We start from the raw sequence: 115,343 nt of genomic DNA, 5'->3' as shown, positions 1-115,343 counted from the left end.
AGGCAAATCCTACCATTGCTAACGTACAAAACGGTGTGGCTGCTTTCAAAGCATCCGGAGCCGACTTCATCATCGCATTGGGCGGAGGTTCTTCTATTGACACAGCCAAAGGTATTGGTATCGTTGTGAATAACCCCGATTTTGCCGATGTAAAGTCGCTGGAGGGTGTTGCCGACACAAAACACAAAGCTGTTCCTACTTTTGCTTTGCCTACCACCGCCGGAACTGCTGCCGAGGTAACCATCAACTACGTAATTATTGATGAGGAAGCTAAGAAGAAAATGGTATGTGTTGATCCCAACGACATTCCCGCTGTAGCCATTGTTGACCCTGAATTGATGTACTCTATGCCGAAGGGGCTGACTGCTGCAACGGGTATGGATGCCTTGACTCATGCCATTGAAAGTTACATCACACCGGGCGCGTGGGTAATGAGTGACATGTTTGAGATTAAAGCCATTGAAATGATTGCTGCCAATTTGAAGGCTGCTGTTGACAATGGTAAAGATACGGCTGCCCGTGAAGCCATGGCACAAGCACAGTACATTGCAGGTATGGGATTCTCTAATGTAGGTTTGGGCATTGTGCACTCTATGGCGCATCCTTTGGGAGCGTTCTATGACACGCCGCACGGCGTGGCCAATGCATTGCTGTTACCTTACGTGATGGAATACAATGCCGAATCACCAGCTGCTCCCAAATACAAAGAGATAGCTAAGGCAATGGGTGTGAATGTTGACGGTATGAGTACTGAAGAAGGTGTGAAAGCTGCTGTTGATGCAGTGAAAGCTCTTTCTATAAGCATTAACATTCCGCAGAAGCTTAGCGAAATCGGCGTGAAAGAAGAAGACATCCCTGCTTTGGCAGTAGCTGCTTTCAACGATGTTTGCACAGGAGGTAACCCTCGTTCTACTTCAGTAGAAGACATTGAGGCTCTGTATCGCAAAGCGTTCTAAAACAACCGAAATCAAGCCATAAAAAAGGCCGGGGCAAATCGCTTCCGGCCTTTTTCATAAATTATATTCTCTCTTTTATTTGATGCGTTTGTAACCATAAACGGCACGGTCGCCCAATTCTTCCTCAATACGGAGCAATTGGTTGTACTTAGCCATACGGTCAGAACGGCTCAAAGAACCAGTCTTAATCTGTCCGCTATTGGTTGCTACTGCAATGTCAGCAATTGTTGCATCTTCTGTTTCGCCTGAGCGGTGAGAAGTAACAGTGGTGTATCCGTGACGGTGAGCCATTTCAATGGCATTCAGCGTTTCTGTCAGCGAACCAATTTGGTTAACCTTGATCAGGATGGAGTTACCACAACCCTTTTCGATACCCTTTGACAGGAAGTCAACGTTGGTTACGAACAGGTCGTCACCTACCAATTGACAGCGTCCGCCAATACGGTCGGTCAGCTTCTTCCAACCTTCCCAGTCGTTCTCACTCATACCATCTTCAATAGAATCGATGGGGAATTCGTTAATCAGATGTTCCAGGAAGTCAACCTGCTCATCAGCAGTTCTTTTCACTCCTTTGGCACCTTCAAACTTGGTGTAGTCATACACGCCGTCTTTGAAGAACTCAGAAGAAGCACAGTCAAGCCCGATGGTGATGTCCTTTTTAGGCTCATATCCGGCTGCCTTGATAGCTGCCAATATAGAGTTTAATGCATCCTCGGTACCTTCCAAAGTAGGAGCGAAGCCACCTTCGTCACCTACGGCAGTGCTCAGTCCGCGATCTTTCAATACTTTTTTCAATGCGTGGAACACTTCGGCACCCATACGCAAACCTTCTTTGAAAGATTTGGCACCTACGGGACGAATCATGAATTCCTGGAAAGCGATAGGAGCGTCACTGTGTGAACCACCGTTAATGATGTTCATCATCGGCACAGGCATTACGTATGTGTTAACACCACCGATGTATCTGTAAAGGGGCAGGTCCAGATAAGCGGCAGCAGCCTTAGCTACAGCCAGAGACACACCTAAAATGGCGTTGGCGCCCAGTTTTGATTTAGTAGGAGTACCGTCAAGTGAAAGCATCAGATGGTCGATACCTCTTTGGTCGAGTGCAGAAACACCCACCAAGTGCGGACCAATGATGTTATTGATGTTATCAACCGCTTTCTGTACGCCTTTGCCGCCATAACGAGCCTTGTCGCCATCGCGTAATTCCAGTGCTTCGTGTTCACCGGTTGAGGCTCCCGATGGAACGGATGCTCTTCCTACGATACCTGATTCCAACAATACATCCACCTCAACTGTGGGGTTACCTCTTGAATCGAGGATTTCTCTTCCTGTAATTTTTTCTATTTTCATAATTCAAACTATGATTGATTTGATTTCTTTTTATGTTGCAAAGATACTTTTTTGCAGGGTGTGCGCCTCTACCCACAAATGGGTATTCATTGCTGCACCATTACCACTTTTTAGGTAGCTTCGTATCTAAAAACAATTTCGAATACAAAATGTTTGTTTTGCAACATTTTTTTGCCTGTATTTTTTGCCGAGTGAGAACCTGCAACGGGTGTTGGAGCACTTCACGAAAAAACACCCGGAAACTGTCACGACTCGTGCTACAAATTGCCCCGAGCAATTTGAAATCTGCCACGAGCAATGGAGCCAATTGCCCCGAGCAGTTGGGTGGATTGCCCCGAGCAATTTAGTGCCTTGCAAGCAAGCTAATACTCCCAGCAGTGCTTCCTTTCATCCCACACCGAAGTCACGGCCGGACGGGGTGGTGCTCCCTCGGGAATGGGCAATCCGCAGTACGTTCGCTGTCCGTCGACTCTCCCCCGAATGTATGGCCTGAAGTTCCAGCCACGAACGCTCCCCCAACGCTTCGTTCAGCCAACCCTCCCAAGAAGAAGATTTGCTGCCGCTGCTGCTTTCTTTTTCAGAAGCGGTAGCTTCTTTTTCTTTTCTCTTAATTTCTTCTATCCTTTTCTCTTCTATTCTCTTCTCTTCTAGAGATGCCTTTGCAACACGCTCATTATCAACTAGTTGCAAAGGCGTATTTTCGACCTTTTTTGCACTGTTTTTTTTGTTTGTTTCTGTTTTTTGTGCAGCAGAAAATGACGAATTTGTGTTGCTGTTTTGTGCTTTTTTGCGGGCAGCTTTTTCCGCTTTGGCATCGCGCGCCTTTCTTTTATTTTCCAACGGTTTCATTCGTTGCTGCAAGCCCTGAGAGGTGAAGCGTCCGTCATCCGTCAGCACAAATAAGCCGTAATTACAAACTAATTCTTCCACCCATTGGGTGAACTTGCCCAATTGTTTGGCTAATGATGGTAACAAAGACAAGGGCATGCAGTAATCGCTCTGCTCGCGAAGATATTCCAACAGTACCCAGTAGGCTCCGTAGCCTTCCAAACCTTTGTCGGCAGTGAGGGAAAGCATCTTGGCATTGTTGCGCGCGCAGCAGTCGTGAAGAAGATATTGACTATTTTTCATATCAGAAGGATTTAATGATTTTTACTGTCGCAAAGAAAAGAACTTAAATTGAGATAGGTGCCGGACAAAAGTCCGGCACCTATACTTTTTTGAGAGGATTCTCAATTTTCATGAAAGATGAGTGATTTTGATTTGTTTAGTATAGCCTATTCAGAGTTAAAACTTTGTTACTTGTATCCTCTCCGCTTATTTTTAATTAGAGATTATAATAATCAACTCAATCTTCTTTATAAAAGATATAAATTGTTTATTTGTCTATATTTAATAATGATAAATATTTTTTTGAGATGGTTTTGTTCAGAAAAAGAGCTATTATTGAAACCATTAATGATGAACTCAAGAACATTGCACAAATAGAACATTCAAGGCATAGGTCATTTCATGATTTTGTGGTGAATCTCTTGAGCGGAATTGCAGCATATTGCTTCTTTCCCAAGAAACTGTCTATCAACCTAGAGAAGGTCGTTGATAGACAACTTACTTTATTTTTTAAATCATCGAATCTACGTCGCTTGTTAAAATACTTCGCGCATTCTTGCAAATCCACTCTAAAAAAGTGAATCTGCAAGAAAACGATTGGGTGAGTACCGAAGGTTACCAATCACGAAAACCAATAAATATTTGGCAGGTAAAAGGATTCTTTTTATTTTTGCATCCGATTTCGGCAATGGATTCTGCCTTTAACCGCCCTTCGTGGGGCTGATGACTCCTACTTGGAACTTTTGTGTGTACAGAGGTTCGTTTGTTGTTATGCAGTTAACGTAAAAAACAAAAAGTAGAAGAGTTGATTATATGAAGCCGAAAACAATGCATCTGATTGCCTATTTATTCCTTTCCCGTTTTATTTATCATTCCGTCTGGCATTTCCCATAAGACCTTCTTTCTTGGGTGTGTGAATGAATGATTTTAATTTGTTTAAAAATAAAAGAACAACAATATGTTAACGAGTTTAGCTTTTATATTTCTTCTGGGATTGTCATTGGGATATGTTTTTATGAAATTGAAACTGCCGGCACTGATTGGCATGTTACTCACCGGAATAGCACTGGGGCCTTACGTGCTGAATCTGCTGGAGCCCTCGCTACTCTCTGTTTCGGTTGACCTGCGCCAGCTTGCATTGGTTATCATACTCACCCGGGCCGGTTTGGCTCTGGATATCAAGGACTTGATGAAAGTAGGGCGTCCGGCCTTGCTGATGTGTTTTGTACCCGCTTGTTTTGAAATTGCAGGCATGATGCTCATTGCCCCTCCGTTGCTCGGTATTTCTTTGCTCGATGCAGCCATTATGGGAACCGTTGTTGCTGCTGTTTCGCCGGCTATCATCGTTCCTAAAATGCTTCATCTGATGGACCAGAAGTACGGCACGTCAAAGAGCATTCCGCAGCTTATTATGGCAGGAGGATCGGTAGACGATGTGTTTGTTATCGTGATGTTTACGGCCTTTACAGGGTTGGCGTTGGGCGGCAACATATCGGCTGTGAGCTTTTTGCAGATACCGGTTTCCATCTTGTCGGGCCTCGTGCTGGGCGTGCTGCTGGGCTGGCTGCTCACTCGTTACTTCAAGCGTTACCACATGAGAGACTCCGTGAAGGTGCTCATCATACTCAGTGTGTCATTTCTGCTGGTGGCTCTCGAAAGAGTACTTAAAGGGATTCTGCCCGTATCGGGATTGTTGGCTGTAATGGCATTAGGAGCTACTCTTTTGAAAAACTACGAGGTACTGGCTTTGCGCTTATCGGCCAAATTCTCTAAGTTGTGGGTAGGAGCGGAGATCTTGTTGTTTGTGCTGGTGGGAGCTACGGTTGATATAAAATATGCGGTAGGAGCCGGACTGTCGGCCGTTGTCGTTATTCTCTTCTCGTTGCTTTTCAGAATGGCGGGAGTGTTTGTTTGCATGATTAAAACACAGCTAACGCTCAAGGAACGCGTGTTCTGCATGATTGCCTACCTGCCCAAAGCAACCGTGCAAGCGGCTATCGGTTCGCTGCCGCTGGCCATGGGGTTGCCTTGCGGTAAAATTGTGCTCACGGTGGCTGTGCTGGCTATCCTGATAACCGCTCCGCTAGGTGCATTCGGTATCGATATGACTTACAAACGCTTGCTTGAAAAAGAAACCAATTAACCAAGGCTGATACTCTCCGCAAACGTTTTCAGAAAAAGGAACTACCTTTTGAAGCCACACGCAACAAGAGTAGATACATACTTGTTATCTTTGTAATATAATTACCAATTCAATTTGTATTATGAAGAATATCAAAAGATTATCTGCCCGTGTGGCTGTGGGTTTATTCTCTCTGCTTGTGAGCATGGGAGCCGCAGCTCAGAGCATAACATCTCCCAATGGCCTGCTGAAACTGACGTTCTCGTTGACTGCCAACGGTGAGCCGGTGTATGAACTGACCTACAAAGATAAGGTTGCCGTGAAGCCTTCCCGCTTGGGACTGGAACTGAAAAAGGATGCCGGTTTGATGAACGGTTTCACCCTGCTCGACTCAAAAACATCTGCTTTTGATGAAACATGGAAACCTGTTTGGGGAGAAGAAAAAGAAATTCGTAACCACTACAACGAACTGGCGGTTACGTTGAATCAGGAGGCACAGAAAAGACACATGGTGTTGCGCTTCCGTCTTTTTAATGAGGGACTTGGGTTCCGTTATGAGTTCCCCGCTCAGCAAAACCTCAACTATTTTGTGATCAAGGAAGAGCATACTCAGTTTGCCATGACAGGTGATCATACCGCATGGTGGATTCCGGGCGATTATGATACGCAGGAATATGATTATACCGAATCAAAACTGACCGAGATACGTGGCCTGATGCAAAAGGCGATAACCGACAATGCTTCTCAGGCGCAGTTCTCGCTGACGGGCGTGCAAACGGCTTTGATGATGAAGAGTGCCGACGGATTGTATATTAATTTGCACGAAGCGGCTTTGATTGATTATTCATGCATGAACCTGAATCTGGATGATAAGAATCTGATTTTTGAGTCATGGCTTACTCCCGATGCCAAAGGTGATAAGGGTTATATGCAAACACCTTGTCAGTCGCCTTGGCGCACGGTAATGGTGAGTGACGATGCGCGTGATATTTTGGCATCCCGAATAACACTGAACCTCAACGAACCTTGCAAACTGGAAGATACTTCGTGGATTAAACCCGTTAAATACATCGGTGTTTGGTGGGAAATGATTACCGGAAAAAGCTCTTGGGCTTATACCGACGAATTGCCTTCGGTGAAGCTGGGCGAAACAGATTATACTAAAACAAAACCCAACGGTCGCCATGCGGCTAACAATACCAATGTGAAACGTTACATTGATTTTGCTGCGGAGCACGGATTCTCTCAAGTGCTTGTTGAAGGATGGAACCAAGGATGGGAAGATTGGTTTGGTCATTCCAAAGATTATGTGTTCGACTTTGTGACTCCTTATCCTGATTTCGATGTGAAGATGTTACAATCTTATGCTAAGAGCAAGGGCGTGCGATTGATGATGCATCACGAAACATCTTCTTCGGTACGTAACTACGAGCGCCACATGGATAAAGCATATCAGTTCATGGTTGACAACGGATACAATGCAGTTAAGAGCGGTTATGTGGGCGACATCATTCCCCGCGGTGAGCATCATTACGGACAGTGGATCAACAATCACTACCTGTATGCCATTAAGAAGGCTGCCGATTACAAGATTGTGGTCAATGCACACGAGGCAGTTCGTCCTACAGGTATTTGCCGCACATACCCCAACCTGATTGGAAACGAATCGGCTCGCGGTACCGAATACGAGGCATTTGGAGGTAACAAACCTTTCCATACTACCTTGTTGCCATTTACGCGTCTCATTGGCGGCCCAATGGATTATACACCCGGTATTTTCGATACGAAACTTTCTTTCCTGGGTGAAGGCGAACATAGTTTTGTACACACTACTTTGGCTAAGCAATTGGCGCTGTACGTTACCATGTACAGTCCGTTGCAAATGGCAGCCGACCTGCCCGAAAGCTACGAACGTCACCTCGATGCGTTCCAGTTTATCAAAGACGTAGCCATCGACTGGGATGAAAGTAAGTACCTGGAGGCAGAACCGGGAGATTATCTGACCATAGCCCGCAAAGCGAAAGATAGTTCCAGCTGGTTTGTTGGCGGCATTACCGATGAGAATCCCCGCACGGCGGTGGTGAACCTCAACTTCCTGGAACCAGGCAAACAATATGTAGCTACGCTCTATGCCGACGGTAAAGATGCTCATTACATTGACAACCCGGCTTCTTACCAGATTAAGAAGGGCTTGGTAACCAGTAAAACACGGATTTCAGTAAAAGAAGCTGCCAGCGGCGGATTTGCTCTGAGCTTGGTTGAAGCAACTGCTGCCGATAAAAAAGCAGTGAAAAAGTGGAAGTAAAGAATGCGTTTCTGATAAAAGAATCATTTTTATACAATAAGAGCGGTGAATTTCTTTGGGAGTTCACCGCTCTTATTTTACCTTTACGGACAATAAACTACTTCTATAAATATAATTAAAGTATATAATATGATGAATCTGACAGAACGTTTCTTGAAATATGTGAGTTTTGATACGCAATCTGATGAACTTACACGGCTGACTCCCAGTACTCCGGGACAAATGGTTTTTGCCAAATACCTCAAAGAGGAGCTTGAATCGCTGGGACTGCAAGAGGTGGAACTGGATGAAAATGGCTATTTGTTTGCCACTTTACCTGCCAATACGGATAAAGAAGTTCCTACTATCGGCTTTATATCACACATGGACACTAGCCCCGATATGTCGGGCAAGAACGTGTCTCCGCGCATTGTGCAAAACTATGACGGTAGTGATATTGTGCTTTGTGCCGAAGAAAATATTGTGTTGTCGCCTGCACAGTTTCCCGAACTGCTAAACCATAAAGGTGAGGATTTGATTGTAACTGATGGCAAAACATTGCTCGGAGCAGATGACAAGGCTGGCATAGCCGAAATTGTATCGGCAATGGTTTACCTGATGGAGCATCCTGAAATTAAGCACGGAAAGATTCGTGTTGGCTTTAACCCCGATGAAGAGATTGGTGAAGGGGCTCACAAATTTGATGTGGAGAAGTTTGGCTGCGAATGGGGTTACACCATGGATGGCGGCGAACTGGGCGAGTTGGAATTTGAAAACTTCAATGCGGCCGGTGCCAAGGTTATTTTCAAAGGACGCAACGTGCATCCCGGTTATGCAAAGAACAAAATGATTAATTCCATGCGCATAGCCAGTCAGTTTATTAACATGTTGCCACGTCACGAAACGCCTGAGCATACCGAAAAATACGAAGGATTTTATCACTTGAACGGCATGCAGGGTGATGTGGAGCAAACTACACTGAATTATATTATCCGTGACCATGACCGCGATAAGTTTGAAAACCGAAAGAAGGAGATACAGCATTTGGTAAACAAAATCAATGCGGAATTTGGCGAGGGAACGGCTACGCTCGAAATGCGTGACCAGTATTATAACATGCGCGAGAAGATTGAACCTGTGATGCACATCATTGATGTGGCTTTTGCTGCTATGGAAGCAGTAGGCGTGAAGCCTAATGTGAAACCCATTCGCGGAGGTACCGACGGTGCTCAGCTTTCATTCAAAGGGTTACCTTGTCCCAATATTTTTGCCGGTGGAATCAACTTCCACGGTCGTTACGAATTTGTACCTATTCAGAACATGGAAAAGGCTATGAAGGTAATCGTTAAGATTGCCGAAATGGTGGCTTCCGATAAATAAACCTATAGCTATGAAACACACTCCATTTACAGAAAAACATGTGGCTCTCGGTGCTAAAATGCACGAGTTTGCCGGTTACAACATGCCCATTGAATATTCGGGTATTATTGATGAACACCTAACGGTTTGCCAAGCTGTGGGCGTGTTCGATGTGTCGCACATGGGTGAATTTTGGGTAAAAGGTCCCAAGGCATTGGACTTTTTGCAGAAAGTGACATCCAATAATGTGGCGGCTTTAACACCCGGAAAGATTCAATATACTTGCTTCCCAAACGAACAAGGGGGGATTGTTGACGATTTGTTGGTTTATCAGTATGAGCCTCAAAAGTATCTGCTGGTGGTCAATGCAGCGAACATTGAGAAGGACTGGAAATGGTGTGTGGATCATAATACGGAAGGGGCTGTACTCGAAAATGCATCCCACCACATGGCGCAGTTGGCTGTGCAGGGTCCGCAGGCATTGGCTACTTTGCAGAAACTCACCCGGATGGATCTCTCTGCTATTCATTACTACACATTTGTTGTGGGTGAAATGGCAGGCGTGAAGGAGGTTATTGTATCGAATACCGGCTATACGGGTGCCGGTGGTTTTGAACTCTATTTCTATCCCGAGCATGCAGATGCTATATGGAATGCTGTTTTTGAAGCGGGGCAGGAGTTTGGAATCAAGCCCGTGGGACTGGGTGCCCGCGATACACTTCGTTTGGAGATGGGTTTCTGTTTGTACGGCAATGACATTGATGATACGACTTCTCCTATTGAAGCAGGATTGGGTTGGATTACCAAGTTTGTGGAAGGTAAAAACTTCATCAATCGTGCCATGCTCGAGAAACAAAAGCAGGAGGGGGTTAGCCGTAAGTTAATTGGTTTTGAAATGATTGACCGGGGCATTCCTCGCCAGGGATACGAACTGTATGCTGCTGCGGGCGATAAAATAGGGGTTGTCACCTCGGGTACCATGTCGCCTCTCAGCAAGCTGGGCATAGGAATGGGCTACGTGCAAACCGAACTGGCCTTGCCGGGCACTGAACTTTATGTGGATGTGCGCGGCAGAAAATTAAAAGCGAAGGTGGTGAAACTGCCTTTCCGAAAATAAGATTATACGCAAATGTCACATTTACCTACCTTGATAGCCGACCTGGCACTGATTTTAATATCGGCCGGCATCATGACTTTGTTATTTAAAAAATTAAAGCAACCGTTGGTGTTGGGGTATGTAATGGCTGGATTCTTGTCTAGCCCGCATATCTCTTTTACTCCTTCGGTGATGGACACGGCCAATATTCAGACGTGGGCCGACATCGGCGTTATCTTTTTATTATTTGCTTTGGGACTGGAGTTCAGTTTCAAAAAAATAGTCAAGGTGGGAGGTACAGCGGTTATTGCTGCCTGTACGGTGATTTTTTGCATGATATTGCTGGGCATTGGCGTGGGCATGGCATTTGGTTGGAAACGAATGGACTGTCTCTTCCTAGGAGGAATGATTGCCATGTCGTCAACCACCATTATCTACAAGGCTTTTGAAGATATGGGACTGGGAAAGAAGAAGTTTGCCGGTCTGGTGCTGGGCATCTTGATTCTGGAAGATATCTTGGCCATTGTGTTGATGGTAATGCTTTCAACCATGGCGCTGAAAAACAATTTCGAAGGGGTCGAAATGTTCGGTAGCATTGGCAAGTTGCTCTTCTTCCTGATTCTATGGTTTATTGTGGGCATCTATCTCATCCCTCAGTTTCTGAAACGGTTGCGCAAACTCATGAACCAGGAAACCTTGCTGATTGTTTCCTTGGGCTTGTGTTTTGGCATGGTGATGCTAGCGGCGCATACCGGTTTTTCGGCGGCATTCGGTGCTTTTATCATGGGATCTATTTTGGCCGAAACAGTGGAGGCTGAGTCTATCTCTCACCTAGTGAAACCGGTGAAGGATTTGTTTGGCGCTGTATTTTTCGTATCGGTGGGCATGATGGTTAACCCCGCTATGATTGTAGAATACGCTGTTCCTATTTGTGTGATTACCTTGGTGGTAATTGGCGGACAGGCCATCTTCGGCACCTTTGGCGTTGTGTTGGCCGGACAGCCATTGAAAACAGCCATGCAGTGCGGCTTCAGCTTGACTCAGATTGGTGAATTTGCTTTTATCATAGCTTCGCTGGGCGTTTCATTAGGGGTGACCAGTAACTTTCTTTATCCCATTGTGGTAGCTGTTTCGGTGATAACTACCTTTATGACTCCTTATATGATCAGGATAGCGGGTCCCGTTTCCGACCGACTGGAGCGAAACTTGCCCGGATCGTGGCGGCGTTTTCTGACTCGTTATTCACGAGGAACGGAAACAACGATGAACCACGAAAATCTATGGAGGAAGCTTCTTGCTGCTTTGCTGCGTATCATCGTGGTTTATTCCGTATTGAGTATTGCTGTAATTGCGCTTTCGTTCCGGTACGTCATGCCGTTTTTCTACCATAACTTGCCCGCTTTCTGGAGTTCACTGCTAGGAGCAGCTTTTATGATTCTTTGTATTTCGCCCTTCTTAAGAGCTATCGTGGTCAAAAAGAACCACTCCATAGAATTTACAACGCTGTGGAATGACAGTCACGTGAACCGGGGCCCGCTGGTTTCTACCATTGTGTTTCGTGTGGTACTGGCCATTTCGTTTGTCACGTTTATCATAGCCAATCTATTCGAAGCCTCCATCGGAATTGCGTTGGGCATAGCTGTGTTGGCTGTACTGGCCATGGTGTACTCTCGCCGGTTGAAACGACATTCTATCTTTTTGGAGCGCCGTTTCATTCAGAACCTTCGTTACCGGGATCTTCAGGCCGAATACATGGGCGAGAAGAAGCCTGCCTATGCCGGAAGGTTGTTGTCGCAAGACATTCACCTCACTGATTATGAGGTACCGGGTGAATCGGCGTGGGCAGGGCGTACGCTGAAAGAATTGAATCTGGGCAGAAAATATGATGTGCATGTGGTCTCCATTCTCAGAGGGATGAAGCGAATAAACATTCCGGGAGCCGAGGAACGTATCTTTCCCATGGACAAAATTCAGGTGATTGGAACGGACGAACAACTAAACCTGTTCTCTCGTGAGATGGAGAGTGTCTCTTCTTTAGACAATGGGGCGATAGAGAATAGTACCATGGTTTTAAAACAGTTTGTTGTTGATGCCGGCTCTATTTTCAGGCACCACAAACTTCGCGACCTGGGCATTCGTGAACAATATAGGTGTTTGATAGTAGGGGTTGAGAGAGATGGAAACTCGTTGATGTCGCCCGATGTGAATGCGCCTTTTGAAGAAGGTGATGTGGTGTGGGTAGTTGGTGAAAATGACAATGTGCACCAATTAGTTAACCAAAAGAATGAAAAAGTAGACAACAAATAGGCCGGAAATACGTACTTTTGCGTAAATAAATAAAAGTAAGTATCATGAAGAGTGACCCCAAAGAATGCTTGTATTGCCAGAACAACGATACATTGCATAGTTTGATGATTGAGATAGCTCAGCTCAGTGTATCTCGCGTTTTTTTGTTTAAGGAACAAACTTACCGTGGCCGTTGTTTGGTTGCGTATAAAGATCATGTGAACGATCTTTTTGAATTGAGCGATGAAGACCGGAATGCATTTATGGCCGATGTGGCACGCGTGACCCGCGCTATGGATAAAGCTTTTCATCCGGAAAAGATAAACTACGGAGCTTATTCCGATAAGTTATCTCACCTGCATTTTCATTTGGCTCCTAAATATGTTGACGGACCCGATTATGGAAGCACTTTTCAAATGAATCCCGGCAAAGTATACCTTTCTGAAGAAGAATATAAGCAGCTGATTGACGCTGTGAAGGCTCATTTATAATTACGTAGTTCGTATAAAAGAATATCCCCTTGATTCTGTTTGGTTCATTAATAAAGCCAATTGAATCAAGGGGATATTTTATGTCGGTATGTCCATGCTCACAACTGTGTGCAACGATTTGTTTACGGTGGTGTTACTCCTCAAAATCAAAGTCGAAATCAAAATCGTCCATGAATTCGGGGTCGGTAAAGTCTTCCAAGCTACGGCGGTCTTTTTTAGTGGGGCGACCGGTCCCTCGTGCTCTGTCTACAAATCCGCTCACTTTACTCATCTCAAGCAATTCGTATTGATCGGGAGTGGTAACGTTCTCCATCACTTCGGGTACAAGCTTGGCGCCCACCCGTTTTTCAATGGCCTGCAACACCTTGAATGAATAAATGATGGGTGGCTTTTTCACCTGAATCACATCATTGGGTTTTATCATTCTGGCTGCTTTAACCTGCGAACCGTTAATGGTTACTCTTCCTTTTTTACAAGCTTCTGCGGCGATGGTACGTGTTTTGAAGATACGTACAGCCCACATCCACTTATCAATTCTGGCTTCGGGCATATTATTTATTTTTTATTAAATTGATTCATGGTAATATCAATACCTGCCAAACAAAAGCTTTTGATGATTTCGCCGGCAGTTTTCAGGCGTTCGTCCATGGTCTTCCAATCTTCCTCTTCAAAGTGTCCCAGAACGAAATCAATTTGCCCCCCTCTGGGAAACTCATTGCCGATACCGAAACGCAGACGTGCATAATTCGTAGTGCCCAAAGTGGCTGCAATGTGTTTCAAACCGTTGTGCCCGGCATCGCTTCCTTTGCTTTTTAAACGAAGGGTACCAAAAGGCAAGGCCAGATCATCAACAATAATGAGCACATTCTCCAAAGGAATATTTTCCTTCTGCATCCAGTAGCGAACTGCATTACCGCTCAGGTTCATATAGGTGGAGGGCTTCAGTAGCAAAAGCTGCCTACCTTTAACGGAGACGGAGGTTGTAAATCCGTATCGCCCGTCAACAAATGATTTTCCGGCTTCTTTTGCGAATGCATCTACTACCATAAAGCCTATGTTGTGGCGTGTTTCATGGTATTCGGGACCAATGTTTCCGAGTCCTACAATTAAATATTTCATTGCTTATTATTTAAATGAAAAACGCAAATTATCGCAGATTGACACAACTTGATGCTGTATCCTCTGCGTTAATCTGCGCTTCTTTTTATCCCCGAAGGGAAAATATCTGATTACTTACCTGCAGCAGCCAAACCTCTTGCAGCACGTGTCAATTGAACAGCGCATACAACAGCTTCTTTTGCGTTCAGAAGAGTAAGTCCTTCATAAGAAAGTTCGCCAACTTTTACAGTTTTACCCAAACCGAGGTGAGCAACTTTTACAGTCAACTTCTCAGGGATTACATTGTATAAAGCTTTCACTTTCAACTTACGCATTTGCAGAGTTAATTTACCACCGGCTTTAACACCTTCAGCAAGACCTTCCAATTGAACAGGAACTTCCATAATGATAGGCTTTAATTCGTCAATCTGGAAGAAGTCGATATGAAGGATGGTATCTTTTACCGGATGGAATTGAACATCTTTCAAAATTGCTTTTACTTTCTTACCGTCGATATCCAAATCAACTACATAAATGTGAGGAGTGTAAATAAGATTACGAACCTCGTCATTTGTTACTGTAAAGTGAACATTGTCACCTGCTCCGTAAAGTACGCAAGGTACACAGTTGTTTTTACGAAGTGCTTTTAGAGCTCTGCTCTGCTCTGAAGAGTGTTCTGCAATGGTTCTTGCAGTACCTTTTACTTCAATTGATTTCATTTTTTAATTTTTTTGTGTTACTCTAAATTAAGTTTATTTGTTTGCTTAACTCACCATCACACGATGTGGTATATCACACGATGTTGCAAAAAGCGGTGCAAAAGTACGCTTTTCGTTTGATTTATCAAAGCAATCCGATGATTATTCGAAGTCTATATCAAACTTTATTTCCGTTCCAATCTCTGTTTTGCCTAGATTTTCTTCTAAATCAACCTCAAGCTTTTCCTTTTTGTCACTATCATCAAGTGCTAACGGTTGTTTCTTGTTGATGAAAGCAATTGCTTGTGTTAGTCCGGTCATGAATTTCTCAAAATCTTCTTTATATAAAAAGATTTTATGTTTTTCGAAACTAACCTGAGAATCATCTCCTTCGCTCATTACTATTTTCTTGCTCTCTGTGATTGCAAGAAACATTTCATCTTTTCGATTCTTCTTTACATCAAGGTAGTAAATGCGTTTACCTGCCTTAATGGATTTTGAAAAGACAATCTCCTTATCATTTAAATCCATCGCATTTTTCTTTTTAAAATCTTCCATAACGTTTGGGGTAATTTCTAAAGTCGGCCCAAAATTGATACTTTTTTTTAAACTGTCAAAAGAAAAAGGACATAGAATCAAATACTATGCAAAAAAATGTGATTTATTTGGGTTTACTCACCGAAAATAGCTACTTTTGCAATTCGTTAATAACAGTATTGATTAAAATTTATGATTAACAGAGTTCTTATTCGTCTTAAAATCATACAGCTAGTGTATGCGTACTATCAGAACGGCAGCAAAAATTTAGACTCAGCGGAGAAAGAATTGTTTTTTAGCCTTTCAAAGGCTTATGACTTGTATAATTACCTGCTGATGTTGATGGTTGCTTTGACGAACTACGCACAAAAGCGTGTTGATGCGGGAAAAGCTAAATTAGCACCGACTTCGGAAGATTTATCACCCAACATGAAGTTCATTGAAAACAAGTTTGTTGCTCAGCTTGAGGTTAATAAACAATTACTGGAGTTTATCTCCAACCAAAAGAAAACCTGGGATAACGATCAGGAATTCGTGAAAGAACTTTATGACAAGATCACTGCTTCTGATTTGTATAAGGAGTATATGGCTTCTTCCGATTCTTCTTATGAAGCCGATCGTGAGTTATGGAGAAAGTTATATAAATCTTTTGTTTTTAATAATGATTCGCTTGATCAGGTGTTGGAAGATCAAAGTTTGTATTGGAATGACGACAAGGAAATTGTTGATACATTCGTATTGAAAACAATCAAAAGATTTGAAGAAAGCAAAGGTGCTTCGCAACCTTTGCTGCCGGAATTTAAAGACGATGAGGACCAGGAGTTCGCGCGTCGCTTGTTCCGCAGAACGATATTGAACGGTGATTACTACCGCCACTTAATCAGTGATAATACCCGTAACTGGGATCTTGATCGTGTGGCTTTTATGGATGTGGTTATCATGCAGTGTGCTTTGGCTGAGATTTTGAGTTTCCCTAATATTCCTATTAGTGTTTCATTGAATGAGTATGTTGAAATAGCTAAGCTCTACAGTACAGCGAAGAGCGGAAGCTTTATTAATGGTACACTCGATGGAATAGTTAATCAATTGAAAAAGGAAGGTAAACTAACAAAATAATAATACCTTTGTAACTAGTAGATTAAAAACTAAAAAACGATTTTTATGACTTTATTGACTGTATTTCTGCAAGGAGCTCCTGCAGCAGGAGGAGGAAGTATGATGTGGATTATGCTGATTGCTATGTTTGCTATCATGTATTTCTTCATGATTCGTCCTCAGAACAAGAAACAAAAAGAGATTGCCAACTTCCGTAAATCACTCGAAGTAAATCAAAGAGTGGTTACTGCCGGTGGTATTTATGGCAAAATAAAAGAAGTAGGTGACGATTATGTGATTCTTGAAATTGCCGATAATGTGAAAGTCAGAATAGATAAGAATTCTGTTTTCGCGGCAGCGGCAGATACTGAGAAAAAATAAAGATTTTAATAAATAATGACCATGTTCAGATTACGGAACATAAAGTGTCTTTATTTGAAATCTATAAGAAGGATTAAGGGCTTTCTGCTTAGTGATAAGAGCAGAGAGTTCTTAATTTTTTTATTCTTTTACTTCATAGCTAGTGCGTTCTGGCTTTTACAAACACTAAACAACGATTACGAAACAGAATTCTCTATTCCTGTGCGCCTGAGAGGCGTGCCCGATAATGTGATGCTGACAACAGAACCGCCTGCTGAGATTAAAATCAAAGTAAAGGATAAGGGTACGGTACTGCTGAATTACATGCTGGGAAAAAGTTTTCTACCAATCACTTTGAACTTTCCGTTGAGTAAAACAACTAGTAGTCGCGTCAAGGTGAATTGGGCAGATATAGAGAAACAGGTAACCGGACAGTTAGGCGCTTCAACGCGTTTGCTTGCTGTGAATCCCGATACGCTGGAATATTACTTCTCCACAGGGAAATCCAAAAAGGTTCCGGTTAGGCTCATTGGTAAATTAACACCGGCCCGTCAGTATTATATTGCTGATACGCTCTTTTCTCCCGATTCGGTATTGGTTTATGCGCCTCCCTTTATTTTAGATACGTTGACGGCTGCTTATACGCAACGGCTTAATCTCACGGGTATGACCGATACCCTCATTCACCACATTTCTCTTTCAAAGGTAAAGGGGGCCAAGTTTGTTCCCGATCAGTTGAATATGGTATTACCCATAGACTTGTACACTGAGAAGACCGTTGAGGTTCCTGTCAGGGGCATTAATTTTCCGGCCGACAAGGTACTGAGAACTTTCCCTTCAAAAGTACAACTTACTTTTCAGGTAGGGGTTAGTCGCTTCAAGAGTATCAATGCCGATGATTTTGTGCTCAATGTGTCTTATGAGGAGTTGCTCCATTTGGGTGGGAAGGATAAATATGCAGTGAAGATAAAGAGTGTGCCTCGGGGTGCAAGTCATGTGCGCATTTATCCGCCTGCTGTTGACTTTTTAATAGAGCAAGCTACCGTATATGAGTATTAAAATTGGCATAACAGGTGGTATAGGGAGTGGAAAAAGTGTTGTTTCAAAGCTGCTCCAACTCATGGGAGTTCCCGTTTATATTGCAGATGTGGAGTCGAAACGACTTACGGAAACTGATCCGGATATACGTGCCGCATTAATATCCCTTTTGGGTGATGAGGTATACCAAGATGGCAAACTGAACAGGCCCTTGCTGGCTTCATACATTTTTGGGAATAAAGATAACCTGACTATGGTTAATGGAATCATTCACCCCCGCATAAAAGATGATTTTCGTCGTTGGGCGCAGTCACATTCTTCTTACCCCATTGTGGGTATTGAAGCTGCCATTCTGATTGAAGCCGGTTTTACGGAGGATGTTGACCAGGTGGTTCTTGTTTATGCTCCCCAAGAAATAAGGCTGCGGAGAGCCGTGAGCAGAGATGCTTGTGCGGCAGAGCAGATCCAACAAAGAATGCGTAACCAGATGCCCGACGAAGATAAAATGGCATTTGCTCATCACATCATTTATAATGACGACAAGCAGGCGTTGATTCCTCAACTTGGCGCATTAATAAAGACTTTGGCCTGATAGACGTTTCCTAATATATGTTTAAATCCTCCTTTTTTATGATGTTAAGGTTGCTCATCTCATTACTGAATATTACTTTTGCTTTCCAAACAGTTTAAAAATAAAAGTAAAATTTACTATGCTGAAAACCATTATGTCGATCTCAGGTAAACCGGGATTATATAAACTCATTTCAAAAGGCAAAAACATGCTGATAGTAGAATCGTTGTCGGCAGACAAAAAGCGTATTCCTGCTTATGGCCACGAGAAAATGATATCATTAGGTGATATTGCTATATTCGTTGAAGATGGTGAGGCACCTTTAAAGGACGTGTTGACTGCCATCAAAGAGAAAGAAAACGGCAACGTAGCATCTATTGATGTTAAGAAAGCAGATGATAAAGCTCTTAATGCTTATTTGGCTGAAGTATTACCCGATTTTGATCGTGATCGTGTGTATTCTAGAGATATCAAAAAATTGATTTCTTGGTATAACATACTTGTAACGAATGGTATTACTGAATTTAATGGAGCAGCGACTGAAGAAACAGCTGCTGAATAAACTAATTGATTTATCTATAAAAAAGCATGGAAATAGTTGATATATTTCCATGTTTTTTTGTGTCTGTATCTCCTTTTAATATGCTTTTATAAGGCAGTTTGACTCAATTTTAATATTTCTCCTATCAGCATAAATATTTCTCTTCATTTTTTTGTTTATTTTATCCTTTTCAATATCTTTGTTTTATCGTTTAGAGAGCCAATCATAGCTCCTGATACGAAAAATATAAGAAGTAAATTTCAAAGCGTTTTTGCATATTATCTGGTACTTGAAATCTGGACAATTTCACTATTCAGAGATAATAAATAAACGCTCCTGCTCAGCTGTATATCCAATATATAGTATAAGAGCGTGGGCTATTGTGTATTATTTGAATAGTGGGCAGGTCCAGAGCCTCAGGTACAATAATAACAATAGTTTCCACGCTTTCTTTATTTAATAGCCTGGCAAAGGAAACTACGGGCATTTTATAAACATGGAATTATTTGATAACAGAGAAGTTGCTGTAGATGTTAACCAGCATGATGGCATATTGCGTGTTTGCAATATCATGCCGGGTTCCATGGTGTTTTTATACACGCATCATGGGATAAAAATGGCTGAATGGGAATATGAGAGGGGTGACATCTGTTTTCAGTTGCCCGAAAAAGGGAATTATGTATTGGTTATCACTCATTTGGCTTGTAACATTGTAGTGAAACAAATTCTTTACGGAGTCTATTTATAACCTGAGCTTTTCAATGAAGAGAGGCTGTTTGTCACGCTTTGTCGTGTGCAAACAGCCTTGTTTCTTGAAAAGGCATCACTAAACCGCCTTTTTAGTTTCTGAATACCAAACTCTCACCGAATGAATCGACAATAATGGGTTTGTTTCTGTCAACATCCTGTGCCAACATCTTCTTAGACAGATCATTCAACAAATAACGCTGAATGGCTCTTTTAACCGGACGGGCACCAAACTCCGGATCGTATCCGGCCTTGGCAATAAACTCTATAGCCTCATTGGTCAATTCCAAATTTACACCATTGCCGGCAAGCATTTTTTGTACGCTTCCTATTTGCAGGAGTACAATCTGCCTGATCTCTTTCTCAGTCAGCGGCAAGAACATGATGGTTTCGTCAATACGGTTTAGAAACTCGGGTCGAATGGACTTCTTGAGCATGTTCATGACTTCTCGTTTAGTCTCTTCAACAATAGCCTCTTTGTTACCACTGTTTAACTTCTCCATCTGACTCTGAATGTAACTGCTACCCATGTTAGAGGTCATGATGATGATGGTATTTTTAAAGTTTACCACGCGGCCTTTGTTGTCTGTGAGGCGCCCGTCATCCAGTACTTGCAACAAGATGTTGAATACGTCAGGATGTGCCTTTTCAATCTCGTCGAACAAAACAACCGAGTAGGGTTTTCTTCGGATGGCTTCGGTAAGCTGTCCGCCTTCATCATACCCCACGTATCCAGGAGGAGCTCCAACCAAACGCGAAACACTGTGTTTCTCTTGGTACTCACTCATGTCGATACGCGTCATCATGGTTTCATCGTCAAACAAAAACTCGGCAAGCGCTTTGGCCAGCTCCGTTTTTCCCACACCCGTAGTTCCCAGGAAAATGAAAGAACCAATGGGGCGTTTCGGGTCTTGCAGTCCGGCCCGGCTGCGTCGCACAGCATCGGACACTGCTTCAATGGCCTCATCCTGTCCGATTACCCGTTGGTGTAACTCTTCTTCCAGATTCAGGAGCTTATCCTTTTCGCTCTGAAGCATTTTGCTCACCGGAATACCGGTCCACCGGGAAACCACATCGGCAATGTCTTCCGCGTCAACCTCTTCTTTAATCATGGCACTGTCACCCTGCATCTCGTGCAGTTTGCGCTGTGTGTCTTCAATCTCCTTGTTCAGCGCCTGAAGTTTACCGTATCTGATTTCAGCCACCTTGCCGTAATCACCTTCCCGTTCGGCCTTCTCGGCTTCGAATTTGAGATTCTCAATTTCAATTTTGTTTTGCTGAATTTGGTTCACCAGCTCTTTCTCACTTTGCCATTTGGCTTTGAACGAGTTTTCCTGCTCTTTTAGTTCGGCAATCTCTTTGTTGAGTTGTTGCAGTTTCACTTCATCTCTTTCACGTTTGATGGCTTCACGCTCAATTTCGAGCTGCTTAATCTTACGCGAAATTTCATCCAGCTCTTCAGGCACCGAGTCGACCTCCATTCGTAACTTGGCAGCCGCTTCATCCATCAGGTCGATGGCCTTGTCGGGCAAAAAACGATCGGTGATGTAACGATTGCTTAGTTCCACGGCAGCAATAATTGCATCATCTTTGATACGAACCTTGTGGTGATTTTCGTAACGCTCCTTCAGTCCACGCAGAATAGATACGGTGCTTAGTGTATCGGGCTCGTTAACCTGAACAATCTGAAAACGACGTTCCAATGCCTTATCCTTTTCGAAATATTTCTGGTATTCATCCAGTGTGGTTGCACCAATGGAGCGCAATTCACCTCGTGCCAAAGCCGGTTTGAGTATGTTGGCCGCATCCATAGCCCCTTCACCTTTTCCGGCTCCAACTAATGTGTGGATCTCGTCGATGAAGAGAATGATGTTCCCGTCGGACTTGATAACCTCGTTGATAACCGATTTCAGCCGCTCTTCGAACTCTCCTTTGTATTTGGCACCGGCAACGAGCGCTCCCATATCCAATGAGTAAACCTGTTTGTTTTTCAGGTTCTCGGGCACATCACCCCGTAGAATACGATGCGCCAATCCCTCAACGATGGCTGTTTTACCCGTACCCGGTTCACCTATTAATATGGGGTTGTTCTTGGTGCGTCGGCTTAATATTTGCAACACACGGCGAATCTCCTCGTCGCGCCCGATAACCGGGTCGAGTTTCCCGTTACGTGCTGCCTCGTTTAAGTTGACGGCATATTTCTCCAGACTCTGGTATGTATCTTCGCTGGATTGTGAAGTGACCTTTTCTCCTTTGCGAAGTTCATTGATGGCAGCCCGAAGTTCCTTCTCAATCATCCCGGCATCTTTCAAGATGGTAGAAACCGTGCTTTTGACAACGAGTAAAGCCAGCAATAGATGTTCCAGCGATACAAATTCGTCGCCCATTTCCTTAGAGTACTGAGTTGCCTTTTGAAAAACCTCATTGGTTTCACGGCTCAAATACGGTTCGCCACCCGATACCTTGGGCAGAGATTCCATCTGCTTGTCGACCACCAAAGCAACTTGCTGACCGTTCATTCCCAGCTTCTGAAAGATAAAGTTAGTTACGTTTTCGCCCACCTTCATCACGGCGTGCAATACATGAACAGGATCAATGGCCTGCTGGCCCCTGCTTTGAGCAAGATTCACAGCCTCTTGTACTGCCTCTTGCGATTTGATAGTAAAATTGTTAAAGTTCATATAGTTAGTTCTCCTTTCTTCTTGTTTAGTAATGAAATAACAACTGATAGGGTGCAAAAGTTTTGCCAACGGCGTTTTACTGACTATTTTTCAGTTAAGCATTGTCTTATGGAGACAAAAAGTCAGTTAAGGAACTGTTTACTTGTTTATTTTCTGACGTTTTGTTTCAATCAATGTTCCCTGAAACCGGACTGAAGGCAACTATCCGGATAAAGAAAGGAGAAGCTTTAGCGCTAGAAAGAACTTTTTCATTATCTTTATACCCTCAAATAAAATAATACATGAAAAAATTAAATTTTGCGCCCACTGTTATTGCGATTGATGCTGCTTATGTAAACCGTTTAACAGCTAGTTTAAAAGAGTTTTCTGAAAAAATAGATTTCAATGCCAAAGAGAAAGGAGATATAGTAAAGTATGTAAGGTGCATTTTGTTCGATGCTAAATTCCCTTATGTACCCAACAATCAGGTACAGGTGATTTTTACGTATGACAAAGACTCGGAGCTGCTGCCCGATTTGACGCCTTCGTCACTAAGTACTGAACTCAATGGAGTTGCCTGTTGTGATGCAGGCTATGAGTTTTTATTCTCCAGTGTTCCTACTGAAGATTTAATCTCTCCCGAAGGTCTGTTCCTCGATTTGCTGGATATACTCCTGGAGTCCAAAGATATCACACAATTAATTGTTGTCGGGGATAACGATGTGTATCCGGAATCGATACATCAAAAACTGGTAGACTATATCTTTGATATTAATTCAGAGAAGAAGGATATTGTAAGAATGCTTTCTAAATCGTCTGCTGTTGAGCTGCCCTACCGATGGGATAGCGCACTGTTACCTATTATGGCGACAATGGACAATACAGAACGTTATTAAAATACAGTTCGCCAATGTCTGATTTCCGTTTAAAAGTCTTTCAGCATGTAGCCAAGAACTTGAGCTTTACCAAGGCTTCACAAGAACTTTTTATCAGTCAGCCTGCCATTACCAAGCACATACAGGAATTGGAATCTACCTACCAGGTGCGCTTGTTCGACAGGCTAGGCAATAAAATTACACTGACCGAAGCCGGAAAACTATTGCTACAGCATAGCGAGCGCATACTGGATGACTACAAACGGTTGGCGTATGAAATGAATTTGCTTCATAACGCTTATACAGGCGAGCTACGATTGGGTGCCAGTACAACGATTGCCCAATATGTATTACCACCATTACTGGGGAGCTTCATCGAGAAGTTCCCCCAAGTAAAACTCTCCCTCTTTAACGGCAATTCACGAGATGTGGAAACGGCACTTCAGGAGCACCGAATTGATTTGGGACTCGTTGAGGGTATCGTTCGCCTGCCTCAATTGAAATACACTGATTTCCTAGATGATGAACTGGTGGCCATTGTAAATCCCGGTAGCAAACTGCGCATGGCCGATGAAATACTCCCACAAGATTTACCGAATATACCTTTGGTGCTTCGCGAACGAGGATCGGGTACACTCGATGTATTCGAGAAAGCCTTGCAACAACATGACCTGCGACTTTCTGCCTTAAACGTGTTGCTCTACTTGGGAAGCACGGAAAGTATCAAATTATTCCTGAGCAATTCTGACTGCATGGGCATTGTATCCGTGCGTTCGGTAAGCCGCGAGCTAATGGCGGGCATGTACCGCGTCATCGATATAAAAGGAATGCCTATGCAACGAACCTTTAGTTTTGCACAAATGCAAGGGCAGGAGGGAGGTTTGGCGCAAGTCTTCATGCAATATGCCTTACTTCATAATAAAAAGTTATAGATCATAAAAAGAAACGATTGGCGTAATTCGCAAAAGCACTCTACCTTTGCACCCATAAACATATAAATAATATAAGATATGGCAGCAATGACTGAATGCCTCAAGGCAAATAACAAATTCGTTTACGTATCACTTCTGGTTATTCAAACCTTGGTTTTACTGATTGATTTTATACCCGGTGCATCTCCTTATACGCATTGGTTAACACCGCCTGTAGCCTTGTTTCTGGGTTTGGCTTTCGCGTTGCTTTGCGGACAGGCGCATCCTAAGTTCAACAAGAAAACATCAAAATACTTACTTCAATATTCGGTGGTGGGACTGGGTTTCGGTATGAATCTGCATGCCGCTTTGGCTTCGGGCAAAGAAGGGATGGAATTTACGATTCTTTCTGTGGTGGGTACCATGCTGATTGGTTGGTTTATCGGTCGTAAAGTACTGAAAGTAGATAGAGATACATCTTACCTCATCAGCTCGGGAACAGCCATTTGCGGAGGTAGTGCCATTGCGGCTGTGGGACCTGTTTTGCGAGCGAAAGACAGTGAAATGTCTGTGGCACTAGGTACTATTTTCGTTCTGAATGCCATCGCTCTGTTTGTCTTTCCTGTCATCGGACATTGGCTGGGCATGAGTCAGCACGAGTTCGGCACGTGGGCAGCCATCGCCATTCATGATACCAGTTCGGTGGTAGGTGCCGGCGCTGCTTACGGAGAAGAAGCCTTGAAAGTAGCCACAACCATTAAGCTCACTCGCGCTTTGTGGATTATACCCTTGGCTTTTGTCACTTCGTTCCTCTTCAAAAGCAAAGGGCAAAAAGTAAGCATCCCTTGGTTTATATTCTTCTTCATTCTGGCTATGGTGGTGAATACCTATTTGCTTACCGGGGTACCTCAGGTAGGACAGACTATTAATTACATTGCCCGTAAGGGATTAACGATTACTCTTTTCTTTATAGGTGCTTCTCTGTCGCGTGATGTGTTGAAGTCGGTAGGTATAAAACCGCTTGTTCAGGGAGTACTCTTGTGGATGGTAATTAGTCTGGGCACACTGGCTTATATCTATTGGTTTTAAAGAGCGTTTCCTACATGGTTATTGCATCTATGTTTTAATCTTTAGACGTAGGCGTTCTTGCTTTTGTTACAGTACAAGCAAAAAAAAGTTCTGCTCAGAAAGTCCGGTTGTTTTCGGTTTCTGAGCAGAACTTCTATATAATAAGCAACGGTTGGTTATTTACCTTCCTGCATCTTTTCAAAGATGAGCTTTTCTAATTCCTCTGCCAATTCAGGATTATCGGAAACGCATTGCTTAGCAGCGTCACGACCTTGTCCCAGCTTGGTTTCGTTGTAGCTATACCACGAACCGCTCTTTTTGATAACACCTAGCTCAGCTCCCAAATCAATAATCTCGCCCGAACGAGAGATTCCTTCGCCAAACATAATGTCGAACTCCGCTTTGCGGAAAGGAGGTGCTACTTTGTTCTTCACCACCTTTACACGAGTTTGGTTACCAATTACATCTTCACCGTCTTTGAGTTGTGTCGATCTGCGGATATCCAGACGAACAGAAGCGTAGAACTTCAGTGCGTTACCACCCGTTGTTGTTTCGGGGTTACCGAACATCACTCCAATCTTTTCGCGCAACTGGTTGATAAAGATGCAGGTAGTGCGTGTTTTGCTGACGGCAGCCGTTAGCTTACGCAAAGCCTGAGACATCAGTCGGGCTTGCAATCCCACTTTGTTATCACCCATATCTCCTTCAATTTCAGCTTTCGGAGTCAGTGCTGCAACAGAGTCGATTACGATAATATCGATGGCCGATGAACGGATTAATTGCTCGGCAATTTCCAAAGCCTGTTCGCCGTTGTCGGGTTGAGAAATCCACAAATTGTCGATGTCAACACCCAGTTTGGCAGCATAAAAGCGGTCGAATGCATGTTCCGCATCGATGAACGCTGCTATACCACCGGCCTTTTGAGCTTCGGCAATGGCATGAATGGCGAGCGTTGTTTTTCCCGATGATTCCGGACCATATATTTCAATGATTCTTCCTCTGGGATAGCCTCCTACGCCTAGTGCGGCATTAAGAGCTATTGATCCTGTTGGGATTACTTCGACTTGTTCCACACTGTTATCGCCCATTTTCATGATAGAACCTTTACCGAAGTTCTTTTCTATCTTGTCCATGGCTGCCTGTAAGGCTTTTAATTTTTCGCTTGATGCCATTTTGTTCGTATCTGATTCAAAATTTAATTCGTCTTTCTTGGCCATATTATTCTTGGTTAGTAGTTTCTTGTATGCTACTTTATGTTCATTATCTGCTCGGCATGAGCCTTGGTGTTCACCTCTTTCGAATCGATGATTCGCTCAATAACCCCTTCCTCGTTGATAATGAAACTGGTTCTGAGTGTTCCCATGTAGGCTCTTCCATACATCTTCTTCTCAGCCCAAACGCCAAACTGTTCCACTAGTTTTTTATCCGTATCGGCAATTAGCGTAAAGGGTAACTCATTCTTATCAATGAATTTTTGATGAGACTTTTCGTCATCCACGCTTACCCCGATTACTTCGTAACCTGCTTTGCGCAATTCGGCATAGTTATCTCTTAAATTGCACGCCTGAGTGGTGCAGCCCGAAGTATTGTCTTTCGGGTAGAAGTAAAGCACCAGCTTTTTTCCTTTGTAATCGGCAAGGCGTATTTCTTCTCCTTTTTCGTTTATGCCCAGAACTTCCGGGGCTTTATCTCCTACTTTCATAACTTTTTTATTTTAGAGTTCAAGATCAGCATCGAATACCTCGTGCCAAGGTAAACCTTGTTTGTTGAGTTGTTCCATGAACGGATCCGGATTGAATTCTTCCACATTATTCACTCCGGGGCGGTTCCACAATCCTTTGAAGAACATCATGGCACCAATCATGGCAGGAACACCGGTTGTATAGCTTACGCCCTGCATGCCTGTTTCCTTGTAAGCAGCCTCATGGCTACAGTTGTTATACACATAATAAGTACGCTCTTTTCCGTCTTTGATTCCGCGAATGCGGCAACCGATAGAAGTTTCGCCTGTGTAGTTCTCACCCAAATCTTGTGGGTTAGGCAATACAGCCTTGAGGAACTGAATAGGAACAATCTTCTGTCCGTTATAATCAATTTCGTCGATACGAGCCATACCGATGTTCTGAATGACACGCAAGTGAGTTAAATACTCTTGTCCGAAAGTCATCCAGAAACGTGCACGCTTAATAGTGGGGAAGTTCTTCACCAAAGATTCTAATTCTTCGTGGTAAAGCAAGTATGATTCTTTAGGACCCACGTTAGGGTAAGTAATGGGTTGGTGAATTTCCAGAGAACCCGTTTCCACCCACTGACCGTTTTCGTAGTAACGACCCTTTTGCGTAATTTCGCGGATGTTGATTTCCGGATTGAAGTTAGTGGCAAAAGCCTTGTGGTGATCGCCCGCGTTACAGTCAACGATATCAAGGTAATGTATTTCATCAAAATGATGTTTTGCTGCATAAGCCGTGTAGATACCGCTCACACCCGGGTCGAAACCGCAGCCAAGGATAGCAGTCAGTCCGGCTTCCTTAAATCTTTCGTGGTAAGCCCATTGCCAGCTGTACTCAAAATGAGCTTCATCCTTTGGCTCATAGTTGGCTGTGTCCAGGTAATTGACACCGGCTTGCAAACAAGCCTCCATAATGGTAAGGTCCTGATAAGGAAGTGCCACATTAATAACCAGTTCAGGTTTGAAGTCATTGAACAGTGCAACCAGTTCTTCTACGTTGTCAGCATCTACCTGTGCTGTTTTGATAGCCGGATTACCGATGGCTTTAACAATAGCATCGCACTTTGAACGTGTGCGGCTGGCAATCATAATATCAGTGAAAGTGTCGGCATTTTGTGCCACTTTATGTGCCACTACGGTTCCTACACCCCCGGCACCAATAATAAGTACTTTACCCATTTTAATTATTTAGCTTTATATATTTAGTATCAATCTATAACAACGAACGAACAGGTTTGTTAGGTCGTCGTTTGAAATAAACAGAGCAAAGATAAAAAAATAAATCGGAACGCAATTATATATAGATCATCTTCTTTGTCATGCCTCCATCTATCACAATATTCTCTGCGTTAATAAAATTATTCTCGTGTTGGCAAAGAAAAAGGCAGGTACGGGCTATGTCTTCCGGTTTGCCTACCCGTTGTGACGGATGTTGCTCATGATCAGCGTCGGTTAATGTTTCGTAGTTATTGTTTTCTATCCACCCTGGAGCAATGGAATTGACGGTGATGCCATATTTACTCAGCGACAAAGCCAGAGCATGTGTTAGTGAATAAATTCCGCCTTTGGATGCGGCATAACCTTCACTGTGAGGCTCACTCATCAAATACCGGGTTGAGGCAATGTTGATGATACGCCCATAAGGATTAGCCTCTGTTTGTAGACTTCTGTGAACGGCCAGCAAACGAGAAGTAATGAATGCAGGGCGCAGGTTGGTTGCCAAAATCTTATCAAACTCCGCTACGGTAGTTTCTGTAATCGGAGAGAACTCACTGATACCGGCATTGTTAACGATTACGTCAATGTCGCCCCACTCATCGAATAAAACGCGCATGGTATGTTCCAGAGCTTCTTCATTCTTCACATCCGCCTCAAAAAAGCGGGCATTGGTTTGTTTGCTGAGTAGATTTCCTTTGACCACATCAACATCACAGAAAGCGACTTTTGCTCCGTCCATGCAAAATGCCTCTACAATTGCTTTGCCTATTCCGGATGCAGCTCCGGTAACAAATACACGTTTTTCCATCTGTTTATCCTTTATTTTTAATGATAATCCACACAATAACCGGGGCGCCAAACAAAGCGGTGACGGCATTAATTGGAAGAGTTCCCTGCGTACCCGGAAGTTGAGAAATAATATCACACAACAACATAACGGTGGCACCACACAATATCACAGCCGGAAAAATAATGCGATGATTGGATGTTTCCATCAATCCCCTGGCGATGTGTGGCATCGTAATACCTATAAATGCGATGGGACCCGTGAATGCGGTTGATGTGCCGGCAAGTAATGCCGTGGCAAGGATGACCAGAAAACGAAGTCGCATGACGGAAATTCCCAGTCCGGCAGCGTAATTCTTTCCCAATAGAAAGATATTTAATTGCTTCTGCAGCAAGAAAGCCATAAAAAGTCCGCCCATGATAGCGAACACCATTACCCACATCTGCTCCCAACCAACGGATGATAAGCTGCCGAAGGTCCATGTGATAAAAAGCTTTAGCATGTCGGGGTTGCTGATGCTTTGCATGATGCTGACAATGGCTCCGGCAAAGTTGCCGAACATCATACCGATGATGAGTAATGACACGGTTTGGGGAATCTTGACAGAGGCCACGATGATAAGCAGCAAAACAGCAGTGGCTCCTATTACGGCAGCCAGTACCTGTCCCCAACCCGAAACAAAGGCAAAAGGAAGTGCAGCAGTGCTTAAGGTAAGCAAGGCAACTCCCAAGCTGGCACCTGAAGTCACCCCGAGTACATCCGGTCCGGCCAGCGGGTTGTGAAACAGCGTTTGCATCATCACGCCCGCCACCGATAAGGCTGCACCGGTACATATAGCTGTTAATGCTTTGGGAATGCGGTGGTTGAGAATAATTTCACGGTAAATCTCATTCCCTTCATGTCCGGTCAATGTTCCCCATATTTCACTGAGCGGAATGTTAACACTGCCCAGAATGATATCTGCCAACAATGCCATTCCGAAAGCGACGAATAATAGTGTGAATCTGTACTTCATTAGCCAGTCGGTTATTTTAGTTTCTCCATGTAAACCGTTTCGTAGTCGGGAAGCAATTCGGGGTGCAAGATGCGAATCATGTCACTCAACAATAAATCGGGTCGGGCTACACCACTTTCCCAATAATCATTCCCCCCGTTTTTATTTTTCCGCTTATTAATATTGTATACCTGTTTGTTTTTGAATGCTTTGAATAGTTGGTATTTCTTGTCTATACTTCCTAATTCCTCTAAAGACGAAGCATCGGCACCTACCCAAACATCCGCTTGTCCGAAGTGTACCAGAGCTTCTTCAATGGTACTGCTTCGGCTGCCGCTTGCTGTTGTGTCATTGGCGTAAAAGTAACTTCCTCCCGCATCACGAAACAATTGAGCGTTGTAGCTTAGTCCGGTAGGCATAGACCAACTGCCCCTGTAATCTTGTCCCGATAAAATGCCGGGTTTGTTTTGAACCTTTGAAGCAGCTGCCTTGATTTCGTTGTATCTGGTTTCAACAGAATGAAAAATACTGTCGGCCAACTGTTCTTTGTCGAAGAAAGCTCCCATGAACTTGATCCATTCTGCCCTGCCTAACAACGTTTTCTCCTGCCACTCAATATTATAAATAATAGCAATGCCAGTCTGCTTCATACGTTTGCTGTTCTCATCATCGGCGTTATAAGCCGATGTCATAATAGCTTGCGGATGCAATAAGATGAGATTCTCTATGTCCAGATTGAACGCATCTCCCAAATCTTTTATCTTTCCTTCTGCCACCCCTTTTAAGATAGTAGGGTTATAGATATAGGCAGAACTAAACACCCCTTTTACTTTATCAAGCTCTCCCAATAACTCCATAAACCCTAAATGTGTTGCCGAGTTGATCATCAGCGATTGCAAAGGGATTTTTATTTTATGACCATTTTCAGGAACCCGAACCTTCTCGTCTTTAACCAAGTAATACGTATCGTATACCTCGTTGTTCTGCCACGGATTATATACGGTTACCGTTGTGTAATCAGTGTTGTGAACGATGCTGAAGCGTTTGGCGTATAACAAATCTACAGGTTTGCCTTCAGCTACCTCCGAGTTACGATTTTGCTTGGAATTGCCACAAGACAGGAGCAATAAGCACAGAGGCAGGTATAGTAAACAAAGCAATTTCTTCATTCGTTTTTTTATTTAAAATGATTCAGTACACAAAGATATTCATTTTATAAATACCACAGTCTTTAATGACGCATCTAAATGAACCAACTCTTCACGTCCGGCTCTCAAAATTCTGCCTTTCTGTCAGTTTTCTCTTCTTATAAGGACTAAAAACGACATTTTCTACTGTCAGAAACCGATGCCGGATTCTTGGCTTTACGTTTTGGCACAAGGTTTGTCCTTTCATTGACGTCTGCCGAGGTTTGACTCCGGTAGCATTCAAAACGAATAATAACAATTAAAAAATAGATAATCATGGGAAAAATTATTGGTATAGACTTAGGAACAACAAACTCCTGCGTCTCTGTATTCGAAGGAAACGAACCGGTTGTTATTTCAAATAGCGAAGGTAAACGTACAACTCCTTCTATTGTGGCATTTATTGATGGCGGCGAACGTAAAGTAGGTGATCCTGCTAAACGTCAGGCAATCACGAATCCTCAGAGAACAGTCTTTTCCATCAAACGTTTCATGGGAGAGAACTGGGATCAGGTTCAGAAGGAAACTGCACGTGTGCCTTATAAAGTAGTGAAGGGTGATAACAATACGCCGCGCGTTGACATCGACGGACGTCTTTATACTCCGCAAGAAATCTCTGCCATGATTCTTCAGAAAATGAAAAAGACAGCAGAAGATTACTTGGGACAAGAGGTTACTGAAGCTGTAATTACTGTGCCTGCTTATTTCAGCGACTCACAGCGTCAGGCTACCAAAGAAGCCGGACAAATTGCCGGACTTGAGGTAAAACGTATTGTGAACGAACCAACAGCTGCTGCCTTGGCTTACGGTCTTGACAAAGCTCATAAGGATATGAAGATTGCCGTATTCGACTTAGGTGGCGGTACTTTCGATATCTCAATCCTTGAGTTCGGTGGCGGTGTGTTTGAGGTACTTTCAACCAATGGTGATACTCACTTGGGTGGTGATGACTTCGACCAGGTTATCATTAACTGGTTGGTACAAGAATTTAAAAACGATGAAGGAGCAGACCTTACTCAGGATCCAATGGCTCTGCAACGTTTGAAGGAAGCTGCTGAAAAAGCAAAGATAGAACTTTCGTCATCTACTTCAACAGAAATCAACCTGCCATACATCATGCCGGTTGGCGGTGTACCTAAACACTTGGTTAAAACGCTGACTCGTGCTAAGTTTGAATCGTTGGCTCACGATTTGATTCAGGCTTGTTTGGAACCTTGTAAGAAGGCTATGAGCGATGCCGGACTTAGCAATTCAGACATTGATGAAGTGATCTTGGTAGGTGGATCTTCACGTATTCCTTCTATTCAGAAGCTAGTTGAAGATTTCTTCGGTAAGACTCCTTCCAAAGGTGTGAACCCCGATGAGGTGGTTGCTGTAGGTGCTGCCGTACAGGGTGCTGTTTTGACTGACGAAATTAAAGGTGTGGTATTGTTGGATGTAACTCCTCTTTCAATGGGTATTGAAACATTAGGTGGTGTAATGACCAAGCTGATTGATGCCAATACCACTATTCCTTGCAAGAAGAGTGAAACATTCTCGACAGCTGCCGACAACCAGACTGAGGTAACCATTCACGTGTTGCAAGGGGAACGCCCCATGGCTTCACAGAACAAATCAATCGGTCAGTTCAACCTGACAGGTATTGCTCCTGCGCGTCGTGGTATTCCTCAAGTTGAAGTTACTTTCGATATTGACGCAAACGGTATCTTGAAGGTTTCTGCAAAAGATAAAGCAACAGGCAAAGAGCAGGCTATTCGTATCGAAGCATCCAGTGGCTTAAGCAAGGAGGAAATTGATCGTATGAAAGCCGAAGCGGAAGCCAATGCAGAAGCTGACAAGAAAGAACGTGAAAAGATTGATAAGCTGAACCAGGCAGACAGCATGATTTTCCAAACTGAAAAGCAATTGGAAGAACTGGGTGATAAACTTTCTGCTGATAAGAAAGCTCCTATTGAAGCTGCACTTACCAAATTGAAAGATGCTCATAAAGCTCAGGATTTAGCAGCAATTGACACAGCTATGGCCGAGGTTAATACTGCTTTCCAAGCTGCAAGTGCTGAGATGTATGCACAAAGCGGGGCACAGCCCGGACCGGACATGAATGCCGGACAAGCTAATGCAGATGACAGCAAGAATGGTGATAATGTTCAAGATGCTGATTTTGAGGAGGTGAAGTAAAGAACGATTAGAGATAATCAATCATAGTAAAATGAGGGTGTGTTAATTAATATTGACACACCCCCTTTTTACAATATACAATCAAGTATATTGTAAATAACAGAAACATAGCATATTAGATTAATTCAATCATACAGGTTTAGAGCCATAGAGGTGTTTCTCATGGCAAAATTAAACCTTTTTTGGGCAAAGGTACTATTCCGATGTAGTAATTCATGTAGTCTGGTTTGGACTCTGGATTATTCCCAAAAAACGTATAACGATTAAACTTGTATGCTATGTTTACAATTAACATCAAAGGAAAAGAAAACCCAAAAACCCCGCAGTTAGTAAAACTGGAGGCAGTCTTCTTCAAGACTGGTTACGCAAGAGTCACAAAGGCATTAAACATTACTGGTCCTATTAAAGACTGGGATAGCCAGACTCAACAATTCAAGTCCAAGGGAGTAGAAGCTTCTGAGAAAAATCAGAAGCTAATTGAATTTAAAACCAAGTACCTTAAAGTTGCTGAGGATTGGGAAGCAGAATGCAAACAATGGGCTCCTGTTCAGTGGTCTCATAGCTTTGACAATATCGATAAAAAGCGTCAATCCACAAAAGTTATTTCTGTTTGCCAAATGTTCGATATCCTCAATGATAAGCTTTGTCATAGAGAACGAATCAAAAATGGCAATGTTCTTACCAGTGTTGGCACAGCTCGACGCTATAGATGTATGCGGCGTGTATTAGAAGAATTTACACTGCAAAAATACAATCGGGCTCTATCCTCCTACTATTTTGAAGATATAACAGAGGAATTTGCTGATGCTTTTTGCTTTTTCTTGCAAAAGCGAGGTGCAGAGAATGGGAATGAAGGTAACTTATATGGCAACATGAAAGTGCTGAGAGGAATTGTATACTATGCGAACAAAATGGGAGTTCCTGATGCGGATATGAGTATTTTCCAGCGTGTTCAGCCTAAAATGAAGCCAAAAAAGTTTGAGCCCAAAACAATCCCCTTAGACGTAATCCGAAAGATAGAGAATGTCGATAGAACCCTTTTCTCTCGTATAGAACAGTTCCACATTGATTTATTCCTTTTTAGTTTTTACACGGGCGGCATGGCTAACGTCGATGTTTGTTTTCTGACATGGGATTGTATTGATAAAGATGGAAGATTGACTTATGAGCGTACAAAATTCCCGAAAAAAGCATCTATTATTTTTCATCCCAAAGCGAGAGCTATTGCTGAAAAATATAAAAACAAGTGCTTTGGAAATTATGTCCTACCTATCTTCTCTTTCAGACATACAACCGAATCCAAAAAGAGAAGCCGGATGAATAAGATTCGAACAAAGGTTAATATTACTTTGCGGAAATTATCCGAAGTAATTAAGTACAATGATAAAATAACATGGTATTCAGCCAGAGGAACATTTATCACAACTATGATAGCAGACAATGTGCATCCGGCTATTGTAGCTGAGATGGCAGGGAATAGCCCACAAACAATATTTAAACACTACTTTAAAAATACGACTCAAAAAGCAATTGACAATCAGGTTATGAATACAATTTAATGAGGATCATTATCTTTGCCGCCAAATAGGTATAAACTAACAAATTAACAAAAAATGAAAGAATTAATCGAAAAGATCGAAGCTGCATATACGGCTTTCAAAACTGATGCTGCTGCTCAAGCAGAAAACGGAAACAAAGCTGCCGGAACTCGTGCTCGCAAAGCTTCTTTGGAAATCGAAAAGGCTATGAAAGAGTTTCGTAAAGCGTCATTGGAAGAGTCTAAGAAATAAGACTCTGAAAATCTCCGAAAACAAGAAAGGACATCACCACGATGTCATTTTCTTATTTCACCATCTTCCGTGCAACCCACAAAAAGACGACAAACAGCAAAAACGAAAACAACCCGATCACGATTACCGATAGCCACACCGGAACCCCCAATCCGAAACCGAGAGCAAAAACAACTCCTTCCAGAAACTCCAACGGATTGATGGAGCTCCACACGAAGCCATCACTCTGCGGCGCAATCAGGAAAGCCAGAGCACTATACAACAATATCAGCTTTGCGACTGATATTAGTGTTGTTTTCAGGTTATATTTCGTAATGTTATTCACTACTGCTTTTTAACGGCTAAGATAAATTCTTTAGCTGGTTTAAAAGCCGGAACACTATGTGCCGGAATAATTATAGTGGTATTTTTCGAGATATTACGGGCTGTCTTCTCAGCACGCTTCTTTATCTGAAAGGTGCCGAATCCTCTCAGGTAAACATTCTCTCCGGAGGCCATCGTTCCTTTCACACTCTCCATAAACGCTTCCACCACAGAAGCCACTTGAGTTTTATCCACTCCGGTCGTTTTAGCAATTTGGCTAACAATATCAGCTTTTGTCATTTTCTACAAATATTTTTTTGTTAAGAGCCACAAAGATAATGCTTTTTGGCTAAGATAATACTGATTTTCACCACTTATTGCAGTGCATGGGAAGCCGCACAAGTAGCGGAATATACATACATTTACACCTCTAACAACCTGCTAATTCGGATAGTAGCCCAAGTGTGCGAGTTCAGAGCAAATTGAGTAAAAAAAGTAGGTCATTTATCTCATCTATTGTCTTCCCAGTAGTTTTTTTAACGCAGAAAACCATTTGGAACTGTTAGTCAATGGTTCTCCGCCAAAACTCCTTATCCAACAATCTTCCGAAAAGAGCGACTTTCCAATCACGGTATCATTTTTAAGCGTAAAAATCAGCCGTCCTCGTTTGCTCTCAACAGTATTGATTTGTTCAAAGTTTACTGGAAATGGCTGATTGTTTCCGCTGAATATTACACCTTCACGTCCGTATTTCATATCGGGCACACGAGTATGCTCCTGCAAGAAACGCTTTACATCACAATCTATGGCAAAATATTCGGCCAGTTCGTCGTAGAGGTTCAGTACATTGATATTATTTTTTGTGGCCCTGTCAATAGTATAAAGTGTGCCGCTTCCATCTCCGTTGCTATAAGCTATCACTTCACAACAGTTATCTACCATAAAGTCATTCCGCTTCAAATATGATATTCTGCTATACTCCCGACTCCATATTACATGCCTTTCGTCGACAGCTTCACATAGTTGCTTATATCTTACTTTGTCCCGGTGATTAAATCTATCTTCCTGACCAACGAAAGGGATAATAGCATATAGTTTCACATCGGAGTGACTTCTCTTTAAATCAAGAACTGTCTCTGCTGCCAGCCTACAAAGCCGATGGCCATACCACTGAGAAAGGTATTTTTGCCTTCCTGATATAATTCTTCGAGGACATAATAAAGTTCAGTTCGAATGACATTCTCCAGATTGTTATCCGGGTGTCCGGTTGATGTTGTAAGTGTGCGATTTCCGGTAAAGGCAACCGTCTTTTCTTTGATAATTTCCATAAAATATTGGGTGCTTGGTTGAACATTGATTTTTGCTGAACCGCACCCTAAAAAAGAAGCACGGTACTCGACAAGTTCCTCCAACAGGTACGACCAAGCACCACGCAGCAAACAAGTCAAGCCCGTGCTATGTGAATATAGCATTGGCTATCCCTGTTTATCTTGCTGCTAAAATTGGTCGTTTTGTTGGAGCGGACAAACAGCTAAAAAGCTATTATATTATGTTTCTAAGTTTTCTGTTACATAGGCTATTTCTTTGATTGAAATACAAATTTAATCAAACTCCGCGAATAACAAGCAATTTGACGACTATTTATGTCAGCCACGGATTCTTATATGGGTCGTAATCGGTCTGGAACGTCGATAGTTGCCAATCCGTAACAGGTTTATTGTCTTCGGCCAGCTTGCGGGGGATCTGGGGATTGAGTCGAAGCTTTGACGCATCATTCAACCACTTCATTGACTCCTCGTGGTCTTTCAGCCTCACAGCACTCACATTGTTGGGCGCAATCAGTTTGGTCAGCTCATAGATAGCCAGCCGTACCATGTGCTTTTTGATATTGTAGTTACGAGGGTCATTCTGTGCAATGTTATGTCCTACGATAGGCATATCGGCGTTCACATCCAACCCCGGATAGAACACCCGTCCGTCATACACTACATATTCGTGCTCCTCCAGCTCATAATCATTATACGCAGGATCATAGTCGGCAATCGCACCCCAACAGAGCGAGTCAAACGGGTTGATATTATTATCGAACTCATCGAGCTTCATCAACGTATAAAATGCCCCGTTGAACGAGACTACTTCCCAGAGATTGTATTCAATCGGTAACCACTCGGTAGTAGCCGCCTCAAACCAACCCTCTACCATCGGAATACGAATATCTCCAAATTTATAGCCGTTCTCCTCCTTACAGATATATGCCACACCGTTATGCGCTACAATGTCTCCCACGTAGTAGGTGCCGAACTGAGAGTATCGGGCAGTGTTCCCGATATCGAAATTCAACTCTACGTGTTCTTCCCAATACGCTAATGTAGAAGGGACTTTATAACCACTGATTGAGCGTATCACCTCATAGATGCGTCCTTCCAGATAGATAAACGCACCTACCGGGAAAGTAATCCGGCGGTCGTGCTCGGCAATGTACTTGCCTTTGTTCAACTCCTGTTCAATCTCGTAGTTCTCACTGAGGTTTTCAATGATACTCATCTCTGCTGATTCTTCGGCTTGGGCAAAACGGTCGGCATTGCCCCGTGTCATTTGTGCCAGGGCTTCGGCGGTAATCACACCCAGATAATCAGCGTCGTTTAAAAATCGTCTGTACATATTCGTTTTTTTAGTAGTTAAATCCATCATATACGGCGGGAGTGGTCGCTATAATGCTTCCGCTGTTATCTCCGCTTTTAAATTTGTACCAGCTATCCCGCAAATAGTAGCAAAGCAAGTAGTCCAAGCAGTCCGATAAGTGACCGTATTTCTCATACTTCACACCCGTTTTAGGGTCAGTAACTTTTTGCTTACACTTTGTGCCGTCTTCGTTTTTAAGCTGGTAAATCAAATCCTCGGTCAGCTTCCGACATTTCAGGTCTATCTCAATCGCCCAACCGTTGTATCCGGTAAACAGCTCGTTCACAAACTCGCATCGGGTCACTTGGGGCGGTTGCTTTCTCATCAACTTCAACTTTGGTCTAAGAATACCCTTGCCAAACGTATCGAGTATTACGGTGTAGTTGTTGATGCCGTCTTCGGTAGTTGTCGAACGCTGTAAACCCGATGGGTCACCCGTTACATCTACGCCGCCGATATGTTTTTCCCGATAGAATTTCTGTTGAACTCGTCGAGAGAGTGCCGGAGTATTATTCTCCTTATCCTGTGGTTTGCCTAAGATTTCCTCTAACACATAGACCTTCTTGTTGTCATAATCAATCTGAGCTGCCAGTACCGACATCTGCGGAGCAACGTTAAAGTCCCACACCGTAATGAGTGGTTTTGTAGGGTCATATACACCTTCTTTCAACCCGGCGATAAGATGCTTGGCACCATCGAAGCGATTGTATATCGCCATATCGTTGGCTTCCACAAAGTCCCAGTTCCCATAGAGCAGACGCTCTTTAGTGGCTTGGTCTGAAATCTTATTCAGAGCCGCTTCATACGTCTGCCGGAAACCTACATCAGGATTGTCAAAGACACTGAAAGGCACATAATACTCACCCTCACGCAACTCCACCTTATCACCGTTATCATCCTGCACAAACCGTCCACGTACCCAGTTTGTAGTCGGGTTCGTAGTGAGCAACATTTTCGAGACCATAAACGTTTCGTGAGTACGCCAGCGCAAACGGGAGAACAGCACCTCAATAGCTTTTTGTCCAATTTCCGATACCTCATCCACGGCACAGATAGTTGCTTCCATCGACCCGAACCGTTCGAAATTCGGGTCTGAGGGCAAATCTGCCATCTCCAACATCAGTATTATCGAGTCGTTCCAGAACGTCAACGTTCCGGCAAGGTTGTTCACCCGATAATGCACATCTTCAATCAACCCCCATCGTTTAATAACCGCTCGTATCGTATTCCAGGTCGATTCTTTGAGCGATTTCAATGTCTTACGTGCCACAATCGCCCGTATCTCCGGAAAACGGATACAGCTACTTACTAACCATACTGAAGCCAAAAACGATTTCCCACCCTAACTAATTCACTATCAATCGCTACTTGATAATCGCTTTCGCCGCCTTGTATTTCTACAAGGATTAGACTATATCTTCATCCTTATTTCTAAGGAGTCTCCCGTTTCCAGTCGCTTGACCGTACTCCCCGTAGGGATAGTCGTTGAGCCTTCCGGTTATCCGGCTTGGTTGCTGATTGTCTTCGTCTCTCACGGTCAGAGTTCCCAGCAGTTAAAGAGATTTATTGTCAGTGCATTACTGCACAGGCCGGCAGTGGTGTCGTTTACCGGCTGCTCCACCACCCAAAATGAGTTGTGGAATATTAGCGTTACCACATTGGTAACAAAATGGCTTGTATTGAGGATTCTGGCTTACGTCATATCCGACTAATTGTTGTTTCACTGCACCTCCGCACTTCGGGCACTCCGGCTGTAGCAACTTCCAAAGTTCGTATTGTTTGGGGGATGGGGTAAAGTCGATATGCAGATGGTCGGGAGCTCTAAGTTTACGGAGCTTTCCCATTACACAATCTCAATGGTAATATCCTTCTCTTTGCTCAATATCGCATTCAGCCGGTCTGAGGTGGCACGTGATTCTGTAACCTTCCCCTTGATGGTGTTTTTACCCACGAGTATGCACCCGGCTGAATCTGCATTGGTGGTGCCGCTATGTATGAGTATGCCTAAGAAATGGGGAACATCGTGCAGGTATGGCAACACACGTTTGAACCGGGGACTGTGAGCCATCGTGATTTTGTATGTGCCGCAAGGAATGGCGGTACGGGCATACACTTTCTCTTTGCAGCGACAGCCGATGCCTTGAGGCGTATCGGGGCATAATAGAGGTAGTAAGCGTACAGTGTCTTCGAGGGTGTTACAGAAAAACACACCATCAATGTAGAGATCACCTATCGTATAGGTCTCTCCTTTGAATTTTCTTTTGAGTAATAGCTTCATTTTCGAATGTTTTTTGATTACATCCGAAGAATAGCTATACCATAGAATAGAAGTTTGATTGGCTGATATGAGGGCAAAAAAGACACCGGACAAGTGACGCTTTTTCTCGCTGTCCGGCATATAATTTAAGATTCTTGGCTAATACCGACTATTTTGTATCCACTTGCTTGTTGATTCGTTGTTCGACAACCTCTACATCCACAGTAAATTTTGGGGTGGCTGTGAAAACCACTTGTACTTTTGCAGGTATTACTTTCCGTCTTTTGGTTTTCGGATCTACCCAGGCCCTCTCTTTCTTGACCTTGAGATCGAAGGAACCAAATTCATTTATAGCAACCTTCTCCCCATTTTGCAAAGCAGCAAGAATCGACTGGCAGAGAGGAGCAAACATCGAGTTTATCTCCCACTTTGCATAATTGGTTTTTCTTGCTACCTCTGCTACAAGTTTTCTTTTGTCCATAATTCATATTTAATATTACTATAGTGCATAAACAGCCGAATACAAAGTGATAGTACGGATTAATCATTACATAAATCTTTTTTATTGCACAATGAAGAGCATAACAAAAATGAAACTCACGCCTACCATGCCAGCTCAATTTATTTGACTTATCAGACTATCTTCGATATCATATTGCAGCCAACCTGGTTATTTGCAAGAAAATCTATTATTTTATTACGATTAGCACTCCTTTTAGACCTATAAATGGGCTATTTGTCAGAATGTCATTTTCATCTGGATACGGATACCCCGGTCTTGTATACCTGGATGATTCTTGTAACTCAGACGCCAGGTATAATCCACTCGGATAAACTTGAAAATATTCTCAATACCAACGCCCATTTCCATATAAGGAACCTTTTTATCCATAATATAAGAACCTTCTGGAAATTGAAATAGCCCCTCATTACGTTCTGTCAAATAGGGATTATTCTTATTCGTCAGATTCCCGAATAGTCCCCGGAATGTAACTACTTCCCGCCATTTCAGTTTCTTAATCAAGGGGATACTGTTCAATATCAAGCCATTCATATTATACGTCAAGTCCCATGAAGCATACTCATCATTAATAAATTCCATCGCATTCATATTTGTATACGATTCCGACTGAATAAGGTAGGACAAGTTCGCATTAGGCAATATAAGCAAAGGATACGGTACCGTACTCCATACCTTACCCACTTTCCCAATGATATCGACAGCTCCATAAGCCGAGAGCCAAAACCGTTTCCTTATTCCAAATTCCGTTTTCTAATAGTTATAAGAACTGCCCAATACATCCTTGAAAGACATCGTATGGCTTAAGGTAAACACCGGGGCATCAAATGTAATCGGGAAACGGGAGTCACGAGTCTGGTAAAATTTCTCATTGGGTGCATAGCGAAGCTTTAATTCAAGTTCTGTCATATGGTAATCTTTCAGAGAAGTGACTTTCTGATCACGGTCGATGCGGTCGAAAACGGCATAACGAGTGGAATACTCCGTCAAGTTCCGTAAGGCAGCACCATAGGAAACCCCATTGTAATGCTCTCTGTAATAAGTTAATTCTGCTTTTCGCTGAAAGGTGGCGCGCGTATCTCTCTGCCGTTTTATAGCAACGAAGATATTATCTTTATTCGTATAAAGATAGTGTTGCCCTAACTGGTTCACATCGTACATATATTCCAGACGCAAAGAATGAACCGGAAATTCTGTTGGATAATTCTTTTTGTCGATAAATGAATATTCCACTGCCGCATCGTACTTTAATTTATGATCTCTTGTACCGTATGCCACATAACCATTCACGAATAGCCGCTTATTGAAAGCCGTAGTCGTAGTTCCACCCACACGAAAACGAGCGCCTTCAATTGAATTTCCGCTGATAATCGTATTCACCGGGCCTAACTCGAACTTGCTTTTAGCCGGATCGGAATTGCTTGGAACGTAGCCATTCACAAAAGCCGTAATCACTTGCTCGGCAGCATAAAAGACTGGGACCGTACGCAACCGCTCCATCAATTCACCCACTGATTTCGATTTTCGCTTCCCGGCTTCATCGGGGCGATGATCTTCCCAATACTCACTTGAACGCTTATAAGCCTCCGGAGGGATAATGATAGGAGCGCCCTCACTGAATACTGACATATTCACGGGGGCGTCGAATGCATGATTCGTATAGATGTTCAATCGTTGGGCATAGATGCCTTTCGATTTTTCAGTCACTTTGAAATCGACCTTGATGTCATCCTTGGTAAGAAGGCGAGTTCCATCCGGGGTACGGCAAAAGGTCTGCTCAATAGTCATTCCTCCTACAAAATTCAGATTAATCTTCTTCGGGACATTTAACTTAACCCGCTGTACGAAATAGGTTGAATCCAACGTGATAAACAAATGCCCGGTAAATCCGAATGATTCCGGTGTGAAGGGAGCAAAGCCCAAATCCACACACTTTTGTCCTGCCACCTCTAGCGTATCCAACATATAATACTTATAAAAATTAGGTCCCATTGCAGACAAAGGACTCACGAAACGATTCAGGAATAAGGGGATATCATTTTGGAAGATGTTTACTTCTTTAAATACTTCGTTCAGAAACTCTTGCATACCATCGGGAGACAATAATTCATCCACACCATCAGCCTTTGCCGCTTTCATCACACATTTTTCAGATTTAGGATCTTTTCTGTAATAGACGGACATTAGTTTCTCCCGTTCGGATACCGGCAGGATAGTCTTTCCGATTTCCAGCGTATCGATATAATCATTAAGAAAATCAAACTGACCGACTTTACCGTCTTTTTTCGATTTGGGTTTATAATCATTCATAGCAAACATGATTTTCTCATACTGGTCATAGCTATAGAATTCCTTATTCCTCGGGTCATTTTGCTCACGTTGCCGGATAACGTTTTTCACGAAGGCAACAGCAGGATTGTCTTTTTTTGTGTACCTCTCCCTGGTTGGCTTAACAACGACCTCCGACAGGCTGATGCTCGTTGGAACCAGTAATATCGACAAATTACCCGTTTTTCCCGGAATTAATTGTATTTCCTTCTCAGTATAGCCAATATAGGAAACCTTCAACGTACCTGCTTTAGAAGGGGCGGAAAAAGAAAATCGACCATCGTAATCAGTAGGGGCACCAATTGTTGTTCCTTTTAATATTAGTGACACCGAGGGCAATGGTTCTCCCGTGATAGAATCGGTCACTACTCCTTTAATTAAGATATCCTGACCTTTTGCCGGAATGGTAAATACCAACAATGACAATACTATTGCACTCTTGAGCCATTGGGTACGAACCGTTTTTGGAAACTCTATAAATATATGGGCTTCGAACGATGTTTTTTCAAAAAATCTTAATGTATTTTTTCCATAAATCATCATATGAAATATTTTTTTTAGTGCTAAATTGTACTTGCAATTAACTTTTAGATTTCAAAGGTAGAGCTCTTGCGCTAATTCATCAAGGTGGTTTTCCTAAAATGCGGTTTTTGCTTACTGAGGTGTAGATTAGAGATAATAAACAGAAATTAGCAGAATTCAGATAATAAAGTTATGTCATGAAATGTATATCGTATTGGTCTGTCACTAAAAAGCAAATAGGTACGCCTTGTTCCCATACTCCACGGATTATTTTTCAACATTTGCGCTTTTTTTATTTTCCCGTTTTTTTTCTACAATTCTTTCAATGCTGGTCATTTGTCTCTTTTTTCCTGAAGAGAAAAAAGCGTGAAACTCCATTTTTAATTTTATTCCAGTATTCTTTTCCCAACAAGGCAATTGTAATTATGAACAGGACTTCATTTGTGATAAGCAAAGTAGTAATAATAATCGCCTTATTCGGGAAATCTAAAAAAGGAAGTATAGGAGTTATCCCCCAACAACATACTACAAATGCCAAAAGAGCTAGACCGGTTTTCTTTTTGATATTCATTTTCTTTAGTTATAATTACAACACAAATTAATTGCATGTCAATGTACTGCCTGATCCTTTTATGAATTGGAATTTTTCCTGCTTACATTCAATAAAACCTCTGGCAGGCACCATTAAAATATATTTTTAGATGATAATCAAAACCTGTTGATTGACTTTCTGATTTCAAAATTAGAACTCTTGTGTGGATTCATCAAGGTAGTTGTTCTAAAGTGCAGTTTTTACCTACTGAAGTGTAGATGGCGGATAATAAATTGAATGAATATAGTCCGCTTCACTAACGCTTACTTCTGATAGTATATCCCAGACTCAGAAACAGAAACTTGGCTGAAGAGAGGTTGCTGGCATTTACACCGACAGTTCCATATAAGTTTTCTTTTAGATAACATTTAAGTCCTATGATTTGATAGAAACGCTTATCCTGCTGGTTATGGACAACATTATATCCTAAATTGGCAAACAGAGAAAAGCCTTCTGCTACCAATTCACCGTAAGCAGCCACACCAAGTGACAACCTCCGGTGAAATGGAGCTAATCTGACCGATTGTTGGTCACCATCTACTTCTATTTCCGCATGACTGCTTGCGTCGTATACCAAATGGGCTGATATTCCGTATTTATAATTATAATTGGGAACAATGCAAAAGTTATAGTTCAAACCCGTTACATCGAAATTGTAATTGAGTGGCCTCCTCACATCCGACTTTTCAGAGTGGATCATTATCTGCCGCAATGAAGCGGTAACAGAAATATCATGCTCAAAATGCTTTTTAAACAAAGGCGGTTTCTCGATTGACCAAGGCTGACGGTCGGCTTGCCGGAATTTGTATCGTAGAGAAAGGGTAGGCGAAAACATATTCAATCCATTATTAGGCTTCCGGGTCCCCCCATTGGAGTAATGCGACAGCATGACACCTGCCTGTAAGTCCAGGTGTGGGTTGATATTCCAGCGCAGATGAGGTTCAACGGCAATAAAAACCGCCCAACGGGCGCCAATAGCACCATTTTCCGGATTAAGTGCCGGATCGTAAGGCTTCCAATTGAAAGAATATCCCAAATTACCTTCATAGCCGATAGATAACTTCGGAGAAAGTCTTTTCAACTCAGCTCCATAAAAAAGATACAAAGTGATGGGAGTTCCAATATCTTTGTTCCGGGAGAAATCTGTAAGATGCAGTCCGACTCCCATATAAGGCATTCCATATACTCCATCTTGCCACCTTCTGCCGGTAGAGGCATAACCATATTGCAGACTGACAGCGTTGAACCAAGGAATACGTTTATTCCCCCTTACGATAGGTGTGGTAGGAAGAACTGTACCTCCGGCTGATTTTATCTGCATAAATGGAATGTAATTTCTTGTTGAATCTTGTTGAATCTCTGTCCCCATTGCATTGAGAGATAGACCGGCAGCAAATAAAACTGCAATTATCCTGTTAATTATTCGTTTCATAATTTCCTGAGATTATTCTCTGAATTTATCTTGATGGCAACAAACTTAGCGTATTTAAAGAAGGTGGAATGAGTCTGGTTCCCCAGATGATAATATAGGCAACTTATGTGTAAGATTTCTTATTTGAGTTGCTTGTTGTGCTTAAAGTTCAGGGAATAGAGTTCAGAACTCAGTTCATTTTAGCTATTAGCAATTCAGTTGGTAAAAATTGCAACTTAGGCACAGGTCTATTATGTGTCGGCAAGGATTACTATAACTTTGCGCCAGAGAAAGGTAAGATAATGTCAGTAATCACATAATTAAAAACTCCGGATATGAAGACAGGAAAATATCTCAAACATTTTAGCTTGGAACAGCCTAAATGTTTCTTGCTGATATATAAGGTTACAGAAGCTATTCTAATGCTCGGCATTGTCTTGCTTATATCACTTTGTTATAAATATATCTGTTCCATATTTCGATAGTACTACACAATAAACACATTCTAACAGATTGAAGTAACTATGAGAACCTTTAGTTTAATAATGAGATTTACCGAAGAGTTAGGAAGAATACTTGTTGAGGGGTGGCGCCGTTTTGTGAAAGCGGAAATGTACTTCTATCTTTTTCTGCTCATCCTGGTTATTCCGAATATCATCCTATGTTATACGGAACCCTTGTCACTAATGGCTAAAATATGTAACGTCCTACTGCCGTTTGGTGTTTATTACCTGGTAATGACATTGTCGAGGAATTATGGCAGGACGTTTTGGATACTGTTTCCTGTTCTGTTTTTCGGTGCATTTCAGATCGTACTGCTTTTTTTGTACGGGCAATCGGTTATTGCAGTAGACATGTTCCTGAACCTGATAACAACCAATTATGGCGAAGCGATGGAACTGCTGGATAATCTGATGCCGGCAATCACTCTCGTTGTACTACTCTATGTCCCTGCATTAATCTTTGCTACCATGTCCATCATCGGGAAACGGAAGCTGTCATCCGTATTCCTCTCCCGGGAACGACCTATAGCCATATTGGCTTTGATCATCGGCATATTCTCATTGGGGATATCTTATCTGGCAGATAAGAATTACAAGCCAATGACCGATTTATATCCGGTAAACGTATGTTATAACGTGTACCTTGCTTTTCAGCGGGATGCAAAAACATGCCGTTACTACCAGACATCCGACAGCTTCACGTATCAGGCAAAAGCCTCCCACCCATTAAAAGAGCGAGAAGTCTATGTGATGGTGGTTGGCGAAACTGCCCGTTCCCAAAATTGGGCATTAAATGGATACGACCGTCCCACTAATCCCGAACTAAGAAAAGTAAAGGGGCTGACTTCCTTTACACAGGCATTCACGGAGACTAACACGACGCACAAAAGCGTTCCGATGCTACTTTCACCAATAACAGCCTACAATTTTGATTCTATCTATTATCAAAAAGGTATCATCACCGCTTTCAAGGAAGCAGGATTCCGGACGGCTTTCTTCTCCAATCAACGCTATAATAATTCGCTTATCGACTTTTTGGGTAAAGAAGCGGACACTTGGAACTTCCTTAAAGAGCGTGCTATCAATGCCAACCATATCGTTTATGACGACGAGCTCCTTGAGCTCGTATCCAACGAGTTGAAGAGTCGTGACCGGAAGCAGTTTATCGTGCTTCATACATACGGTTCTCATTTCAACTACAAGGAGCGTTATCCCTCAGAAATGGCTTTCTTCAAACCTGATACCCCTATGGATGCAACTGCGAAAAATAGAAATTCGCTATTGAACGCATATGATAATACCATCCGCTATACGGACTATTTTTTAGCTCGGCTCATCCGGTTGTTGAACGAAGAAGATATGAATGCCGCACTGCTATACACTTCGGATCACGGCGAAGACATCTATGACGATGACAGACATCTCTTCCTGCATGCCTCTCCGATAGCCTCCAGCTATCAGTTGCACGTTCCGTTTCTGATATGGATGTCTGATAAATACCAACAGACCTATCCGGAATCGCTCAAAGCAGTTCAGGCAAACAAGGTAAAGCGTGTATCATCCAGTGCATCATTTTTTCAAACGATGCTGGAATTAGGTGGGATCAAAACACCTTATCTCAATGATTCATTGTCTGTAACTAGTCATCTTTATGCGGGAAGACCGGGAGTCTATCTGAATGATCACAACAAGGCATGTTTATTGAATGAGGAACAGAGTAACTGCAATAATACATCGAGATAGACTAATTAGTCAAGTAAATTGAATCAAAAAGTCAAATGAGTAGGCTTGATTATCGCTAACTTTGCAGCATCAATCAATTAGAAATGTGGTTACTGAGAAATGAAGATGGAAAAAATTATCAAAGTACCGACGACTTTAGTAGCCAAGCCCGTCTTGTACGGCACGCTCGAAATGGACGGCTGTACCGTCATCCAGCAGTGCATCGACAGTATGGCTCGCAGCGGGACGATGTTTATGCAGTCGCACGTGCTGATTCTGATGCTCGACGGGCAGATCACATTCAGACATGGAAAACAGTCCCATGTGGTTCGCAAGAACGAAATGATTTTGCTAAAAAAAGCGACCTCTGTGCAGTTCGAGATGATGGGAGACGCTGAAAACGGGGATATTTATGACGGGACGATGATCTGCATTCAGAATGAACTACTGAAAGAGTTTATCACAACTGCTAAGATCCAAACACCTCAAGTAAAGGATATTGTAAAAACAGCGGTACACCCGATGGATAGCCGACTGATATCTTTCGTGCAGTCACTCGCACCCTACTATAATGCCCCGGTAACAATAAACCCGGCGTTATTGAAACTGAAAGTCATGGAACTGCTTTTCAATGTGGCGGAATGCAGTGAGGATGCGTTCAGGCAGATGTTACAGTTGCTGAAGCCCGTAAAAGCCGATATTCGCCACGTAGTCGAACATAATTATACCAACCCTTTAATCTTACCGGAACTTGCTTATTTGTCCGGTCGCAGCCTGTCGGGATTCAAACGCGAATTTCAAGCCATCTACAATATGCCGCCTGCACAATGGCTCCTCGGCAAGCGGCTGGAGAGGGCAGCGGATATGCTGAAAAATACACCCATGAGCGTTACCGATATATGCTTCACACTGGGATTTGAGAGTCCTGCCCATTTCTCCCGTGCGTTTAAGAAACAGTACGGATATTCCCCCGCTCATTATAAATTAAATAATCAATAAAAAGCAACATGAAAAGAATTGTAGTAATTACCTCCAGCCCACACAAAGACGGCAACAGCAATAAGTTGGCCGAAGCATTCATTAAAGGGGCAACCTCAGCCGGACATCAGGTGTCGCGCTTCGACGCTTCGTCCAAAGAGATAAAACCCTGCATCGGTTGCAATAATTGTTTTTCAAAAGAGGATTGTGCCTGTATATCCAAGGATGACTTTAACGAAGCGGCAACCCTCATTATGCAATCGGATATGGTGGTGTTCGCGACGCCAGTCTATTGGTATACCTATCCTGCGAAAATGAAAGCTGTCATCGATAAGTTCTATTCATTCCTGATGACGGATCGACCGGAGACCAAAAACAAAGAGACGCTTCTGCTGGCAGCCGCCGGAGATCAAAATACAGCCGTGTTCGACCTGCTTTTACAGGAGTACAAAATGACGGTTTCAGCACTTCAATGGAGTGCCCAAGAACCGTTGTTGGTTCCAGGCGTATTGGCTGTAAACGATATTTTGAAACAGCCGGGTTATCTCTCGCAGGCTGAAAATCTGGGGGAAAGCATCTGAAACATCTCTTTTATTCTAACAGAAAAATACAGAACATCATGAAACAACTTTTTTTAATGTTGGTTACGGCTTTTGCTATCACGTCTTGCGGACAGCACGCACAAGAAAAAACGCTCGTCGTTTACTTCTCGCACACCAATAACACGGCTACTATTGCTGAATATATCCAATCTCTAACCGATGCCGATACTTTTCGTATAGAACCTGTTATGCCCTATCCCTCGGTATACGAACAGCACGAACCCATAGCAAAGAAAGAGAGGGACGAACAGGCAAGACCTGCATTGAAAGCCGAAGTAGAGAATCTGAACGAGTATGACGTCATCTTTATCGGATTCCCCATTTGGTGGGAAGACGCTCCGATGATCATCGCCACTTTTCTGGAGAACCACGACTTCACAGGCAAAACCGTTGTTCCGTTCTGCACGCATGGTGGTGGCGGCTCCGGACAGGCTTTCGACCAGGTGAAGAAATATGCCTCCTCAGCTAAATACCTTGAAGGATACCAAGTTAAAGGCAGCAGGGCTACTTCAGACAAACCGAACGTCGAACAATGGTTGAAGCGAATCGGAAGGGTGAAGAACTGAAAACACGCGAAGAACCTATCCTATCCCCTGACCCGATAATCAACAAAACAGAATGCTTTAATAACCTCATCAACAGGAATTATAGCGGAATAATTAATCCTATTCCGCTATTTTTATTTGTTTTCGGCAGTTTATTCCCATTATACGCAACTCATTCGGCAAATATGACTGTTTATCCTATAGCCTATATACCTCAATAATTACCTCTGTAATTTTGCGTCAGAATAAACTAATTATTATTTCTGATGAAAAAAGTCTTAATCTTATTATCCGTACTTATTCCGTTTGTCGGGAACGCACAGGAATATTCTCTGGAGCAATATCTTGAGAAAGTCGAACGAGAGAATATAAGTATCAAAAAAGCGCAGAACGAAACGCAGCAAAGTGCAGAGGATGTGAAAATGGCACGTTCCGAGTATTTGCCGCAGATAGGAGCCACGGCGGGTTATCGTAGGGATTTCAATAACAGCTATATGTTTATCAACGAGGGAGAGTCTGGGATGGAGGGGGTTCCCAACAAATTCCCTGTGAATTTCAAAAATACACTCAATGGTGCCGTCACTCTGGAGCAGTCTATCTATAATGCCCCTGCCCTTGCCAACCAAAAAATAGCCAAGTTGGCAAACGCCTACATGAAACTGTCTCAGGCAGATCAGACCAATCAGGTGGTTAAGCAAGGTACACTCCTGTTTTATCAGGCGCTCTATGCGAAAGAGTCGCTCACTATTTTTTTAGAAAATAGTGCATTGGCACAGAATCAATACCAACAAGTCTGCGAAATGTTTGCAAACGGACTTGTCAGCGAGTTTGCCATGAAGCAATCCGAACTCTACTATCAGCAGACATTGCCCGATATTGAGAATGCACGGAAAACTGTCGGTAATCTATTACGTGAACTTCGCTTGCTTGCCAACATGACGGAGGAGGAACCGTTCGAGATAAAAGGTGAGATTGCCTTGCCGGACGCCTCTCTTGAAGCAACCGGTCAAGAACGTTTCCCCGGCGGTACACTGAAAATGGAACAAAGCATCAAACGTATGGATTTAGCAAAGCAGGAGATCTCTTTATCCAAGGCGGCGTTTCTTCCTAAAGTCACTTTCAATCTGGGTTACTCGCTGGACGCTTATGACGATAAATTCCGGTTCAAAGACAGAAACGGAGTCGGCTATGGAACGATCAACTTGAGCATCCCCATTTTTTCAGGTGGATACAATCGCTCCAAAGTACGGAAATCGCATCTTGCCTACGAAAAGAGCAAGATGGAATATATGGAACTTGGCAACCAACTGGAAAAGGAGTATCAAAGCCTGTTGGCTGACAAAACCGTTGCCTCTACCCAAATCAACACCATTCGTAAGATGGTGGAGCTGGCGGACAAGGAAATACAGGCTTCGGAAGAGAAACTGCGTTTGGGATTGGTCTCAAATCTCGAACTTCGCGAAACGCGTATTTCCTATATACAGGCAAAGCTACAACTACTCAACGCTACTCTCGACTATCAGGCTGCAATTGTGAATATTAAAAACTTACTGAAATAAAAATTAGAACAAATTATATCATGAGAAAAATTGGAATGATAGGGGGAATAATTATTTCCTTGCTGGGATTGGTTGCCTGCGGTGGAAACCCGACACCACAGACTCCTGTAGAGAATTCAAAAGATGCGGCCGTAATTGTCAATACTGCCCGGATAGCGTATGATGATGGTAGTGAGGAGAAACTCTATCATGCGGATTTGCAGTATGCACGCTCCTTTAAGTTTGCACCACAAACAAATGGCATTGCTACAAAAGTGATGATTAGTCCCGGGCAAAAGGTGTCCGAAGGGCAAGCGCTTATCGCTTACCCGGTACAGAATTATCAGCTTCAAATGGAACAGCAACAGGCTGTTTATAAAGATATGCAGAGTAAATTAGAGAAACAGAAAACGCTCCTTGCCAAAGGTTTCGTAGCACGACAGGCGGTGGAAGACCTTGAACTGGAAGTGAAGAACAAAGCCAAAGAGATACGGATACTGGAAGAGCAATATGTTGTCAAAGCTCCGTTCTCGGGTACTATAACAGATGTATCGGTAACCGAAGGTGACCATGTGATGGCAGGGACACAACTTTTTGTTCTGTCTGAAACGGACAAACTGACCGCAGAGTTTTTTGTGTCAATGAAAGAGGCATTTCTAATTAAGGATGGCGACGGCGTGACACTTGAATTGGGTTCACTACCTGAATTAAAAGGCAGGGTGGCACAGAAAAGTACCATTATGGACGACACACGCAAGGCTTATCGAATCAGGGCAGAATTCAGCAATCAGCAAGCCATAGCTGCCGGAGGAGTGACCGCCAACATAAGGATGAAATTGGCGGGAAGCGGTAATTCCATTCGCATACCGCTGACCGCTATTGCTTCTGTCGGAGGGAAAGACCTGATCTACAAATGTGTTCAAGGATATGCTACCGCCACTCCCGTCCGCATAGTCCGTATTGTGGGACAACAGGCCATTATCGAAGCAGGCGTACAATCGGGAGATGAATATGTCACTGTGGGCGTAGAAAAAATATCCGACAAATCGGCTATCAGAGCCACGAACTCAAACTTATGAAAATAACGAAATTTGCAATAGAACGTCCCGTTACCACCACGATGCTTTTCATTGCATTGGCATTTTTCGGGGTAATGGCTTATGTAAACGTAGGTGTCAATATGATGCCGAAAGTGAACAGCCCTTCCATTATGGTCACTACCGTCCTGCCCGGCGCTACGCCTGAAGAGCTGGAAAAGAATGTGACCGAAAAAATAGAGAAAGAAATTTCCGGATTGAGCAATCTGAAACGGGTCATCTCCTACTCGATGGAGAATGTGTCGACCGTACAAGCCGAGTTCCGTTCCAGCAAGAACGAGAACGAAGCGATGAACGAGGTCAAGGAGAAAGTAGAGCTGGCTATGGCTGAGATGCCGCAGTCTATCGAGCGTCCTCTGATACAAAAAACAAATATCAGCGATGTTCCTGTACTGACGATCGTGATGAGTGGCAATAAGTCCGGCAAGGAGCTGTACGACCTTGCAGATCAGAAATTGAAGAATCTCTTCACTCGCATCAACGGTGTCACTAAAGTGAACATTATCGGTGGCGAGAAACGCGAGATCAAGATTCTGGCCGATATGCGGCGAGCCGCCGAATTAGGTTTAGACCTGACTCAAGTAGGAGCAGCCATTCAGGCTGCCAACACCAAACTGCCCGGCGGTACGTACGACTACGACGGAATGAACTTTTCTATCGAAACCGGCCAGGAAGCATCTTCCCCTCAAGCCATCAGCGAACTGATGATCTCGCACAAAGGTTATCCGTTGTCTGTCCGCGAGTTCGCTGTGGTGAGCGACAGTGTCAAGCGTCCCACCAATAAGTCGACTTTCCACGATCTGAAAAACGACCACTATTACAGCAGTGTTGTTACGCTCAATATTCTCAAAGAACCGAATGCCAATGAAGTAAAATTGGCGAGAGCCATAAAGGAGAAACTCCCTGAATTCGAGAACGAGCTGCCCGAGGGTGTAACGCTGAGTATTCCGTTCGATAATTCTGCATATACGGAAAGTGCCGTAGACGATGCTTTGGTGAATGTCATTCTCGGCATTATTCTGACAGGGGTCATCCTTTATCTCTTTATCGGGGACTATCGGACGGTGATTATCGTGAGCATATCCATTCCGATATCTCTCATCGCCAGCTTCATCGTGCTGAAGCAACTCAATGCTACGCTCAACATGATGACGCTGATGAGTTTTGCCGTCTCTATCGGTGCGCTGATATCCAATTCCATCGTGGTAATCGAAAACATCATCCGCCTGAAAAAAGAGGGGATGCCGATCAAACAAGCTGCAATAGATGGTACGTCGGAAGTTACGATGGCGGTGATTGCATCGACAGGAACCAACTTAGTGGTATTCCTACCGATGGCTATGATGACCTCCATGGTGGGTGTGTACTTTGTGGAATATGCGCTGACTATTTCTGTTGCGACCGTATTCTCTCTGCTCGTATCGTTCACGTTGACACCCATGCTTGCCAGCGTTTTGCTGAAAAAAGACCTGAAAGCCACTAAATTCAACGGTTTTCTGGATCGCTTCTTCGACAACCTCTCCGAACGGTATGGACGTTCGCTGGAAAAACTACTGGCCAAAAAACGCAGGGGTGTATTACTTTTTGTCTCCATGATGGGAATCTTCATCGCTTCATTCGGTCTGATGAAGTTCATCGACTTCAATTTCATGCCGAAAGAAGATATGAACCTGGTGTTTGTGGAAGTCGAGCTTCCGGCAGGCTCCTCGCTGGAAACTTCGGGCGAATATGCCAAAAAACTGGAGGCGATCATCATGCGGCATCCCGAAGTGTCGGCCATGCAAACAGTGATTGGCGAGAAAGGCATCATGCCCAAAGGACCAAACCTGCTCAAGATAATGGCACACTTATACCCAGTTAACGAACGAGAGAGAAGCAACATACAACTGGCCGAGACTTTGAAAGCTCAACTTGACAGCATTCCGTCAGTGAAAGCACTGGTGTCTGCCAGCGGTATCGAAGGCGGTCTGCCGATTGCTTTCCTGTTACAGTCGGAAAACACGGAAGAGCTCAAAGCAACAAGCGCCAAGGTAGAGGCTGCTTTGTTGGATATGGAAGGAATCTCCGGCTACGAAGCGAGCAACCGTAACGGTAACCGTTTGATTCGCATTATTCCAAGGCCGGAAATCGTTTCACGGCTCAATCTATCGGTATTCGATGTCGCAACAGCCATCAATAGTGCCATAAATGGGATCAAAGTGGGTGTTTACAAGGAGAATGGAAAGGAATACGACATCCGAATCAGCTATAATGAAAATGATATTAGCGACTTAGCGCGCATCAAGAATATTCCTGTTCTGGCTAATGGGCAGCATTATACGGTGGAACGGTTGGCTGACATCTCCTATGATATTTCGCAGGCGCAGATCTATCACGTCAACAAACTCCCGACGGTGGAATTTGGCATAATGCCTAAAGACAATGTTTCGGACATGGAGATGCAGGGCAAAATCAATCAGTTGATGGACAACCTTCAGGCACCGAAATCCGTGACCGTGAAATGGGCAGGTATGGCAGAGGATATGGATGAGTCGCTGCGCGATCTCTCATTTACGCTAATCCTGTCGATTATACTACTATATATGCTAATGGCTTCGTTGCTGGAAAACTTCTGGCATCCGTTTCTATTGCTTACCACCTTGCCGATGGCTATGATCGGGGTACTGGTACTTATCTTCCTAAGCGGAACATCAATGAATATGCTTTCGCTGATTGCCATTATCACTTTATTGGGATTGGCGGTGAATGATAGTATCCTGATATACGATTACAACCGGCAACTGCTTGCCCGGGGAGAGTCGTTACACCAGGCAACCATACAGTCGGCAAAGACAAAGTTGAAAACGGTTATCATGACCAGTGTGGCTATCGCTGTCGGTACACTTCCCAATGCGCTGGAATTCGGTGGAGGAGCCGGGGCTTCCTTCCGTACTCCGATGGCATTAGTAACTATCGGAGGTATCATTACCTCGACTATCCTGACACTATATGTAGTTCCTGCTTTGTTCTACATGGTGAAGAAGCGTACAAAATTACCTGGATTATAAAAGAAACCTTCCAAATGATGGGTACTGTTTTTTGATGAGTAGTAATTTAGTTCGTCAGGCACTTGCGCTTGACGGGCTTTTTTTAAGAGTATATTGTCTTTTTAACGACTCATTCAACCAGTTTATTTTGGTCAGGAGCAATTCAGTTATCAAGAATAACAGTTTGTCAGTCAACTTATGAGTGGTTGTGAATGGTTTCGTATCTTTGTGTCGAGAAAATAATAATACCTAAAAACAAAGTTTATGGATAATAATCAAATTAGCATCAATGCAGATATTGTTCTACAATTGATGAACAATACTCCCTCCGGTTTGACATATAATGAATTGAAAGAAAGGTGTCATTTATCAGATAAAGATTTAAGTATGGCCATAGGCTGGTTAGTACGTGAAAATAAAATCATGTATTTATCTGATCTGGATAATGATAGATTGTATCTGAATGTCTACTTTTACTTTTAAAAACAAAGTTATGGCACAAAAAAGTTATATGAACTGGCAGACAGCTTTCTGTCTTGCCGCCTTTATCACACTGATATTCGTGTTACCAGTATTTTCTCCCTTGTATCTCAAAATGATGGGAGGCGAGATGTTCGGCTTTGTAGACTCTGTACCCAAATATGTGTCTTTGCTCTACAGTACAGGGAGCTTCTTCCTCCTTACATTTTTGCTCTTCGTATTCGATTTTCAATTGTTGAAGGGGAGATATGCAGTAACGGAGCGGAACTGGTATTTTATGGGCGGAGTGCTCCTGATAACGCTGCTATTCAGCTTTTTACAGTTGCCGTTATATAACAGCCTGTTCACATCGGAGAATGTATGGTCTTTCTCTTCCTACATATTCGGATCAATCATTCTGATGAATGTATCGCTTGCTTTAATGGTGGTAGCCGTTTCGTACATTATTTATTTGTCCGAGAAGCGTCAGTTCCTGGCTCTTCAGTACGAATCCCTCAAAGTGGAGAATATGCAAATACGCTACCAGGCACTTAAGAATCAAGTCGACCCGCACTTTTTGTTCAATACAATGAGTATTTTTGATTCACTGGTGGATGAAGATAAGCAAAGAACACATGAATACATTCAGCGCTTTTCCTCCGTTTACCGTTACATTCTTCAGACCAAGGAAATTGTGACTCTGGATGAAGAACTCCATTTTACTGATGATTACTTCGGGCTACTGCAAGTCCGCTATGGCGAGTGTCTTCAGCTTAAAACAGAGATAAACTTTGCGCTCAAAAACTATTCTGTCGTTCCGCTCAGTTTGCAAATACTAATCGAGAATGCGGTGAAGCATAATATCATTTCCCGGCAGCATCCACTCTGCATCACAATCAAAACGACTAACGATCGCCAACTGATTGTGAGCAATAACTATCAACCCAAAACTATGCCAAGTGCAGGTGTAGGCATCGGTTTGGCAAACTTGTCGGAACGATATGCGTTAAAGTGGCAAAAAGATATTACTATCGAACAGACAGAAGATGTATTTGAAGTGACAATACCTTTAGTATTCGAATCTCCTAAAACCACATAAGCCATGAGAGTAATCATCATAGAAGACGAACAACTGACAGCCAAAAAGCTGGTTGGTTTGTTAAAAGAATTAACGCCTGATGCTGTTGTCATGGGCATATTGCAATCAGTTAGTGAAAGTATTGAATGGTTTGGGAATAACCTGATGCCCGATTTGATTTTCATGGACATACACTTGGCTGATAATCTTTCCTTCTCCATATTCGAAAGTGTGGAAATAACATGCCCTATTATCTTTACTACTGCTTATGACGAATATGCCTTAAAAGCATTTGAGGTGAATAGTATTGATTACCTGCTAAAACCCGTCAGTCGCACGTCCCTGCAACGGGCATTGGACAAACTGAAACGTTTTTCTGCTGTTTATCAACCGCAGGAGACTGCCGAACTGATCAAAAAGGTTGCCGATACGATACTACAGAGAACCACTTCCTATAAATCATCGCTGTTGGTATCTGTTCGAGACAAACTAATCCCCATCAAAGTTAGCAGTATCGCATATATTTATTTGGAAGATAAAAATGCTATTGCCATACAATATGACGGTACAAAAAGTCGCATCGGCGGTTTACTGGATGACTTGATGAAACAACTTGATCCTACGATGTTCTATCGGGCAAACCGGCAGTTCATAGTGTCAAAGGCAGCTATAACTGATATTACGACTTGGTTTAGCAACCGTATGATAGTCAATCTTAACGTATCTGTTCCAGAACGTATCATCGTGAGCAGAACCAATGTGCAGGAATTGAAAAAGTGGCTGACGGAATAATATTATTACCATAGAGTAATTTCATAATCAGACTCCAGTCTTGTGATAACTCTTATTCCCAGATTCATTGTTTTTACTTTTTGTTTACGTATATAAACAATGTAATGAGTTATTTGTATACGCAAATTACTGATGCAGGAAATAATCTTTCGTTCAATACACTAATTTTACATTATCAATCCAAAGAGTGTTCCCGGGCGAACCGATGAAAGGGCCTCCATGACTGGATGAAAACTGTAGCATCATGTGTGTCGGGATTTCATCGGCAGCAGCCCATCCTATTTCTTTTATCGGAACGCTTTCTCCTTTACTGTTCCTTGCATAATCTCCTGTTCTTAATCCCATGATTTCTGATACATAAGAAGAATGCCTGGTAATGTTACCGTAAAGGATTTCATACATGGCACCATTTATCCAATCATTCGAATTCTTATCATATTTCGCAACCATTGTTCCCACTCGCTTTGCCGTGATATTTCCATAAATATCCTCCGTACGTTTTTGCAGAAAAAAAACTACGATTGCGCAATCACGTCCTTCCACCTGTCCTTTTTTACTGAAACCGGTCAACCGGATGCGGTCTCCGGCATTAGACACTTTAACTTTGTAGTCATAGCATACAGCTCTGGGACGTTGAGTAAAGGGAATTCCACAATTTATATATTTCTCTGCATCTGAAGTCCCTGTAATCGGTTCCTGCATATCACCGAGGAAAAGGGAACCTGTTGCTAAAACTCTTATATTAACGAGGCCCAGTACCTTCACGCTTTCAATATGAGTTTCCAGGCGGGCACAATATCCCTTATCGCGTGTCTCTTTATAAACCGTTGTGTTTGTCTTTGTAATTCCCGCTACTTTCGCCATTACGTTGGAAGTTCCCCAAGGAGAGTCCCCCAGATTTTTGTATGGATTGTTGGTTTCAATATTTCGCGCTGGACCTATTTCATAAAGAAGCTTATATTTGCCTCCAATAATATTGGATTCATGAATCTTACGGGTTTCCCACTGATCCATATCTCCATATTTTATAGGTACAATTTTTTCTTGAGGCCAACTGTACAGTGGAATAATAATTATTGCAATAGCTGATAATCTATTCATATATTCCATTTTTATGCAGTTTGTTTTATATATCCTAACACTCGTTTAAAAGTAGAAGTAAATATTCAAATACAACCTTTCTTCACCATGAGTAGATGAGAATATTACTTTGTCTTCACCAATTAACAAACCTATTGCCAAATACAAGTCTTTGTCAGGTAATCCACTCTTTTCTTTCAACTCATTAAATGTGAGACCAGCAGTATTATTCATCAAGCGGGAAATAATACCCGCATTAATACGGATTTTATCGTTGTACATGGTTTGTAGTTTACTGTTTTATAAGTTTCTATTTGAAAACAAAGTTACATCAGTAAATGTAATTGCATATAGATTATGGAATAAGCTGCCTTTTAAGGCGAATAAACTGTAAATGGGAAAGATGAGCTGATAATTACAAAAGCAACTGTATAAAATAATAAAACGACAGAAAATAATCGTAGATGTATTTGCTTTAAGTAAGAATTTTATTGGAAAACAACTTCACAGAAAGCTTGATCTTATGGAACTATATATCAATAAATATATATTATCCATACATTTCGAGAAATCAACAAATAAACCGTCCGATTTCCTCAATCTGTTTCTCCGTTTTGACCTTCATCGTGTCGAGAGAAGCATTATCTTCTTTCAGCATCTCAATTTGACTATTGTTATTGGTAATCTGATTGGTTATATCCGCATGAACTGATTTTAACTTCTCAATGGCTGAAACAAATACCTTATTCGCTTCTTCGATTCTCGTTTGAAATGATTTCGTAAACATATTTTTTTATTTTTGAATGATGATGTATTCTGAGTATTTAATCTCCACGTGCGGATTGTCACTGGTAATGGTCTGATGAATCGCAACTACCTTTTTCCAAAACAGCCAACGGCGTTTATACTCTATCCATACCGCTTGTCTTAATGTGACAGGAAGATGAATTTTACCTATCAGGCTATCCTTTTCGATAATACCGGATAACTGGAGATAGGGTGTAATCATCGACACCGATTTGACTATCACAGGAACAGTGTCTCGAATGACAATAGAATCTCTCACGGATGCTTTTATATCGGCATTGACCTCTAATTGATGCTTGGCAGCCGCTTTTAGGTTTTTGATTTTGACCCCCATCTGCTTGATTTTAACTAAATCCTCAGCCCTGTATCGCTCCATCTCATCAACCGTAAGTCGAAGCGTTTTTACGTCCGTTGCCATCGTCGTGGAATCAATCCGCCACTCCTTCATCTCAGAAAGTAAAGCGTTGCTGTTCATCTGGTATCGATCTCTCTCTTTTTTGATAGAGACGATATGCCGTTGTTGTACCCATACTGCCATTCCCAGCCCTATAAAGGCTAACACACCTAATAACTTAATCTTGTTCATAGGCTGATTCTTGGGGGATAAACCATAAAAACTCTTCTTTATAGGTATCGGGGAATAATACCATATATCCTTTGGATTTACGTTCCGGTTCTGTTAAAGCCTCCAAAACAATACCGGCCTCACCAAGTAGCCCGTCTAATTTCAGCTCCGTCAGTTCCTGTGAAGGAATGACTGTTATTTGACTTCCTGTGGTAATCATATCTTTTGTTCATTATTCGTTATATAATAGGTTGAATTCTTCTTTTCTCCGCTTTTCAAGTTGACTTGAGACCTTGCCATTAATGAGTCGGAATGTGATATAGTCGTGATAAACGTCTCGATATCCCGCTTTGAGTTTTTGAGCCAAACGGCTTTTCAGGACTCTGCTCTCACCCATGTTGTAAGCCAATGTTGCCAGTAGCAGTGAATCTCTGCCAAATGCCCGAAATGTTTTACATCGGCGAAACAAGTCGGCACGAAGCAACGAATCGGCACTTTGTGCGTTCATATTAGCAAAGTGTTCTCCTGGTAATAGTTTATGCCCATAGCCGACATACGGGTGATGCTTTGAGGAGTGCAAGCCCTCGTATCGCTTGATGCACTCTACCGCAACATCAAAGGGCGATCCAGCCTGAGCGGAGAGAACCGATAAAGACGATACGAAGGCAAGCAACACTCTTCTCATCGCTGTTTGAGCAGTTCTTTTATATCTGCTCGCATCTCACGCAAGTCGGTCTGGATAGATACGAATTGCGTCATAGTGGCTTCGAATACCGCTTTATCCAGTTTGATAGCGTCGATTCGGTCGTACTGGTCAGCAATTTTGAGTTCGAGAGCCTTGCACTTGGTGGTCAGTTCCTGAATGTGAGCGGTGTTGTTTACATGCTGCACATACATCGTTACCGTGAACGAAATGACGACAATGAGCGAGCGGATGTTGTTAGAAACAAAGTCTTTGAATGATGTCATAATGATTATTGTATTAAAATTGAAAAAGCGTCTTTAACTGCCCTGATAAGCGCATCTGCCGCAGCCGAATCTTTGAATACTCCATAAATCACAAGGATTATGATTATTAAAACATATACTATCCTTTCGGCTGTTTTTTGACTAATCTTCGGTTTCACGAGGCGGTGTATTTTGAGGTACAATGACATTGAAAATAATATTGCTGTTTTCATTACCACCCTTACCCGTTTGGCTCTGGACGTTCTTAATGGGATAAATCTCCATCAAAGCTTTAGCGGCATTAACCGATACGGCACGAAGCGGTGCCGGAGAAAGCGGGACACCAAATTTGTCCACATACTCACCTTTAGCCGTTTCTGACATTACAGCCTTTAGCGTCTCAGAGACTTGCAGTTTCACGGCTGCCGCTTCAATATCTATATCCCTTTGGGCTATCAGTTCCTTGATGTAAGCGGTAATATGCTCTTTGGCAAACAGGCGGCGAGCAGCAAGGGCAATGTTTTTCTTATCCTCTCCAAACACCTCCCTGTAACACGCCTCAGCTTGTCCGGCAAACTCTTTATCACCATCGACAAACAATTCGCAGAATTCAATCTCCGCATTGGTTAATTTTATATCTTTCTCGTCCATACTTACTTTCTAAAAAAAGCCCGGAAGGAAATCCAGGCCTTAGTTTCCTTTGTATATTAAGGAATAGTGGTTTCATCTGATGGTGGTTTAACCAAATATGATTTTTCTTCGATTAATTGCTCCATCAACAGTTCATAAAAGACCTGAGCCAACGCATCGGCAGAGGCCTCGGCATCTGATAGAGAGTTAATGGTACGCATATTAAAAGCTATATTCAGGTCATAACCTGATATTACAGCCATCATCTCGGTACCATCATAGTTCACCGCTCCATAAGTCATCCGGTCTGATTGCTTGAACGAAACTACCTCTTCGTTCTTTTCGGCCTCATTCATACTCTAAATCTTAAAATGGGTTCTTGTTTTTTCCTTTTTTGCAATAGTAACGTCGCCACCTTCTTGCCGGAGCCGGGCCGAGCAAACAGCCGCCACGTTCAACGTAGCCGTCACGTCGGCACCCGCGTCGTGCGCATCATCGAGTTCAATGCCTAATCGTTCCGCTAATAGTTCGAGTTTGTATGAGGTTACATCCGGCAGATGAGCAAAAGCGAATCGTCCCAAATCAATGGTATCGACGTAGTGAGGCTGAAAGTTTCCGTAAAAATCAGTTGTTCCGGCGAACACTTTCTCAAACTCTTTTACCAATCCGGCGTAATTCATCATCTGTTGCAAGAACCCAATATCAAATGTGATGTTCTGACCGATGAGTATGGGTTTAGATTGATGTCCCTTACTCAGGGTATTATGTTTGGCAAACTCTATCACGCTGGTTGCCACTTCTTTTATATCCACTCCCATCAGGTTGAGAGTTTCCATTGTAATGCCTGAATAGGTTAGAGCAGCGGGTTCGTATTTCATCGGCTCTCCTTGTTCTTCCTCAAAAAGGGTTTGACGGGTTTTAAGTACCTTGCGTTTGGGTACGCCTCCGACTTCTTGTTTACGGTAGGGAGTGATGTACTTCTCATAGCGGTCAATCACCTCCCATGTATCCATTCGAACCGCCTGCATAGCCAACTGCGTACAAGCCGAATCAACACAGGTCAATCCTCCGGTCTCGAAATCCAGCACGATGGCCGTGTAAATTTTTGCTTCTACTTTAGGTGCTGCCATTGCTGAATCTTTATATAGGTTTCACGAATCTTGTGCTCAAACTCTTCAAGTGTACCGTTGTTCTCTATGACGTAATCGTAATAATCCAGCGGCAGTGGTGTTCTATCATCGTCTCGCTTGATTCTATCCGGTGCAATGCCCCGCTGAATCAAAGCGTCTGTTGTTGATTCCACCCGAATAGAAATAATATTGAACTTGTGGCTCTTTGTCTCTTTCAGATACTTCAAGCCTCGTTCATCTACCACATAAGCGCAGTGCTTTTGTGGTGGTACCTGGTCTTCCAGTGCAAAATACTCATACTCGGCAAATCGGGTATAGGACAACATCTGCGAATAGCTGAAACGGTGTGTGTTACTGATGTAATAGTGATCAATGCCCTCAATCTCTCCCTCTCGTGCCGGGCGTGTAGTGTATGACACGATCAGAAATACGTTCAATTCATTTTGCAGAAGCTTCGAAAGATAGGTCTTGCCTGAACCGGAAGCTCCCACAATGGCAATGATGGTGGGTTTCATTTACATTTGTTCCATGATGGATGATTTATGAGTGTTCAAACTGTTCGCTCCCGTGTAATCACTATACTTAATGATGGCGGTAACGATAATCACTTTATCTTTGAGTGTGGTAATTGGAGCCTTGAACTCGTTGAGAAAGTCGCTCCAACAAACCAACTCCATCAGGTCATTATTCTGTTGTAGTGTCAGCTTGGCAAACTTCTTTTTCTCGCCGCTAGTCTTGTCTTTGTAAGATTTCTCCTCGACTTCGATCACGGTGGCACACACAACGATACGTTTGCCCTCGTTATCCAAATCCATTGCGCTGCGAAGCTCCATCCAAGAGGCTTTACCCTTGACTTTCGGCTTAGTCTTCGAGGCATCGAAAATTCTACGGTAATCAATAGAGCCGATACCGGAAACAGCTATCTGTTGCATTGACCAGTAGTAATGTTTGTCCAGTAAATCGGTCGGAAAATCTTTCTCCGGCAACTCAAAGCCCAACTCGTTGGCAGCACGTTGCACAATCCCGTATCGGTCAGTGATGGTTTCAAGCCGTTCGATATTGTCAAAGCACCCTGCAAGAATCATATTCTTAACATGCCGGGCATTGACAGGTACACGGGTTACTTCGTCCGCATTGTCCGGATCATCCCAGTAACTGTATTTTTTCAGTTTGTAGCGGAATATCCGGTGAATAAAGTTTTCAATGGAAATAAAAACACCGCCTCGGTTCCTTTCAGCTATAATATACTCCACTGCTTTTGCTCCGAGCATCTTAATGCGGGTCAGCGACCAAAATATCTCGTCGGTCTGATAGTTGGTAAAAAACTTCACGTCGGACACATTTATATCCGGGGGTACAATCTTCGCCTTGGAACATTGCTCCATTTCCGACATCAAAGCGGGAATCTCTTTATCGTCCGCCCATTGAAGGGCAACGGTGTAGAATGCGGTCGGATAGTTGGCTTTAAGGTAGGCTCCGACATAGGCAGTAATGGCGTATGCAGTGGCGTGGCTGGAGTTAAAAAGGTAGCTGCCAGACAGTTGTATAATATCCCAAATCTTCACGGCATCTTCTTTAGGACAACCTCGCTCTTTCGCACCTGACATAAACTGCTCTCTCATAGCGTGAATCTTATCCATTCGCTTCTTAGAGATTAGCTTTACCAGATTAACACCGTCACCTAACGAAAAGCCACCTACTTCACGGGCTATTTGGGCAACCTGCTCCTGCATAACAATCAAGCCGTATGTATTTTTCAACGCCTCGTATGTGCCCCATAGATAAACCGGCGCTACCTCGCCACGCTTGTAAACCAAATATTTCTCCGTGGAGCCAGCCTCGATAGGAGCCGGACGATAAAGAGCCGCTGCCGCAATCAGGTCACCTATACAGTCGGGACGCATATCCATCAAGAACTTGGTCATACCACGGCCTGAGAACTGAAAGACGTTTTGGCTAAATCCATTTGAAAGTATCTTATAAGCCTTCGGATCATTTAGGTCACCCTTAACAATCTCCTCAAACGTAACTCCCGCATTATACACACGGTTACACTCGTTGATGGTGGATTGGATTTTAGATAATTCCTTGATGCCCAGACAGTCGTTTTTGAGCAATCCCACCTCGTCCAGCGAATAGCCGTCAAACTCCGAGACAAGCATATCATCAACCTTCTTGATGGGCGTGTAATCAAAACACTCCATCTTTTCACCATCTTTGGTTTCCGGAGTGATAAGTATGGCCGAAGCGTGTACCGAAGCCGAGCGTGGTTGCCCCATCAAAGGGCGAATGTCCTCAATGACCTGTGGGTAATCCTGAATAAACTTGTTTACCTTCTTATTGACTGCGGCCAACTGAAATAGCTCCGTCCAACCCATCTTATCATCCTCAAAAATGGCTGTGATGTAGTTTACGATGCTCAACGGCACTTTATGCACCCTCGAAACATCTTTGAGCACCGCTTTGAGTTTTAGTGTGGCGAGCGTTCCGGCTGAGAATACACGTTGGTTACCATTGACATTATATCGTCTCTCCAGATACTCCTTGACTTCTTGTCTTTTATCACTTTGGAAATCACAATCGACATCACCGCAGCTACCACCACCCCCTTGTCGATAACCGTCCAAAACAACTGTATCAAGAACGACTATCGGACTATTAGATATTTTTTGTTTGACACATACTATTTGCATTGCCTGTATATTTTAAAATTAACTATACTGGATATAGTTTGCTTGCATACATCGAATGCTATGGCCAAATCTCTTTGCGCTACTCCCAAATTATTCAGTTTGCGAATCCTTTTGACATCAATGTTGGATAATTTGGCATTAGAACTAAATTGACCATAATCTTTTTTGAGCTTTTCGTCAATTGCATGTTGGTAATTCTCTTTTCGAGTGCACATTTCCAAGTTACATACGCAGTTATTATAAACATTACCATCGATATGATTAATCTCGCACTCAGAATCCCAGTTTGACAAAAAACTCATTGCGACCAATCTATGCACCATGTATTTTGTGGCGACATTACGCATACTTAAATTTACCGCTAAGTATGGAGATGTTTTCCCACTACCAACTCTTAAAATCTTTGAGGGGAAGGATGTCTTTTTACCATTCTTGTCAATAAACGACCTAACGGTACTTCTAACTCTTCCAATGCTGCTCACTTCATAAAATCCTTCAAATCCGGGAATCTTACGCCAGTTCTCTTGAATAATGGAATCTTCCATTATTTTAGTTGCTTTCAGAAACATTGCTTTTCTGTGCATTCCTGTAATGATGTTTTTTACATTTTTTCTAATTTCCTTCGTCTTAGAATTGAAATTCTGCATTAGCACTTCATATATTCCATTTTCTGTCAGCATCCATGCCTCCTGTTCACCATCAATGGTATAAACAATGTTTAGTATCTTTTCGTCATCGTCGATTGACCGTAACATCACTGAGGAATTGTCGTGTTCTATCCACTCAGCCACATCCTTAGCCAGAAATAGCGGATTCTCAAAATCACCATACACATTAACCTCCTGGTTCAGAATTTGCTGCGTTGAGAGCAGCACTGCATTTTTTGTAGCCATACTAATTGAATTGTCTTGAATTTCTACATAATCTGTTATTCAATCTTCAGGCTTATTTCAGCAATCAATATCTCTTTTGCCACATTGAAGTAGTGGCTATCTTTTTCTATTCCGATAAACTTCCGATTGGTATTCAAAGTAGCAATACCCGTTGAGCCGGAACCAAAGCAGTTGTCAAGAACAGTCATACCTTCATGGGTATAGGTTTTGATGAGATACTCCAAGAGGCTAACCGGCTTCTGTGTCCGATGTACACACTTGCTGGGGTGAGGCTTCTGAAACGATATGATACTGGCAGGGTGTTTGAGCCTGCTCAATTCTGCGTCAACCGGCTTATAAACTCCGTAATTCTGATTGGTCGGTGCATCTGTTTTGTGTTTTGTTCCCTTATCGTGATTTGGCTTTCCAACACTCTTTTGAGGATTGTAGACAGGGGCTTTCTTGTAGAATACGGCAATACTCTCGTGTCTTCTCAGCGGCATACGGCTGGCGTTCAGAAATCCCGTTGAGAGCTGTTTGTCCCACACAAGATCATACTTAAACATCTTGCGATTACTATTCACCAGATCCACGTAAAACTGTCCTTGTGCAAAGAGGACTATCACTCCGTTGTCCGAGATGATGGCATTGTAGCTCTCCCAGAGTTTATCGAAAGACAGAGGTTTGTCGTCTTTGTGATTAGTGACACCGTAGGGCAAGTCGCAAAGAATCATATCGACCTTTATCCCTTGCCGGGCAAGCTGTGGCATTATCTCCAAACAATCACCGTGATATAGCGTTATATTGTCTCTCATTGTCGAAATAGTTTACGTTCCACAAATAATCTCTGTGATCGAAAACCAAATCGTCACCATCATTCAATTGATCTGCATATACTACTATCTCTGTTTCGTCTCGCACAACAAGTAACTGAGCATCCTTATCCAGTCGCAGCACCTTACCATTTCCAAGCGTCAACTCGACATGCGAGGTTGATTCTATCTCACCTGCAAGAACCGTCGCTTGTGCCGGATAGAGCCCGGCTCGTTCCGGAAGCAGGAAACGCTCAAAAAGCAGGTTGTACTTTATCGGGTCAATGAGCGTAATCCCCATCAGGTACAATGCCAGACAACCTCCAGCCGAACCACGACCGCACCCGACCAAGATGCCATTCGTTCGAGCCCAATTCACGGTATCAAACTGCACAAGGCAATAATCAACATTATCCGTACTCTCCAAAATGTAAATCTCGTGCTCCAACCGTTTGCGATACACTTCTTCCTCTCCTTTGGGAACCAACCGTTCAAAACCTTCTTCCAGCAAGGCAAGGAACATAGCGTGTCGGTCGCCGTATTTTTGTTTCTCCTCATCGGTCATATCGTATCGTGGCATAAAGTTGCGGTCGGTCTCATAAGCTGCTTCCGCTGCCTCTGCTATTTCTACCGTTGCCCCACACATCCGTTCAAACAGTTTTTCTACATCCCATTTGTTGCTGAACAGTGGCTCAATCACCGTAAAATGCTCATCTACATCCTTAAAATACTGCTCATCGCTCTGCTCATGGGCTGCACTGGTAGCTATCTTGTTTAGAATAATCTTATTCCGCGCATCCTCCTTATCCAAATAGTAGCAGTCACATATCAGTATAGGTTCAATCTCGAATGAAAAGGTTACGGGGTCGGCAAAATTCTCAAAATAGCACGCCACAGAATGCAACACCTCCACATCAATACGCTCGGCTTTATACTCGGTAAGGTCAACCTGAAAGTATAACTTGCCAAAGGCTTCTTTAAGCATTGCTACAACGTGCTTGCTCTGATTGAGCCATAGCCCGGAGCGTTTACCCAATACCAATACAAGCCCTTCGGCATAGTCAAGCAGTTGCCGGAAAGTCAGTGTCTGGTCAGCACTGTCAACCATTATTGCCTTTTGAATACGGAGTAGGTTTCGCAATCCCTTGTCCGCAAGAGCATAAACTTTCATTTCCACCTTTTCATCCAGATGATTTAGCGTAAAAGAGTACCCAAAGACATATTTCAGTTCTACTTTGGCACACTCTTTCTGTAAAGTCAGCGTGGCGGCCATCGTATTGTAATCACAGATGCCGAGAGCCGTATGCCCTAAATATTTAGCCTTTCGTACCCAGTCAGCCACATCACCCGAACCATTCAAGAGTTCAAACGAAGTATGTACCCCCAGATTGACAAACGGAACATTTAGCCGGGTGGGTTGCCGTTTGCCAATGTAGCGGAGCAGATTAAACCGAAACTCCTCACGCAGATCGTAATAGTAAAAGTTGTTTCCGAATGGGAATACTACATAGTAAATCTCTTCCTGCATCAATACATCGGGCGACTCCATCAGGTTAAATCGGACACCGGAATCTGTTACTTTCAGTATGCTGCTAACCCCGTATAAGTCAGCGAGTAGCATCTTCCCAAAATCTTCTATCTCTATCAATTCACTGTCTATCTTCCGAAAGCATATTCGATTCACTTCCAGCCATGCGATTAATTCATTCATTATTCTTGTAATTTTGATAGTTTGTATTCTAATGGACTTCTGAGACGTCCTGAGAAAATCTCAAAAATATCGGTATCGGTCAGGTCTTGCCAATCTTTTGTAGGATCTGCAATATCTGCGATGAAGACCTCAAAGTATGGTGATAGTTCCGTTGCGGTCTGTTTGATGGCCGACACTGCATCTCCATCAAAACCCAGCACCACTGTTCGTACTCCCTTCGTTTGTAGCTTGTAAATCTGTGCCTGTGATACCTTCTTGCCGAAAGTTGCCACCGCCACAAAATGAGGGTTGTCGTACAATTCCAACTTTCGGGTGATCGCCACTACGTCAAAGATGCCCTCAACCAGTATCACCGTATCGGTTTCATCTTCAATCACCGCATCGTAGTTATAGAGTAGCTTCACGAAATCATTCTGCGTAGAGTTGTTAAACCGGCGTATCTGATACTCTCCGGCTCGTTTGGCTTTGCGGTTATAGTTATCAATCTCTTCTTTTGACCAGGTGTGCCGGGCTACATAACCCACCACATCACCGGAGTCTATCACCGGGAAAATCACATAGTCATCATAGCGGCGATTCAGCCCTGCGGTAATACCAACCGGAAACTGCTCGTAATCGTCATAGACAAAACCCCTTGCCTTGAGATATGGATGCGTATAAACCTGTCTGTAAAAATCCGGTAATTCCACTATTCCCAGCGTATCGTCTATCTCTTCTTCATTGTCGAGGGGAAACAATAGGTTCGCATTAAGCGGTGCCGAGAGATCCGCAGTTGGCGTTATCATCAGGTCGGGTCTACCGATCTCTTCCAGCAATTTATCTCGTGTCAGCGTAGAACGACCACAACTGAAACAATGTGCCATAAACGGCTTTTTACGAAGGGTCTCTTTGCCTATGTATATGCCGTATTTATCTTCCTTGCCACAGTAGGGGCAACGGGCAATCAGGTTCTTATTACCACCGTCCCGTTTGGCTCCCAGATGGCGGGTAATCTCCTCAATAAGAAAATCAGTCTCGTGTTTATTCATACGGTTAGCTGTTTAAAGAGAATGTTCGTTGGAAATCACAGAATACCTCATTGTCGTAGTCTGTGGCTATCTTAATCGTATCACCTTTTTTGAAAAACCGGGCTTTCGCAATATGAAGCCGCATCACATCCTCCTGACGTTCTGCCGATGACTGGTTCAATGAAATCAGGTGAGTACATGGACGTGCCAATCCTTTTGCCTCCGAACAGTTGTATTCGGTCAGTACATTGTTCTCGTTGTTAAGCCAGTCCCGGTTCTCGATGGTCGCCTGATAAGTCACGACCATCCACACCTTCTCGTCGGCAGCAAGGTCTTTCAGGTCATTGGCAACGGCAATACGTTTTGAGCGTTCGTGTTCGGCATTCCATACCCGGCGGCTGGCATCAGTCAACAAGTCCATCGAGTCGATAATCACGATGTCCGGATTACGACCGCACTTTTTACGGTATTCGGCAATCCCGTTTTTAATATCCAATGTCGAGACACGGGCATTGAAACGGGGAAAACAACGCACGGTAATCGAACCGCTCAGGGCTTCTACCGTCCGTTCAAACTGTCGCATCTCCGTTTCGGAAATCTTGCCACGCTCAAAGTAGTAGGCATTTTTTGATACCAGACCACCCGAATAAGCATTCAGAGCCTCCTCCTCCGAACCCTCCAACTGGAAATGGAGTATATGCAATCCGTCATCAATGTTACCCCGGATGCCGATATGTTTCACAATGTGGGATTTTCCTACACCTGTAGAAGCCAGGAAGCAGGTTAGCTGCCCACGCAGGTTACGCCCACCGTTCAATGCATCGAGGTATGGCACATAAAATCGCGTCACTTGCGGCATCGAGGAGTTTTGTTCCTCCCGGTCTTTGGCTTGGTTTTGTCGGAATCGCTCGGTAAAGGTCTTGGCAACATCGACAAAGGCAGAAGATTTAAGCGTAAAGCCGGACAACCACTCGGCGTACTCTTTCAGTAAATCCTGCGCTTTCTCTTGTTTGCTTTGATTATAGAGTTTGCCAACTTCCGAATAAACATTTTGTAGTCTGACTCCCTTGATATAACTCTCAAACATATCCAACACCGCTTCCGAACTGCTGTCAATATCATACTCCTGAAAGGTGTTGATTAATTCAATGGCATCGTAATCGGTACTGAAAGCCTGAGCAAGCACAGCATACGTTGGAGGATTTTTATAGTTGCGATAGTGATTGGCCACCACCTCCTGTATCCGTTGAAACGAGCGGTCAGGCAAAAACTCCTTCTCCATATATTGCACCAATACCCCACAAATAGTATCGCTTTGCAAGGCGGTAGCATACAGTTCATAGAGGAACTCCACACTTAGTGGGTTAGTTTTCGGCTTACCCATTTTGCACCTCCTTCCCCTTAAACTCGGCTACCCGAAGACGATATATCTCCGGGTATAACTTTTGGGTTCTGACCTTGCACGCTTTCGACTTTACACAACTGCGGCATACCGAAGAAAAAGGTGTCCAAAGCAAAGTGGAAACCCCACAGATATAGTAACCGACTTCTGTGGATAGTGCCCTGCGCTTGGTCGAATCCTCATAATCGGGATAGATAAACCGAAACAGAGGATGTACGCTGCGGTCTTCTATCTCACGTAGCAGATCCTCACGAGTCAGGTTAAAATTCGCTAACCACCTATCTTCATAATACTTCTGTCCGGGCTTTCGGGTTACAAATCGTGTCAGTGCCTTTATCCCAAACGAATGAGGCAGTTTCCATTTTGGTAGATAATCTGCTCCATATTCGGAAATTTGACGAACCTGGCACACACAGTAATCGACAATGCGTTCCAGACCTACCTCACCGTAATGTTTGGTGAGGTAGTCCAGTGCATCATCAATCTGCTTTTCCGCCAACCGACCACCCGGCATGGCGAAAGTGGATTGAACGCTCAAACGCACGAGGAGCACAAACAAGCGGCTTATGAGCTTACTCTTCTCTTGCATCGCCGTCTCGTGTTATCAGGTTTCGCATTTGCTTTTTGGCTAAGAAGATACGGCTCTTGATGGTGTCCATATTCTTAGCTTTCAGATTGCCATTTTGGAAGGAGATTTCAACAATCTCTTCCATCTTGTAGCCTGCTTGTTGAAGCAGCAGTGCCTCTTTGTGGATGGGAGCCAATTTATCCAACGCTTCCAGAATATCGTCATTGTAATATTGCCGATAATTCTCCATCCCCATGCAGTTACCGCTGATGTGATCATCATCTTCCGTGTCAGGAAGATCCACGACATCCACATTATCGCTGACCTTCATCAGGCTGTTGCGTTTGTTCAGGTCGAACACATGCCGTTGCGCTACGGCATAGATCCAGCTTTTGAGTGGGCGTTCCGGATTATAACTCTCGATGTAGCGAAAGAAATTAACCAGCACTTCGCTGTAGTTATCTTCTATATCGCCATCCTCGAATGTGTATTTGATACAAATACTATATACCAACCTCTTATGAGGTAATATGTACTTAGTAAAAAGTTCGGTTCTGCGCTTGATTGACTCCGGGTCTAAATCACGCTCAGAGGGTAAAGATTGTTTTCTCACACGCTCTTGCCAACATGGTGAAACAAAAAAACTACGTCTCAATCTGTCAGCTAATCCGCATCAATTCATCAATCTAAACTCTTCTTGCAATGGTCAATTCATTAGAAAACACGATACTTGTGGCAGTAGTATTTGAACACCCAGAAAGCATCCGCTTCATCGTCCGTTCGGGGACGGTAGTTGTATTTGGCAACACAGGCGTTTATCATATCAAGTTTGGTCGCTCGGCCGTTTCCTGCACCGAATTTCTTGATACTTGATACGTTTAAGAATACAGGCTCCGGAAGGTTCAGGGTGTCACACACCTCTAAGAGAATACCCCTGAACTCGGAAAGCTTTCGCATATCAATGAAATGATTGTTTACATTAACATCTTCGGCTACTACCAGCCTGATGCTGTGCTTAGTTATAAAATCAATCAACGTATCCCGAAACGCCTTGTGCTGCTTGTTGTCGTTTCGGGCTTTGGATTCATAAAAATTCCATGCCCCCGATTCGTGAACAGAGTAATATCCCGTTTGGGTAGCAATGTCAATGGCGAGTATTTGCTCCTTACACAATCCTTGATTCTCCATTCTCTTTGCGTATAGTTAAAGTATGAGCGTATGACTCACTCACGTGATTATGAGAAACGACAAGTGCCGTTATTCCAAGCTTGTTCAATGACTCAAACATCTTTGCGAGTCCTTCTTCGTCAACCGCACTAAGAATTTCATCCAACACAATAAGCGACAATCCTTTATCAGTATCACAGTTGCTATTAACCAGCTTCTGCATCGCAAGAATCGAGGCGAGTTGCAGGCGTGCAGACTCTCCGGCGCTCAACTTACCAAACGAGCCGCAATCAATGCCATCTCGCAAAATAGAGATAGAGATTTTTTCTCTCATCTTACCTGTTTTAAGCAGGGTATATCCAGAAAATAGGATTCTCAAATCACTGCCGATGCTCTCCAAAAACTCGTTGGTAATCTTACTCAACGCTTCAACCTTCGTATTAGCGAGGTAGGAACGGAACTGAATAAACCGTTGTTCCTGTTCCTGAAGTCGTCTCAGCTCCGTCTCAATTTCCGTTTTCTCCTTCAATACCTCATCCGACTTTTTACGATAGGTCTTAAGCGATGCTTTGAGAGAGAGAATCACCTCATCCGGCAAAGCATTGTTTAGTTCCCCGATAGTGATGTATAAGGTCTCGATAGAACTTTCCATTGCAGCAATATCTTCTCCCAACTTCTTAATTTCACGCTTACGGGAAGTTGTCGCAGCATCCACAATCTCATACGCTTGGTCGAACATTTTACGGCGAGTATTCTCTATGTCATTTTGGATCGAGACAAGTTTGTCTGAAAGCTGTCGGCTCCTTCGTTGCAAGGATTCGAATTTGTAATTCAGTGTTTGCAACTCCTTTTCCGCCACATCCACTTTGGCAAGCCACTCGCTGTTATCGGTATTCAGTTTGCGTCTGGCCTGTTGAATATCTTTCTGATCTTGCTCAATAAAGACAATGGTCTTTTCTGTCTCAGTACGCTTCTGAGTAGTCTTTTCTAACTCCGTTTTTAGGAGTTCTAACTCTTCTTCACCCTGAGCTACATCGAACGATTTGTCTGAAGCCACAAATTCAAATGCACACTTAGGGCAAGTGATAACTCCAGCAATTTTGTTTTTAAGTGATTCAATGGTAGAACTATGTACACGCCTCTTTTCTAAAAGTGAGGTACTGAGTTTATTTGCCTCTTGCATCTCTTTTTCTAAATCAGCGAGCTGTTTTTTATAGCCTTCGCTTTTGGTGGTGGCATCTACAACAAACTGAGCGTGTAGAGATTTTATCTCGGCACATTTATGTGTCTGCTTTTCAACTTCACCACCGATAGTAATAATCTCATCCGAAAGAGCCGCTTGTTCAGTCTCAGCCAGTGATAATTCATTCGTCTTTGTTTGCAGAACGCTATTCCAGTCGGTTAGCTTGCCGAACGGTTTAAGCACCACCTCAATGCCATTCAAACAGATTTTCAACGATTCTTCACTATCTTCAAGTAGCTGAATCTCCTTGTCAGTTGTGTCGAGAGTAAGAAGCACATCTGAAATAGCGTCAATTTGGACACCCATGCCTCGGAGCAATTCCCGTTTATCGGATATGCTTTTCTCAATGGCGGCAATCTTCTCAACTTTGCTTTTAGCACGCTCTTCCTTGAAGTTTTCTTCCTGCTCTATCTGCTCAACAAGCATCTTGATTCGCCCGTCCACTCCGGCCAGTTCCAGATCCACTTCGTGCAGCTCCTTTTCAATGGGGGCAATATCCTCGGTAATCTTAGCTATGGCTTCATCGACTACGATACCATTTGAAAAACGGTTGATAATCTCTTTCTTCTCCTTGTCGGAACTCGAAAGGAAATCCTCGTAGCGGTGTTTTGATAGGATAAAGTTGTTAAAGAGTTCATCACGGGTAATACCCAGTTTTTCGAGTATATACTTGTTGTAGGCATCTACTGAATGCTGTACTGCCTCGTCAGTAGTGACTGTTTTACCATCTCTTTCAATGACACAACGAACCCCTGAAGCCCCTTTGCGATAGAGGGATCTTTCAATGGTAAACACTTCGTTTGACGAACTATTGGCAAACTCCAACGACACATAGCATTCATCGGCTACATCGTTGATAATCTCCTCATTCTTTATTTTTCGAAGGGGTGAGCCGGTAATGCCGATAGCGATGCACTCCAAAAGTGCTGACTTGCCGGAACCGTTCGAGCGTTGGCTTTCGTTATCCCGGTTATCTCCGAAAATAAGCGTGGTTACACCTTGCGTCAGCGTGTAATCCAATTCCTTAAACGCACAGAGATTCTGTGTTGTAATTCTATTTAGTTTCCACATGGTTAGCTGATTTTTGAAAGGTAAGACAATCCCAATTCCACATCCTCAATCTCCTTCTCACGACAAAACGCAGTGTAAGTCTCGCGAATCTTATGGCTATCGAATTTCTCAAACAAAGACGAGGCGGCTACATCCACCTGTTCCGGCTCTTCGGTGATGATTTCCACTTTCGAAGCTCCGGCTTCCAATAGTTTTGCCTTGTCGATACCTGATGCTTTGGCAGAAGTGGAGTGAACTCTTACTTTGGTACGATAACGCCCGGTTTCTTTCAGTTCGTCCAGCAAATCTGTCAAGTGAATATCCACCTTGTCGGCTTCGATGTCGATAACTTTATATCGAACATTAGCCCGGTTCTGGATAAATTCGTGGGTGCCGTCACTATACAATACGGTATATCCCTTCTCTTCATCCTCACCAAAATTATGCTGACGGCTACTGCCGATGTATTCAATTCGAGTTTTAGGAATAACACAGCGATTGTGGTAATGCCCAACAAAGACACGCTCAAACTCATCAAAGATATTTGCCGGAAGCTCCTTCTCACTGGGCTGAGACAATGCGCCGTTAATACCCTCGTGGAGATAGAGAAAATTCTTTTTCTCCGGGTCAATACCGTTCTGTTTTACCTCAGCCAGTTTTTCTGAGAAGTTGCCATCTTCGGGAAAGTAAGGGATGATGTGCAGTAAAGCATATTGCCCGTCACCAATGGGCAGGGTAACGTAGTTGTCTGCTACTAATACATTTGGATGTTGGTCAAAAACGTGGCAATATCCCCGAACTGCTTCTTGATTTACTTTACAATGGTTGCCATTTGCCAAGACCACACGGATGTTGTTTTCAGCGGCTGTTAATAGGCAGTCGTGTATAGCCAGTAGTATATCGAGAGTTTGAGAAGCACGCGAGAGAAACAAATCTCCACCAATGGCGATCTCCCTAACATCTAATTTCTCACATATTGATAGTGCCTCATTCCAGTTTGCCACAAATTCGGGAATATTCTCCTTCCCAATGTGCAAATCATTCATTAAAAGCAGGTACGGATAACTTTTATCTGCCATAATAAGCGTATAAGAGTGATGGAAAAGGCAGTTTAAGGCTGCCTTCTCCAAAACTTGTGAATAAATAATCTGGAATTATCCGCTTATCTACGGCGGCGACGTTCAGTTGATTCTTGTGCCGGTTCTGCTGCCAGCTCCGGTTCCGGCTCAGGCGTAGGAACCTGTTCGGCTTCTGCTTGGGGATCAGTCTCCAAAGCCTCTTCAATCAGGTCAAGCAGTTCCTTGTTGGTAGTAGAACGGGTGATACGCACAGATAGTTTTTCCTGCTCAATAAACTGACGGATCAGCCCTCTGAGTTCTTGTCCCTCTTCGGTCTTATCAGAAAGTCCTTTGTCTTGTAACTCATCGTAGCGATTGAAAAGATCGTCTAACAGCAGACCTGTACCGTTCGAGGCGTTCTCTTTGGCATCCTTGGTGCGTTTGTCAAATGAGAACGAGCTGGTGTCTTCCTTCGGAATCTCGGAGCCTAATGTTTCGATAGCCTCCTGCATATCCCTATCACCCAGAATTGACATGCCGTATTTGGCATCACATTGCTTCAAATACTCAAGGGTAGCTTCGTACTGATAGCGTGAATAACGGTAAATGATTTCAGGAATACGGGTTGCCGCCATCAGTTTAGTTAATTCTTCACCGGTCAACACTTCATTCTCTGATTCGTTGTCAATCTCAATCGAATACTCGGTTTTGGAACCGTTTTTCTTCTTTTCAATCTCTACCGGATAAGCGTTATACACCGATGAGATCGGACATGGAAAGCCCGGAGACTTTGCCAATTTCTTTTGCCACAACTTGAACTTACGTTCGTCAAGTTCTTTAAACTGTGCGTGTGAAAGGGTAAGTAGCTGAAAACCTTTGGCACGTTCGTTCAGGTCAAGGATATACATCACGTGTCCATAGTTAAACTTCAGTCCACCACCAAATGAACCACCGCCAATCTTCTCTGCCAGTTTCTCATCACCCCGGTTCTGGGCCTCGGCAACCGCCAGTTTACGATAGGTGTCAATCAGGTCAACAGTGAATCCCGCATCAGTGGTGCGGGGAACTGTCACATACATGGATGTAACCTTGCCATTACCGGTAGCCGGTTTTTCCAGTTCCATCAACAGTTGACGAACCGGATACTCGTAGCTGCGACGATCATTCGTTCCGTCGCGATTCGGAGCGATAGGCAGGATACGCAGGCGATAAACACCTAACTTATCCATCCTGAAAAACTCAGCCTTGGCAAAAGACTTGTTTTCTTCGAGGGCACGGGTTTGCGCCTCTTCATAACTTTCTTGCGATGCTAAAAACATCTCTTCGACCGACATCATGGGTTGGTCTTTTTCCTCATTGAATTCTTGCATGATTGCAATAGTGTAAAAATTAAACTGCCCGAAGCAATCTAATCAAAACGACAGGCGAGTTCGGTTGCACCGTCCGTCTCAACTAACAATCAGTTTATATTATGGGAGGAAATCGGGGAGAGCTCCCTTGATTCTCTCGGCGACCATGCGCCTCAGTCAGAATAAAACTATCGGCACATTTTCGACCGATGATGTGCAAATGTACAAAACTTACTCGTCACCACAATGACTTTTTTTACTTTTTTGTTTCATTTCCACTCTCATTTTCTGTACTTTATCGCTATTTCTCTGGATATACTGATTGAGCTTTTTCTCACGCATTGCAGTATAAAAAACCGCTCTCTCCGCTGTCAATCTTTTAGGTCGATTACAGCAGATACCTTTTTTTCGATATTCCTCCAAATAGCGGAAAAATTTGGGCTTTTTCAGCGCAGAATCATCCGAAGCCCGACAAACTACTTCGATGGTACGCACCCGAGGTTCAGGATAAGTAGCCTTGGGAGTCATTCGCATAATTATTTCATAGACTGCCGGAACTTCATACTTGAGCATAAAGCCCAATCTTGTCTGCTCGAACTTATACTTTTTCAGTGTCCCCTTTGGTCTTCCGTCCTCTTTTCGACGGGGTGTCGGACTCGGTTTGGGTGGGAGCGTGATTCTCGCCCCCTTGAACTTCTTCGGTTTTGCCATCTTCTTGGGTATTTCTTGATTCTGTTACTATTTCCGGTTTAGTAACCAGAGCATTTGGGATTGCTGTGGCGATATTGCGCCTGCTCTCCACGTCTGATTGAATGTTTACTCTCTTCATATTAGTTGTTATTAAACGAAATAGGTGAAATTAATCTCAGTAGACACATTATACATGCCGCTCTCATATATCTGAACGGTACGTGAATTACCTCGAATGATAAAAGTACAGCCACGATTATACTTCGTATCATCATTCCAGTCCGCAATAGTCGTCCGAAGCCCATACTTGGGAGGTTGTATTTGGTTGGGAATAACAGCCATGACACCACCTTGGTTACTACCGTCACGTTTCGCCGTATTAATGATTCCTTGTATAGAAACCACATTCCCAATTTGGCGCACATAAAATTGTCGTGTGTCGGTTCCACCGCCGGAATTGTTCATCTGCAACCAACCTGTATCAATCAGTTTGGTCTGATACTCCTCGGCATAAGCGGCCCCCAGATTGCGACAAGCCAATTTTTTCGCATCAACATTCGGCAAAGACAAGTCAGAAAGTTTTCCATCTTTGGTCAAATAAGTGTCCGTAACCTCTTTTTTAGAAAATACATCAAACTTCTCACGCATCATCTGTTGCGCCTGAGCGGTGGTTTTACCACTCTTAACCAGATAAGTAATATAATCCTGAAAGAGTTGGTCTAATGCTGCGAACTTGCCATCTGCGGCTGTCTTGGTGTAGACTCCGATATTGGTGGCTACAGAGTCTCTGTCCGATGAGTTATAACCATCCAACAGACGTGGAGCATATTTTTTTAATTCCTTCACTATATCAGAAATCATAGCGTAGCCTTCTACTTGCGATTGTGACACTCCGAAGTTATCAACAAATGCAAAGTTCCCAGTCTTAATACCGTCGAGCTTCTTTTTCAGCGTATCGGTAAATATCACTCCCTGATAGGCACCATCATTGCCGAGCTTCCCGGCCATCATTTCGTCTATCTCCTCAGTTGAATAAACACAAAGATTCTTTCGTGCCTGAATCATACTGGCAAGGTCAGAGAGGTTGGCTGTTTTTGTCAGTTTCAGTTCACCGATGCCTGTCTTCTCCGCATCGATTACACCCCGCACCGCAGCTTGCTTCTCCGCTTTCTTGGCGGCAGCTTGTTCTGGTGACATACCGTTAATCTCATCAGCAGAGAGATTGACCAGTTCTGTCAATTTGCCGTTAATTGTAAGATATTTCTCGTCCGTCTCGTTTTTGGAATAGACAGACAGATTCGTTCGGGCAACCCCTTTATCCAAAAGGTCGTTCAGGTTATTACCAACCCCCGCCTTGTCTTTAAGTGCCTTAACTACATCGTCAGCCGTGACATATCCTTCACCACCGCCACTAATCGAACCGCCCGAAATAGCATCGAGCTTTTTCTTGTAAGTGGAAGTAAAATCTTCGGTGGATAGTTGTTTGCCTGTAACTACCGACACCTTCTTTGCCAATTCATCAGTAAAGCTCTTTTGGGTGACAAATACCGAATAAATATCCGCACCCTTCAATTTGACTTCACCATTCAGATTAATATGCCCTTTAGAAGTAAATACCAGATTGCCGAACAGGTTTTCCAATGTAAAATCATTATTGGTGGTAGAGAGATACCCCAGAGAGGCTATCGATACTCCATCCCGGTCTTGCCACTCAAAGTACGCTGTCAGTTCTGGATCTCCCTTGGCAAACGAGGTGTTTTTCAAAACAGCACTCAGACCATTGCCACAAACTTTGAATGTTCCGTTTACGGTCGTGGTTTTGGTTTTTCCTTCGACAGAGAATAGTGGTACTGAACAACTTTTGCCGTCCCACACATTGAAGTTGCGAAAACGGCTTGTCCCCTGATTAAATCCGACATGGTTGATATTCACAGAGCCATTGTCCGTATCATCCGCTATATTAATGAGATGTGTTTGGTAGATGTACACAGAGCCGACGCGACTCGTCTTGAGGTTGATATGATTACAGATAAACCCGCTTTCACTCAGCTTGGCAATTTCAGTCACACCTTTCATAAACAGGAAAGAGCCATCTGTATCTATTACCACCTCAGCGGTTAACAACTCACCCAGATAAGCCCCCAGTGTTGTGGCTCCCGACTCTTTGATTCGACCACGCAAGCTACGCCCGTCAGCGGATTGAACCGATACATCCTTGGATGATTTTAGACCTTTCTCGACTAACACTTCCCCCGCAAAGGTTACGTCTTTTTTGACCCGCTGCCGTTGCGATGGAGAATCCAACAGTAGCGCATAACGCCCGAAAAATTTATCAATCAGACGGGGCGCAAATTCTTTGGTAATCTCCAAAAAGACAGGGGGAAATCCCGTTACAGGATCTGTAATCTGCGGAACAGTAGTCCCTCCTGTACATAGATAACATGAGCGGCCTCGTTTATTAACCTCATTGGCATAAACGACAGACTCATTACTATTCTTCTCGTAGATAAAGTATGGAAATGCAGCGTTTTTAGCTCCCTCAAAATAGCGAACCTTTCCACCCAGCCAGACATAACCTGGAGCTATAACAGTTCCTTCGATCTGACAGCCGGAAACAATAAATGCCGGACACTCGCCAAAAATGGCGGTCATGCTCAGAGCAAGTTCCTGCAAATTCAATATGTCATCGGAGTAGGTATAACGCCCTCCGGTCTCTGCGATGTATTCTTTCATAAATGTATGTTGTTAGTAGGCTTAATCTCTTCTCCTTCAATTTTAATCAGATAGGTTTTACCTGCAACCTTATAGGTGTTTACCCCAAAAGAGAGCATATAGACAAACTCTTTCGTGGAAATGGTAATCGTGGGGACATTCACGATAAAACTCACTTTGTTTATGGCTCGTTCCTCAGCAATCTGATAAAACTCGCGCGGCTCTTCCAACGGGTTGGCGGTCGCTACATGTTCGTTTTCCTTCCAGACAGTAAATGGTCGGCTGTTAACGGCATTCTCCCGATAAATATCCACACCGAGTGGAGTGCTTTCGGTAATGATAATTCGATCTGTTGAATCGGCAAAATACCTGCTGAATTTATAATTGAGAAACCACTCGAAGTACATTACCTGTGAAGTCATCCGGGCTTCGATATGTTTCTCACGGGCAAAGCCCATGAACCAGTCGTTCAGCACCCGAAGCGGCCATACCCAGCTTTGCAGTAATAGAATGTACCGCCGTCCACTCAGATAATAGGGCACTAAGCGGTTGATGAGTTTGTCTGTAGGTAGTTTATATCTCATTGCCTGCATCGAGTATTAATTTGATAGCCTGACGAAAGTTCGGAATCTCTTTTTCTTCGCCGCTGCCACCGGATTGTTTCAAGTAACCGGATGAAGTATGCGTCATTCGGCCCACTTTGCGGGTAGGTGTGATATGTCCGTCCGAATCATAGGGGGCAATAAAAATTCCCTGTGTAGGGATCGTGTCCGTATCGATGTGTACATCCGTCACGTGCTCCGCTCCACGGATCGCAGCGATAATGTCTGATACATAGATGGTAGAGTCAAACTTGATGTTCATCATATACTCGTTCAACTTCTCCTCAATGCGGTCGTACACCTCAGATTCCATCACTGCACCGTCATGGTAAACCGATACTCTGGGTATCAGTACATCGCCCTCCTGACTGGCTATTTCGATTCTCGTTCCGGCAAACTTTATCTTGTTGATATATGCCTGTATCATTATCAACTCTTCCTGTGGAATACTTTTTAGCTTGCCCTTTTCTCCGGTTGCCACCTTTAATATCAGCTTATTATCCAAATTCACATCACTGGAACTTTCCATGTACGAAGCCTGAGTAATAATCTGTTTGGTTTCGTCTATATCTGCATAACCAAACGCCAAGCCATCTTCCCTGACCATCAGTTCATCACCCTTTTGATACTGCATAAGGGCATTGATATAGTAAGTAGGCGTACCGTTTATCCGATTGTTGATTACATTTGAAATGTCAATGGCAAAGACATCCAGTATGCTTTCAAAGCTAAATACTACCGCAGCGAAAGTCCAGGTAATACCGTTTAGAACAGACAGCTTTGAGTCACTGTCAAACTCTGATAGCTCAAGGCGTTTATTGCGTTCCTTGATAGCCTTCTCGTATATTTGTTTAATGGTTCTGCTCATATTTATAAGTCGTTTCATTAATGATAAATTCCCATATACCACCTTCGTTCCATGCAGGCTCGTGGGTCAGTACCCAGACGGCTTCCATACCCGAAGTGATGCGATAGTGACTGTTGCTGTCTCTGGTCGGTTCTCGATATTCTCCCGATGGTCGGGCCGTCATCACCACCTTACAATTACGACGGTTATCATGCTGCCGGACTAATCCAATCAGGTAGGCATCTATGGTAGGCTGGCGATAGATGGTTTGCGTCAGTGAGAGTGACATCAGGTTTTTCAACTCCAAGAGTGGGGTCAGGTCGTTTGTTTTCAATCCATCGAGCGACACACCAAAGGCAGTTTCCAGCATCGGTAGAGAATCAATTGACAGAGTAGCGTTATTCAATACAAAGCGTTCAATCGGAATGGATTTTAATATATACAGTTCAATTGGTCGCAATCCGCTAATATCAAGCTGATTGATATGCCCTTGCATATACATTGAAACGTGTCGTTTATTCCCGATAGTAGAATCGAACAAATGACTAAATACAGTTATCTTATCCGACAACGTGATGGTTTGAACCTCGGAGTTATCCCCCCAATCCAGTTCGATTTTTCCATTACCTGAAACCGAAAACTCGACTCCAACCTCTTTAGCGGATGTATAGATCTCTACCGTTTTAGGTAGCGAAAACACCTTCGGATAGACATGCTGCTCTCCGGATGCCGGAGTGATACCGTGCATCTTGTAATAAGCGGTCACCTCCTTGTTAATCTGATAATCATCTGAATAGATAAGCTCGTCTCCGGCTTTCAAGTCCGTATCAAACGATACCGATTCATTGTTCACCAACAAATCGGTAACGCCTTCCACAGCTCCATAGATATGCAGGGCTACATCATAGATGTTTTGCCCTTGTATGACAATGTATTTACCCATTTTTCTCTTTGACCTCCAGTAAAAGTTCTCCCGTTTCAGAATTCATATAAGCGTTTACCACAATCATATTGTCCGCTTCAAACTCTTTTTGCAGCTTGGCGGCCAGTCCGCTATTCTCAAAATTACCATGCAAAAAATCGATCAATCCGACACCCGTAAGTGGATGCTGGTAGAGTGTTCCGGCTGTGGCTTTGAGCAGGAAGTTTTGATTCTGGGGCAACGAAGCTTGGATAAGCAGATCGGTCTCATGGCCACTGTAAATCTGAAACACTCCCTCCTTGAGCGTGAAATTATAGACCTCTTCGCTGCCGAGTGTCCGGTACTGGGCAACCCGAATCATATTGTTATCGGGCAACACCACACGATACCACGGTCGATTGGTCGTTTGATTGAGAATATATTCCGGCTGTGAGTTCTCTACATCCATCCGCAATCGCACCTGTAACTCTTTGTTCAGTGGCTTATAGGGCAAACGGATATGGACTTGAAACCCATCTTTGACCCGTTTTTCAAAGCCTTTGGGAATCAGAATCTCGCCATAGCAGAAATTATCGTTATCCAACCCATCGACGCGCCCCAGCAATACAAAATCGTAGTAGCTTTTGCCAACAATATTCTCCGCTGTTTCCAGCTCTCCAAAATTCGTATCTATCTGTATATCTTGTCTTGCCATAGTTGCGTAATAAAAAACCGCCCACCTTTTTTGAAAGTGAACGGCAACATTCACTCTCTTGCAGAATAGAGTGAACCGGGCAGAATAGTTTAATTTACGGCTATTGAATCATATATCTTAGAAATGGAAATCCACATGTCATCCGGAAACTGTTCATCCGATACTTTCTCACAAATCATCTTAAGATATTCCATCTCATCGGTGGAAAAATCGACATGAAGGGGCGTTTCTTTCTCGATGTCCCATTCAATGCGTTTGGTTTCTTCGTTCTCACGCAGATTGACTTCATCTCGTTCAGTATCACTGATCTCAATCTTTTTCAGAATCTCCTTTTTTAGGTTGAACTGCTTGAAGTTTCCCTCTTTGGGGAGAAATGCCGGAATGTACAACCGGTCTTTAATTGATAGTTCCATATACTTTTTGATTTAGTTTACTTAGGTAGTATAGCCCTTATCTGTCGGCATAGTTTTCAGGTTGCTGCATTTCCCCTGCATTTTCCTTGATTTTTTCGACAAATCGCTCGAAGTCAAGGAAGAATAAAGAAACTTTCGCCTGACCATTCAGATTGCAGAACACGTTTCCATTTTCAAAAGTGATATACCCCGCATTATACTTTTCCACTCCGTCAAGCATTGTTGCCTGAACATTGGCATTGATACGGGTTAATACATCGTTGACCGTTACATATTCTATGAGGTAACTGGCATTGGCGGTAGTCTCTTCCGCTGTTTTTGTTAGGACTGTGCTTGTAATATTCATAATTTGCTTTTATTTCATGTAGAATAGAATAATCCAAAGACAAAAGTTTATCAGTTTTAAGACCAATCGGCTGTACTAAACACCTGAAAACAAAACGACCCTTCATTGGCACTGGAATCATCTTGTGTTTGGACATAGAAATAAGAACTATATATACCCATTATGGTAGCGTAAATGGGTGTACCGGTATAATATCCGGTCATCTGAACAAAGTAGTTACTATTTAACCCCCAAGGCAGATAAACCGTATAACGTCCTGTTCCGGTTCGACTGATCGACATTCTGGTGCCATCAAAAGTTTTCTGCTTAAGAGAAACGCTGGTGCCCGAAACCGTGGCGATACCTGATGCCAGACACTGCAAATAACTTCCATACTTACCACTGCACATTACATCACGCCTGTTGATTACAATCCAGCCAAAGAAAGTTGCATTATCTCCATAGCCTAATAATTCAACCATTTCCCGTGAAAAAGTGATGGAAGTCTTCTGTATGCCATCCTCAAAAAAATATTTTCCCGATGGGGCATAGATCGTCATATATCCTACCGTGGTATTACCTCCCCATTTATAATTCACCAGTGTAACCCTACGTCCACTCTGTTCCAAAGACCACGGCAAAGAGATATTTTCATCCCAGGAACCACGAATGGCTACAATGTTGTCGTAGTTATTAAAGTTTTCCTGTGTTGCTGTATCACCGCCAATCCAAATCGAAGAGTCGTTTAATACGAACTTATTTCGCACGCTACCCTGAATACGGACATTATTGAATACAGCACCTTTAGCTGTTACATTCCCCTTTGTGTCCCATGATATGTTTCCATTGGCCAGTTGTCCGGAACCATCATTATTTAGCCGCCAGCGGCTACCATTGATTATAGAACCGTCCGAGGAAAGTGCCACGCTATTTTTGTAAATTTGATAAGAGTTGATATACCACCCTCCGATTGTTCCTTTATCAAAGGTGCAGCTAAGGCCATTGATATACCCCGCATTGATAATATTAGCTTTAATGCTGGCAGCATCTAATTTGGATGAGTTGATGCTCCCGACAGCAATACGATCCGCACTGATAGTACCGGCAGTAATCTGGTTGGCACTCAATGTCCCTGTGTAGATACCATTGGAATCTATCGTAGTCGTATACTTCTCTGTGGAAGTTACATCAAACACGGTTGCATAAGCCACATACCATGTTAGTGTTGCAGATCCTTCGATATAGAAGAAGTTAGTACTGGAGAAGTTTCCCGTTCCACAAACTACTTTATACACATACTCACACCAGTCTCCCGTACCTGCATTTGAAGTAAGCCATTTACTCCAACCTCCATCACCGATAGCATTGGAAGCCCACTGAATTGTTCGTCCAGTAGGGATTTTGGCAATGATTCGGGTAATGAAAATTTTACGATAGGAACAAGCATGACCAAAATGAAAGCCACCGCATCCGGGAGATGCACTACCCGTATTGACAATCCTCAGCAGGTACTTGCTGTCATTGGGGGCTGTACTGTCATAGGCACGGGTAACAGCCACTGTTCCATTGCCTAAATTATTGTAGACATTTGTACTGTTATTACCATCAAAGAATGTCGGATCGCGGAACAGCATCTTTCCGTAAGCCATTGCAGATGCCAATTCTTTTGCGGCATTGGCTTTGTTTGTTGCATCTGTGGCCGCACTACTAATGGCTTCTGCTTTCTTGGTATCAGCATAGCTCTTGGCAGAGTTTAGGGCATTGGTGGCGGCATTTGTCCAATTCAAGGAAACGGAAGAGCCGAACGTAACGTTTCCGGCTGCATCCCAAACGATATTGCCATTTGCCAATCGTCCGGAACCATCGTTATTTAATCTCCATTTCGTCCCGTTGTAAACACTGCCATCTGAACCCAGATAAACACTATTTTTCCAAATATTCGCATTGTCGAAAGCCCAACCCGCAATACGGTTATACACCTCCTTACTACCGGAACGGGAGTAGTTGGTTGATAGACAAAAGTATTCAGTATTGTCCCAGGCCATCATTTGAATGCCCATAAATCCTGTTTTAACCGTATTGCCGGTAGCTGCTATCTGACCAATCACAATGTGCCCTGCGTTCGATGACTGATGCCATAATAAAGAAATACCCACAGGCTTATATGCCCCAGTGTACCAATATCCGCTACCATTTGCAGCGGTTCTTATTTGCACCGGCATAGTACCTACGCCTCCTATACCTCCCGTTGATATATGGTCGCTTCCAATTGTAAAGCCGCCAATAGTTCCTTTGGTAAAAGTGCAACTAAGTCCATTTATGTAACCAACATTGATGATATTGGCTCTGATACTATCAGCATCCAGTTTAGTCGCATTGATACTACCGGCAGCAATACGGTCGGCACTCAATACTCCGGTTGTGATGCTTGAAGCATTGATAACGACCGCATTGACTTGATTGGCAGTCAGCGTTCCCGTATAGATGCCTGTCGAACTGATATAGGTTAGCGGATGAGCGGATAAAGTGGAATCATTGCCTTGTGCCAGACCGATAAATCTACGCCTGCGAATCTCTTCCTCAACAGCAACAGTCAAGGTACGAGGAGCAGGAGCATTCACGGTTGTACTGCCACTTTGAAACATCAAATCGGAATTGTAGGCTATTTGCGGACTTGCGGGTATAGGAGACGGGCTGAATTCCGAACTGACCAAAGGCAAATCTGAATAGAGATGATACTTGGCTCCGGTCGCACCACCGCCACGTAAAAAGATGGCGAACATACAACTGTTTCCACAATGCAATGCACCGGCAAACATTCGGCAATAGGTTTCCGACAACTCGTAAATATCCCACGAGTACTCAATTCCTCCCCATCCACCAAAATTAGTTTTCAGATGCAATACAATACCTCCTTTATGAGTGGCTGTATTCCATGAGTCAGGTGCTTGCTCGCTGTATGTTCTTCGTACTACGATTTCTCGTTTAAAGTTCTGGTCACCACCTTTGATAATGACAGGATAATAGGTATTGGCATCTCCGTTAATCACGATGGACTGGTAATACGGATAGCCGAAGTTTGCCTTTTGAGCGTTTGCAATGTCGTTTTTCCATTGCAATGATACGGATGCTCCAAATGTGACATTTCCGATGGCATCCCAAGCGATATTACCACTGGCAACCTGTCCCGAACCATCATTGTTCAACTTCCATTTTGTACCGTTGGTAATCGAACCGTCAGCACCGAGATAAACACTATTCTTGTAAATTTGTGTGCCATTGATAGTCCAACCGGCAATGCGATTTACATATCCCAACTGTACAACCGTGTTTCCTGCTGTATCTGTGGCGAAAAGCCCAAAATCGGTATTGCTATTGTGGTATATTTGTACTCGATTTCCACTGGTCGGACTCGATGATGCCCCATAAACAGCAATACGGTTGTTTGCCTTATCCAAAATAATTTGACCGCCGGAGATAGATGTGGAATTAATAGTCCAGCCACCGATAGTTCCTTTATTTACAGTAAGGGTAAGGGCATTGATATTTCCAGCGGTAATCAGAGTAGCTTTTAACGCATCGACATTCAGCCGGGCGGTGTCAATCGTCCCTGCGGTGATTTGACTGGCATTAAGTGTTCCGGTATAAATACCATTCCCATTGATAAACGTGTTACGCTGGCCATTAATAGAAATTCCTTGCGGAACGCCATTTATTACAATTGTAGATAGTTCCGCGTAAGGTTCGGATGCGCCCAAACCATACATGGAAAAGAGTCCGTTGTTTTTCCCGATTCCCGGAATACCGATAAAAGCAAAAGGGATGCGTTCGTCGGTAACTATCCTGTCACTTCCACCACAACGTTGAATCGCTGTATTCAGTGTTGCGTTTATACGGATGGCATCATAGGAAGTCAAAATGACAATTTTATCGTTGCCCAGTGCATTAAGTGCTGTTGCCAATGTATCACAGTTCGCTTCACTGCCATAAACATCATAGTTCACAGTAGAATTCGCAACCAATGTATCACGGGCAATAACAATCAATGTTAGCCCTCTGGCACTGGTCTCATTAACCGTCGTACCATTCAGCACCACTTTACGGGAAGCAGCATGACTGAACCCTGTACCCCGTACATACAATTTTCCACTGTTGGCAGCATTAGCCGCCGCATTGGTCCATAATAGAGAAACGGAAGAGGAGAATGTAATATTTCCCGCAGTATCCCATGTAATATGACTACCCGCTATCGCTCCGGCTCCTGTTGCATCCAACCGCCATTTCAATCCTCGGATTCCGTTTGAGCCAATGGTAATAGAACCGGAAGCTGCCGTCAGTCCTCCTGATGTGTTGTTTTTCGTTCCTCGAAAAATGGAATCCGCATCCAGCGACCAACCGCCAATTTTCCCTTTGGTTACATTCAAAGTCAAAGCCTCTATGTTCCCTGCTGTAATCAACGTTGCCTTAAGTGCATCAACGTTGATTCGGGCAGCATCAATAGTACCTGCCGTTATTTGAGAGGCATTAATCTTGACCACATTCACCGTATTTGCAGACAACGTACCTGTAAATATTCCACTCGCATCAATATAGGTAGCCCCAACCCATGCTAAAGCAACCGCAGAACCAAACTCCACCTTTCCGGTTGCGGCATTGTACTTGATAAACTCGTTGCCATTACCTAACTGAACATTGCCAGTCGCATTAATTTCAAAGGTCTTCTTTCCGTTGTTGAAACCATAGATACCGTTTACCGTCTCTTTGGCTATCGTTCCTGCTGCATTTTGGGTGCTAAGTACAAACTTACCGATTGCCATACCGGTAAGAGTACCGTTCGCATTCTTCGTTCCTGCAAATATCTTGGGGGTTATCACGCTTTGTGCATCGATCACAGTCTTTCCGCTGTTCCAATCCGCTACCCAATCAAGCTGGTTACTGTCGGTACCGGGTGTTCCCGGAGCACCCGACTTTACTTTGTACCAACCAAAAGAAGCGTTGAGCGTTTGTCCGTTTATAATAACAGGAATGCTAATCGTTCCGGTGTCGGCAAGTGTCGTATTGCTTCCAGAGATGGTAAAGGAAACGGTTTTAGTGCTCTGGTTAACCGTGATGGAATAAAATCCGGTAGGTGTAGCAATGGCTCCAATGCTAAAGTCTGTGACCGGAGCTTCACCACATCGGACAGACAGGACAGAATGAACAGTAAGTGTACTGAGAACCTTTCCAGTATGGTCACACGAAATGGCAGCCTTATCAATGGATTGATAAACTGCATAGGTGTCGGTAACTATCCGGATGGTTATTTGTCCTCTCGCTACTACCGCCATTACTTGCTGATTTCAACAGTAAATGTAGCCGCAACAGAAACCTCGTCACGGGTAACAGTCAATGAGCGACCCGTCTTGACTCCGGCGGTTCCCCAAGCGGTATCTTGTACACCAAGTTTATTAAACTTACGCCAGGTACAAGTAGCCCCCGTAAAGAATGAATCAGGCAGTAGAGCTCCATTTTGCCAACAATTAACGGTCAAATTCGTTGAAGTCAAACCGCTTGTCAGTGTCGTACCTGCCGGGGCGATGATTTCTACCTGATACGGGTCGGACATGTCGGCAAACGAAAGAATATCACTTACGGTCGTATTGTAAGTGCCGGATGCCGCGTCCGTGTCTTTGATTTCACACTTGAACGATTCGAAGTTCAATACTGCCGCTTCCGGTATGGCTATCTCATTGGTAGTAAATCCAGTAATGCCACCAGCATTTGCTGAGGTTATTTCTGTCCATGCGCCACTACCTAATTTGTACCATTTATAAGTCACGTTAGTATTGTCAATAACCGACCCTCTCCACATATCACAGTGTGCTTTAAGAGTCGTTATATCACCGTTCTTGAACACCGTTCCGTTGGGAGCATAAGCGATTGCACAGATGAGTTGTCCGGCATTGGTCGTTTTGGTGTAAGTAATATTTGCTTTCGCCTTGGTTTCTGCGGTCGTGTCAGGGTCTACATAGATCACCTCACACTCCACCTGCAACTGACCCACCGAAGTCATGTTGTTTTTAATAGTCAGCGCATAAGGAGCTATCGTGGCTGCTGTAGCCCCAAAAGTAGCGATTGTCGTTGAACCGTTTATCTTCCAAACCGGAACACCTTTAAGTCTTGAAACCTGATTGGTACCCACTCCCGTAACATACACCTCCGGGGTAATAACCAAAAAGGGCGATGCCGTCCAGTTGGGAACATAGCTTGAGTTTTCTTTGTTGAAAATCTGGGTAGTTGCTACATTACTGCCCAGATATAGGTTGATGGATTTGCCATCGTTAAGATCCACAATGGTAATCTGACCTCTCGATATTACTGCCATATTTCTAAAGTTTTAATTGATAGTCACTTCACAAGTGAACATCGCCCTGCGGAAAATATCTTCATCCGAAATCGTCAGATGGCGACCGATGCCGGTGTGCTGTTCATTCCAAACGGCATCGCCATCCGCATTGAGTGATGTTCTCTTCCAGCAGAATAGGTTATCGGGAATGGTTTCGGTTATTTCTTTTGCTCCTTTATAGACATTGGCTGTTAATGTCGTTGAGATATTCCCATTGATAAAATGATTGCCGTCACTGGTAAATATCTGCACAGAGTAGGCATCCTCTCCGTCATAAAGTTCCACGATGGAGATTTGTCCCCGTGCTATCAGGTTCAACCCTTGATAAATTTCACAGACAAGAGCTCCACGAGTGTCAATGTCTGTTTTAGGAACTTGGATCTGTTTTCCCTGATAATTGTGAATAACTTGTATGCCTTCCGGGTCAAAGAGTTTCCAGCTATAATGGAATCCCGTTCCGGTGGTATCTGTTTCCTTGCCGGAGCGATAAACCAGTGCTTTAGCTTCAATATCATTCTCTCCGTTCTTAATCACAAACCCTTTCGTTCCGACAATATCCACCACAAAGGGGTCAGTCATATCGGTAAAGGTGATAGTATCAAACACGATCTGCCCGGCATAACTGTTACCGATGGTCGTATCCGTGTCCTTGATGGCACACTTAAAGGTCTCAAAATTACGCACGGCATTGGGCGTTATAGTAATCTCATAGGTTCTCCATCCGGCAATAACACCCTGTGGGTAAGTCTCACTAAGAACCGCCCAACCGGGGCCAAGTTGAGCGTCATATAGAGGGGTTGTAACAATAGAGTTAGTTACATAATCCCGTGTTAAGGGGGTGGTTAGGGTAACTGTCTTTGTCAGTTCATCTATCGATTGGATAATATGCTTGTTTGCACCAATCAAATACAATACGCCTCCCGGCACCATATTGGCAACCGAGCGTAAACTGATTGTATAGGAGCCCTTGCTGACAGGAGCCGCCATTTGAACGTTGGCAAACACAGACTCATCACGCACACCCCAACGATACTCTGCATTAGTGCTGTCTATCTGTGCTCCTCGCCACAGGTCGCATCGTGCCGTTAAGTTTTTCGATTCTCCATTTTTGAAGATATTGCCGTCCGGCGCATAAGCCAACGCCATCACCCTTGCACCCGGATTGGTTAGCTGTGAGAATTGGATGTCGGCAGCAATAGTAGTCTCATTACCACTACTGTCGATCCAAATGGCTTGAAAACCATACCGCATATAGGGAGCGTGTTGGCCGATGTGATTAGCTTTAATGGTTAAGTTGTATTTAGCTGTCGTATCACCAATCCAGCAACTGTCTGTTCCCGATATGATTTGTTTCCCGTTTTTATTCCACGACGCAGAGCCCAACTTAATGCCGGGACGCTGTGTCGCCGGATCAGCGAGCTGACCAATCAAGTCACTGTCTCCATAGTTGCTAATAAAAAGTGAAGGGGTCAATATCAGGTTTGTATGAGCCCAGTTTGGCATCCATGTGCGAGTTTCTTTATCATATATCTGTGTGGTGGATAAATTCGATGAAACAAACGCACGAATATTTGATGGTTTGGCTTGGGACAGTATCTGGTCTTTGGCCTCATCGTCCAGTTCTCCCCAACGAATAGTGATATCTGTCAGTTCAATATCGTCCAGTGTCCATTTGAATTTCCCTCCGGCAAAATACCCCGTACCATCCGGCTTGATGATAAATGAACCGTTGCGGGAGCTGATAGAGCCATCCTCGTTCAACCTTAATAGCGGATTTTGAATGGTACCACCTATACCGCCTTTGTTGAACCACGCTCCATAGTCCTCTACATAGGACAAATGTTCATCGGTGGGTTGGTATTGTGAAGCGTTATTGCCACTTTCGAGTTGGGGAGCGGTCAAGAGCAGATTTGTAAGAGATGTTTTGAATCGGATATACATTGCCTCTTGCCGGGAGTCTTGAACGACAAATGAGACCTTATAACGCCGCCACTCTCCTGCAATATCTATTTCAACATCTTGGATATAGTGCTCGTCTTGATAGAAAGCAATCCTTCCTTCCGTTCCCTTTACCCATATCGAAAAGGTATATCGTTTACCGATACGTTCCATGCGCCAGGCAGAGGATTGTACACATAGTTCTGTATCTCCACCCGTACAAACGACATCGCCAATTCCTGCCGGAGCAACCTCTTGCACAACTATTCCCCCAGAGAACTGTGCGCCAATTGAATTAGCAATCACGTTCTTGTGAATCTTACCCACATAAAAAGTAGAGGCGAATCCGTTTTCATCACCTGCTGTTAATGTTCCTGCAATGTTCACATTGCGGGTAGCGTATAGGTTTTGAAAGTAAGCCCCATAGCCCTCCAATAAGCCGAACACCGGGTCAATGATCCCTGTAATCTTGCCGATACGTGCTTTGGTCGAATCTGCGAAGGTGGCGATTCTCGACAATCGAACAATATTCAAATCTGAAATCTCGCACCAGTCATCACCAGTTAGCTCCGGAGCAATGGTTAGTTGACGGGGATATTGCCCAGGATAATCAATCGTGATAAGGGATAGCTTGTATTGCCAGTCGGTTGAGATATCCACCATGTCTGTGCCATCCTCTTCACTGCCGTCGGTATAACCAAAAGCGAGGGGCACATCTGCCTGAGCTTTCGATGCTCTGACTTTGTAAGCAATGACCATTCGTTCGGGATTTCTAACCGTGCCGTTGACAGGGAATTTAAACGATTTCCCGGCTGTGATGCGTTTAGGCTTTTCTTGAAGGTACAGTGAATGCTCAGTCGCCATACCGTCAATTACATCCATATAAGGCGATTCCGAATCGGATGCGGTCAGGTAAAGCGCACCACTTCGATTGCTATTGAAAAGATTGGTAACACGTACAAAGTCGAGTAGTTCTCCCTGCTGAGGTTCATCGCCCTCAACTAACGCTCCGATAAAATAGGGGGACTCTTTCTCCCTGACAATATCGCTACCCGTTTCAAGTACAATCATCAACGAATAAATCAGGTTGGGATTGTCGAAGTACTGACGGCGTACCACATCACCAACTTGTAATCCCTGAGTCTTTTTTGATTCGGGGTCAATGAGTATTTTGTATTTTGAGTAACTGTATAATGCCATTCTCTAAGTTGTTCTATATAGAGAATAGCAAGAAATTGATGATATGGTTTATCTTTAGAGCAAGATGTAATGTCTCTATGTACCAATACGAATAACGGATGAAAATAGATTTTAAGATTATTGCGATTATTCTTTTTAAAGATTGTATTTGTACTTTCCACTAAAAAAAATGAATGCCAAAGAATTGCTGACACACTGCTGTCAGTTGACCGATGTAATTTTGCATCGTGATTACAAGACAAGTATAAACTTTAAAAATCAAAAAAATGAAACTTACACCCCACTTTACATTTGACGGTCAAAGCGAAGAGGCACTAAAATTTTACAGCGTAGCACTAAATGGTGAAATTATCAGCCTAATCCGTTTTTCGGATATGGAAAACAGTTGTTGCAGCTCGGAAAAATTAAAACCTGAAGACCAAAAGCGAATATTGAATGGTTGTCTGCAATTCGGTGAAAACACCATTTATTGCTGCGACCAAATGCCGGGTCAGACACCAACTCAAGGAAATAACGTAATGATGGATATCACCCTGTTGGATAAAGCGGAGATACAACGAGTATTTGAGACCCTGTCTGAGAGTGGTAATGTTATTATGCCTTTGGCTCCTGCGGCGTGGACTCCTCTCTACGGAATGGTTATCGACCGCTACGGAATCTATTGGAACATTATGCAAAAGTAATTGAATCAAAAGAGTATGAGAGCCTATGTACTTTCATACTCTTTTATTACCTTTGTATTGTTGTTAATGTGATATGAATGAATAAAATAGAGAGACTTTCCGGCATATTGATCAAGTTACAGAGCCGTAAGTTCATCACTGCGTCTCGGATTGCCGATGAGTACGGTGTAAGTTTGAGGACTATCTATCGGGATTTGCGTATTCTCGAACAGTCCGGCGTTCCCATTACTGCCATTCCCAATGTAGGTTATTCCCTTGTTGACGGATACCGGCTTCCTCCGTTGATGTTTACAGAGGATGAGGCGTTTTCGTTTCTTATGGCTGAACGTCTGCTCAGTGAACAGTCGGATGAGAGTACCTATCTTATCTATAAATCGGGAATGGATAAAATACGCACAGCACTGAGGGTTGCCGAACGCGATGCGTTGGAGAACTTTGAGGAGAATGTCGGTGTATTAAAACATACGGACGCGATTGTCTACAAAGGGTGTTCACATATTCTATCTCCGTTGTTACAGAGTATTCGCAATAGAAAGAGTGTATTGATGGATTACCGGGCTGGATATACCAAAGAGAAATCATCTCGCCGTGTAGAACCTGTGGGGCTCTATTTTATGAACAATCAATGGTATCTATTGGCATGGTGTTGTCTGAGAGATGATTATCGCACGTTCAAACTCACCCGTATCATTTCGGTATCGCAGACCGAAGAGCCTTATACACACAAACACCCATCGCTCAAATCACTGCTTGGAAAAATGTATGCCGAGGATATCGTGTACAAAGTAACTATCAAAATAGAAAAAGAAGCTATGTATCTCGCCAGAGGGAATCGTTACCATAGACTTGTAGAAGAGACCGAGTACGACGATTATGCGATTTGCCATTATCACACCTTTTCTCTCGAACTTTTTGCACGGTGGTATCTTTCATTTGCGGACAAAGGACAAATAATCGAACCAGTAGAATTGAAAGATATTGTCAAAAAACTGATAGATAGTATAACTTCTTATGGTTTTTAAAATAACTATTTTCAGTTGACTATTCATTAGGATATGTCTATCAGCTAACTTTCACGACGCTGTCGCCACTGCAACTATCGCTCACCCAGAGTGAACCATTGGTGGCACTGTTTTTCTGTACTTCCAACTCGTAAATCCGCATCTTCTTGCGAATGGTCAATTCATCGAAAGTAGCAGCGCTACTACCTGTTGTCAGATTCTTTAATACAGCCCACCCATAACCAGCGAAACCGGATGAAAATCGTTCCGAACCCAAGCTGTCAATAAAGTAGGCGTTTCCGAAATGCTTTATGCCATCTGTCGCAGACATCAGGTAATGCTCGCTGGAAAAGTATAGGTGCTTATCGGTTAGTCTGGTGAATGAACCGTCGATGCCGAGGTGTTTTTTGGATTCTACCGGTTTGTCAAAAGTGATAAAATCACTATTCGTGTCGATGTACAAGGAGATGGAGCCGGATTCCGGCAATTGATAGACCGAAGAGGATTCCCTAAAACCCATCGTTGCCTGATGAGACTGCTTGCTGAAGATAAGCTCCCTGCGATTTCCGCTTAGACTCACACCATCTGCAAAAGCAAATCGTAACTTTTTATGCAGAATTACTCCTTCGTCCCCATCACTCACCCGATAAGTGGAAAGTAGATCCGCACCGTAGTTATGGGCAACCCTCAGCGAGTCGGGGAAGTAAGCACCACCATATTTGGTAATAAGCATATTATCCCCATCAATATCCCATAGACCGGCAAAGAGTTTTATCTTCTGTGTACGTTCGCTTCCCAGGAGCAAGTTGCCATAGTCACATGACAAAGCAACATCGGTTTCATTTGCCCGAATCAATACGGGAGAGCTACCAATCTTCACTCCACAGTTGGTGGCAATGTTCAAGAAACCTTCCAATAGAGCACCATCGGCTACAACTGAAAGAATCTCTTTACCGGCAAAGCCCAGTTTTACCCCATAGATGGCAGAGAGCTCATCAGATAGAGTGGTCTTACCCTTAACCTTCAACTCACCCTCAACCGCAGCATCTTTCATCGACCAGCGAACGGTTGAGAGATTGGCATTACCGGCATGATATACCTCTTTGCCCTGAACATAAACAGCCGTACCTGAAATAACAACGCCTTTTGCTTTACTCTCTCCGAAAACCATCTCACCCCGACTAAGCAGAGTCGATGAGCCAAAAGACAACAACGAGTTTTCAAGGTAAGCTGTTCCGTCAGATGGCGTATATCTCAATAACTGTTTGCCACCGATATAAAGGTTACTGCCACCGATACGAATATCACCATAAACTTGTAAGCCATAAACAGGCGTTACACCGTCATCGGCAATCTCACGATAAGTTTCCAGTAGCCGTACATTTCCCATCCCTGCCTCAAAACCATAGTTAGCCCGGAGGGTTCCGGTCATGTCGCCGCCTGTCTTTTTCAGATAGCCAAGCAGTACACCGCCATCTGTACCATCACCTTCTCCGGCGACAGCTCCCGCTATCGCTTCGGCAAATCCGTAAGCGGTATTACGAAGACGAAGTGATGTATTGTCCCCCTCTTCAATGCCGTATGGGTTTTCAGGACTTTTCTTATCCTGAGCATTAAAGAAATTATGGTATAGCTGGCTATATATAGCATAGCACAGACTATTTGGGTCTAAGTTCCCGATGTCTGGAAGTAGTGCGATACTCATTTCGTGTAGGCGGTTTTAGACAGAAACTTCTGGATTTTAGAAGCAAGTGAAGGAAAGTTCGGGCAGTTGATGGCCGGCATGGTTCCCATCAGTGTGGGAGTCATAATCTTACTGCACTCAGTGATAAATTCGAGCATTAACTGTGCAAGCTCATTTCCAAGGACCAGCGGTTCGGTTGCTTGCTCATCCCCGATAGTTACTTTGTTGTCCGCCACTACTACCGTAGTACTGTTTACCTTTTGCTCTATCTTATCTGCCAACTGATTAACCTGGGATTTATCAACCTTTTGAGCAATGGATTCCGGTGTTACTGTGATTTCTGCCTGTTTGTCGTTCTTATTCTTGGCTATGGTCTTAATCTCCTCCACCGTGTACTTGGTCGAAGTTTCATTGCCTGTCTTCTCTAACTCATCGTAGTCGGGTGAGTCGTTGCTTTGGGGATCTAACTCCTCGGTTTCGGCCACGCCGACAACCGTCTCCTTGTGAGAAAGCAGTTGGATAAAATCGGCATGAGAGAAATTCAGCACATAGGCATATTTTGTAGCGGCATCGGTTACAATGGTTACATCCGAAAAAAGCGTTGGAATAATCAAAAAACCACCGGAGTTATCTTTCACCCCGGCGAGCAATACGCCCTGATGGGTGATCGGTTCGCTACTAGCAGTTTCATCCGGAAACTCCCTCACGTCAATCGTGCCACACAGTTCTCCATCTTCGTGTATCTTGGCGACATAACCGTGTATCATGCGTGCCGTACCAACACCTCCCGTACCACTCTCTGACATGTTCACTCGCTCAATGCTACGCCCCAATGCTATTTTGCGGATAGCTTCACCAATCATCCGCTGACTATTCTTTGATTCCATAAATTCCTTTTAGGGATAGAATAGTCATTTATGTGAAGATAAGATTAAGAGTTCACCGAGATTATCTTGATGTTCAAACAAAGGTTTGCAGTTTCATTTAGAGCATAGAAATAAACTAAAAGTATACTGTTGCAAAATAAATATAACCGATTTGTTTGTAGAATGGAATTATACTTGCTATCTTTGCGGTTAGAAATTATTTATAATAATACACCGTGAGTATAGATACTTCAAATAAACTTAACCGCTTATTGCAATCGGAACAGCAGGGGAAACTCTTTTTTTCGGCCTATCTGCAAAAAAAAGGTTACTCTAATCAGTTACTTAAGCGATATCGTAGTTCAGGTTGGTTGGAATCGCTCTCAAAGGGGGTGATGTATAGAACCGGAGGGCAACTTCGCTCTTTTGGAGCAATTGCGAGCTACAACGAGCAAATGGGTAAATGTTTACATGTCGGAGCTCATTCGGCATTAGAACTCTCCGGATTCAGCCACTTTGTGCCTATGGGTAGGCCGCTTCTTATGGTTGGACATCCTGTTTCTGAAGTTCCTCCAAATTGGTTGAGAACCTGTGTCTTCGAAAGGGAACTGCAATTTTTCTCCACCAATACATTTTCAAAACCACAATTTTTCAATCGAATAGAAGAGGGGTTTGAGATAGCGATAGCCGCTCCGGAGCAAGCTTTTTTAGAGTGTCTCTTGCTGACACCTACACACTATACCTATATGGACTTATACTATATAATGGAGCAACTGACAACGCTCAGGCCAGAGGTATTACAATCTATGTTAGAGAATACCGATAATCTCAAAGTTAAGCGTATGTTCCTCTATATGGCTCAAAAGGCAGGACACTACTGGTTTGAAATGTTAGATAAAAGTAAAATCTATCTCGGTACATCAAAATATCAACTATCGAAAAACGGAGTCTATATACCTGAATACAAAATAACAGTACCAAAAGAGTTATACGACTATGAATGAATTGTACAAACAGCAGGTAGGATTGCTTATCAGAATTATACCTCTTATCTACCCTATTAAAGAGTTTGCCGTACATGGCGGAACGGCTATTAACCTATTTGTTAGGGATTTGTCCAGATACTCGGTCGATTTGGATATAACATACCTACCTTTAAAAGAGCGCGAGGAGAGTATGGCCGATATTAACCGCATTCTGCTTGAGTTAAAAACAAGTATAGAGAAAGCTATTCCTGGTATACGCGTAGTCCCTAAACCTGCCGTATGGAAATTACTTTGTACGAAAGACGGAGCTACAGTAAAGATTGAAGTGAATGGTACTAAGCGTGGTATTATTGGAGAAGTAGAAGATAGAGAACTTTGCCCGAAGGCACGAGCTGAGTTCAATATGAGTTGCCGGGCTAAGATCGTTCCTTTCTCTCAATTATATGGAGGTAAAATATCTGCCGCTTTGAGTCGCCAGCATCCACGAGATCTGTTCGACTGCAAATATATGGAACTGGAATCATTTAGTGATGTGAAAAATGGGGTGATATTTTGCCTACTCGGAAGCGACAAGCCGATAATCGAATCGTTACAACCTAATCCGATAGACCAAAGTGAAGCCTTGAAAAGTCAATTCAAGGGAATGACTGATACTACTTTCGACTATGAAGATTTTGAGCAAGCAAGGGTTGATTTGATAAAACAGGTAAATGAGAGTATGACTACCGAAGACAAAGAGTTCCTGCTTTCCTTTGAACGTGGTGAGCCCGATTGGAGTAAATGCTGCGCGGGAAACTTGAGCCTTTTTCCGTCAGTTAGATGGAAGCTGCAAAACATATTAAATCTAAAAAAAAGTAATCCTCAAAAGTTTAATGTAGGAATTGAGAAACTGTCAAAACACTTAACTCTATAAGTTTTTTTTCTCAATACCACCTATGTTCCCGGAGACTTTGATATCCGATAAGGAATAGTTATCTTTTGTCTATACCCACTTGTCCCAAAAGTGGTAGTGACCTCTTCCACAAGATAAATTCCATTTTTGGAAGGGTTGCGATCATCAATCAGTTCCACTTGAACGGCAGTGTTCAGTGCCAAATCACCGAACAAAGTTAAGTGTCCGGTAATGCCGTTCAGGTTGTAATTACGAAAATATTCTATCGTCTCTTCAACCAACTTGTCAGAGTTGATTTTCATGTTAGGCGACATATACGGCACAATCGTGTAAGTACTCAAATCGACCTTGGTCTTGGTATTAGTACCTTCGGCAGTTGTATTGCCTGTCACCTTATGGGTCTTCTTGCTAATTTGAGTGGCATTGACGGTCTGGAACTCTTTACTTCCTTTGACTGCCGGGGCATATTCAGGATTCATGCGTACCGTAACTTCAAAAAACTTCTCATCCGCACCCAATGCCTTGCCTGTGACAGCCAGAAACTTCGGGTCGGTCTTCACAATTTTCAAATCATTGTTCGCAACGTGGTAGTTGAAATAGATTTTGAAAGGCTTCGCCTCGCTATCCTTCGGAAAAACGGGTTGGCTTTTGGATGATGAGTACGGACGGCCAATGGCAATGGTCGGCATATTGTCTGGTGAGTTTTCATCATATTTCAAAAAGCAATATACCTTATATTTGCTCCATTCAGACAGAATGTCAGCAACTGTAAAGTTATCGGTAATCTTCACCTTGCCTATCTGAATATCAAACCGTTTTGTGTCAGAGTGAATCTCAAAGCCTGTATCTTTCAGTAGTCCGTACTTTTCGCCCAGTACGTCGTTCACACTAACCGACGCTTTGGTCTCAAACTTGGGAGCCTGTTTCAGTTTCAGTTTATAAGCCATATTCTCGCACTGAATCTCAAACTGGCTGTCGGAATTATAAGCGGAGATATACCCGTCAAACATATTCTTCAACACACCGTTGTAGCCGAGCTTGATATTCACCCGTTGCCCGATACAGAACGAAGTTTCATTCATGGCTTGCTGCGAGGTGCGCTTTTCAACGATTACCCCGTCCTGCATAATCTCGGTTGTAATCCTACCGGCATCCTTGCCCTCAATGGTAGCATTTCCTATGAGGGTACTCTGATAGACCGTTCCCTTGGGAAAGACAATCTTCGCCGTACCTATCAGTTTTTTATAACTTTCTTCAATCTCTATCTCCTGTACTTCGGTCAGTACGATGGGGTTCTGTATTGCCATCGGATTACTGGGATCAGCATCTCCGATGGTAATCCGGCAGCATAAAACATCCAACATATCTATACCCATAGTTTCGAGATTTTAAGCAGTGATGACGGGTCGATAGTTTCAGCACCCAGTTTGGCATACTTGATCCACTTGTTTGAATGCTTGATGGCAACATCCACTTTCTCCTCAGCAGCTATTTTCAACTGTATGCTCTCCGAAGGCTCTACCGCTATACACGAAAGCGTGTAAGGTTGGATATTGCGACAATCCGTAGCCGGAAGCGAATAGTTCAAGATAATCAGTTTGTCAATGTTGAATTGACGAAGAACCGTGTTATCACAGTCAATCACACCTTTAAACTGCATCAATTTCAAGAACTTCGATACTTCGGCTTCCGGATAAACATCGGGGTACTTGCTTGTAATTTTCCCATTGATGGATATTTCCAAATCACCACCCGATATAAACTCCTTACGGGTATAATCACGTCCCTGAACCTGTGTCATCAGGATATTATTCTTACTGCTGACTTGCACCACAGGCTGCAAATCGACAAACTCTACCAACCCATAATTGCTGTTGGCTTCTACTTTACCGCTTTTCGAGTTGAAATAGTTTCCCTCACCCGATATGACCAGCTCCAGATAGTCTGCCACCACACGTCCGACAATACTATCCGAATAACTTTTTTTCTTAGCGACGGCCTGTTGTTCGGAGATAAGCTGGTAGTATTGCCCGGTTTTGTTGGCAATGCTGGTCTGAGATTTGGTTTGCAGGTATTTATCACGTTCTTTTTGCTCCCAGTATTGCAGGAAACGTGGATATGAGCGCAACGCCCCGTATGCCAACTGGGAAGTTGTCTGAATCAAGGCTCGTTTTAATACCTCCCTGTCTTTCGAGAAGTAGTGAACCGCTCCGTCTTGAAACTCCGCTAGCCCCATACCAATAGCACGTCGGGCAGCATTACTGATATAGCCGCCCAACGAACCATTACTGATGATTCCACCACTTAGCAGAACCGATTTACCTATATTCCATAATCTACTCATATTCTAAATTTTATCCGTTCCACGATGCGTCGAAGTCATGCACCACATCAATCAGTGCCTGTGCCATTTGCTCTTTCAGATTCTGTATCTCCGGTGATTGCCCGTTTTCCGATTTGAGTAACTTAATAGTTTCGACACTAAGTAGATTAGTGATATTGACGATGACTTGTTTAGGTGCAGCCGACGAAAGTTTCCCTGTTCCGGAGTAGTTACCGCCTGCCATGCCGTCATCGGGATCACCGGAGTTATAGGTGATGCCGTTGGCATTGAAAGGTTGGGGATCTGCCATGTCCGGCTCATTGGAATAGAGCGAACGGGTAAACCCGGCTTTCTTCATAATGTTCTCGGCTATTTCTGCCGAACCGCCCCATGTCTGACGAAGGGAGGCAGTGAACTTCACGACCTTATCGTGTACCTCTTGGTAGTCGGCCAGCGCATCTTCTCGTTGCTTGTCTGTGGCATTCTTGTCCAAGGTCTTTTGAACCCAGTTGCCATTTTTGTCTTGAACAAATCCATTCTGTGCAAGCAGGTCGAATTTAAAACCTCCCGATGCCATTGCCGCCTGTGCCGCAGCCTGTGAAGACATAATCTGACGATAACGGGTTGCTATCAGGTTGATTTGAGGAACCACTGTGCCATTCATATACTGGGCATAGTGCGGAAGCTTATGGGCATCAGAGTCTTTTAAGTCGCCAATGCCTTTTTTGTAGGTAATGTTCCCTGCTTTGTCTTGTGTCCACAGTGTACCATCCGGCTTGGGTGTGTCTTGTCCGAAAGACTTTTGTATGTTCTGGATAAATGCCCCGATTTCAATATCTGTTCGGGCTTTCCCCAATGCGGCATACGCTGAGTTTACACGAGCCTGGCTATCCTTACGGGCAAGAGTCAATATCGCACTGCGTGTATCGTCCTGCCGGGCATCCGCAAAAGAGTACCGATCAATAGAAGTGCCTCCGTATTCAGCTTGTCCGGCCAGAGCAAATGGGTTTAAGAACGCTGCCCACCAGTTACCGGTAAAGGCTCCAATCTTATGTCCAGATGACTCTTCGATCGTTTTTCCGGCAGTCAATTCATCAACCGCCTTCTTTGCATCCAACGCATTCTGGTAGGTTTTGGAAAGAGAGGCGTTCAGTGCATCGATAGACGGATAGCGATATTTCTCATTGGCGACTATCTCTTCCAATACAGCATCCTTGGCTTCTTTTACCTTCCATGTTTTGTAAGCGACCCAACCCAAAGCTCCAATCAATCCCGCGATACCGACTGTTGCCGCGACTGCTCCGGCACCTAAAGCACCAATAGAAGCACTTGCTCCAATCAATCCGTTGCCGGTAGCTACCTGAGTGGCAAATAATCCTAATCCGCTACGCCCGGCAATGCCTCCGGCACCGGACATCAATGCCTGAGTCATAGCTCCTTTTCCCGTTACTCCGGCAGCACTCAGAGCCGTAACGATAGACCTTTTGTTGGCAAAAGATAATTTACCTCCTCCCAGTCCGACCAAAGAAGAAATCATTTGAAGTCCCGAACCTGCGACCGACTGCTTGCCGATGTAACCCAAGGCTACACCAACGTTCGTCAGGGCTCCCGCAAGTTTAAAAAGTCGCGTCGCTACAAATCCGGTAAAAAACAAAGGCTCTATCCAATGGAAATTGCGTGTAAACCAAGTTGCGACATTCCCAAGCAAAGACAGGATATTAAGTATGGATTGACCGATAGAGGCCAGTCCTTTCGAAAACTCTGCTGTTTTGAATTTTTCCAAGAAATCCCGGAGAGTTGTTTTGATGACAGGCTCCAATGTGTCATATCCCTTCATAAACGACTCGGAAAATTGAGAAGTGACCTGAGCCCAGAGCCCCTTGGTATTGTCCTGCTTCACCTTCGCCAATTCTGAAGATATACCATGTGAGCCGCTATTTTGCGTGGTAAGAGTACGGAGTTGATCGTAGTTACGGACAAACATCATTGCAGCGTTACCACCGATTTTGCCAAAAATAGCCTGCATATCACCCATTGTTGCACCTTTGGCATTCAACTCCTCGAAAATCTCTGCTAACGGGCGCAGTTTCTCAACCTGTTTGCCATAGATGTCACGATACTCAGTAAACTTCATACCCAATCGGTCAAGGGTCTTCTGGGACTCTTTGGTAGGTTTGGCAAAACGGGTCGCCATCGCACGCAAAGCAGTACCGGCCATAGTACCTTTGACACCCATGTTTCCTAAGATACCGATAGCCGCCGAACTTTCGGAGAACTCCACGCCAGCCAAACGCATATAACCTGCTGCCATTTTATAAGATTCAGCCATCTCGATCACATTCACATTCGAACGGGAAATAGTCGAAGCCAGAATATCGGCAACTGAATTCATGCTGTTACTCTTTATGTCATACCCGGCCATAATGTTAGTGGCAAGGTCGGCTATTTGGGATACATCATTATCGCCTATGAGTGCAAGGTTGGTGATTGGTCGGATTGACTCATTGATGGTCTCTATACCCATACCAGCCATTGATAGGTACTTGACCGCTCCGGCGACCTCAACAGCAGTAAACTTGGTCTCAACGCCGATTTTACGAACATAGAGAGCCATCTTCGCAAAACGATTTTCAAAGGTGGTCAAGTCATTATCGGCTACACGCAGAATACTCTGAGCCGAAGTCATTATGTTGGAATACTCAACCGCCTGAGTAATCTGACTGCGCATCATGCCATACATAGCGTAGGCATTGAACATGTGCATCATCGGCAGGTTACGGATGGACGGGGTACGAACATATTGCAGACGGTTAATGGCCGCCCGCTGTTTGTTGGTTTGTCCAAGTGTGGCTGCTCGTTGTTGCTGCCTTACTGCCGTTACTGCCTGTGCCGCACTTTGCTCTTGTCGTCGGGTCTTCTCACGGATAGCTTTGGCAGCTTCGGCTTCCGCACGCCGCTGGTTTGTTTCATTGCTTCTGGCAATACGTTGACGATCCCATTCCTTGCCTTTAGCCTCAATAAGGGCTCGCTGCATATTCAGTTTGGCAGCCTCATCAGCACGGGCGAACTCAGATTTCTGTGCCCTGAGCGCACGCCCGGTTATAAGCCTTTCCTGCAATTTATCCGATACTGCCTGCGGCATCACATAATCCCGCTGAGGATTATAGACAAAAGGCGGTTTGATATGATTTGGAGCAACGGTTGTTGTTCCTTTGCCGGGAGACCCCATACCGATACCGAGAGTCATCTTTGAGGCTCCTTTTATCTGATTCATCAAAGCAAGGATTTCCTGAAGACGCTGCTTGGCGACATCGGTTTTGATATTAACCTCTCTGCCTTTCTCAAGTGAGACCAGTGCAGCATTGATTTTGCCAACCACTTTAGTGATGCTCTTCTGGCTATCCATCATCGTCCGCACGGAGTCAGCAGCACTTTTGTCAATAGCCGCCTTTCGCTCCTCTGCCAACTTTTTATCCAAGAGCGTCTTAGCTTTGGCTTTTATCGTCTTGGAATCCAAAGGCTGACCGGCATTGATGGTCAGATTGATTCCTTTGGATAATTCCCCTATTTCGGATAGTAAGGTTTTGACACGGGTAAGTTTCTCTTCGGTCTTACTCGTCTCAATATTTACTTTAAAGTTATAATCCCGTTTTTTGCCGCTCTTGGTCCGAAATACCCTATCAATCTCAGACATCATGTTCTTGATGTTCGTAAGTGCAGGGGTAATGTCGTTTTTCGCTATCAACAAGCTTTTTACCGCATTGGCAAAATCTTGAACCTGTCGCGTACCTTGAGTGGCTTCTACATCTATTTTATAACTGACCGTATAATTTTGTTCTTGGGCCATAAGTCTGATTTTGGTGTAGAATAGCCCCAGAACATCAAATCCGATTAAAAAAATAAGCCCCCGTCAGAATTGTCCGACAGGAGCTTGGCAAGAGTCAATTAAGGATTTTGTGTTTGTGCAAGAAATGTGTTACTCACGCGACTCATGGTCATCTGCTGATGTAGCCATAGAGCCTCCTCGGAAAGCATTGCAAACTCTTCATCCGAGATGTCATTTAAGTTCACGCCGGGAAAGTAGTGGCGGATGTAGATAATCCGCTGACGGATGCGTTGCTCGTCGCTTACTTCCCAGCTTTGGATAAACCCACCAGTGTACTTTGACGGGTGGTGATGATTTCAGACAACTGTCCCATCAGGCCGAACAGAAACAGAGATTCGTTATCTACGAGCTCTTTATCTCCGTCGATAAAGCAGTCTTTGGCAAGGGTACGCATCGCTGTGACCTCATCCTTCTTTGAGGCAGCCATGAATTTGCTGAACTGTGGGAATGTAGGTTCGGCAAGATAAGCCACGTATAGTTCTTTTTCTTCGCAGTCCGTATCGCCGAAGACTACCATCGGATAAACCTTACGCAGTTTCTTTTCTGCTTTCAATTCCAATGCTCTTTTTCTGATTTGCTCCTCTTGGATCAGTGTCAATGATTTTTCTTCCATGATTTTGAATATTAATGTTCACTCTCAGAGTAGGAGTATGTTTTGCAAAAGGTTTAGAGCAAGATGAATTTCCCTTTGATACCACAGCTTTTCAATATCTCGCTATTGACTTCATTGAAAGAAATCAAGCATGATGGTGCTCCGGCTGTACCGCCACGTTCGCCCGTTACATGATGAAACGATAATCGCCCCTTGATAAAGAGTATCGAATGTGCTTTCTTAAAAATGAGTTCCTGAAAGAGCTTGGTTTCTGTTCTGGAAAAAGTTAAAGCAATGGCGTTTTTATGTTCGACACATCGCTCTATAAACTGAATGATAAGCTGAGTATCATAGGGTGGGTTCACCCAGCATCTTCCAAACCACGGTTGCTTCAATCCGTCATCCTCGATTGTGTAATGTTGGGTTGCTGTTGGCCAAGGTCTGTTTATCGGAGCGCAGGGGTCTAAATCAAATTGCCCAAGTTTAGCTAATAGTTCCGGTGGAGTCAGCCATTGATTCTTACCTGTCGCAGAATTGCCTTCAAAAGTTACATTCATTCTAATAATGTGTTTATGTATACCCAGAATAGCCCTTGTTGCATAATTTGGTTGATTTTAAAAGACCGCCACTCTCACGAGCGACGGTCTTCAACCAATAAAATTAAAACGATGAACAAAAAGTGTATCAAACTTTCACAGATAGAATAGGCATTATTTTCAGAAAAGTTTAAATCGTATCGCCATCGCCAATCTGGATGTCAAACGGGTTCAAATCGAACTCCTTTGTGATGTTCGTATCGTCCTGCTGGCTCTCCATACCATCCTCTGCAAAAATACACCCCTTAAGTGTGACGGTGGTAGTCGCCCAGTCATCCGATGCCATTGGATTGGCAAACGACACGATCAAGTCAAACTCACCAATATCCATCAATGAACCATAGGTAGATCTAAGCATCTGTTGAGTGGCATAATCCATCGTGATTGATGCGGTATAGGAGATATTTCCGAAACCACGTGAGACAGGCTTTCCTCCCATACCGTAGTTTGATTCAATCTTACGTTTCTTGTTCCACTTGATTCCGGAGACACCCTCAAGCGTGGTACTTCCTTCCTCGATTCCAAGGGCAGTCGATGAGAGGGTAATCATTGACCATGAGTAAGCTACATTATTTATAATTGCCATATCATTAATTATTTAGCGGTTAGTGATAAGCCCTCCTCAACATAAATTTTCGTTGCCACACCTACCGGAACAATCACATAGGAGATACGCAGCGTGTCATCAATGAGCACGTTCTGGTTTGCGTCAATATTGACAGCATAACCACTGATCTCCTGAGCCGCTTGCATCTTAGCAAGGATATCACCGATGAGGGTTTTAAAGGCTGAAATCTTAGATGGAGCAAGGAAGCCTGTTGCTGGATTGACCATTAGAGGTGAGTTCACATAAGGCAGTAAAGTGGCACGCACGGAACGACGGCTCTTATTGATAGTACGATTTCGGGCAATAGTTCGATAGTCCCCAATTGAGCAAGTTTGGTCTTTGCTGATGTAGATGCCGTTCTCACGTCCGGCATACTTCATCGGGAAGATGTAGCCTTTCTCATCCAAGTCATCAAGCAATACCGGCGACAACGATTCGTACATATTCAGACTTACAAACTCATCTCCTCCGGTCAGATTAATGTCTCCGAAGCCTAACTCAATATCTTGGAAGTCATCATCAAAGAGGTTGAACATCTTAACCCAAGCCACCGATTCCTGAACATTTGCACGAGCAACAGCTCCCATCATCGCGCCGATAAATCCTACCGGAGTGTTGTTCACATTGCGTTTCTGCATCGTCAACACCTTCGAACTACGAGCCTGACCGAAAATAACACTGATACGACTCGACTCACAGATAGCGGTCGGGATCTTATTCAAGTCAATCTGTTTACCCTCGCTCGTGCTACTACCTGTATTAGACGGGTTAGCCGAAAGCACTATTGACAAAGGTTGATGCTGGTCAGCCATTGCCACCGCTTTGCCATTGAGGGTTTTAACGATATTGAGGTTGTACTTTTCCTCTGCACCGTTCAACTTCCACAGGGGTTGTTCTGTCCATATACCAAGCTGGTTAATGGTTCCTCCGGCTACTCGCTGCATCGCATCGATAGCGTCCCATGAAGCCGAACAATCAGCAAACATCACGTAGAGTTTGCCGTTACCATCCACATTGCCGGACATACGGAAAAACTCACGGATATGATACGCAGGAATGCCATGTAGGAAATTGACGTTGTTCTCGTCATCCTCTGTGGTTTCTATGCGCTCAATGATACCAAAATCCTTAATCGCCGATTTGAAATTCGTTACATACAGGACATCGTTTAGTTTAAGTTTACTCTCATTGTTCTTTCCGTACCCGGCAGTGAAGAGTTCGGGTTGGAGAGAAACATCGAAGAGCAACCCGGTCACTTTTTCCTGACCGGATACACCGCTGTACGGGATATTCCCGTCAACGTCTTTTATGATTACATTTCCTAATGCCATGATTTATTTTTTGTAAAAGGGGTTTTTATAAAGTACCGCATTACCTCGGATTAATTTGGGGGTATCAGCGGTAAAGGCTCCTCCGTGTTTGTCCACGTACAGGGATTCATTCATCGGGAATGATTTGAGTACATCAAGCGTGTAGCTATCCGGTTCTTCTGCCACCGATTTCTTTTCCCCTTTTTCAGGGGAGGGAGCGGGTGCCGGTGCTGTCGCAGGTTCCTGTTGGGATGTGAGAGCTGTGGTATCTGCTTCTGCTCCCAGAAAGGCCTCGGCTCCCTCTATCGGAGCCGCATTTTCTTCTATTTGATTTTTCTGTTTAGCCATGATTCTTCTGGATTTGAAAAAGGGAGATGGAGATTGCTCCACCTCCCCGTTGATGAATGATAGTGAGTCTTAGACAGTCTTCTTGTAGGCAGTGTGGACTACGATTTCACCCGGACGTACAAGGTTGATATCCATCTTCATGCGCATTTGAAAGAAGAAGAGTTCAGAGTTGGATTGCAGGCGGTCAATCTTCAGAACCTCCGCATCATTCGCATAGTCAACGCCCATCCAAAGATTTGATTCCATGCCGGTCGAGAACTCACCCAGGACGATGGTGTGCTCAGGGATGCCGACAATCGGAATGATGCGCTTGCCTTTAAAGCGGTAGCGGTTCACCTCGGTATTTTCCGAGTATTTCACCTGCTTATCGGAAATATACTGGTCATAAGCGTCCCACGCATCCCAGCCAATCACAAAGGCAAGGCTGGTCTTTTTACGAATCTGCTTGGGGCACTTCTTCCACATCGCATACAACGCCTTTTCGACCGCCGCACCATCTGTCAACTCGGTATTACCCGATACGATGCACTGCCCTCCGGCTATGGTTTCGGCATCGGTGGCATTCACGTTGTCAATGATGCGTTTCACAACACCGTCGAAATACTTCTCCTTGCCACGACCAATCTGAATAGAGTCTGCCGGAGCAGTGACACCTGCACTGGCGGCGCCTCCCTTGGCGGCAGTCCAGATGGCATTTCCAATATACTCGTTCTTCTTGTCCATCAACAGGCGAAGCATCGTTGCCTGAACTTTTGGGTCGAGTTCACGGAATACCAGATTACCATCAGGCTGCGCGAACTTCCAATACTTTTCGTAGTCGCGAGGATTAAACTCCAGATAGACCATAAAGTCGGAAGGTTCAAGGTAACGCTCTGTAAGCGTGTACTCATTCTCGCCATTGGCACCTTTGGCACCGTGGTTACTTGTAGGGGTGGGAACATTATCCTGAATAATGTCACCTAATTTGATGGCCGGAAGCGTGTACTTGTGCTGGATTCCGGCTTTGATATGGATAAGACCTTCCTTGTAGGTGTCGTTACCCTGTGCGGTATAGGTGAGCAGGTCTTCAAGTACCTCACCGTTATAACCGTTCTGTGCAAATGTATCAGCCATTATGGTAGTTTTTTGATTATTCTTTTTATCAGCTTAATCTGCACTACCGTATGCGCTGTTTACGGGTGTTGTGTCCCTCACGACACGTCAATTGATATAGATGGACTACTTCATCTTTTTGAACTCGAAGTTTTCGCCTACTACCTGTGTTACTTTCTCAGCCATCTTTTCCTCGACTGTTGTAGCGGCAGCGGCGGCAGCTTGGATGTTGGCGGGGTCAGCGGCAATCTCCTTGGAAATCTGCTCACGCTCAGGGATACCGTTCAATGTATTTTCCACCAGTTCCGGGTTACTATCGGCCATGGCCAACCAATCCGCTTTTGTTTCACGAGAGATTTTACCGGCCACGATAGCCGCTTCAATCATCGTTTCATTCTTTGTCTTCTTCCCGTTTGCCTCCTTCTGTTGGTAGGTAGTGAGCGAAGCGGTTGCCGTAGAAAGGTCTTTTTGAAGGTTGGTAATGGTCGCATCCTTTCCGGCAATCACCGTCTGGGCATCAGCCAGAGATTTTTCCGTCTCTTTCAGTTTCGCTTCGACAGCCACCAAGGAGTTGATACGGGCCATTACATCCTTGACCTCGTAATTTTCTTTCATTCCCAGTGTCGCGGCAACTGCGGCGTACTCTGGAGAGTTGTTTTTTTCTGTACTCATGCTTTGGGTATTATCTGTTTGGGGTAGATTAGGTGTTTGCGTTTCAAAAAGTTTAATGCCGATTTCAGGAGGCAAAGCCGCACTGATTCCTTGCATCAAGTCCTGAATACGTGAAGTGTCTTCCAATCCTGAGAGTTGATTTTTGACTGTATCGCAAATTTGTTTCGAGGTATGCAGGACATTTTCAGCCGGGATGATACCCGCTTTCACGGCAGAAGCCGCATCGAAGAATGTTCCGTCCCGGTCTGCTTCTCCGGTCATTATCGAGCGTATGTGTTCGGCTTTGAGTCCGAATCTCTTCCGGTAAATGGTTTCGATTTGCTTGGTAAAAGCTTTCACAAGATCCGAGGGTTCTTTCTCGTCCTCACCCTCTCCGGGCTGGAATGGGTTATGAATCATCAAAATGGCGTAGTCACGCATCAGAGACACATCACCAGCCGCCCAGATAATAGAACCCATAGATGCCGCAATACCTTCAATCACACATTCAGTCGGTATCTTGGAATTACTGATAGTCGAATAAGTGGTCATACCAAACAGTACCGAACCGCCTTCGGAGTTGATTAGTACCCGAACCAAGGATGGACGCACGCAGTTTTCGAGAAAGTCGAACTCGGCGTTGAATTGGGAAGTGGACTCTTCGGTCACTTTGCCGAAAAAGCGGATGGTTGCAACCTCTCCACATTTTGCCTCCCCAAGGATATTTTGAAATTTCTCTGTCTTCATAAAATTGCCTTTGGGAAGGAATAGCCGCTTTTTCGGAGAAAGGGTTAAAACGAAAAAGCGGGCTAAAGCTGTTACACTTTGCCCGCTTGGGAAGGACCGTAATTCTGTTCTTATCGGATAGTTCAGAAGTTATTTTTCGATAAGTGAATGGATAAATTCTCGACCCTTGCTCGTCCATGCCAGATAAGTTACTTCAACAGGAATCATTTCGTCGTCGTCGTTAAGCCTTTGGGTGAATGTCTTTCGTTCAACGGCATAACCGGCATTTTTGTGCCTTTCGGCAATATACCACGATCCGTCAATCTTGATAGCCACTCCCTTTTTGATGAGTAGCTTATTCAGACCCGCTGGTGACATTCCGAGTTCATGGGCAATTTTACTGACGTTGTGTATTTTACCAGCCTCATCCCATTGCCGAATCTCTTGCAAGTTATCGTAAAACTGCACCTTCGTGGCATTCTGCTCGACCTGAGCTTCCAGCTCTTTATTCTTCTCGTCCAGCAACCGATTCTTCTCTCGACTCTCCTTGACATGCTCCACCATAGCTAGCACAAAGCCGGGATCGGTAGCCGCTTTGAGTAGCATCTCTTCGGTGGCGGTCAGGCCGAAGCGCAACAACTCCTTGATGCGGTCGTTGCACCAGATGGCAAACATGGGTGAAAGCCACCTGGCAAATTCGAGGGCAACGTCTTCGTGCATCCATGTACCTGAAGTATTGCCCCCTTTCTTAACTATCACTAAATCAGCCAAAGTGATTTCCTTCACTTTGGAAAATTCAGCTAAAAATGCGTTGGTTTGGTCTAATTTCAAAAAATCTACCGGACGTTTGCCGAATTTCTTCGCCATCTCGGTGGCGTTAAGCATTCTGGTTCCTTCTCCCATCTGGAAGGAAACCGGATTATTGTCGTACTGGAAAGTTTGTATGTTATTCATAAATTCATTGAGTTTTGAGACAATCTATAGCAGTTAAAAGAAATCTGAGAGTTGTACCTATTGGATAGTGGATTTTGGGACTAAAAAGATTAACCTGAAGGTTATTATTTTCTTTAAAAGAATATTTATACTGGAAATCAAGTGTTTGCATATTGGTATTTATATACTGAAAGAGTTTATTTACAATAACTGAGATTGTAGGTCTTCTTTGTTACTTATCACAATACAGGGAGAATATCATAGTTCCCTCTAAAGAGGAAACTATGATAAAAAGAGAAGAATAAGAGGGTCGAAAAGGTATTAACCTTCACTTACGTTCAGGTATAATACCTTTTCTCCCTATGTGTTTCACAAGTCTAAAGCCTTGTGAAATTAGTAATTCTTGATAGTAGTAGTTATAGGTAATATATATGTATTATATATACATGGTAGTTGCCGAACTTTCACATGAAAGCTATTTTATTGATTATAAAGCAAATACATTTTCCAACTAAACAAGAACACTTAACTATGCCCCAGTAACTCCGATTCAACTTGAACCAAGACATCCAGACGGCTGAAAATTTCTTGGACTACAGGAAAATTACTGCTATCCAACCACTCTTTAGCCACGTTATAAGCCAGTCCTTTGCTGAAAACATAGTTCTCCGGCTTTATATCGTGACGGGAAAGCCGCCCCTCAGTCGGTTTCAAGCCCAAATCATGTAGCTGACAAAGCCCGTCCTTGTGAAACACGCACCATCCCTCGTTTGTTTGTTCAGCCTGAACCATAGCGATGGAGTAATTCAGCTTTCCCAATATCAGCCCGACACACCAGTAGGTCGGTTTCAGGTTCTCCATGTAACCAGCCTCAATTAGCTTCAAAATATCATGCGGCGTTCCCAGACATGGAGTCCGACACTGATTCTTGCACGCCTGGCATTTACAAACACTCGGCTTTCGTCCGGTTGTATATAATAACTTAAAAGTATACCACCCTAATAATTAAAAAGTATACCACTGTCAGTCCGTAGAAGACCGAGCAGTGCGCCCTGATTATTTGAGGCGTAGCCGAGAATATTCAGGGCGCACTGCTCATATTTTTCAGAGCATACTATTTATTTGTTTAACTTGCATCAATTATATATTGATGCAAAAAATGATAACAATGACTGACAGAAATGAAATAATTTCGATGTACGATAAGACCGGCTCGATAAGGGCAACGGCACGTAATCTTGGGCTTAATC

The 115,343-nt window shown here is 43.6% G+C and carries 104 protein-coding genes, 3 pseudogenes and 1 riboswitch (1 of these 108 running past the window's edge); of the genes and pseudogenes, 34 read left to right on the top strand and 73 right to left on the bottom strand.

Annotation, left to right across the window (positions count from 1 at the left end):
• Nucleotides 1–956 carry the 3' portion of a lactaldehyde reductase gene (fucO, locus tag C511_RS0107680; RefSeq protein WP_081698281.1) on the top strand. It extends 199 nt beyond the left edge of the window, so 956 of the gene's 1,155 nt are visible here — the last part of the coding sequence; the start codon falls outside the window, past its left edge; the stop codon is at nt 954–956.
• Between the two features lie 75 nt (nt 957–1,031).
• On the opposite strand, the gene eno is transcribed toward fucO, so the two are convergent.
• Together eno and C511_RS17225 are read right to left on the bottom strand one after the other, a co-directional pair.
• Nucleotides 1,032–2,312: a phosphopyruvate hydratase gene (eno, locus tag C511_RS0107675; protein WP_024996504.1), complete on the bottom strand. Its 1,281-nt coding sequence runs from the start codon at nt 2,310–2,312 to the stop codon at nt 1,032–1,034.
• Between the two features lie 387 nt (nt 2,313–2,699).
• Entirely contained in the window at nt 2,700–3,443 is a 744-nt protein-coding gene (locus tag C511_RS17225) for a Lin1244/Lin1753 domain-containing protein (RefSeq protein ID WP_024996503.1), read from the bottom strand.
• A 284-nt stretch (nt 3,444–3,727) separates the two neighbouring features.
• On the opposite strand from C511_RS17225, the pseudogene C511_RS18635 reads away from it, so the two are divergent.
• The 7 genes and pseudogenes from C511_RS18635 to C511_RS0107630 all read left to right on the top strand — a co-directional run.
• Nucleotides 3,728–3,898, top strand: a pseudogene (locus C511_RS18635) (transposase); the annotation flags it as partial.
• Nucleotides 3,899–4,097: 199 nt separating this feature from the next.
• A riboswitch (Fluoride riboswitch) is annotated at nt 4,098–4,162 on the top strand.
• Between the two features lie 218 nt (nt 4,163–4,380).
• Nucleotides 4,381–5,565 (top strand): cation:proton antiporter, encoded by a 1,185-nt coding sequence (locus C511_RS0107655; protein WP_024996501.1) that lies wholly within the window; start codon nt 4,381–4,383, stop codon nt 5,563–5,565.
• A 121-nt stretch (nt 5,566–5,686) separates the two neighbouring features.
• Nucleotides 5,687–7,849 carry a glycoside hydrolase family 97 protein gene (locus C511_RS0107650; RefSeq protein WP_027318000.1) on the top strand — a complete coding sequence of 721 codons (2,163 nt, stop codon included), beginning with the start codon at nt 5,687–5,689 and terminating at the stop codon, nt 7,847–7,849.
• A gap of 132 nt (nt 7,850–7,981) precedes the next feature.
• A complete protein-coding gene (gene pepT / locus C511_RS0107645) occupies nt 7,982–9,208 on the top strand; it encodes a peptidase T (RefSeq protein ID WP_024996499.1) in 1,227 nt (408 codons plus the stop codon).
• 10 nt (nt 9,209–9,218) lie between these two features.
• Nucleotides 9,219–10,304 (top strand): glycine cleavage system aminomethyltransferase GcvT, encoded by a 1,086-nt coding sequence (gcvT, locus tag C511_RS0107640; RefSeq protein WP_024996498.1) that lies wholly within the window; start codon nt 9,219–9,221, stop codon nt 10,302–10,304.
• A 12-nt stretch (nt 10,305–10,316) separates the two neighbouring features.
• Nucleotides 10,317–12,590, top strand: coding sequence for a cation:proton antiporter (locus C511_RS0107635; RefSeq protein ID WP_024996497.1), 2,274 nt, complete (start codon nt 10,317–10,319; stop codon nt 12,588–12,590).
• Nucleotides 12,591–12,634: 44 nt separating this feature from the next.
• Nucleotides 12,635–13,060 carry an HIT family protein gene (locus C511_RS0107630; RefSeq protein WP_024996496.1) on the top strand — a complete coding sequence of 142 codons (426 nt, stop codon included), beginning with the start codon at nt 12,635–12,637 and terminating at the stop codon, nt 13,058–13,060.
• Between the two features lie 133 nt (nt 13,061–13,193).
• Here C511_RS0107630 and C511_RS0107625 read toward each other — a convergent pair whose 3' ends face one another.
• The 4 genes from C511_RS0107625 to C511_RS0107610 form a co-directional block, all read right to left on the bottom strand.
• On the bottom strand, nt 13,194–13,610 hold the full coding sequence (locus C511_RS0107625; RefSeq protein ID WP_024996495.1) for an RNA-binding S4 domain-containing protein: 417 nt from the start codon (nt 13,608–13,610) through the stop codon (nt 13,194–13,196).
• Between the two features lie 5 nt (nt 13,611–13,615).
• A complete protein-coding gene (gene pth, locus C511_RS0107620) occupies nt 13,616–14,179 on the bottom strand; it encodes an aminoacyl-tRNA hydrolase (protein WP_024996494.1) in 564 nt (187 codons plus the stop codon).
• A gap of 110 nt (nt 14,180–14,289) precedes the next feature.
• The gene (locus C511_RS0107615) at nt 14,290–14,877 is read right to left on the bottom strand and encodes a 50S ribosomal protein L25/general stress protein Ctc (RefSeq protein ID WP_024996493.1); all 588 of its coding nucleotides are present in this window, start codon (nt 14,875–14,877) and stop codon (nt 14,290–14,292) included.
• Nucleotides 14,878–15,018: 141 nt separating this feature from the next.
• Nucleotides 15,019–15,414, bottom strand: a complete 396-nt coding sequence (locus tag C511_RS0107610; protein WP_024996492.1) for a DUF3276 family protein — start codon at nt 15,412–15,414, stop codon at nt 15,019–15,021.
• Nucleotides 15,415–15,585: 171 nt separating this feature from the next.
• On the opposite strand from C511_RS0107610, the gene nusB reads away from it, so the two are divergent.
• From nusB to C511_RS0107580, 6 genes are all read left to right on the top strand, one after another.
• Nucleotides 15,586–16,509 carry a transcription antitermination factor NusB gene (nusB, locus tag C511_RS0107605; protein ID WP_024996491.1) on the top strand — a complete coding sequence of 308 codons (924 nt, stop codon included), beginning with the start codon at nt 15,586–15,588 and terminating at the stop codon, nt 16,507–16,509.
• Nucleotides 16,510–16,554: 45 nt separating this feature from the next.
• Nucleotides 16,555–16,869 (top strand): preprotein translocase subunit YajC, encoded by a 315-nt coding sequence (gene yajC / locus C511_RS0107600; protein ID WP_024996490.1) that lies wholly within the window; start codon nt 16,555–16,557, stop codon nt 16,867–16,869.
• Nucleotides 16,870–16,890: 21 nt separating this feature from the next.
• Nucleotides 16,891–17,907: a CdaR family protein gene (locus C511_RS0107595; protein WP_024996489.1), complete on the top strand. Its 1,017-nt coding sequence runs from the start codon at nt 16,891–16,893 to the stop codon at nt 17,905–17,907.
• Nucleotides 17,897–18,478: a dephospho-CoA kinase gene (gene coaE / locus C511_RS0107590; protein ID WP_027317999.1), complete on the top strand. Its 582-nt coding sequence runs from the start codon at nt 17,897–17,899 to the stop codon at nt 18,476–18,478. Before C511_RS0107595 ends, coaE begins: the two co-directional genes overlap by 11 nt.
• Nucleotides 18,479–18,596: 118 nt before the next feature.
• Nucleotides 18,597–19,019: a DUF5606 family protein gene (locus C511_RS0107585; RefSeq protein WP_024996488.1), complete on the top strand. Its 423-nt coding sequence runs from the start codon at nt 18,597–18,599 to the stop codon at nt 19,017–19,019.
• Nucleotides 19,020–19,494: 475 nt separating this feature from the next.
• Nucleotides 19,495–19,746, top strand: coding sequence for a hypothetical protein (locus C511_RS0107580; RefSeq protein WP_024996487.1), 252 nt, complete (start codon nt 19,495–19,497; stop codon nt 19,744–19,746).
• A gap of 91 nt (nt 19,747–19,837) precedes the next feature.
• Here the strand turns inward: C511_RS0107580 and clpB are convergent, their stop codons facing one another.
• Nucleotides 19,838–22,426 carry an ATP-dependent chaperone ClpB gene (gene clpB, locus C511_RS0107575; protein ID WP_024996486.1) on the bottom strand — a complete coding sequence of 863 codons (2,589 nt, stop codon included), beginning with the start codon at nt 22,424–22,426 and terminating at the stop codon, nt 19,838–19,840.
• 281 nt (nt 22,427–22,707) lie between these two features.
• Here clpB and C511_RS0107570 point away from each other — a divergent pair, with 281 nt between their 5' ends.
• The 3 genes from C511_RS0107570 (at nt 22,708) to C511_RS0107560 (ending at nt 25,280) form a co-directional block, all read left to right on the top strand.
• Nucleotides 22,708–23,301 (top strand): hypothetical protein, encoded by a 594-nt coding sequence (locus C511_RS0107570; RefSeq protein WP_024996485.1) that lies wholly within the window; start codon nt 22,708–22,710, stop codon nt 23,299–23,301.
• A 14-nt stretch (nt 23,302–23,315) separates the two neighbouring features.
• On the top strand, nt 23,316–24,212 hold the full coding sequence (locus C511_RS0107565; protein WP_024996484.1) for a LysR substrate-binding domain-containing protein: 897 nt from the start codon (nt 23,316–23,318) through the stop codon (nt 24,210–24,212).
• Between the two features lie 78 nt (nt 24,213–24,290).
• Nucleotides 24,291–25,280: a YeiH family protein gene (locus C511_RS0107560; RefSeq protein ID WP_024996483.1), complete on the top strand. Its 990-nt coding sequence runs from the start codon at nt 24,291–24,293 to the stop codon at nt 25,278–25,280.
• A 155-nt stretch (nt 25,281–25,435) separates the two neighbouring features.
• Here C511_RS0107560 and recA read toward each other — a convergent pair whose 3' ends face one another.
• The 6 genes from recA to C511_RS0107530 form a co-directional block, all read right to left on the bottom strand.
• The gene (gene recA / locus C511_RS0107555; RefSeq protein WP_024996482.1) at nt 25,436–26,476 is read right to left on the bottom strand and encodes a recombinase RecA; all 1,041 of its coding nucleotides are present in this window, start codon (nt 26,474–26,476) and stop codon (nt 25,436–25,438) included.
• A 29-nt stretch (nt 26,477–26,505) separates the two neighbouring features.
• Nucleotides 26,506–26,961, bottom strand: a complete 456-nt coding sequence (bcp, locus tag C511_RS0107550; RefSeq protein WP_027317998.1) for a thioredoxin-dependent thiol peroxidase — start codon at nt 26,959–26,961, stop codon at nt 26,506–26,508.
• 12 nt (nt 26,962–26,973) lie between these two features.
• Nucleotides 26,974–28,167 (bottom strand): saccharopine dehydrogenase family protein, encoded by a 1,194-nt coding sequence (locus tag C511_RS0107545; RefSeq protein WP_024996481.1) that lies wholly within the window; start codon nt 28,165–28,167, stop codon nt 26,974–26,976.
• Between the two features lie 115 nt (nt 28,168–28,282).
• On the bottom strand, nt 28,283–29,014 hold the full coding sequence (locus C511_RS16400) for an SDR family NAD(P)-dependent oxidoreductase (protein WP_226992506.1): 732 nt from the start codon (nt 29,012–29,014) through the stop codon (nt 28,283–28,285).
• A 4-nt stretch (nt 29,015–29,018) separates the two neighbouring features.
• The gene (locus tag C511_RS0107535; RefSeq protein WP_024996479.1) at nt 29,019–30,008 is read right to left on the bottom strand and encodes an iron ABC transporter permease; all 990 of its coding nucleotides are present in this window, start codon (nt 30,006–30,008) and stop codon (nt 29,019–29,021) included.
• 11 nt (nt 30,009–30,019) lie between these two features.
• Complete coding sequence (locus tag C511_RS0107530; RefSeq protein WP_024996478.1) at nt 30,020–31,156, bottom strand: ABC transporter substrate-binding protein; 1,137 nt, start codon at nt 31,154–31,156, stop codon at nt 30,020–30,022.
• A 294-nt stretch (nt 31,157–31,450) separates the two neighbouring features.
• Here C511_RS0107530 and dnaK point away from each other — a divergent pair, with 294 nt between their 5' ends.
• The 3 genes from dnaK to C511_RS0107510 all read left to right on the top strand — a co-directional run bounded on the left by dnaK (nt 31,451) and on the right by C511_RS0107510 (nt 35,142).
• Nucleotides 31,451–33,352 (top strand): molecular chaperone DnaK, encoded by a 1,902-nt coding sequence (dnaK, locus tag C511_RS0107520; RefSeq protein WP_024996477.1) that lies wholly within the window; start codon nt 31,451–31,453, stop codon nt 33,350–33,352.
• Nucleotides 33,353–33,630: 278 nt separating this feature from the next.
• Nucleotides 33,631–34,911: a phage integrase SAM-like domain-containing protein gene (locus tag C511_RS0107515; protein WP_024996476.1), complete on the top strand. Its 1,281-nt coding sequence runs from the start codon at nt 33,631–33,633 to the stop codon at nt 34,909–34,911.
• Nucleotides 34,912–34,965: 54 nt separating this feature from the next.
• Nucleotides 34,966–35,142, top strand: coding sequence for a histone H1 (locus C511_RS0107510; RefSeq protein WP_024996475.1), 177 nt, complete (start codon nt 34,966–34,968; stop codon nt 35,140–35,142).
• Nucleotides 35,143–35,194: 52 nt separating this feature from the next.
• Here C511_RS0107510 and C511_RS0107505 read toward each other — a convergent pair whose 3' ends face one another.
• The 12 genes and pseudogenes from C511_RS0107505 to C511_RS0107450 all read right to left on the bottom strand — a co-directional run bounded on the left by C511_RS0107505 (nt 35,195) and on the right by C511_RS0107450 (nt 45,778).
• Complete coding sequence (locus tag C511_RS0107505) at nt 35,195–35,467, bottom strand: hypothetical protein (protein WP_024996474.1); 273 nt, start codon at nt 35,465–35,467, stop codon at nt 35,195–35,197.
• Nucleotides 35,467–35,745 carry an HU family DNA-binding protein gene (locus C511_RS0107500; protein ID WP_024996473.1) on the bottom strand — a complete coding sequence of 93 codons (279 nt, stop codon included), beginning with the start codon at nt 35,743–35,745 and terminating at the stop codon, nt 35,467–35,469. Before C511_RS0107500 ends, C511_RS0107505 begins: the two co-directional genes overlap by 1 nt.
• Nucleotides 35,746–35,958: 213 nt before the next feature.
• Complete coding sequence (locus C511_RS17490) at nt 35,959–36,546, bottom strand: SLOG family protein (RefSeq protein ID WP_074434165.1); 588 nt, start codon at nt 36,544–36,546, stop codon at nt 35,959–35,961.
• 17 nt (nt 36,547–36,563) lie between these two features.
• The gene (locus tag C511_RS0107490) at nt 36,564–36,917 is read right to left on the bottom strand and encodes a hypothetical protein (RefSeq protein WP_024996471.1); all 354 of its coding nucleotides are present in this window, start codon (nt 36,915–36,917) and stop codon (nt 36,564–36,566) included.
• Nucleotides 36,918–37,086: 169 nt separating this feature from the next.
• Nucleotides 37,087–38,106, bottom strand: coding sequence for a hypothetical protein (locus C511_RS0107485; protein ID WP_024996470.1), 1,020 nt, complete (start codon nt 38,104–38,106; stop codon nt 37,087–37,089).
• Nucleotides 38,107–38,116: 10 nt separating this feature from the next.
• A pseudogene (locus C511_RS16395) lies at nt 38,117–39,469 on the bottom strand (phage terminase large subunit); the annotation flags it as partial.
• Nucleotides 39,470–39,704: 235 nt separating this feature from the next.
• A complete protein-coding gene (locus tag C511_RS0107475; protein WP_024996469.1) occupies nt 39,705–39,971 on the bottom strand; it encodes a hypothetical protein in 267 nt (88 codons plus the stop codon).
• A complete protein-coding gene (locus C511_RS0107470; RefSeq protein ID WP_024996468.1) occupies nt 39,971–40,405 on the bottom strand; it encodes a DUF5675 family protein in 435 nt (144 codons plus the stop codon). The genes C511_RS0107475 and C511_RS0107470 overlap by 1 nt, the downstream gene beginning before the upstream one ends.
• 148 nt (nt 40,406–40,553) lie before the next feature.
• Complete coding sequence (locus C511_RS16390) at nt 40,554–40,865, bottom strand: HU family DNA-binding protein (RefSeq protein ID WP_051260482.1); 312 nt, start codon at nt 40,863–40,865, stop codon at nt 40,554–40,556.
• Nucleotides 40,866–41,123: 258 nt separating this feature from the next.
• Nucleotides 41,124–43,772 (bottom strand): annotated as a pseudogene (locus C511_RS16385) (DUF5686 family protein).
• A gap of 304 nt (nt 43,773–44,076) precedes the next feature.
• Nucleotides 44,077–44,325: a transporter suffix domain-containing protein gene (locus tag C511_RS0107455; RefSeq protein WP_024996466.1), complete on the bottom strand. Its 249-nt coding sequence runs from the start codon at nt 44,323–44,325 to the stop codon at nt 44,077–44,079.
• A 277-nt stretch (nt 44,326–44,602) separates the two neighbouring features.
• Nucleotides 44,603–45,778 (bottom strand): acyloxyacyl hydrolase, encoded by a 1,176-nt coding sequence (locus tag C511_RS0107450; RefSeq protein WP_081698277.1) that lies wholly within the window; start codon nt 45,776–45,778, stop codon nt 44,603–44,605.
• A gap of 590 nt (nt 45,779–46,368) precedes the next feature.
• Between C511_RS0107450 and C511_RS0107445 the strand changes: the two genes are divergently transcribed.
• The 10 genes from C511_RS0107445 (at nt 46,369) to C511_RS0107400 (ending at nt 58,097) form a co-directional block, all read left to right on the top strand.
• On the top strand, nt 46,369–48,003 hold the full coding sequence (locus C511_RS0107445; protein WP_226992511.1) for a phosphoethanolamine transferase: 1,635 nt from the start codon (nt 46,369–46,371) through the stop codon (nt 48,001–48,003).
• A 105-nt stretch (nt 48,004–48,108) separates the two neighbouring features.
• The gene (locus C511_RS16380) at nt 48,109–48,981 is read left to right on the top strand and encodes an AraC family transcriptional regulator (protein WP_158332555.1); all 873 of its coding nucleotides are present in this window, start codon (nt 48,109–48,111) and stop codon (nt 48,979–48,981) included.
• A gap of 8 nt (nt 48,982–48,989) precedes the next feature.
• Entirely contained in the window at nt 48,990–49,541 is a 552-nt protein-coding gene (locus C511_RS0107435) for a flavodoxin family protein (RefSeq protein ID WP_024996462.1), read from the top strand.
• 38 nt (nt 49,542–49,579) lie between these two features.
• Nucleotides 49,580–50,128 carry a flavodoxin gene (locus tag C511_RS0107430; RefSeq protein WP_024996461.1) on the top strand — a complete coding sequence of 183 codons (549 nt, stop codon included), beginning with the start codon at nt 49,580–49,582 and terminating at the stop codon, nt 50,126–50,128.
• A 245-nt stretch (nt 50,129–50,373) separates the two neighbouring features.
• Entirely contained in the window at nt 50,374–51,666 is a 1,293-nt protein-coding gene (locus tag C511_RS0107425) for a TolC family protein (protein WP_024996460.1), read from the top strand.
• A gap of 20 nt (nt 51,667–51,686) precedes the next feature.
• Nucleotides 51,687–52,724: an efflux RND transporter periplasmic adaptor subunit gene (locus tag C511_RS0107420; RefSeq protein ID WP_027317996.1), complete on the top strand. Its 1,038-nt coding sequence runs from the start codon at nt 51,687–51,689 to the stop codon at nt 52,722–52,724.
• Entirely contained in the window at nt 52,721–55,789 is a 3,069-nt protein-coding gene (locus C511_RS0107415) for an efflux RND transporter permease subunit (RefSeq protein ID WP_074434166.1), read from the top strand. The genes C511_RS0107420 and C511_RS0107415 overlap by 4 nt, the downstream gene beginning before the upstream one ends.
• Nucleotides 55,790–56,032: 243 nt before the next feature.
• Nucleotides 56,033–56,251 (top strand): winged helix-turn-helix domain-containing protein, encoded by a 219-nt coding sequence (locus C511_RS0107410; protein ID WP_024996454.1) that lies wholly within the window; start codon nt 56,033–56,035, stop codon nt 56,249–56,251.
• Between the two features lie 10 nt (nt 56,252–56,261).
• Nucleotides 56,262–57,326 carry a sensor histidine kinase gene (locus tag C511_RS17220; RefSeq protein ID WP_158332554.1) on the top strand — a complete coding sequence of 355 codons (1,065 nt, stop codon included), beginning with the start codon at nt 56,262–56,264 and terminating at the stop codon, nt 57,324–57,326.
• 3 nt (nt 57,327–57,329) lie between these two features.
• On the top strand, nt 57,330–58,097 hold the full coding sequence (locus tag C511_RS0107400) for a LytR/AlgR family response regulator transcription factor (protein WP_024996452.1): 768 nt from the start codon (nt 57,330–57,332) through the stop codon (nt 58,095–58,097).
• A 153-nt stretch (nt 58,098–58,250) separates the two neighbouring features.
• Here C511_RS0107400 and C511_RS0107395 read toward each other — a convergent pair whose 3' ends face one another.
• The 34 genes from C511_RS0107395 to C511_RS18185 form a co-directional block, all read right to left on the bottom strand.
• Entirely contained in the window at nt 58,251–59,207 is a 957-nt protein-coding gene (locus C511_RS0107395; protein ID WP_024996451.1) for a PCMD domain-containing protein, read from the bottom strand.
• 36 nt (nt 59,208–59,243) lie between these two features.
• On the bottom strand, nt 59,244–59,459 hold the full coding sequence (locus tag C511_RS0107390; protein ID WP_024996450.1) for a winged helix-turn-helix domain-containing protein: 216 nt from the start codon (nt 59,457–59,459) through the stop codon (nt 59,244–59,246).
• A 289-nt stretch (nt 59,460–59,748) separates the two neighbouring features.
• Nucleotides 59,749–59,964: a hypothetical protein gene (locus C511_RS0107385; RefSeq protein ID WP_024996449.1), complete on the bottom strand. Its 216-nt coding sequence runs from the start codon at nt 59,962–59,964 to the stop codon at nt 59,749–59,751.
• A 6-nt stretch (nt 59,965–59,970) separates the two neighbouring features.
• Nucleotides 59,971–60,570 (bottom strand): DUF6549 family protein, encoded by a 600-nt coding sequence (locus C511_RS0107380; protein ID WP_024996448.1) that lies wholly within the window; start codon nt 60,568–60,570, stop codon nt 59,971–59,973.
• Nucleotides 60,557–60,769 carry a hypothetical protein gene (locus tag C511_RS0107375; protein WP_051260480.1) on the bottom strand — a complete coding sequence of 71 codons (213 nt, stop codon included), beginning with the start codon at nt 60,767–60,769 and terminating at the stop codon, nt 60,557–60,559. Before C511_RS0107375 ends, C511_RS0107380 begins: the two co-directional genes overlap by 14 nt.
• A gap of 12 nt (nt 60,770–60,781) precedes the next feature.
• Nucleotides 60,782–61,234: a glycoside hydrolase family protein gene (locus tag C511_RS0107370; protein ID WP_024996446.1), complete on the bottom strand. Its 453-nt coding sequence runs from the start codon at nt 61,232–61,234 to the stop codon at nt 60,782–60,784.
• On the bottom strand, nt 61,231–61,518 hold the full coding sequence (locus C511_RS0107365) for a hypothetical protein (protein ID WP_024996445.1): 288 nt from the start codon (nt 61,516–61,518) through the stop codon (nt 61,231–61,233). The genes C511_RS0107370 and C511_RS0107365 overlap by 4 nt, the downstream gene beginning before the upstream one ends.
• 141 nt (nt 61,519–61,659) lie before the next feature.
• Nucleotides 61,660–62,148, bottom strand: a complete 489-nt coding sequence (locus C511_RS0107355) for a hypothetical protein (protein ID WP_024996444.1) — start codon at nt 62,146–62,148, stop codon at nt 61,660–61,662.
• 56 nt (nt 62,149–62,204) lie between these two features.
• Nucleotides 62,205–62,483, bottom strand: coding sequence for a hypothetical protein (locus tag C511_RS0107350; protein WP_024996443.1), 279 nt, complete (start codon nt 62,481–62,483; stop codon nt 62,205–62,207).
• 3 nt (nt 62,484–62,486) lie between these two features.
• Complete coding sequence (locus tag C511_RS0107345) at nt 62,487–63,257, bottom strand: 3'-5' exonuclease (RefSeq protein ID WP_024996442.1); 771 nt, start codon at nt 63,255–63,257, stop codon at nt 62,487–62,489.
• Nucleotides 63,239–63,772 carry a hypothetical protein gene (locus tag C511_RS0107340; RefSeq protein WP_024996441.1) on the bottom strand — a complete coding sequence of 178 codons (534 nt, stop codon included), beginning with the start codon at nt 63,770–63,772 and terminating at the stop codon, nt 63,239–63,241. The genes C511_RS0107345 and C511_RS0107340 overlap by 19 nt, the downstream gene beginning before the upstream one ends.
• Entirely contained in the window at nt 63,773–65,950 is a 2,178-nt protein-coding gene (locus tag C511_RS0107335; protein ID WP_024996440.1) for a helix-hairpin-helix domain-containing protein, read from the bottom strand.
• Nucleotides 65,941–66,843, bottom strand: a complete 903-nt coding sequence (locus C511_RS17215) for an NUMOD4 domain-containing protein (protein ID WP_051260479.1) — start codon at nt 66,841–66,843, stop codon at nt 65,941–65,943. The genes C511_RS0107335 and C511_RS17215 overlap by 10 nt, the downstream gene beginning before the upstream one ends.
• A gap of 35 nt (nt 66,844–66,878) precedes the next feature.
• Nucleotides 66,879–67,637, bottom strand: a complete 759-nt coding sequence (locus C511_RS0107325) for a DNA-methyltransferase (protein WP_024996438.1) — start codon at nt 67,635–67,637, stop codon at nt 66,879–66,881.
• Nucleotides 67,606–69,345, bottom strand: coding sequence for a PHP domain-containing protein (locus C511_RS16365; protein WP_187373990.1), 1,740 nt, complete (start codon nt 69,343–69,345; stop codon nt 67,606–67,608). Before C511_RS16365 ends, C511_RS0107325 begins: the two co-directional genes overlap by 32 nt.
• A complete protein-coding gene (locus tag C511_RS0107315) occupies nt 69,345–70,373 on the bottom strand; it encodes a toprim domain-containing protein (RefSeq protein WP_027317993.1) in 1,029 nt (342 codons plus the stop codon). Before C511_RS0107315 ends, C511_RS16365 begins: the two co-directional genes overlap by 1 nt.
• Nucleotides 70,374–70,377: 4 nt before the next feature.
• Nucleotides 70,378–71,736, bottom strand: coding sequence for a DnaB-like helicase C-terminal domain-containing protein (locus C511_RS0107310; protein ID WP_024996436.1), 1,359 nt, complete (start codon nt 71,734–71,736; stop codon nt 70,378–70,380).
• A complete protein-coding gene (locus C511_RS0107305) occupies nt 71,729–72,343 on the bottom strand; it encodes a hypothetical protein (RefSeq protein ID WP_024996435.1) in 615 nt (204 codons plus the stop codon). Before C511_RS0107305 ends, C511_RS0107310 begins: the two co-directional genes overlap by 8 nt.
• Nucleotides 72,327–72,935, bottom strand: a complete 609-nt coding sequence (locus C511_RS0107300; RefSeq protein ID WP_024996434.1) for an RNA polymerase sigma factor — start codon at nt 72,933–72,935, stop codon at nt 72,327–72,329. The genes C511_RS0107305 and C511_RS0107300 overlap by 17 nt, the downstream gene beginning before the upstream one ends.
• A gap of 101 nt (nt 72,936–73,036) precedes the next feature.
• Nucleotides 73,037–73,510, bottom strand: a complete 474-nt coding sequence (locus C511_RS0107295) for a crossover junction endodeoxyribonuclease RuvC (protein WP_024996433.1) — start codon at nt 73,508–73,510, stop codon at nt 73,037–73,039.
• Nucleotides 73,488–75,803, bottom strand: coding sequence for a hypothetical protein (locus C511_RS0107290; protein WP_027317991.1), 2,316 nt, complete (start codon nt 75,801–75,803; stop codon nt 73,488–73,490). The genes C511_RS0107295 and C511_RS0107290 overlap by 23 nt, the downstream gene beginning before the upstream one ends.
• Nucleotides 75,804–75,805: 2 nt before the next feature.
• Entirely contained in the window at nt 75,806–76,861 is a 1,056-nt protein-coding gene (locus C511_RS0107285; protein WP_034781877.1) for a metallophosphoesterase family protein, read from the bottom strand.
• A gap of 83 nt (nt 76,862–76,944) precedes the next feature.
• A complete protein-coding gene (locus C511_RS0107280; protein WP_027317989.1) occupies nt 76,945–78,210 on the bottom strand; it encodes a hypothetical protein in 1,266 nt (421 codons plus the stop codon).
• Nucleotides 78,211–78,420: 210 nt separating this feature from the next.
• A complete protein-coding gene (locus tag C511_RS16360; RefSeq protein ID WP_051260478.1) occupies nt 78,421–78,900 on the bottom strand; it encodes a hypothetical protein in 480 nt (159 codons plus the stop codon).
• 129 nt (nt 78,901–79,029) lie between these two features.
• Nucleotides 79,030–81,612, bottom strand: coding sequence for a hypothetical protein (locus tag C511_RS0107270; RefSeq protein WP_024996432.1), 2,583 nt, complete (start codon nt 81,610–81,612; stop codon nt 79,030–79,032).
• Nucleotides 81,609–82,175, bottom strand: a complete 567-nt coding sequence (locus tag C511_RS0107265; RefSeq protein ID WP_024996431.1) for a hypothetical protein — start codon at nt 82,173–82,175, stop codon at nt 81,609–81,611. The genes C511_RS0107270 and C511_RS0107265 overlap by 4 nt, the downstream gene beginning before the upstream one ends.
• Entirely contained in the window at nt 82,165–83,061 is an 897-nt protein-coding gene (locus C511_RS0107260; RefSeq protein ID WP_024996430.1) for a hypothetical protein, read from the bottom strand. The genes C511_RS0107265 and C511_RS0107260 overlap by 11 nt, the downstream gene beginning before the upstream one ends.
• A complete protein-coding gene (locus C511_RS0107255; protein WP_024996429.1) occupies nt 83,045–83,983 on the bottom strand; it encodes a hypothetical protein in 939 nt (312 codons plus the stop codon). The genes C511_RS0107260 and C511_RS0107255 overlap by 17 nt, the downstream gene beginning before the upstream one ends.
• Complete coding sequence (locus C511_RS0107250; RefSeq protein ID WP_051260477.1) at nt 83,976–84,656, bottom strand: hypothetical protein; 681 nt, start codon at nt 84,654–84,656, stop codon at nt 83,976–83,978. The genes C511_RS0107255 and C511_RS0107250 overlap by 8 nt, the downstream gene beginning before the upstream one ends.
• Before the next feature lie 89 nt (nt 84,657–84,745).
• Nucleotides 84,746–85,069, bottom strand: a complete 324-nt coding sequence (locus C511_RS0107245; protein ID WP_024996427.1) for a hypothetical protein — start codon at nt 85,067–85,069, stop codon at nt 84,746–84,748.
• 37 nt (nt 85,070–85,106) lie between these two features.
• Nucleotides 85,107–85,415: a hypothetical protein gene (locus tag C511_RS16355; RefSeq protein ID WP_024996426.1), complete on the bottom strand. Its 309-nt coding sequence runs from the start codon at nt 85,413–85,415 to the stop codon at nt 85,107–85,109.
• 56 nt (nt 85,416–85,471) lie between these two features.
• The gene (locus C511_RS16350; protein ID WP_024996425.1) at nt 85,472–90,721 is read right to left on the bottom strand and encodes a beta strand repeat-containing protein; all 5,250 of its coding nucleotides are present in this window, start codon (nt 90,719–90,721) and stop codon (nt 85,472–85,474) included.
• Nucleotides 90,721–91,758: a hypothetical protein gene (locus C511_RS0107230; protein WP_027317988.1), complete on the bottom strand. Its 1,038-nt coding sequence runs from the start codon at nt 91,756–91,758 to the stop codon at nt 90,721–90,723. Before C511_RS0107230 ends, C511_RS16350 begins: the two co-directional genes overlap by 1 nt.
• Before the next feature lie 12 nt (nt 91,759–91,770).
• The gene (locus C511_RS18185) at nt 91,771–94,917 is read right to left on the bottom strand and encodes a hypothetical protein (RefSeq protein ID WP_074434167.1); all 3,147 of its coding nucleotides are present in this window, start codon (nt 94,915–94,917) and stop codon (nt 91,771–91,773) included.
• Between the two features lie 266 nt (nt 94,918–95,183).
• On the opposite strand from C511_RS18185, the gene C511_RS0107215 reads away from it, so the two are divergent.
• Both C511_RS0107215 and C511_RS0107210 read left to right on the top strand, forming a co-directional pair.
• Nucleotides 95,184–95,600, top strand: coding sequence for a VOC family protein (locus tag C511_RS0107215; RefSeq protein WP_024996424.1), 417 nt, complete (start codon nt 95,184–95,186; stop codon nt 95,598–95,600).
• 77 nt (nt 95,601–95,677) lie between these two features.
• Complete coding sequence (locus tag C511_RS0107210) at nt 95,678–96,622, top strand: helix-turn-helix transcriptional regulator (protein ID WP_024996423.1); 945 nt, start codon at nt 95,678–95,680, stop codon at nt 96,620–96,622.
• A 40-nt stretch (nt 96,623–96,662) separates the two neighbouring features.
• Here the strand turns inward: C511_RS0107210 and C511_RS0107205 are convergent, their stop codons facing one another.
• Together C511_RS0107205 and C511_RS0107200 are read right to left on the bottom strand one after the other, a co-directional pair.
• Nucleotides 96,663–98,306: a hypothetical protein gene (locus C511_RS0107205; RefSeq protein WP_024996422.1), complete on the bottom strand. Its 1,644-nt coding sequence runs from the start codon at nt 98,304–98,306 to the stop codon at nt 96,663–96,665.
• On the bottom strand, nt 98,303–99,172 hold the full coding sequence (locus C511_RS0107200; RefSeq protein WP_024996421.1) for a hypothetical protein: 870 nt from the start codon (nt 99,170–99,172) through the stop codon (nt 98,303–98,305). Before C511_RS0107200 ends, C511_RS0107205 begins: the two co-directional genes overlap by 4 nt.
• Before the next feature lie 215 nt (nt 99,173–99,387).
• Here C511_RS0107200 and C511_RS0107195 point away from each other — a divergent pair, with 215 nt between their 5' ends.
• Nucleotides 99,388–100,155 carry a type IV toxin-antitoxin system AbiEi family antitoxin gene (locus C511_RS0107195; protein ID WP_027317987.1) on the top strand — a complete coding sequence of 256 codons (768 nt, stop codon included), beginning with the start codon at nt 99,388–99,390 and terminating at the stop codon, nt 100,153–100,155.
• On the top strand, nt 100,148–101,050 hold the full coding sequence (locus C511_RS0107190) for a nucleotidyl transferase AbiEii/AbiGii toxin family protein (protein WP_024996419.1): 903 nt from the start codon (nt 100,148–100,150) through the stop codon (nt 101,048–101,050). Before C511_RS0107195 ends, C511_RS0107190 begins: the two co-directional genes overlap by 8 nt.
• A 20-nt stretch (nt 101,051–101,070) precedes the next feature.
• Here the strand turns inward: C511_RS0107190 and C511_RS0107185 are convergent, their stop codons facing one another.
• The 12 genes from C511_RS0107185 to C511_RS16325 form a co-directional block, all read right to left on the bottom strand.
• On the bottom strand, nt 101,071–102,405 hold the full coding sequence (locus C511_RS0107185) for a hypothetical protein (protein WP_024996418.1): 1,335 nt from the start codon (nt 102,403–102,405) through the stop codon (nt 101,071–101,073).
• Complete coding sequence (locus tag C511_RS0107180) at nt 102,396–103,373, bottom strand: DUF6046 domain-containing protein (protein WP_024996417.1); 978 nt, start codon at nt 103,371–103,373, stop codon at nt 102,396–102,398. Before C511_RS0107180 ends, C511_RS0107185 begins: the two co-directional genes overlap by 10 nt.
• 10 nt (nt 103,374–103,383) lie before the next feature.
• Complete coding sequence (locus C511_RS0107175) at nt 103,384–107,199, bottom strand: phage tail tape measure protein (protein ID WP_027317986.1); 3,816 nt, start codon at nt 107,197–107,199, stop codon at nt 103,384–103,386.
• A gap of 280 nt (nt 107,200–107,479) precedes the next feature.
• The gene (locus tag C511_RS0107170; RefSeq protein ID WP_024996416.1) at nt 107,480–107,851 is read right to left on the bottom strand and encodes a hypothetical protein; all 372 of its coding nucleotides are present in this window, start codon (nt 107,849–107,851) and stop codon (nt 107,480–107,482) included.
• Between the two features lie 53 nt (nt 107,852–107,904).
• Nucleotides 107,905–108,387, bottom strand: coding sequence for a DNA N-6-adenine-methyltransferase (locus C511_RS0107165; protein WP_024996415.1), 483 nt, complete (start codon nt 108,385–108,387; stop codon nt 107,905–107,907).
• A 169-nt stretch (nt 108,388–108,556) separates the two neighbouring features.
• A complete protein-coding gene (locus C511_RS0107160; protein ID WP_024996414.1) occupies nt 108,557–109,012 on the bottom strand; it encodes a hypothetical protein in 456 nt (151 codons plus the stop codon).
• Between the two features lie 8 nt (nt 109,013–109,020).
• On the bottom strand, nt 109,021–110,364 hold the full coding sequence (locus C511_RS0107155; RefSeq protein WP_027317985.1) for a DUF2586 family protein: 1,344 nt from the start codon (nt 110,362–110,364) through the stop codon (nt 109,021–109,023).
• 3 nt (nt 110,365–110,367) lie between these two features.
• Nucleotides 110,368–110,691: a hypothetical protein gene (locus tag C511_RS17210; RefSeq protein ID WP_024996413.1), complete on the bottom strand. Its 324-nt coding sequence runs from the start codon at nt 110,689–110,691 to the stop codon at nt 110,368–110,370.
• Between the two features lie 69 nt (nt 110,692–110,760).
• The gene (locus C511_RS0107145) at nt 110,761–111,804 is read right to left on the bottom strand and encodes a hypothetical protein (protein ID WP_024996412.1); all 1,044 of its coding nucleotides are present in this window, start codon (nt 111,802–111,804) and stop codon (nt 110,761–110,763) included.
• Nucleotides 111,805–111,909: 105 nt separating this feature from the next.
• Entirely contained in the window at nt 111,910–113,181 is a 1,272-nt protein-coding gene (locus tag C511_RS0107140; RefSeq protein ID WP_024996411.1) for a Clp protease ClpP, read from the bottom strand.
• 129 nt (nt 113,182–113,310) lie between these two features.
• The gene (locus C511_RS18080) at nt 113,311–114,114 is read right to left on the bottom strand and encodes a KilA-N domain-containing protein (RefSeq protein WP_024996410.1); all 804 of its coding nucleotides are present in this window, start codon (nt 114,112–114,114) and stop codon (nt 113,311–113,313) included.
• A 504-nt stretch (nt 114,115–114,618) separates the two neighbouring features.
• Nucleotides 114,619–114,954, bottom strand: coding sequence for a hypothetical protein (locus C511_RS16325; RefSeq protein ID WP_316929579.1), 336 nt, complete (start codon nt 114,952–114,954; stop codon nt 114,619–114,621).
• Between the last annotated feature and the right edge of the window lie 389 nt (nt 114,955–115,343).

It is taken from the genome of Bacteroides graminisolvens DSM 19988 = JCM 15093, from assembly GCF_000428125.1.
GTDB classification, from domain to species: domain Bacteria; phylum Bacteroidota; class Bacteroidia; order Bacteroidales; family Bacteroidaceae; genus Bacteroides; species Bacteroides graminisolvens.
This window is presented reverse-complemented; position numbering and strand designations above follow the sequence as displayed.

What these genes read in the sequence shown, in the direction of transcription:
- eno (WP_024996504.1), bottom strand. Translation starts at nt 2,312, where the DNA reads ATGAAAATAGAAAAAATTACAGGAAGAGAAATCCTCGATTCAAGAGGT.
- C511_RS17225 (WP_024996503.1), bottom strand. Translation starts at nt 3,443, where the DNA reads ATGAAAAATAGTCAATATCTTCTTCACGACTGCTGCGCGCGCAACAAT.
- C511_RS0107655 (WP_024996501.1), top strand. Translation starts at nt 4,381, where the DNA reads ATGTTAACGAGTTTAGCTTTTATATTTCTTCTGGGATTGTCATTGGGA.
- C511_RS0107650 (WP_027318000.1), top strand. Translation starts at nt 5,687, where the DNA reads ATGAAGAATATCAAAAGATTATCTGCCCGTGTGGCTGTGGGTTTATTC.
- pepT (WP_024996499.1), top strand. Translation starts at nt 7,982, where the DNA reads ATGAATCTGACAGAACGTTTCTTGAAATATGTGAGTTTTGATACGCAA.
- gcvT (WP_024996498.1), top strand. Translation starts at nt 9,219, where the DNA reads ATGAAACACACTCCATTTACAGAAAAACATGTGGCTCTCGGTGCTAAA.
- C511_RS0107635 (WP_024996497.1), top strand. Translation starts at nt 10,317, where the DNA reads ATGTCACATTTACCTACCTTGATAGCCGACCTGGCACTGATTTTAATA.
- C511_RS0107630 (WP_024996496.1), top strand. Translation starts at nt 12,635, where the DNA reads ATGAAGAGTGACCCCAAAGAATGCTTGTATTGCCAGAACAACGATACA.
- C511_RS0107625 (WP_024996495.1), bottom strand. Translation starts at nt 13,610, where the DNA reads ATGCCCGAAGCCAGAATTGATAAGTGGATGTGGGCTGTACGTATCTTC.
- pth (WP_024996494.1), bottom strand. Translation starts at nt 14,179, where the DNA reads ATGAAATATTTAATTGTAGGACTCGGAAACATTGGTCCCGAATACCAT.
- C511_RS0107615 (WP_024996493.1), bottom strand. Translation starts at nt 14,877, where the DNA reads ATGAAATCAATTGAAGTAAAAGGTACTGCAAGAACCATTGCAGAACAC.
- C511_RS0107610 (WP_024996492.1), bottom strand. Translation starts at nt 15,414, where the DNA reads ATGGAAGATTTTAAAAAGAAAAATGCGATGGATTTAAATGATAAGGAG.
- nusB (WP_024996491.1), top strand. Translation starts at nt 15,586, where the DNA reads ATGATTAACAGAGTTCTTATTCGTCTTAAAATCATACAGCTAGTGTAT.
- yajC (WP_024996490.1), top strand. Translation starts at nt 16,555, where the DNA reads ATGACTTTATTGACTGTATTTCTGCAAGGAGCTCCTGCAGCAGGAGGA.
- C511_RS0107595 (WP_024996489.1), top strand. Translation starts at nt 16,891, where the DNA reads ATGTTCAGATTACGGAACATAAAGTGTCTTTATTTGAAATCTATAAGA.
- coaE (WP_027317999.1), top strand. Translation starts at nt 17,897, where the DNA reads ATGAGTATTAAAATTGGCATAACAGGTGGTATAGGGAGTGGAAAAAGT.
- C511_RS0107585 (WP_024996488.1), top strand. Translation starts at nt 18,597, where the DNA reads ATGCTGAAAACCATTATGTCGATCTCAGGTAAACCGGGATTATATAAA.
- C511_RS0107580 (WP_024996487.1), top strand. Translation starts at nt 19,495, where the DNA reads ATGGAATTATTTGATAACAGAGAAGTTGCTGTAGATGTTAACCAGCAT.
- clpB (WP_024996486.1), bottom strand. Translation starts at nt 22,426, where the DNA reads ATGAACTTTAACAATTTTACTATCAAATCGCAAGAGGCAGTACAAGAG.
- C511_RS0107570 (WP_024996485.1), top strand. Translation starts at nt 22,708, where the DNA reads ATGAAAAAATTAAATTTTGCGCCCACTGTTATTGCGATTGATGCTGCT.
- C511_RS0107565 (WP_024996484.1), top strand. Translation starts at nt 23,316, where the DNA reads ATGTCTGATTTCCGTTTAAAAGTCTTTCAGCATGTAGCCAAGAACTTG.
- C511_RS0107560 (WP_024996483.1), top strand. Translation starts at nt 24,291, where the DNA reads ATGGCAGCAATGACTGAATGCCTCAAGGCAAATAACAAATTCGTTTAC.
- recA (WP_024996482.1), bottom strand. Translation starts at nt 26,476, where the DNA reads ATGGCCAAGAAAGACGAATTAAATTTTGAATCAGATACGAACAAAATG.
- bcp (WP_027317998.1), bottom strand. Translation starts at nt 26,961, where the DNA reads ATGAAAGTAGGAGATAAAGCCCCGGAAGTTCTGGGCATAAACGAAAAA.
- C511_RS0107545 (WP_024996481.1), bottom strand. Translation starts at nt 28,167, where the DNA reads ATGGGTAAAGTACTTATTATTGGTGCCGGGGGTGTAGGAACCGTAGTG.
- C511_RS16400 (WP_226992506.1), bottom strand. Translation starts at nt 29,014, where the DNA reads ATGGAAAAACGTGTATTTGTTACCGGAGCTGCATCCGGAATAGGCAAA.
- C511_RS0107535 (WP_024996479.1), bottom strand. Translation starts at nt 30,008, where the DNA reads ATGAAGTACAGATTCACACTATTATTCGTCGCTTTCGGAATGGCATTG.
- C511_RS0107530 (WP_024996478.1), bottom strand. Translation starts at nt 31,156, where the DNA reads ATGAAGAAATTGCTTTGTTTACTATACCTGCCTCTGTGCTTATTGCTC.
- dnaK (WP_024996477.1), top strand. Translation starts at nt 31,451, where the DNA reads ATGGGAAAAATTATTGGTATAGACTTAGGAACAACAAACTCCTGCGTC.
- C511_RS0107515 (WP_024996476.1), top strand. Translation starts at nt 33,631, where the DNA reads ATGTTTACAATTAACATCAAAGGAAAAGAAAACCCAAAAACCCCGCAG.
- C511_RS0107510 (WP_024996475.1), top strand. Translation starts at nt 34,966, where the DNA reads ATGAAAGAATTAATCGAAAAGATCGAAGCTGCATATACGGCTTTCAAA.
- C511_RS0107500 (WP_024996473.1), bottom strand. Translation starts at nt 35,745, where the DNA reads ATGACAAAAGCTGATATTGTTAGCCAAATTGCTAAAACGACCGGAGTG.
- C511_RS0107490 (WP_024996471.1), bottom strand. Translation starts at nt 36,917, where the DNA reads ATGCTATATTCACATAGCACGGGCTTGACTTGTTTGCTGCGTGGTGCT.
- C511_RS0107485 (WP_024996470.1), bottom strand. Translation starts at nt 38,106, where the DNA reads ATGTACAGACGATTTTTAAACGACGCTGATTATCTGGGTGTGATTACC.
- C511_RS0107475 (WP_024996469.1), bottom strand. Translation starts at nt 39,971, where the DNA reads ATGGGAAAGCTCCGTAAACTTAGAGCTCCCGACCATCTGCATATCGAC.
- C511_RS0107470 (WP_024996468.1), bottom strand. Translation starts at nt 40,405, where the DNA reads ATGAAGCTATTACTCAAAAGAAAATTCAAAGGAGAGACCTATACGATA.
- C511_RS16390 (WP_051260482.1), bottom strand. Translation starts at nt 40,865, where the DNA reads ATGGACAAAAGAAAACTTGTAGCAGAGGTAGCAAGAAAAACCAATTAT.
- C511_RS0107455 (WP_024996466.1), bottom strand. Translation starts at nt 44,325, where the DNA reads ATGAATATCAAAAAGAAAACCGGTCTAGCTCTTTTGGCATTTGTAGTA.
- C511_RS0107450 (WP_081698277.1), bottom strand. Translation starts at nt 45,778, where the DNA reads ATGAAACGAATAATTAACAGGATAATTGCAGTTTTATTTGCTGCCGGT.
- C511_RS0107445 (WP_226992511.1), top strand. Translation starts at nt 46,369, where the DNA reads ATGTACTTCTATCTTTTTCTGCTCATCCTGGTTATTCCGAATATCATC.
- C511_RS16380 (WP_158332555.1), top strand. Translation starts at nt 48,109, where the DNA reads ATGGAAAAAATTATCAAAGTACCGACGACTTTAGTAGCCAAGCCCGTC.
- C511_RS0107435 (WP_024996462.1), top strand. Translation starts at nt 48,990, where the DNA reads ATGAAAAGAATTGTAGTAATTACCTCCAGCCCACACAAAGACGGCAAC.
- C511_RS0107430 (WP_024996461.1), top strand. Translation starts at nt 49,580, where the DNA reads ATGAAACAACTTTTTTTAATGTTGGTTACGGCTTTTGCTATCACGTCT.
- C511_RS0107425 (WP_024996460.1), top strand. Translation starts at nt 50,374, where the DNA reads ATGAAAAAAGTCTTAATCTTATTATCCGTACTTATTCCGTTTGTCGGG.
- C511_RS0107420 (WP_027317996.1), top strand. Translation starts at nt 51,687, where the DNA reads ATGAGAAAAATTGGAATGATAGGGGGAATAATTATTTCCTTGCTGGGA.
- C511_RS0107415 (WP_074434166.1), top strand. Translation starts at nt 52,721, where the DNA reads ATGAAAATAACGAAATTTGCAATAGAACGTCCCGTTACCACCACGATG.
- C511_RS0107410 (WP_024996454.1), top strand. Translation starts at nt 56,033, where the DNA reads ATGGATAATAATCAAATTAGCATCAATGCAGATATTGTTCTACAATTG.
- C511_RS17220 (WP_158332554.1), top strand. Translation starts at nt 56,262, where the DNA reads ATGGCACAAAAAAGTTATATGAACTGGCAGACAGCTTTCTGTCTTGCC.
- C511_RS0107400 (WP_024996452.1), top strand. Translation starts at nt 57,330, where the DNA reads ATGAGAGTAATCATCATAGAAGACGAACAACTGACAGCCAAAAAGCTG.
- C511_RS0107395 (WP_024996451.1), bottom strand. Translation starts at nt 59,207, where the DNA reads ATGGAATATATGAATAGATTATCAGCTATTGCAATAATTATTATTCCA.
- C511_RS0107390 (WP_024996450.1), bottom strand. Translation starts at nt 59,459, where the DNA reads ATGTACAACGATAAAATCCGTATTAATGCGGGTATTATTTCCCGCTTG.
- C511_RS0107385 (WP_024996449.1), bottom strand. Translation starts at nt 59,964, where the DNA reads ATGTTTACGAAATCATTTCAAACGAGAATCGAAGAAGCGAATAAGGTA.
- C511_RS0107380 (WP_024996448.1), bottom strand. Translation starts at nt 60,570, where the DNA reads ATGAACAAGATTAAGTTATTAGGTGTGTTAGCCTTTATAGGGCTGGGA.
- C511_RS0107375 (WP_051260480.1), bottom strand. Translation starts at nt 60,769, where the DNA reads ATGATTACCACAGGAAGTCAAATAACAGTCATTCCTTCACAGGAACTG.
- C511_RS0107370 (WP_024996446.1), bottom strand. Translation starts at nt 61,234, where the DNA reads ATGAGAAGAGTGTTGCTTGCCTTCGTATCGTCTTTATCGGTTCTCTCC.
- C511_RS0107365 (WP_024996445.1), bottom strand. Translation starts at nt 61,518, where the DNA reads ATGACATCATTCAAAGACTTTGTTTCTAACAACATCCGCTCGCTCATT.
- C511_RS0107355 (WP_024996444.1), bottom strand. Translation starts at nt 62,148, where the DNA reads ATGGACGAGAAAGATATAAAATTAACCAATGCGGAGATTGAATTCTGC.
- C511_RS0107350 (WP_024996443.1), bottom strand. Translation starts at nt 62,483, where the DNA reads ATGAATGAGGCCGAAAAGAACGAAGAGGTAGTTTCGTTCAAGCAATCA.
- C511_RS0107345 (WP_024996442.1), bottom strand. Translation starts at nt 63,257, where the DNA reads ATGGCAGCACCTAAAGTAGAAGCAAAAATTTACACGGCCATCGTGCTG.
- C511_RS0107340 (WP_024996441.1), bottom strand. Translation starts at nt 63,772, where the DNA reads ATGAAACCCACCATCATTGCCATTGTGGGAGCTTCCGGTTCAGGCAAG.
- C511_RS0107335 (WP_024996440.1), bottom strand. Translation starts at nt 65,950, where the DNA reads ATGCAAATAGTATGTGTCAAACAAAAAATATCTAATAGTCCGATAGTC.
- C511_RS17215 (WP_051260479.1), bottom strand. Translation starts at nt 66,843, where the DNA reads ATGGCTACAAAAAATGCAGTGCTGCTCTCAACGCAGCAAATTCTGAAC.
- C511_RS0107325 (WP_024996438.1), bottom strand. Translation starts at nt 67,637, where the DNA reads ATGAGAGACAATATAACGCTATATCACGGTGATTGTTTGGAGATAATG.
- C511_RS16365 (WP_187373990.1), bottom strand. Translation starts at nt 69,345, where the DNA reads ATGAATGAATTAATCGCATGGCTGGAAGTGAATCGAATATGCTTTCGG.
- C511_RS0107315 (WP_027317993.1), bottom strand. Translation starts at nt 70,373, where the DNA reads ATGAATAAACACGAGACTGATTTTCTTATTGAGGAGATTACCCGCCAT.
- C511_RS0107310 (WP_024996436.1), bottom strand. Translation starts at nt 71,736, where the DNA reads ATGGGTAAGCCGAAAACTAACCCACTAAGTGTGGAGTTCCTCTATGAA.
- C511_RS0107305 (WP_024996435.1), bottom strand. Translation starts at nt 72,343, where the DNA reads ATGCAAGAGAAGAGTAAGCTCATAAGCCGCTTGTTTGTGCTCCTCGTG.
- C511_RS0107295 (WP_024996433.1), bottom strand. Translation starts at nt 73,510, where the DNA reads ATGGAGAATCAAGGATTGTGTAAGGAGCAAATACTCGCCATTGACATT.
- C511_RS0107290 (WP_027317991.1), bottom strand. Translation starts at nt 75,803, where the DNA reads ATGTGGAAACTAAATAGAATTACAACACAGAATCTCTGTGCGTTTAAG.
- C511_RS0107285 (WP_034781877.1), bottom strand. Translation starts at nt 76,861, where the DNA reads ATGGCAGATAAAAGTTATCCGTACCTGCTTTTAATGAATGATTTGCAC.
- C511_RS0107280 (WP_027317989.1), bottom strand. Translation starts at nt 78,210, where the DNA reads ATGCAAGAATTCAATGAGGAAAAAGACCAACCCATGATGTCGGTCGAA.
- C511_RS16360 (WP_051260478.1), bottom strand. Translation starts at nt 78,900, where the DNA reads ATGGCAAAACCGAAGAAGTTCAAGGGGGCGAGAATCACGCTCCCACCC.
- C511_RS0107270 (WP_024996432.1), bottom strand. Translation starts at nt 81,612, where the DNA reads ATGAAAGAATACATCGCAGAGACCGGAGGGCGTTATACCTACTCCGAT.
- C511_RS0107265 (WP_024996431.1), bottom strand. Translation starts at nt 82,175, where the DNA reads ATGAGATATAAACTACCTACAGACAAACTCATCAACCGCTTAGTGCCC.
- C511_RS0107260 (WP_024996430.1), bottom strand. Translation starts at nt 83,061, where the DNA reads ATGAGCAGAACCATTAAACAAATATACGAGAAGGCTATCAAGGAACGC.
- C511_RS0107255 (WP_024996429.1), bottom strand. Translation starts at nt 83,983, where the DNA reads ATGGGTAAATACATTGTCATACAAGGGCAAAACATCTATGATGTAGCC.
- C511_RS0107250 (WP_051260477.1), bottom strand. Translation starts at nt 84,656, where the DNA reads ATGGCAAGACAAGATATACAGATAGATACGAATTTTGGAGAGCTGGAA.
- C511_RS0107245 (WP_024996427.1), bottom strand. Translation starts at nt 85,069, where the DNA reads ATGGAACTATCAATTAAAGACCGGTTGTACATTCCGGCATTTCTCCCC.
- C511_RS16355 (WP_024996426.1), bottom strand. Translation starts at nt 85,415, where the DNA reads ATGAATATTACAAGCACAGTCCTAACAAAAACAGCGGAAGAGACTACC.
- C511_RS16350 (WP_024996425.1), bottom strand. Translation starts at nt 90,721, where the DNA reads ATGGCGGTAGTAGCGAGAGGACAAATAACCATCCGGATAGTTACCGAC.
- C511_RS0107230 (WP_027317988.1), bottom strand. Translation starts at nt 91,758, where the DNA reads ATGGCAGTAATATCGAGAGGTCAGATTACCATTGTGGATCTTAACGAT.
- C511_RS18185 (WP_074434167.1), bottom strand. Translation starts at nt 94,917, where the DNA reads ATGGCATTATACAGTTACTCAAAATACAAAATACTCATTGACCCCGAA.
- C511_RS0107215 (WP_024996424.1), top strand. Translation starts at nt 95,184, where the DNA reads ATGAAACTTACACCCCACTTTACATTTGACGGTCAAAGCGAAGAGGCA.
- C511_RS0107210 (WP_024996423.1), top strand. Translation starts at nt 95,678, where the DNA reads ATGAATAAAATAGAGAGACTTTCCGGCATATTGATCAAGTTACAGAGC.
- C511_RS0107205 (WP_024996422.1), bottom strand. Translation starts at nt 98,306, where the DNA reads ATGAGTATCGCACTACTTCCAGACATCGGGAACTTAGACCCAAATAGT.
- C511_RS0107200 (WP_024996421.1), bottom strand. Translation starts at nt 99,172, where the DNA reads ATGGAATCAAAGAATAGTCAGCGGATGATTGGTGAAGCTATCCGCAAA.
- C511_RS0107190 (WP_024996419.1), top strand. Translation starts at nt 100,148, where the DNA reads ATGAATGAATTGTACAAACAGCAGGTAGGATTGCTTATCAGAATTATA.
- C511_RS0107185 (WP_024996418.1), bottom strand. Translation starts at nt 102,405, where the DNA reads ATGGGTATAGATATGTTGGATGTTTTATGCTGCCGGATTACCATCGGA.
- C511_RS0107180 (WP_024996417.1), bottom strand. Translation starts at nt 103,373, where the DNA reads ATGAGTAGATTATGGAATATAGGTAAATCGGTTCTGCTAAGTGGTGGA.
- C511_RS0107175 (WP_027317986.1), bottom strand. Translation starts at nt 107,199, where the DNA reads ATGGCCCAAGAACAAAATTATACGGTCAGTTATAAAATAGATGTAGAA.
- C511_RS0107170 (WP_024996416.1), bottom strand. Translation starts at nt 107,851, where the DNA reads ATGGAAGAAAAATCATTGACACTGATCCAAGAGGAGCAAATCAGAAAA.
- C511_RS0107165 (WP_024996415.1), bottom strand. Translation starts at nt 108,387, where the DNA reads ATGAATGTAACTTTTGAAGGCAATTCTGCGACAGGTAAGAATCAATGG.
- C511_RS0107160 (WP_024996414.1), bottom strand. Translation starts at nt 109,012, where the DNA reads ATGGCAATTATAAATAATGTAGCTTACTCATGGTCAATGATTACCCTC.
- C511_RS0107155 (WP_027317985.1), bottom strand. Translation starts at nt 110,364, where the DNA reads ATGGCATTAGGAAATGTAATCATAAAAGACGTTGACGGGAATATCCCG.
- C511_RS17210 (WP_024996413.1), bottom strand. Translation starts at nt 110,691, where the DNA reads ATGGCTAAACAGAAAAATCAAATAGAAGAAAATGCGGCTCCGATAGAG.
- C511_RS0107145 (WP_024996412.1), bottom strand. Translation starts at nt 111,804, where the DNA reads ATGGCTGATACATTTGCACAGAACGGTTATAACGGTGAGGTACTTGAA.
- C511_RS0107140 (WP_024996411.1), bottom strand. Translation starts at nt 113,181, where the DNA reads ATGAAGACAGAGAAATTTCAAAATATCCTTGGGGAGGCAAAATGTGGA.
- C511_RS18080 (WP_024996410.1), bottom strand. Translation starts at nt 114,114, where the DNA reads ATGAATAACATACAAACTTTCCAGTACGACAATAATCCGGTTTCCTTC.
- C511_RS16325 (WP_316929579.1), bottom strand. Translation starts at nt 114,954, where the DNA reads ATGGAGAACCTGAAACCGACCTACTGGTGTGTCGGGCTGATATTGGGA.